The following is a 115,343-nucleotide window of genomic DNA, read 5'->3' on the forward strand; positions in this document are numbered from 1 at the left end:
TTAAACGAAACTTGCCTGAATCAAGCGCCATGGCAGTGGTGAAACTTTTAATGGTTGATCCCATTTCAAAGGTACCGGCGGTCATGCGGTTAAGCCGATCTTTTTCCAAAGCATTGACTGGATTATTCGGATCAAAATCAGGCATAGAGGCCAAAGCAATAACCTCGCCCGTTTTAACGTTTAATACAACCGCACCTGCGGCAATCGCCTTATATCGTTCCATCGCCTGTACAAGTTCATCGCGCACGATTGATTGCACGCGAATATCAATTGAAAGCTTAACTGGCTCCAATGACGATGGATCAGCAAGCCCAGCCGCACGCAAATCACTAAGACCAGCATTGTCGATATATTTTTCCATACCGGCAATACCCTGATTGTCGATATTAACTAAGCCTAAAATGTGCGATGCAGCAGGTCCTGATGGATAAAAGCGCCGCGTTTCCATTCTAAAACCTACACCAGGAATGCCAAGTGCCATAATGTCTGATTTTTGCCGCGGTGTTAATCCACGTTCAATCCAAGCAAAACCAGTATCACGACGCAATTTTTTATAGGTAGTTTCCCAATTAAGGTTTGGCAAAACCGTTGATAAAAGTTCAATCGTTTCATTGGCATCAATTATGCGACGTGGCTCAGCAAAAAGCGAATAGGTTTTAATGTCAGTGGCGAGCAATACCCCATTACGATCTACAATATCAGGCCGCGATGTCATATCAAGCTGGGCAGGACCACGCGCTTCTTCTATCTCACCACCTTGTTGACCATAAAGGTAAAGCTTCCCGCCAATAACCGCATAGACCCCCATAAAACAGGCAGCAACAAAAAACATGCGACGACTGGTGCGCTTCGCATCAGATGCATGTTTTTCTAAAACTTCAAACTTAGTTAAAGGAGCTTTTTTCCGAAACAAGAAATTGGTTAATTTCATGGCTTTACACTCCCAGTCTTTATCGTGTCGCTGTTTTGACCAAGTTCCCCAGCTAGTAATTCTTCACTATTCATGATGAGCTTTTCAATTTCGTCAGGCAAGCGTTCTGGAATATCATTTGGCTTAACGATCTGACGCGGTTCAATTGTTGCCAAATTTAGTCCATCCTTATATTGCTCGGCAAGTCGCATCATACGAGTAGGGGTTGTCATCATTGCCCATTCTGCTTTTAACAAAGCAAGCGTATCTTTTTCAGCACTAATTTGTCGCTCGATACGACGCACTTCAGCATAGCGCTTTAACGCATCATATTTTACCTTATAAGTTATGGCTGCAGCCAAGACCATAATAGCAACCATTATAATATGAGATGTGCGAAAAACAGTCATCGCGAATGTCCTTTTAGTGGCGCAAGATCTGCAAGCTGAAAAATGGCCATATCGTTATCATAGGCAGGATTATCGGTGCGCACCCCGACCCGTAATTTTGCTGATCGCGAACGCGGATTTATATCAATTTCCGCTTCACTTGCTGCCATTGCACCTTTAAACAACGGTTCAAATGAGGGCAAAAGATCCAAACTATTAGGCATATGGCGCGACTGTGGCCGTTTACCTGAACGATCGGCAAAGAAGCGCTTTACCATACGATCTTCTAGCGAATGGAAAGTAACGACAGCCAACTTGCCACCTGGCTTTAAGATTTGCTCTGCCCCCAATAAGGCTTTTGCAAGTTCACCAAGTTCATCATTAACATAAATACGAAGGGCCTGAAAAACGCGAGTAGCTGGATGAATGGCATTAGGTTTACGTCCAATTGACGCTTCAATCGCCTTTGCCAAATCACCCGTGCGCGTAAAAGGCGTTGTCTCGCGTCTTGCCTCGATCATACGTGCAATCCGGCCTGCTTGGCGTTCTTCTCCCAAAAATCCAAAAATACGCGCAAGATCACCGGCCTTTAAACGGTTAACCACATCGGCAGCACTTACGCCTTTTTGTGACATACGCATATCAAGCGGCCCATCTTTTTGAAAAGAAAATCCGCGTTCGGCTTCGTCTATCTGCATCGATGAAACACCAATATCAAGAACGACCGCATCGACCTTTTTGTCAACAACTTGTGCGATATTAGAAAAAGCCGTTTCAATCAACCTAAGCCGTCCATTATATTGATCTAGCAATGTTTTTGCACCAGCAATGGCATTTGGATCACGGTCAAGCGCTATGACATTTGCGCCTTTTTCTAAAAAGCCACGCGAATAACCTCCTGCTCCAAAGGTACCATCAACAATAGTCGTCCCTTCAAGTGGGGCTACACTATCGCAAACTTCCTTTAGCATTACAGGTATGTGACGCTCATAACCTTCAGTCATCTTTTGCCTTCATTGCTTTTTAAACCCATACAACCATGAGGGAGACCTCTCCAAGCTGATTTGGTTACATTTTGCGCCATTATGCTTAACGAATTATTAGAAAGACCGTGAAAAATGTTAATTTAAAAAATTAATTAGTGAATTCTTTATCATTCATGACATCATTTTTTATAAAGCAACTAAATTTTGCATTTTCTATATAGAAAATTGAGCAAAAAAGCCTAAAAATTTGATGTGATTGCAGCTTACCTAAAACACTTTAGGAGGCTGGCATAGATAAGGGTTAAGTATAATTATGGGGCTGACACCTGACTTTATATAAGTTAGGGTCTCTTTATGTATGTAAATCATTGTAAACTAACAAGAAATAAGCAGTTCGAGCTTATGAAATACTTCATTGCGGGTTCAACCGCTAGAACAGCTGCTGATTTGGCTGGTATTCATCGCAATACAGCTGTACGCTTTTTTCATAAATTGCGATGTTCAATTGCCGTAAAACAACAGGAACGTGCGGAACAATTTGCGGGTGAAATCGAATTAGATGAAAGTTATTTTGGAGATCATAGCAAAGGCATGCGCGGTCGAGGAGCCGCAGGTAAAGTTGCTGTCTTTGGTATTTTTAAGCGAGGTGGTCAAGTTTATACACAAATCATCTTGCATGCTAAAACAGATACGCTTATGCCTATAATCCGCCAGAAAATCGTACCTGACAGCATTGTTTATACAGATTGTTGGCGAGGATATAATGCGCTTGATGTTTCAGAATTTAAACATTTCCGCATTAATCATTCAATCTTATTTGCGAATGAAAAGAACCATATTAATGGCATTGAAAATTTTTGGAACCAAGCCAAACGACATATGAGAAAGTTTAACGGAGTTCCAAAAGAGCATTTCAATCTATTCTTGAAAGAATGTGAATGGCGCTTTAATATCGGTACACCTAAACAGTTGCTAGATGATCTTAAAATCATCCTTAAATCACAATCTTAGGTGTCAGCCCCATAATTATTTCATCCAACTTGACAATACTTTAATCAAGTTCTGTGTTGGTCGATAGTTAAAATGCCATTCACACTCTTTTAAGTAGAGGTGAAAGTGCTCTTTTGGGATGCCATTAAAGCGACCCATATGCCGCTTGGCTTGGCTCCCGAATGCTCGATCCCATTGATATGGTTGTGCTCATCCACAAAGGCTTTTGCCCAAAGGTTTTAAATGCTTGACCCGATCATGGTAAAACTCAGTCACATCAAGAACATCATAGGCAGAAAAGCTTATCGTGATAAACAATGGAATCTGGCTTAATTGATTGCCTAATAATCGGTAAAGCATTTCAGTACGGGCATTTGGTATAGGAAACGCATGAACTTTTCCATTGCGTTTTAAAATTCGAATATGGGTGTGTCCCCGCCAGCTTCACGTCTTCTTTTGCCTTCACGCACAGCACCCAAATAACTCTCATCAAGTTCAATTTCACTACACATAAGTTCAGGCGTTTCCTGTTCAAGGCGGAAAGCTATTTCCTCTTGCAGCTTGTGGAAATAAAGGGCAGCTGTGTTCCTGTTTATTCTTGATAAAACGGCAGCAGAACGAGCCATTGAACCGGTTACGAAATACTCGAGAAGTTCAAATTTTTTACGTAAAAAGGCGACATTCACGCCGTCACTTATCCATCTGATAGCAACAGCTTTTTTAGCTATCTATGCCAGCGACTAAAAATATCCACGGCATTGGAACCAGTTGCCGCTACCTCGCAAAGGGATATAGAAGCGAAGGGGCGGTTTGCCGCCCCTTTCGTCATTTTAAAACATAAAAATTTTGATTATTGAAACTTATAAATTATCGCAGATTAGAAATGTAATTTCAAGAATGCTTTTTGATGAAATAAAATGACAGAAGATCGGCTATTCATTATCAAAATTTAATTTTTCTCAAAAACGTTGGTTATAATTTGCCTTAAACTTTCAAAGTTGAACTACCAATTACGATACCCCCGCATGAAGTCGTACAACCGGTATATGCAACTTGCTTACCATTAATAGTAAGAGATGACGTTCCCTGCGTAATAACACCACCGCAAGCACAACTATCGCCAATACATGCAATTGGTTTTGGATCAGATATAGCTGCTTGTCCGCTAATTACAACATTATCACCATGAATTGGACATTGATGGAGATCGCCAACCCGCACAACTTCTTTTGCCACGTTAACCCCTTTAATGTTTTTGCTTTAAGATTGCATCTATTAGTTGAGCGAAGAATAATTCAGAATTTTTTATAAAGCTTTTCACTCGTTTTTCAGGTGATAATTTTGTATCAATCAACACAGCCGCCCATGGAAAAACAGGACTTCGCTCAAAAGCAAATCCAAAATATAATGAAGCTAAGCCATAAAGAATACTTTCTCTTGTTGGTAAACCAATATTTTCAGCACGTTTTAAATTAGTTTCTAATGTTACGCTGCGCGCCTCTAGTGACAATATTTCCCATTTTCTGGGAAATAATTCTTCTGCAATTGCCTCTAGATATACTTTTTTTTGGTTTTCTGATCTTTCAACCGTATTATTCCATGTGTGATAATAATCATCAATATATTTCATCTTTTCTTCAAAGTTTGTCCAATCTTCTTGAAATATGGGGAGATTAATATCAATTTGATCTAAAAATGCATGAATACGGTTAAAATAAAGTTCTTCATTATCATCCCAATTGGCAGCTTTACGTAAATCTATATATTGAGGGTCAATATCAAAAAAGAAGCCAAAATATCCAATAGGTATCATATAATACCAAATTTCTCGCTCCGTCTTGCCATTCCAATATTCTGCACGTTTCATAGAATCTAAAGCAAGGTGCTCAATTTGCTCTTTAGTCATCGTAGATGCTAAAACTGGAAAAGATTTATGCCAAAAATCAACTGATCTGTGTTGAAAATATTTTAGTTGGTCTTGTTTAAAAAGTTCTTTTAAATTTTTCCCTGTCTTGAGAGCGATTTCATCGTTGTATTCATCATCATAATAATTATTATTATCCATGAGAAGCATCTTTCTTTTTAGAAATGACTTTTTTTTCAATTAATAAATTACTGAGTTCCTTAGTTATATTATTATCTAGATTAAAGGCCACGTCACGAAGATCGCCATTCACAATAGAACTAAAATGGATAATTTCAGAATTATAAAAATCAAAATAAAAAACGATACCCACATATTCAAGAAATTTACATTTATCCTTTTCTCCAAGATCTTTCCAAAAACTATCAAAAAAACGTGGATGAAAATATCGAAAGTAAGATCGTTGTTTCTCAAAATGAATATAAAGAAAGCTGCGTAAGGTCGGTAAAATTTCAGAAAAACTATTATCTGAAATTATAAAAAGTCCCCATGTAGAAAGCGATTTTTGTTTAAATAGCCATTCGGAAAAGGTTGTTATAGCTTCATCCTTGTCGGCTTCAATAAAACTTAAATCAATAAGATAAGGTGCAAGCTCAATTAAATCCTTCTCTCGCCTTGGAACCATTGCCCACTGCAACACAGGGTATTTTGACAATGCTGAAACCATGTTACTCGTCATTCCTTGAAGAGACATACCAGCTTCAATAAGACCAAGGAGATGATAATTTGAACGTGCCTCATAAAGCTGGTGGCAAATACTCTTTAAAAAAGTCGATTGGGCGGTTAGATTTTCAATCGTCATCATTTTTCCCAACCGTTTAAAATGAGGATGGACAGATCATTTTTTGGCCGATAATTCTGTGCCTTGATTTCAAATTGTGTAGAGCTAATTTTTTTGACATCATCACCACAAAAACTAATTAGATTGTCTGGCTTTCCCTTATCAACAACAAGGCGAAAATCTTTAATTGTTCCTCCAGCCCAATTCCCACCAGTTGTTAGAATATAGCCAATATTTGTCAAAAAAACACTTTTGTATCCTAGCTTTATTTTCTTTTTTATTGCTGATTTAGTAGTTTCATCAAGGCAATAAGCTTTACTATAGTCGAGAGTACCGTCCAGCAAAAATTCGATAGGCTGTGGAACACCAGTACCAACCATTGGCTTGTAGGTATGACGTACCTTCACTGTATTTCCTGCGGGAAAGGTTTGATCCCAGTAAAATGCATGAGTAACAAATGCACTATCCTCATCATATTCATCTATATATTTTGATTTCAATCTCTCTAATTCAGCACCGCGTGCAACTTTTTTATGATAATTTGTAGTAACTACCCTATCATTTACCCACACATGAAAATTAATATTACCATCAGCCAGGTCTCTTTGCGCATTCAAAATTCGAGAATCTACGATCACAAGAGGCGGCAAGGGGAAAAAAACTGTAGTTTTAATATCTTTATCTATTTTATTTTTAAAAACATAATTTACTTCAATCTTGTCTTCAGAAATATATAAATCTTCTGAAAGCATTTCTATATTTTCATTTTTTTTTAATTCAATCCCCCCAGCCGCGAAATAACCTTCAGTATCATTGGCCAATGTATTAAGTGGATAAGCTAAAAATAACGATATAAAATATATCATCACTTTTTTATAATTTAATAACACCATATTATTTCCTTAAATAAATACATTGCGAAATTATGATAAAAGATACTTTATTTTAATCTAAATGACGCTCTCATTCTCATTAATTTTTCCTCCATGCTTTTTTACCCACCATGTATCTGTTAAATCGTATTGTTCTTCACATGGTTCGTAATCTTTTGGCACAACAAATGCTTTTACTAATGATGAACTGTAAGTACTAATTTTTACACGATCACCCTGATTGCCGCCGAGACCAAGATAAAAAATTCTATTGTTTCGTTTAATTGTACCTACAACAAATGTAACGTGCTGAAAGTTCTCCTTCTCTGTTGGGCCAGGTTTAAATAAAACCATTATGGCTCCCAAGCATGGTTTATTTTTATCTAATTTTTTTCCATAGTTTTGCCATGCTTGAGAAGAAATGGAAGTATACTCTAATGGTGTTATAAGTCCCTCATAGGGTTTGCCTGTTTTCATATTTATTGTTTCGGTTAAACACCACTGAATAAATGCTCCGCACCAAGCGGTATTATATGTTGTCTTATTCCTAGGAATGAGATCATAATTCGATCGCCTGAAAAATTCTAAAACTTTTAAACTACTTCCATGACTATCATATCCATTTTTTCCCTTATGGCTTAAATCCCCCTCAAAAGTTCCATCAGAAGCTTCATAGACCATCGCCGTAACCAACCAGTGCGGAAAATCACATTTTCCTTTTCCGGCAGAATGGCTAGCGCATTTAGAGTTATTATCTGGTTTTGTATTGCGTCCTCTTCCTGCAGCCTGTCTGGGTATTACCCCATACCTTTCCGCTGGTGAGCTTGAGCCAGTATTGTTGCCACTAGCTCCGATTGAGTTACCTGCTCCACCAGTCGAAGCGCAACCCGTTAAGAACAAGCAAAAAAAACATAACAAAATTATATTACGTAGTGTCATAATAAACTTTCAGCACTTGTTAAAATTAAGTTATTTTAAAAACTTAACAAACCCTCTAAGTATTTGATTGGTAGAAAGTAGTCGACATGATGACATGTAAATTGGATGCCATCCCCCATGATTTTCCCAATAATTGGTATAGTTTACTTCTATAAAACAATCTTTATCGGAAAAATTTTTTTTAATATCATCTTTTCGTGTATCCGCAATAATATTACAGATATTATTATCACAACTTTTTAGTAAAAATTTATTACTATTAATATTTTTATTATATTTTTTTATAAAGTTAGCTTTTTTAAGACCATTATCATAAACATATAAACTAACCTGATGCTCTATATTATTTTTTGGAATAAATCCATCAGCATATATTATTTCAAAATAATTATTATTACAAATATATGCCTTGATCCGTATCCAATCTCCATAATCAGCAAAATCGGATGACTGGTAATATGGAACTTTACAACCGGCTTTTAAGGTCATCGTAGTGTTACATTCACTTGATGTACACGATTTTAAGTCAGTATCTTTAATAAGATAAGCTGAGCCATCAAGGAAAGAAAAAGGGGGGGGGCCATCAAGCCCATAAATTTTATCTTCGGTCGCAAAAACATTGCTTGCTGTTAGCCATAAGAATACCATTAAAGATAATATAAATATATTCTTCATTTTAAATCATCTCTATCTTATTTTTCCTGCGGAGTTATCATCATCGTCATTGTAAAAATTTGTGTAAGAATTATTATCAAGCTTATAATCATCATCGCACGGTTTATAACCTTCAGGAATACAGAAAGTTACAAAACGATGAGCTGCACCATAATATTTAAATTTAACTTCATCATCTTGATTCCCACCAAGGCATAAATATTCTTCAATTATGGAGCCTATTTTTATTTTTTGGAACTTAAATGCTTTTTCATATCTTTCATAATATCTATCATCGATTTTTTTATTTCTTTTGCCCACAACAAATGTAACATGCTTACCACCTGGGCCCTTACTATCAGAAAAGACACTTTGGATTACCAAAATAGTGCCAAGGCATGGTTTAGTTTCTTTTCCATATTTTTCCCAAGCCGCAGCTTTATATGCAGATTTTATAGTGGGATAATTTTCTCCTTTTTTAGGATTTTTAGTTTGCACTAAGCACCAATTGACAAAACTTCCACACCATGCTGCACCGTCATCAAATGTTTTAAAGTTATTGTCTTTAGCAATACCTTCAAATTCTGATTCTTTATTAAACATTAATACAGCTTCACTTTCTCCTTCTTTTGTATACCCTTTTTGTCCAATGTAGCCCTTACCTCCTTCATGAAGACCTTCAAATGACCTAGCGACAGTTAACCAATCTGGCGAACTACAGTTATCGCCCGCCTTTCCCTTGTGAGCGCATGTTGCATTATCCGATGGTGAAGTATTCCTCCCATCATTTGCTGCTATTATAGCGGTCGATGTTATAAAGCTGTTGTCGCTTGTCGATATTATGGTATTATTTTTCGGATCATTAAGCTGCTCACTTCTCGCCATTATCTTACCTCTATTTTTCTAAATTTAAACAATCAGCTGCTAAGGGTAGTTCATCCTTGATTGCTGATTTAATGGCATCAAATTTATCGCTTCCACCACCCATAACCGTAACATTACCTTTCAAACGAATATCAGGCGACTCTAGCGTTATTGATGAGCTATCAATCGTAATTTTTCCACCAGGTCCACGAATTTGCACTTTGGATGAAGCATCAAGGTTTAAAATTGCGGTTTGACAAATTATTTTTTCACCTGCGGTAACTTCATAAGTTCCTTGAATATTCTCTTTTTGATGACGACCAATTTCAATTAAACGAGATGCACCAATCGTTTCTTTTAATATATTGCCAGTTTCAAAAACTGTATCTCTGCCAATCCGCTTATTTTGCGTTTCGCCAATTTGAATAATTTGATTTTGTCCAATGGATATTTCTTCAACATGATTGACAAAGCGCTTTCTATCATTGCCAATATTTTCTTCATAATCATTACCAATAAAATGAATTTCATCATGACCAATCGTTTGCATTTTATCGTTATTAACACGGATTGTTTCATCTTTTTGAGCGTGAATAAAAATTTGTTCTTTGTCTGCCTCGTCTTCAAACGAAAGCTCGTTATAACCTTCCCCCTTATGAGTATCAGACCTAATAACCATTTTTGTTTTATGTTCTGGTAACTTATAAGGCGGTTGGTTGCTAGCATGATAGGTTCGCCCAGTAATGATCGGCTGATCGGGATCGCCTTCCAAAAAGTCCACAATTACCTCATGGCCAATGCGTGGTAGTGCGACATGGCCATATTTCCCGCCGCCCCAATTCATCGAGACCCTTATCCAACAAGATGAATCTTCAGCCTTTGGGTCTTTGTGGCGGTCCCATGGGAAGTGAACCTTAACGCGGCCATATTGGTCGGTGTGGATTTCTTCACCCTCTGGCCCCACAACCGTTGCTATCTGTGGGCCGTCGATGAGTGGTTTGTTGGTTTGCGGTGCGCGGTAGGGCAAATGCGAAGGTTGCACGGCAAAGGCATTGGCGTAAACGGTGGCATTATCCGCGCTGTTGTTACCTTGAATGGCAAGGTTCATACGACGGTTAAGGCTTTGAGTGAGCAAATTAGGACTATGCGATGAGGTCGTACCAAAACTTAAGCCCGACAGCGTTGTACCATGTAAGCCAGGCGCTACAATGCCCGTGTCGGCCATACCTATCCCTTGTGCATCCTCACCCCATGCTTGCGGCTGTACGCCCTCATGACGAATGGTGAGTAACCGCCATTTCTGGTTTAAACGATCATCTGGATGCTCAAACAAGGTAATTGCATGACCGGTAAGCAAATGCGGTGCATTGGAAACACCATAGCCGAGCGACGCATCCACACGCGTTGCTTCTAGCTTATAACGGGTGAAGGCTTTACCAGCACTATCCTTCTTATAGCGACCTGGATAATCATAAAGCTCATAATCATGCTTTTCGCCATTCGGGTTAGCGGTGCGCTCCTTATGCTCCTGATTATAAACTGGGTTCTTGAAGGTGTAATCGCGCTGCACAACCGTTGTGGCGCGCAATTTCTCACGATAGGAAAGCGATGAGCAAAACAGCCCTTTGACGGAGCCTGATGATAAGGAATTATATTCAATCTCTTTTAAGCCTGGGCAATCATGCAAGACATTGGGCTTATCTGAGATAATGAGCTTTAACAAACCTTCCTTGTCATGCTCAAAGTAATAGAAAATACCTTCTTCGGCCAAAATACGCTCAACAAAGCCAAGATGGCTTTCACGATATTGCACGCAATATTCACGCGCATCGTGACTACCTTCATCAATATCCCAAGTGACATTTTCAATACCATGCTCTGAGAAGAGTTCCTTAACAATATCGCCAACTTTTTTGGTCTGGAACACACGGCAATCAGAACCATGATCCAAACGATAAAGGCTTGGCATTAAAACAAGACGATAGGCGGTACGGTGATGACCTCTGTCACCGCGCTCAGCCTCTACCACAACGCCGGAGAAATGGCGCAAGGTTTCCATATATTTATGATGCACGGTTAAAGTGCCCGGACTATCAAGCAAGGCTTGCAAATCAATATTATCATCACTGCTTGAAAGCATGACTTCTATTCTGGTCATGCCAAAGATCGCTTCATCTACCGCAAAGGCAGTGACGACAAAGGTATCATTAGGTGCTTCCTTCATCCAATAGCTAAAGGCAATATCCTGCTCTTGGAATTGTTTTGGAAGTTGCATTATTGGATTCATCTCGAAAGCCCCATTGTCTTTATTTAAAAAGTATTATTTAATTTTAATAAGCCTTAAGCACATAGCTAATGGCTTAACATCATCGGTATGACTATGCCCCGCAAAGCCATACCGATGCTTCTTCCCTCATTCATAGCTCTGATCTTATCAATGAGGGCGATAAGCAAAAGTGAAGCGTTTATTTTTTAACCCCATATAAACGCTTCATCCCTTGCCTAATGGCTTAAACCTTAGGCGCACGCCAATCGTCAGCACCTGACGTGCCTGCAACTGCATGTTCCCACTCAATCTTACGATAGCTTAAAGACACTGTTACCAATTGGGTAAAGTCTGCATTTTTTGGGTCTTGGCAATGAGGCATGTTGCAATCAATATCAACAATGATCGCATCGGTAAGCTTGGTGGTGAAGAAATGCTCTTGCTTACCTGATGTGCTGGTGCGATACCATTTAACTTCACAGGTGCTGAGCATTTCGCCTGAAGTAAGCGCATTATAAAGCAAAGGGGTTGCTTTGCTCAAAGCTGCTGTGAACTTGAAAGGCTTATGGACGCGCTGACCTGAAGGCTGACCAGATTGTGGATCACGAGGAATGGTTACAACATGATCAATGGCCTGAACAAGGATTTCGTCTTCATGGCCTTCTTGCCAGATATTGCCGATTGAATCTTCAGACGCTGCACCTTGAGTGATTGGACCCTGTGTTGTACCTTCGATTTTAATATAGGCTGGTGTTGGCATTTCTTTATCCTTTTATATAAACAAACAAACTTACATTTTAAAAACTGACGGCACTTAAATCCCCCTCAATTGAGAGCTTAAAATGATGGTAGCCAACAGTCCTGTGAGCAAAGAAAGTTCAAAGGAGAAATGAAAACCCTTGCCCACAGTAAATACAAAGCAAGTTTCATGCCAACTCGGAGCAATAACAAAAATAAAATGACAAGTGATTGAAAATAAAAAGAAAATTAAATTATCACCGTCATATATTTAATATTTAGCAAATACTAATAACTGCAAAAAATTGCAGTCTTTTTTGGCCGCAAACAGCTAAAAATGCACCTAAACATCAGAAAACAAACAGAAAAACACCCGACTGCAAGAAATTGCAGTCGACTGCAATTTTTTGCAGTAATTAGAATATTATTAATACTCTAATATAAAAAATCCTTGATATTTATCAAAAGCATCAAATGAAGACGCAAAAAATTAGAAAACAGCCAATCTATCCTAATTCGTTTTAAGCGTTATCGTCTTTAGCAAAGTCCATTCTGTACTATTAAAAACAGCACCATCTTTATCAATATAAAGATTAACCTCATCCGTTATTTTATCCTAAATGTTAAATAAACTGTCCTCTTTTAATCTCTAGGGTCAGGACCTATTAATTTTATTGATTCACATTTTAGTTGATTTATGATTCATTGGTGTGATGGAGGTAGCCAATGAGTGATTTGTTTTTATTGAGTGAAGATCAACTGGCGTGGATATCGCCTTATTTTCCATTATCGCATGGGGTGGCACGTGTTGGTGATGTGCACGTTATCAGTGGGATTGTCTATGTTATTAAGCATGGTTTGCAATGGAAAGATGGCCCTAAGGATTACGGTGCGCACAAAACCCTTTATAACTCCCTTTTTCGCTGGAGCAGATTGGGTGTGTTTGATCGTATCTTTGCAGCACTTGCCGGGGAAGGTCCAAAACCTCAGGGTATCATGATTAATGCAACTCATCTTAAAGCACACCTCACAGCAGCAAGCCTGCTTAAAAAGGGGGTGTTCCCCACTGTGTCGGACGCACAAAAGGTGGCTTGAACTCAAAACTGCATACAGTCGTTGACCAAGATGGAAAGCCGTTATGCCTGTTATTGTCAGAAGGTGAGATGAGCGACTATAAAGGTGCAGCTCTTCTGTTACCAGTTTTGCTTGAAGCGCAAGAACTTATTACTGACAAAGGTATTGATACTGTCTGGTTCAGGCAAGCCTTATTTGACAGAAAAATTAAGCTTTGCATTTCTCCCCGAAAAGGTAGGACAGCGAATATCTTCTTTGACAAGGCAACCTATAAATTACGTCATAAAATTGAGAACTTGTTTGCAAAACTTCAAACTTGGCGACGTATTGCAAGAAGATACGATCAATGCGCTCATAATTTCTTTTTAGCAATATGTATCGCTGCAGCCGTGATATTTTATCTCAATTAATGAGTCCTGACCCTAGTTTTACCAGGCATATTAAAAAAATAAAGGGGCTGTACCATTTAATTAACCCATAAATTGCTTAACCCATTGTTTAATTTGTCTTAATTGCGATTGGGCCGATGGGTTATTGAAACGCCACTCACACTCCTTTAAAAATAGTCCAAAATTCTGTTTTGGTATACCATTAAATTTGCGCATATGGCGCTTGGCTTGGTTCCAAAAATTCTCAATGCCGTTGATGTGATTTCCCTTGTCTGCAAACAAGTTTGAATGGTTGATGCGATAATGTTTAAACTCTGATACATCCAAAGCATTATATCCACGCCAACAGTCGCTATAGACAATACTATCGGGCACAACTTTGCGTTTAATGATGGGCAATAAACTGGCACTTGATGCATCTGGAATAATCTTCGTATATACACGTCCACCGCGCTTGAGAAGGCCAAATACTGGAAATTTACCACCTGCTCCACGTCCACGATTGCCCTTGCGGTGACCGCCAAAATAACTCTCATCGACCTCAATCTCACCGTCAAAAACCTCACTCGCTTCTTGCTCTGTTTGATAGGCAATCAGCTCGCGAAGTCTTTGATAATAATAGGCAGATGTCTTGAAATTGACGCCAACTAAATCAGCTGCGCATCGTGCAGTTGTGCATGCTACAAAATGCTCCATCAATCGATCTTGTTTAGCTTTCGATAAGCGACTCTTTCTCATACTTATACCAGTAAACTTTCTCAGTTATCTGGTACAGCCCCAAAATAAATTTTATTCAGGAATGTTAAACTCGGATATCAACATTCGAGGAAATTTTCCAACATTATTTATATGATCTCGATTGGCTCATAATTTTAACACTTTTTCTATAATTTTTAGTTCAATTTCATTTTACATGCAAGCTGTCCACAAAGGTCGATTTCCATTTTGAGCATAAAACCCAAATTATCATAATGGTAAGTCACAAGATGCGCTTCACCACCATCAACTAGCTATTTAACCGATCTACATTGCCTAGCTTCATCACTTCAAACTTTAAAAAAAACCATCAGAATGCTGAACTTCAAGCAATAAACCTTCAATTATAGCTTGAGGCGACAAACTCATTTATAGCTGCTTTTAATTTTAAAAGTTGATTATAAAAAATTGATTGAGGGCTGCTAATTTTAACAATGGGGGCATTGTTAGGCAAATAGAAAGCAAGGCGCAAAAATCGTTGCCATTGCACATCTAAATCACCACTATCAATATGGTCAATCAGGTAAGCCGCATCGTCTTTGGTAACTGGCCCTGCTTCAATTCCTAACTTTAAATGATGTGCGATACTCGTTAAGAGTGGATCATCACTGGCTAATATCATTAAATTATCAATATCAGCAGCATTTTTTGATATGCGGAATAAATATAAAAAATGAGCCCAGAATGCTAAATTTTTATCCGATTGATGATTACTACACCAATATTCGATCACTGGGACATGTTTTGTTAAAATTCCATTTTTAGCCCAATTCCAACATAACAGCGTTGCTATCTCTGGACGTAATGCTTTCGCCGCTTCTATATCATCACTTATTTGAATATCATTTATAGCAGACAATAAAAATAATGATGCAGGATATTTAAGTTTAAGTGCTGCAATTTGATTAAGATGTCGGATGGGTTCGCTTTCAACTGCTTTTAATATGTTCTGATTGATATACTGCGCCGCCCGATATGTTGCATTAAGCGGCGATGGAATATCTAACTGGCTTGTTGCTATGTCTAAATACTGCCATTGAAAACCAACACAATATGTCAGGGCCGTTGATAAAATCGGTTGCGGTTCTATTGCATCACACAGACTTGCCCATTTTGCTGCTGGATACTCATGTAAATTATTGAAAATCTTTTTGAGTAAAGGTTCAATGTCCTGTGTCTCAAAATTATTGCTTATTTTATCGGAAAAATAATTATAATTATTTTTGAAAGCTTCGATTAATGTAATTAAATTTTGACTGATACTTAAGTTAATCATTATTTATCATCATCATATATAAATTCAATGCTATTTTTATGGCATTTTTGTTCAGTTGTCCGTTTAATAATTTGCAGATCAATAGGACCTCTGGTGTCAAACGGATATGAATTATAATCAAATACTGAAAATTCGTTATTATTTGGGTTTAGGTCCATATAAATATCATAATAACTATTTTGAGCAGACATCTGCAAAGCATCGGTATATTCAATTGCGGTTATGACCAAATACTTTTTATTACAAAAAAGATCAGTTATTTGTGCGGTATCAATCGTCACACTTGGAACAGCTTGTTTATCCACGATATATTTTATTTGCGACAAGGCCAAATTACCTTCCATTTACACCTTAAAGAATGTGAATGGAGATTTAATAACCGATCTTCCGATAAAGCAAAAATCTTGCTACAATATTTAAGGTTAAACCCGCTTAACTAGGCAAGACCCTATCGAAGTTATTATTTGCCATCTGCGTTAATGAGAAAAATATAACTAATTGAGGCTACGCCTGATATTGGGAATGTGACACATTGATAATATAAAAACTAAGCGTTCAAGGCATAAATACGCGTATATTAGGTCGATAATACTACTCATAGAGCAATAAAAAATGGAACTGCTATATATTGTGAAACTCTTTTAATTTTGACTGTCTTTCCTTCTTTTGTTCCCAAATAACCGCCTTCTTTATATACAGATATAATTATAACAACATAACCAGTAGGATTTATACGTTCTTGTGCATGTATAGCTCTTAAGCGATAGTCTGTTGCACAACCTCTTGACTTTGGTAAACTATCATCCTGATAAATTAACCTTTCTAAGCCGTTTGATTTATCTTTATAATAAAGTTTGAATATTTTGCTTGCTTTGCAATCTTGATTATTTGTAGTTTGAGAGGCGTCAAATTTTTCTAATCTTATTTGTCCATACTGCCCCATACGACTATGCCAATCAGCAATTGCACCATTGCCGTTTTGTTGTGGCCCCATTGACCATATTAAAATTCCAGGATCTAATATTCCATCTTGTTTTAAAAACTCTGTATGGTCGGATATTAATTTATCCCACATATAATAAGCTATGTCCGAGTCACTAGTTGATTTTCTAACAATTGGTGTATTGTTAACATATCGGTTAGTTTGCAAATCAAGAATGTTTAAACGCGCAACGGCAACACCTTCTTCATAACCATATTGACCGAACCAATATGTCAGATGCTCAACACTAAATCCCATTGGGATAAATTCAACACTAGCTACATCAACTAAACCATTATCGTTAACAGCTTGAGCCATAGAGATATTAGAACATATAAAAAAACACAAAACTGAAAAAATATATTTCGCAAACATTTTATAATCCTATTTAGGTGGCACACCGACTAATACAGGTGGCCAATATGTTCGATTATCGTCTCGGTTAGGAAGCCAATATTTTGGCTTTCCATTGGGCGCATCTCCCCAAAACCGTTCATGTTGAAACTTTTTAACTGTATCAATAGGAACCCCTTTATTCTTTAATATGTCATAAAATTTATTATATGGAAATATGCGTGGGTCTCTATGACCATTCTTTATGCCTCTATCCATCTCTATATGAGGAATTATATTTAACCATTGCGGTTCTCCTCCATAATGCGCAAGAATAGCTTTACTCGCTTCAATATAAAGATCAGCAAGACTATTAAGTTGTTTATCTGTCCACACTACCTTGTTCATATCTTCTTCAATTACATTATTAGTATATGCTTGCTCGCATTCAACATGTACTGCAATATTCGTTCTAGGCGTATAGTCTTTTTCCACCTTGGTTGCAGATTGGCGTTGCAACCAAGAAACAAGTCTATAAATTGCACCATCTTCTCGCCGAATAAATGCATGCGCAAGTATAGAAGACCTACCTTTACTTCTGCCTGGAAAGTTAGCTTTGCCTTCTTGAATAGCTTTAACAGCTTGTTCAGGTGTTCTTACATCATGCTTTACAAACCAGTAATTTGTCATCATTCCTGCAGTATCATGTATAACAAAATATTCTGGACGCATACATGCTTCACAAGGTTTACTCGGATCGTTGCTTCTGCCTGCATTTGATTGGCGCGGCGCTACGGGTGGTGGAGTGACTGCAGGTAGTGGAGCTGCCGGCGGTGGATTTTGCAACAATGACGGAGAAAGAGGAGTTCTATTCCTATTACACATTAATCAATATCCTTACTATTGTTATTTTAATAAGAAAGAAAAAGTTCTTTATTTTGTTTCTTAATGAAATAGGATAAGCTCTTTAAACAATTTATAAGAAATATTTCTGAAGCATCATTATAGTGTTTATTAAGAATTTCTGTTACCCAATAATATTGTGGGTCGGTATAAAAACTGACACCTAAAAAAAATGAAATATGAGCAAATAGATGCTTTTGATCTATTCTGTTAAAGTTATGATATTCAGCTATCGAATGACACTGATTATAAAATTCATATACGGAATTATTAATGAGTGTAAATTTTTCAGGCCATAAATATTCTGCATTTTCTTCAAACCCATTGATATTAAATGTATCAAAATCAAGAAATAAATTAATATCAGATAAAGCCATTTTTCGAAGAGCATTATCAAAATTTACACCATCTTTTCCCGCAACAATTAAATATTCTTTATAAAAAATATTATAAATTATTTGCCATTTTTTCACATCATCATCATTTATATTTCTAATATGAATATTTATTTCATCATATTGTTTATCATAAATAAAATTAATGCCAAGATATAATGCTATACTTGTATATATATCGCATATCGCAAATATATTTTCAGAAACACATTCACAATTGGATATGATTAATTTAGTATATTCATTTAATCTATTTTCTCCCATTTCTTCAAAAATACCCGTTTGATTTTCTTTTATAAAGGTTATTATTTTATCCGCAGTCTTTTGATACAAAATACTTTTTTGTTGTTTTTTAAATTCCATCACTTCGATGAGTATATCCATTATTTATTCCTTTTTATTTAGATAATTCTACCCAGTTTTCGATTGTAACATCATATTCATTTTTTTCTTTTATCTTTAATAGATGTTCTAGAGCTGTTGAACTATTTTGAGGAAAATCATAACCATATGCGCAACAGCAAATGATGACATTTTTTAAATTAACAACATTGTTGATATTGTATTTTTCTAAATCTTTTAATTTTTTAAAGTAATTTTCATAAATAATATACTTGAATTTATTAAAATTACCTTGATATTTGAGTATCTCATTTCTTAATTCATATATGTATTTATTTTTAAGATAGTCTGTAATTTTTCCATACTCTTTATTGCTTACTGTATAAAAGGTGCTAATCACACCCTCATCTCTATTAGATGAAATAACCTTTGTTTTTGAATATTTACATTCATTTGTAAAATATACCGAGGTAAATTCAAATGCTTCTTTCGCAAAATTAGAAAATATATAATTAACATCATTCGTAGCTTTAAAAGCGTAAAATTGATTAATACTATGTGTAAAATTATAAAAGAATTTTTTGTTCATAAAATTAAGCATATAATATAATATATTCGGATCATAATATCTAAAATCGACGATTTTGTTTTCACTCTCTAAATATACATCAGAGAATTGCCTGAAGTGGCGGCGCATTTTCCATAATGGGTCTTCAGGTCCTTTGGTGAGGTTGCCAAGCTTTAATTGCTCTTCATTTGATGGTAAAAAGCGTTTGTCGTTGATACAGGGATTGCCATAGAGAAGTTGGGCTTTGTGGGTGCTAGCGGTAAAGTAAATACCCCAACCTTGCCCCCAACCTTCTTCAATCAACCATTTGGTAAGCTTATGGCCGCGTTTTAACGCAATGATGAACGGTGCTTGCTGGATATTTCGGGTTGCAACATCACCTTGGAACATATGCGCCCATGAGATATCATCACTGGTAAGTAACCGCCCATAAAGCCCCTCTGCCCAATAGCCATCCATAATGCAGTAAACATTAATATCATCATTGGCATCTTGCCATAGGATTTCTTCAATCTGCTCAACTGTGGGCTTAAATGGTTGATCTGCAGCTTCATCGTTTTTAACTTTTGAGGCACTGTTTTCTTGGTTGCCAAAGTCAAGATGCGGATTGTCTTCAGCCTCAGGTATTGGCTTGCCAAAGCTGGTGATGACATCGCCACGTTTTTCAGGTGCCCTTGCCCAATCAGGTGCAAAGGGTGAATCTGAATATTTTATCCTTTTGTCATCACTTGCCATGCGATCTTATCCTTCAAACAACCACCATTCATTAACCGCTCTATTCAGCCTCATGAGCATAGGGGCATTTTTCACGGAAAGGCTTGCGTGTTCCAGGCGGGCTTGATGCGCCAATAAACACATTGGGGCTTCCCGTTGCATCAACACCGCCGCAATCAATAGGATCGCCAATCCGCCCAGCCTGTCGACCATTAAAGAAGACTGTTGGCGAACCTGCTGCAAGTTTTCTCCCATGTGGTGGTGATGGACAGGTTGAACACCCATGAGCAGCATAGGCATCGCCCTTACGCACCGCAGGTCTGCCATTGATAATCACATTTGGACTGCCTTCAATGGCTGGTGATGGCGGAAAATGACAAGCATGCCCCGAACCAATGTCGCCTAATCGTGCGGCTGGTAATCCCATAGCTTCTCTCCCTATTTCTTATAAGAGCGTTCATAGCGCTCAGCATATGGACCTTGATATTTATCGGCTTCTTGTGGCTCAATCATTGGCACTTCCATGCCCTTGGCTGGTGAGCCGGCACCAGTGTTGACATTAACCACTGTGCCTTCAATAATAATGCCGCTATCATCAATGCGAATAAAATTGCCGCCGACATTTAACGAGATCACTGACCCTGCACGGATAACAACTTTATCACCACCATCCACAAAGATTGTCCCTGGTGCCTTATATTGCTGATGCGCCTCACTCTCGATGCGAATATTGCGCTCAACCCGCTTAGTCCAATTACCTTTGATAAGATCAGCTTGTTCGCCATGAATAATTGACATTTCATCGCCCAAAACTTCATGTTTTTTGCAGCCTTCAACCTTAAGGCTCATAGAACCGGCAATGACTTCGGTGTGCGAGCCAGAAACTTCAATATCTTTTGAGCCACCAACACTTTCCGACTGTGAGCCATCAACGCGCTTATGACGATTAGCGCCGATTTGCCATGTTTCATTATCCTTAACTACGGTATTTAAATATTTTTCTGCATGAAGCCAAACTTCTTCTTGATCCATTTCGTCTTCAAAGCGTAATTCATTAAATCCGTCCCCCTTATGGGTTTTAGATTGAATAATCATCCGAGTTTTAAAATCAGGGAGTTTATTTGGAGCTCTATTTGCTTCGTTATATGCCCGACCTGTAATAATAGGCTGATCTGGATCACCTTCAAGAAAATCAACAATTACGTGCTGACCAATGCGAGGAATAGCGATTTGTCCCCATCTTCCTCCGGCCCAATCTGTTGCTATTCGTATCCAACAACTCGAATGTTCGTTACTTTTACTATAACGATCCCAAGGGAAACTGACTTTTACACGGCCGTATTCATCACAAAATATTTCTTCGCCTTCTGGCCCCACAACAATTGCCATTTGTGGACCTTCAACAATGGGTTTGGGAAATAAAGCCGATCGCCAAGGAGTAGTACTTGGAATGCAATGGAAGCCAGTGGTTATGAATGTACCACTGCCATCACCATATTCCTCCAATGAACCTGGTTGCGTTCCAGAATGACTAACTGATACTAAAAAATAACGTTGATTTAAGGCGTCATCATAATGTTCTTTTAATGAGAAACAAAAACCTGGCGATAAATATTGGCACTTCCCAGAACCACTACCTACAGATGCATTGCTACGATAAGCTTCTAACTTATAGCGTGTAAAATCTTTGCCCACGGCATCCGACTTATAACGGCCAGGATAATTATAAATGGAAAGTGGCTGCTGTAAGCCTTTAGCATTCTCTGTATTTTGAGATGTTTCGAAATTATGAACCGGATTTTTAAAAAAATGATCTCTTTGTCGAACTTGCGATACAGTTACTTCTTCGCGCCACGAAAATTGATTGACATAATGATGATACGTATTTCCACCTGATAAAGAATTATATTCAAGTATTTGATCATTTTTTACGTCATTTCCAACTAATGTAGAATCCCCCAGAACTAATATATGTTCATTCTTCTCATGTTCAAAGAAATAAGATATTCCCTCTTCGGCTAAGATTCTGTCAATAAATGCAAGATGTGTTTCATGATATTGAGTAGCATATTCTCTTGCAATATGATTTTTTCTTATCTGCCATTTTACCTTTTCGATACCATGTTCTTTCAAAATCGTATCTACAATATCAACAACATTTTGTTGTTGAAAAATACGGTTATCAGAGCCAAATCTTAAACGATGTAAGATAGGCATTAAAGTAACGGTGTAACCCGTAAATGCATGACCTCTATCGCCACGAACTGCAGATGAAACAATACCATGAAAATAACGAGGCTCTTTAAAAGAACGATCAAAAATTGCAAGAACTGCAGGTTTGTCGATTAAAGAAGATAGATCATGTGTAGAATTACGAGAAGCTAATTGGATATTAATGTAGTATAGCGATGACATCGCTTCTTCAACCATAAAACTCGTTACTACAAATTGGCCATCTGGTATTCCGTCGGATTCAAAAGTAAAAAATAAATCTTGAGTTTGATCTAACATATTCATTCCTTATAAGATATTGACTAACTCCAGTTAGGCATGTGCATATGTAATATTCCTAAATCAATTGGTTTAATTGTTTGAAATATAGAAGGAAATTTTATTGGTTCGCCGGCACATGGATTATTCTCCAAGCCAGATATTTTGTCCTGTTCAAAAAATGGTTCAAACCTATAGTTTTTATTATTTGTAGAACCTAGACCATCTTCAGGCCATAAAAGTTCAGCTATTTCGGGTGGGACTATGCCACATATACTTCGAACATCTTCATATCGTACATGGCCAATTGCAATATAAAAACCAATTATATTAGAGACAAGATCTTCTTTACTAAAACTGCTATCTCTTGAAAGTGGAACATACCCTTGTAAATCTTCAAATCTTTTGCTAATTTCCATAAAAATACTAATAGCAACTCTTTTTTTTTGCTCAATGGTTAAGCCATATCTGACAAGATACTCTTGTTGTCTTAAAATCCGAGGCCTAAATTTATAAAAATTAGCACCCATATCCATTTTAAAAATTACGCGAAAGCCTGTTCGTTCTTTATTTCCAAGCCAAGGTGTAGTATCCTTGAAGCGAGCTAAATTATCGTGTCTGCACCCCATGCGTACCCCCGTACGATATTGACCCAATACCTGGTCCGCACCACCACAATAATAAGCTTTAGCTGGTGGTTGTGAATCTCCATTTTTAATTTGGTTCCATAAATTTACAGCGCCTTTATGGGGATCGTTGTCGCTTCCTGGATAAAGGTGTGTAAAATCTAGCCACCCACAATTACACGAGTATTCGATTTGGTTATATTCTGTACCATCTCTTTTAAAAGATTGTTTAATTTGAGCTTTAGTAGACATAATATTACTCTCCCCAGCTTATTTGTAAATTAATAAGGTCGCCATTTTTTTTAATAAAAAATTCATATTGGTAGTCACCTGAATATGAACATTGTGTATATTTATTATTATATGGATCAATTTTATTTTCGCATGATTTTAATTTAAATTTTTTATTATAGAAATCAATTATTTCAACTTGTTTCATACTTGTAGAATAATTGATGGTTCTTTGGCTAAAGCTTATTACTTCAAACATTTGATAAAACATAGTGACATCCTCATCGCCAACCTTTGGAGGGATTGGAAACTTTTTTAAATCCCCTGGTAAAAATAAAGCATAAAAAGTATTCTTTTTAACTCCTTCTTCCAATATAGGTATTAGCGCTAAAGAGAAAAAACATGCAAAAGTAGTTATTAAAATAAGTAATAATAGTATAATATATTTGAATAAATACATCACCTCGCCAATCTTTTTCAAATTTTAATAATGCCGATTTTTATTCTTATATTTTATATTTATAAAAAAACGAGCAAAAGTGAAGCGTTTATTTTTTAACCCCATATAAACGCTTCATCCCTTGCCTAATGGCTTAAACCTTAGGCGCACGCCAATCGTCAGCACCTGACGTGCCTGCAACTGCATGTTCCCACTCAATCTTACGATAGCTTAAAGACACTGTTACCAATTGGGTAAAGTCTGCATTTTTTGGGTCTTGGCAATGAGGCATGTTGCAATCAATATCAACAATGATCGCATCGGTAAGCTTGGTGGTGAAGAAATGCTCTTGCTTACCTGATGTGCTGGTGCGATACCATTTAACTTCACAGGTGCTGAGCATTTCGCCTGAAGTAAGCGCATTATAAAGCAAAGGGGTTGCTTTGCTCAAAGCTGCTGTGAACTTGAAAGGCTTATGGACGCGCTGACCTGAAGGCTGACCAGATTGTGGATCACGAGGAATGGTTACAACATGATCAATGGCCTGAACAAGGATTTCGTCTTCATGGCCTTCTTGCCAGATATTGCCGATTGAATCTTCAGACGCTGCACCTTGAGTGATTGGACCCTGTGTTGTACCTTCGATTTTAATATAGGCTGGTGTTGGCATTTCTTTATCCTTTTATATAAACAAACAAACTTACATTTTAAAAACTGACGGCACTTAAATCCCCCTCAATTGAGAGCTTAAAATGATGGTAGCCAACAGTCCTGTGAGCAAAGAAAGTTCAAAGGAGAAATGAAAACCCTTGCCCACACCAAATACTAAGCAAGTTTCATGCCAACTCGGAGAAATAACAAAAATAAAATAACAAATGATTGAAAGTAAAAAGAAAATTAAATTATAGCTGCCATACATGCAATGTTTAGCAGATACTAATAACTGCAAAAAATTGCAGTCTTTTTTGGCCGCAAACAGCTAAAATTGCACCTAACCATAAGAAAACAAACAGAAAAACACCCGACTGCAAAAAATTGCAGTCGACTGCAATTTTTTGCAGTAATTAGAATGTTATTAATACTCTAATATAAAAAATCCTTGATATTTATCAAATGATTTTTGAGTGACTCAAAAATAATAGAAAACGAATAAAATTTTTCGCCTATCAACAATGAGTGGACACAAATATTTTCTTTAAATTGCATTATAGGACTATGAACTTTTGCAACATGATCCTTTGCGAAACAATTTTAGGAATAGCAGCTCCTAAAAAATACAAAATTCAAGCTGTAACTAAACGACAATTATTCGTCATCACGATACACGGAATATAAAAAAGGAGCTGTACCATTTAATTTGAACGCAATGGTATGAGGAAATTTTGTAAGAACCCAAAGATTAAATGTGAGAAGAGCCGCCCCAAATATGAATAATTTCAAGGCTCTTCGACAAAGTTATTGCGAAAATTTGCCATATCCTGAAAGGGCGCTAAAACATCCGTAATCTATAGCGTCGCAAAGCTCAAATGTTTATACCACCCACTTTTTGCTTTCCTCCCCTTTTGTCAAAATTCTATATTTTTGCAGTTTATTGTACTTGTTTTTTTAATTAATGAGTCCTGCCCCTAGCTCAATGCCAGTTAATATTCATAAAATAATTGATGATCACGAATTATTATTTTGATTTTTGCTCAAAAATTATCTTTGATGAGACAAATCGAACCCCGATAATAATCAAAAATGCAAAAAATAAAACATGAACAATTTAACGACACCTAAAAATGACGACGGCGTACTGCCAACGACAAAAGCTTTTCATCGCATTAGTCTTGCAATGTTTTTTGCAGGCTTTGTTACCTTTTCACTGCTTTATTGCGTGCAACCTTTATTACCATCATTTGCCAATCATTTTAATGTGACACCTGCTGAAAGTTCACTTGCTTTATCACTTTCAACCGGTTTTTTAGCAATTTCAATTTTGCTATCAAGTGCTTTTTCCGAAGCTTTAGGGCGACGAGGCCTTATGGCATGTTCGATGCTTGGCGCAGCCTTATGTAATCTTGCGGCAGCATTTGCACCAAGCTGGCACTGGCTACTTACCGCCCGCGCTTTAGAAGGTATTATGCTAGGCGGTGTCCCTGCCGTTGCCATGGCTTATTTGGCTGAAGAAATCTCGCCCAAAGGCCTTGGTAAAATCATGGGGCTTTATGTTGGCGGCACAGCCTTTGGCGGAATGATGGGTCGGGTGGGCATGGGCATTTTGATCGAATGGTTTGATTGGCATGGCGCGCTTGCAATTATCGGTATTATTGATTTTCTTGCTGCCCTTGCCTTTTACATCTTGCTGCCTGTTCCCCACCGTTTTATCCGCCATAAGGGCTTTGACGTTCGCCATCATGTCCATGCCTGGTTTGGTCATATTGGCTCCAAGCAACTTTTATTAATTTTTTGCTATATATTTTTGATTTTTGGTGTTTTTGTTGCCATTTTGAATTATGCTAATTTTCGTCTATCAACTCCACCATTTAACCTTAGCCCTACACAAATTGGATTTATTTTTTTAAGCTTTATTGCTGGTATGATAGTATCACCTATCGCTGGTAGCCTTACTGAAAAATATCCACGTAGCAATTTACTCATTGCAGCAGTTTTTATATTATTTTTAGGGCTAATTTGTACCTTAAGCACATCGCTTAATATCTTCATTTTGGGTATCACCTTGATAACGATAGGCTTTTTTACGGCACATACGGTTGCAAGTACTTGGGTTGGGCGCATAGCTATAGGTGCTAAAGGACACGCATCTGCGCTTTACCTTTTGTTTTATTATATGGGTTCAAGCTTTATCGGTGCTTTTGGCGGTTGGTTTTGGTTTAAAGGCGGCTGGACAACGGTAATAATCTTTACAAGCTGTTTGCTTTTTCTTGCTTTAATTTTGTGCTTTTACATAAAAAAGGAAGCTGAGGGAGTAAGTAAAACTTAAAATTTGCAACATGCGATAGAGCTTGCGCCTCGAACCGCTCAGCAAATAAAAAATACTATTGATCAGCTTTAAGCACAAGAAGAGTTTCTGGACGATTAATCAATAAGGGCCACTATTTGACAATATTTTTAAATCCAGATACTCGAAATTCTATAAAGGCAGCGCATTTGCGCTACAAATACATTACCATTAAAATTTGCAATAAAATTTGGGGCTGTCCTAGATAACTATAATAAATTCGCTTTTACTATTTGTTTTAAAATAGAAAATTGGATTTTGGGATCACTGTTATTAAAACGCCATTCACACTCTTTTAAAAATAGATGAAAATTCTCGCGCGGAATGCCGTTAAATTTTCTCAAATGTCGTTTTGCTTGGTTCCAAAAATTTTCAATTCCATTGATGTAGTTACGCTTATCCGCAAATAATTTGCTATGATTAATACGGTAATGTGTGAATTCGCTGACGTCAAGAACATCATAACTACGATAGGTATCAGTATAAACAATGCTATCTGGCTTGACATGCTCTTTGATAATAGGGATTAAAGTATTTTTTTGAGTATTGGCAACTTGAACGGTATAAACCTTACCATCACGTTTTAGAAGCCCAAATACGGGTACTTTTCCAAAGGCGCCACGACCACGCTTTCCTTTACGACTTCCACCAAAATAAGACTCATCAGCTTCAATTTCACTTGTCTACATTTCTAGATGTTCGCTATGGAGATAAATCAGTAATCGCAACCGATGAAAATAATAGGCAGCAGTTGTTTTATTAATGCCAACTAAAGCAGCTGCTGTTCTTGTTGTAGAACCTACTATAAATAATTCAATAAGTTTGCATTGCTTATACCAACTTAAACGACTTTTCCTCATGGATTAATCCTACATAACTTCTGTTATCTAGGACAGCCCCTTAAAATAATGTTGTATTTAGAAAGGCTGGCAATTGTTTTGTGATTTAGCCTCTCAAGGCACAATATGTTTATTACGCTAGAGCACGATAAGATTATACTTAAAACAGACGCGCTCTAGCATTTTTTTGCATTATGCAGGAATTTTCTTATTGGTTTGATGTAACATAATTAAAGCATCGGCAGCTTCTTGTCCTTTTTGGGTGAAATGGTCAAAGAAGATTTTTTCATGAAAGGCCGTTTCGTGAAAGTGGTGAGGTGTTAAAACAACACTAAAGACGGGAACATTTTCATCAAGTTGGACGCGCATCAAGCCATCAATAACGGCGCTTGCTACAAAGTCATGTCGGTAAATACCACCGTCAACCACAAAACCTGATGCTACAATTGCATGATATTGCCCTGTGCGAGCAAGCTTTTGGGCAAGTAACGGTATTTCAAAAGCACCGGGTACATCAAATTTTTCAATCTGGTTTAATTCTGGCGCATTTTCAGCGATGCGGCTTGCAAACCCCTTATAGGCTTCATCAACAATATTAGCGTGCCAACGAGCCGCAATAAAGGCGATTTTTAAAGCTTTTTGTGTTTCATTACTCTGATTCATAGGACAACTCCAATTGAAACAGGGCAAACAGCAGCAGCCACTACTGCGACCACTGCGATTCTCTTCCATCCGGACTATACCGTCGGCCCTGGCATCTCACCAGATCTGCTGACCTTTTGTTTTAAAAACAAAAGCGCTCGCGGGCTCAGGTTTTACCCCATACCGCCGGTGGGGAATTACACCCCGCCCTGAGAAACATGCATTATTGCAAAATTGTTTTAAGCAAAATTGTCACTGCTTGTCTATTAAAACCGTTTCAAAATAACATAATTGTCATAGGGTGGTGGTTTACTCAAATACAATAAAATTACAGAGGTTAAATAAATGCAGTTAAGCAGATTTGCAGGCGTCGTAAGGCGCTAAGGAATTTAAGATTAAGTAATCGCTAAATTATGATGAGGTCACTCTTATGTGAGAAGCATGTTTGATTATTGAAAATAGCAAAGGATAAATATATAAGCACGGTAATAGTTAGCCTCCTACATGAATATAGCAATATGACAACTACACCAGAAAAACAGGCTGAATTCATTGATTTACTTTTGAAAGTCAGCCGAAAAATTCCTGTTCTTTTCGATAGTTATGCCCGAACTCGTGGTTTAACCCTTGCGCGCGCCCGCACTTTGCTTGCTTTGAGTCGAAGCGATGGTGTTTATCAAAAAGGACTTGCTGAAAAATTGGATATTGAAAATGCTAGTATGGTGCGATTAATCGATGCGTTAGAAGAGCAAGGATTGGTCGCAAGAGCGGTTGCGCAAGGTAATCGGCGTGCAAATACTATTCATTTAACTGTTGGTGGTAAGGCAATTGTTGAGGAGTTGGAAAGCCATAGTGCAGCTTTACGCAATGAATTGTTGTTTGGCATCATGCCAGACAAACTGGATGAGGGGATTGAAATTTTAAAACATATGGCAGCCCATATTGGCGAAAAGCGGTGTATGCCATGAGTGGTGAGGCTAAAACAGCAAATAATGAAGCGAAAGCTGTGAATGTCCCACCTGTTCCCCAAGATCAGCCTATGCCTCCCTATAAGGTTGGCAAGATATTTGCTTTTGCTTGGCCGCGCTCGCTGCTTTATATTTTTGCCGCAACCATTCTTTCATGGGCGCAAGGCTTTGGCATGAATGTTATTCAGGCTAATATTCCACAATTACAAGGCTATTTTCATACAACACCGATTGAAACCGCTTGGCTTATGGGCGCCTATATGGCACCTAATGTTAGCTTTGCGATATTATTGATTAAAATTCGGACCCAATATGGTTTACGCAATTTTGCCGAATTATCGATTATTTGCTTAGTTCTCGTGTCAGTGATGCAATTATTTGTATCAGACTTTAATAGCGCGTTGATTGTTCGCTTTTTTGGCGGCGTTGCTGCAGCTCCCATGTCGTCTATTGCGTTCATGTATATGATTGAAGCTTTTGCGCCTGCTAAAAAACAAACTATTGGTCTAAGCCTTAATCTGTTAAATGTATCACTGAACATGCCGTTGTCGCGTATTGTTTCACCATTTTTGATGGATAATGGCGGTTTACATGGGCTTTATATGCTGGAAATAAGCCTTGCACTTATTGGTGTTGGTCTTATCTTTTATTTACCCTTAACGCCAATGCCTCGCGCCAAAGTTTTAGAAAAGCTAGATGTCGTAAGCTATTCTTTTTTCGCTTTAGGGCTTGGTATTAATGCAGCAATTATGCCGGTTGGTCGGCTTTATTGGTGGCGTGAAGCGCCATGGATGGGTTGGTGTTTGTTTTTTGCAGGCATATTCATCGTTATTGGGGCAATTATCGAACTTAACCGTAAAAATCCACTTATTGATCTGCGTTGGTTATTTTCGCGCGATATGTTGCATTTAGCGATTATTTTATTGATTTTTCGTGTCTTGCTTTCCGAGCAATCAACTATAGCAGCCAATTTCTTTAATTTGTTTGGTTTGTTGAATAGGGAGCTTGTACCGCTTTATTTGCATGTCATCGCTGGTACTATTGTTGGCGGTTTGTTATGCGCATTTTTCCTAAAGCCAGGGCGTGAAGACATTTTCCATATCGCTGCGCTCATTCTTCTGGCCTATGGCTCATGGCTAGATAGTCATGCAACTAACCTGACACGACCAGAGGAAATGTATTGGAGCCAAGCAATGATCGGCATGGGGGCTGGCTTATTCTTGCCGCCATCAATGTATAAGGGCTTGGCATCGGCTCTTGCCCGTGGACCCAAATATATTTTGAGCTTTATTGCAGTATTTTTATTTACGCAAAGTACGGGCGGTTTAATGAGTTCGGCATTTTTTGGTAGTTTGCAAATTATGTTTGAAAAATATCATTCTAATATGATTAATCAGCAAATTATTTTGAGTAATCCTATGGTGGCTGGGCGTGTACAACAATTATCTGCGCCTTATGCGCAAGTTTTAACCGACCCAACATTGTTAAATGCAGAAGGCCTAGCAACGCTTGCCAAACAAGCCACATTAGAAGCGAATATTTTGGCTTATAATGATGTTTTTCGCATTTATTCCTGCATCGCCTTGGCTTTATTGGCATTTTTACTTTGCCGGATCGTCTGGAATGATGTTTCACGGCGATTGGCTGAAAAGCGAGAACAGCAAAAAATTGAAAAAAATGGTGAACTACAAGTTCCCACAAATTAACAAATGGCTTTTAATCTGTGCAGAATAAAGGCTTAATTTATAAAATATCGAAAGACGATAGGCAAAATTAGAGATTGAAATATGATTACCTTTCTTAGATCAAAAGCATCGATCGTTGCAATTGTTGCCGGTGTCGCAGGCGGCCTCGGGATTCTTTATGCATGGCAATTGCCGCCTTTTGCGTCTGCGGTGCAAACCACGGATAATGCTTATGTGCGTGGTTTTGTAACCGTTTTAAGTCCGCAAGTGACAGGCAATATTGCTGAAGTTGCAGTTAAGGATTATGAAAAAGTTGCCCAAGGGCAACTGCTAATCCGTATTGATGACCGTATTTATAAACAAAAATTAGAGCAGGCAGAGGCAAGTTTAGCATCAAAAAAGGCAGCCCTTGCCAATTCTTTCCAACAAGAAAAATCGGCTAATGCCAAAATTTTATCGGCTGAGGCGCAAATTGCAAGTGCGAAAGCTGGTCTTCATAAGGCAGAGTTAAATTGGCAACGTATTGAGCCTTTGACACAGCGCGGCGTTTCTACCCAAAGTGATGCCGATAGCGCGCGCGCAGCACTTGACCAAGCAACTGCCGCCAAGGAGCAGGCAGATGCAGGGCTTGACGTTGCAAAACAAGATTTGCAAACCATTATTGTTGCCCGCAAAGGGCTTGAAGCTGATGTTAATGGCGCTGAAGCTGCAGTAGCGCTAGCGCAGATCGACCTTGACCACACCAATATTTACTCGCCACGCAATGGCCGCGTTGGCGAGGTTGGGGCAAAGCTTGGCCAATATGTTGCAATTGGTACGCAATTATTGGCGGTTGTACCAGATGATGTTTGGGTGGTTGCCAATTATAAGGAAACTCAACTTGCTAATATGAAGGTGGGACAACCGGCAAGTTTTACCGTTGATGCTTTGAATAATATGGAAATGAAAGGTGTTGTCACACGTTTTTCACCGGCTGCTGGTTCTGAATTTTCAGTTTTAAAACCAGATAATGCAACGGGTAATTTCACCAAAGTCGCACAGCGCATTCCTGTGCGTATCGAAATTGATCCAGACCAAAAGGGTATTGACCGTTTAGCGCCTGGCATGTCGGTTATGGTGCATGTTGATACATCCAAGCCGGGAAAGGAACAAATTACTAATTTTAATGGTGATTTAACCCATATTCCTGCCGAGTTACCGGAAAACTCCACCACACCGGAAGCTAAATAGGTTAGACTTTATGTTATTACTTGTTCATTTCAAATTTGGTAATGAACAAGTAATTTAGAGGCTGTGCGTTTTTGGATTTTGATACCATCTTGAAATATTTCCACATCAGCTATTTGTGACCAGTTTGTTGCCTCGCGTTTGTCGTCCCCTTCAAAGGCAAGCGCGGAGGTTGTCACAAATAGCCGCCCTTGTGCTGTTACCATTTGTTGCTTTTGTGGGGCTACTGTACCACTACTACTAGGGGCACGAAAACCTTTAAAAATCGAAATCGAGGTTCCACGGCTTTTATGATTGTCCGTGCTTTTTAGTTCGATACGGCTAACCTATTTTGCAAGCCTAAAAGCTTCTCGCCATATAGAAATCAATCATTGTTCCTAGCAGCGAGAATGCCTGCGAAGCTTTTAAAATTAAAATCTTCTAATTCCGTAAAAATTGCTTGCTTGGTTTATGAAAGTTGCTGTGTTGCAATCCCATCTACTTGTTAAGCCTTACGAGGTTTTATAAATACGGAATATATTGCAAATGATGGGATAGCAAAACAAATAAGCCAACAATTTACACTGGCGGATGGGGGCATCAAAAATAAAAATTGATAATGCCAATAAAGCAAATGGATAATCCACAACGGCTAAAACTATTGTTGCAAGTTTTTTTATATCGCTGCTCTCATAGCTTTGTAAACTACAGCGCAGATGCTGGACTTGGCAAAGTTGCGTAAAATATTGATGAAAGGGGCCTAATGCTTTTTAAAAATTATTTTAATGTTCCATTTACACATCTTGAAGCAATAGTCTTTGTATAATCTCTAACTGCTTTTTGTTTTCCATCTTTAGTTTTAGCTATTGGGTGTGAATAGGCACCAGACATAATCGTTCTTAGATTTTTCTTCGCTTCTTCACTTACCTTGGTTCTACTTAATCCCTCAAGCAGATTATTTAAGGGCTCGCCCATTTGTCTCAGGCTCATGGAGGAGGATGCTACTTTAGCATATTGCTCACACTTAGCTTTGTTAATTTGACGCGTTCTTTCGGCTTTATCTGCACTGAAATTGTTGGATTGCGCATTTGCTAATGATGAAGAAATTAGCGGTTGGGTGACTAGCAATAAACTTAACAATAAAACTCTAAACATTTTTGATCCTCTTTAATATTTCAAAGCAATGATGCAAATAAGAAATGCACAAAACAAAATAAAAATAAAGGGGCTTTAAGTCCATTTTTTATTAAAACATCTAGAAACCTTTTCAATAGTAATTTAATTTCAAGAACAGATTTTGAGAATGTAGTGCGTAATTAAAGCCTGCCGTAATTATTAAAATAACAAATTAACAAAATGAGTGTAGATTACGAATGATATATTGGGGCGCATGAGTTCAATCACCAAGCGGCGCGAAGGTGGTTTACTTGGTTTAACAGCGCAGCAAGCATCATTTCTTGCTAATGCACGGAATGAATTGCAAACAGGCGATCCAAAGCTACTCAAGGCATATTTACAACGAGAACGGCGCGATAAACGTTTTGATAGCGCAGTGCATAAGGCTATTAATAGTGGCGAGCCATTACCGCAAGACAGTATATCGCGGATGCTTATACGCTATGAAGATAAGCTACTTAAATTGCGTGGCGATACTATTGGGCGGACGGAAGCCTTGGAAGCCCTTAACACGTCACAGCAAGAGGCAATGGAACAAGCCTTAGACAAAACCCAATACACCGAACAAGATGTGACTAGGGTATGGCGATGCACAAGGGATAGTAAAACACGCGATAGCCACCGAGAAATGAATGGGCAAACAGTCAAAGGCTTAACCACACCGTTTACCACCCCCGATGGCTATCAATTAAAACACCCCGGCGATAGTTCGCTTGGTGCGCCAGCCAGTGAAACAATTAATTGCCGATGTATTCAGTTTATCAGGCTTAACTATTTAAAGGGGTTAAAATAACGCAATGATATATTTTGTTTGAATGTACGCATGGCTAAAACCGATCTTTATTGCTGGGCATTTATGTAACCAAAGCAGTAGGGCAAGAGCCTTATTGCAATAAAAAGCCTTTCTTTGTGGGGTTCTATTCAAAGAATGGCTTAATTGGCTATCTCGGACTAGAGCGTTTAACAGTCAGAGAGAATGAAGTATTTTTTGAAGCCATTCGAGTGCGTTTGGCAAATTGTCAATCCCCTGCCGAACGGCAGCCATTGATAGTTGTGTCATGGCTTCTGCTGGAAGCTTCTTCACCGCTTGAATAAGGTGCTCTTTTACAGTTGGTTCGGCATCAGTTTTTTCTATTTTAGCAATTAGTAAATCTTTAATCGTATCGCTGTGAAGTTTTACAGTAACAACACTTAAAATCGCCGATAACCCACCATCATCAGCAAGAAAATCTAACCCTTTAGCGGTGACTTTAGCAGAGTCTAAATAGTCAAAGCCACCTTCTCCATCATCGTCTCCCGGCTGCCACATGCATTTAACCAAACCTAATTCTTCCAAGTAACTAAAATTTACAGTCTTCGATCTTTCAATCTCCGCAGAGTAAGAAATCGAGTTCGGATAGCAAACAGATAACTCATTTAAAATATTTCTTTGAATATCTCTATCTAGGTACTTCGACATGCAAAAATCCTTTACAGCTCAAATTGATAATTGGGTATTGCAAACCCGCGCCCGAATGTTAGCCGTATTTCAGCTATCGGCGCAATATGTAATCGAAGATATTCAAGAGCGAACGCCAGTTGATACGGGCTTTTTACGGGCAAGTATGATTGTTTCAAATACCGAATTAAGCCCTATCAAAAGCAATTCAAGACCACCAAGCAGCGCAGAGAAAGATTCATATAGTCCGCCAGTTTACGCCTTAACAATCGCCAATGCGCCACTTGGCTCAACCATTTACGCATCATTTACGGCAAGTTATGCGGCCCATGTTGAGTTTGGAGCAAAAGGGCGGCAAGGCGTGGGCATGGTGCGACTAGCGGCGCAAAACTGGAATATGCAAGTGCAACGAGCAACCAAAGAAGCAAAGGCGAGCGTTAAAAAATGAGTATTGAAACAGATATACCCGAATTGCTTTTTTCGCATGTGGCAGCATTTGACCCTAATATTCAAATAGCGTTCCCGAATGTAGAATTTACACCACCGCAAGACACTTATCTTGAAGTGCGATTTTTACCCAATGACAATCGCAATGTTTATATCGGTAATAATGACCATTATCAATAGCCCTGCTTTTGGGTGGGGCTTTTTTATGGGGGCGATATACCAAGAGATTTATTGAATGGCTTTCTGGGTAATTGAATAATCATCTTAAGGCATACCCTGCTTTCGTTCCCTAATGGGTAGAGCCACAACCATATGCTTTGACAAAACAATTTACAAATTACCTCATAAGATTGAAAACTTGTTTGCAAAACTTAAACGTTGGCGGCGTATCGCAACAAGATGTGCCCAACGAAAATTGGTTCATACTTTCTTTGCAGCCATATGTATCGCTGTAGCCGTTATCATTTATCTTAATTGATGATTTTTGAGTCTAGGACATTCGAGCACAACCATTATAGAACAAGTCTATGCAAGATTTTTACCAGATTATTTAAGATCCGCTGAAAATACATTGAAAAAAAGCGGGTTTGGTCTTAACAGGTTCGGTGAACCTTAAGAGAAATTCTTTTAAAAGTTAAGTAATTGATTTTATGGTGCTGTGAGGGAGGATTGAACTCCCGACCTCTCCCTTACCAAGGGAGTGCTCTACCACTGAGCTACCACAGCATTTTGTTGTGGGCGGTTCTTGCCATATCAAAACAATTTGTGCAAGCTTATATTAACATTTTTTTCTATTTTTTTTAATTTTTTTAAGTTTATTGCTAAAATTATACACAAGCTAGGCATTTGCTGACAGCTTATTTGGGAACTAAAATTAAATTATCGGTTAAGTGAGGAATCACTAAACCAAAATTAAGTTTGCATTGAAAATAGAATAAACAGAAATATTGTTTTCTGCCGATATAAGGCCTAGCTGCCTTGGACTTTATTGAAATAAATCTGGTTTAAATGCCAAGAATCAGCAAGGCTAGAAAAAAGGTTATTCAAAATACATGATAGGCAACATGCTTTTGTTCCCCCAAAATCTAAAAACTATTTTTTAAAGCCTTTCTTATCATTTTTTGAAGTGACTTATAAATTTTTAACTTAGATTCAAAAGGTTAGTTATGTTTTTTTAATAAGTAAATGCTTTAACTTACTTGATAACCTTGGGAGTTTTATTTGCCCTAATGTATTAGCTCGTTTTTGTTCGAAAATAGCGACGTGTCATATCACTGAAATATAGGTGCAGTATCCGCATTCTACATTCTGGCAAAAAGGGATACTCCATGAAACTTCATAAACTTGTACTTTTGGCTCTTGGCCTTACAACTGTCTTTGGCGGTGCTGTTTCTCCGTCAATGGCGCAAGATGCACCTGCAAAAAACGTTATCTTATTAATAACTGATGGTGCGGGTATCAATACATGGCGTGCAGCAAGCTATTATCGCCATGGTGCTCTTGGCCATGAGGTCTATGATGATTTTGATGTTAAGGCATTTATGTCAACCTATCCACTCAACACGTCTAATACGCCAACCAAAACTAATGATGGTTCAGTTACTTTCAATGCATCTGAGCTTTGGGATGCGGCACCAAGTAATGAAGTATTCAAGGGATCGCTTGGTAATTATCCTGGTTATTTCAAAGGCTATGACTATACGCGTACCGACTATACCGATAGTGCTGCTGCAGCAACAGCTTTGGCAACAGGACAAAAGACTTATAATAATGCTATTAATTGGTCGAATAATGATACCAAGCTAAAACATATTGGTGAATACGCAGTTGAAAGTGGTCGCTCATTGGGCTCGATTTCGACTGTGCAGTGGACTCATGCGACACCGGCTGGCTTTCTCTCGCATAATGCTAGTCGTAATGAATATAGCGCGATGGCGCAAGATATCGTTAATTCTGGTATGGCAAGCGTTGTCATGGGGGCAGGACATCCAAACTTCGATAAGGAAGGCAAGCCCGTTGAGGCCAAGGATGATAAAGCCTATCGTTATGTAGGTGGTAAGGACACTTGGGATAAGCTTAAAAACGGCGAAACAGATTATGTTCTCATCGAAACCAAAGAGGATTTCGAAAAACTTGCTGCAGGTAAGTTTGATCTTGGTAATAAAACCAAGCTTCTTGGTACAGTTCAAAATCATTTAACAACTCAGTTTAATCGTCCAGGCGTTGCCATGGGGCAGCCTCTTGAAAACCAACCAAGCCTTGCAACCATGACCAAAGGCGCACTTAATGTGCTTTCAAAAAATGAAAAAGGCTTTTTCTTGATGGTTGAAGGTGGTGCGGTTGATTGGGCCGCACATGCTAATAATCTACCGCGTTTAATTGAAGAGCAAATTGATTTTAACCTTGCGGTTGAAGCGGTTGCAGAGTGGGTTGAGGCCAATTCATCATGGGATGAAACCCTAATCATCGTAACGACTGATCATGGTAACGGTTTGTTGCAAGGACCAGATAGCAATAGCACTGCCTATTCCGACCTTATCAATCAAGGCGCTGGTGCTTTGCCGCTTGTTCGTTGGCATACAGATACCCACACACGTGAATTGGTTCCGCTTTATGCTCATGGTAAAGGTGCAGAATTCTTCCGTGATGTAGCTAAAAAAGATGCTGGTCTTGCTGCTTATCATGCAGCAGAAGAAAATCAGATTTACGTTGATAATACAGATGTGTTTCGTGCTTCTCTTGCTGCGTTTGGCTTGAAAGAAACGCCGCTAGCACAGGGGAAGTAAATCCTAATAGTTTAAACTAGCATTAATATTTGAAATGCCCGCCCAAGCTTTACCGGCTTTGGCGGGTTAATTGGTTTAAAAGAGTATGAAAGCCTCTATCGCTAAAAAAGGATTAAATGGCGTTTGAAGGCAAGAATTGGAAATAATCGGATCTACGTTATTTAATAGCTTAAGGTGGGAAGCAGATTATGAAATTGTTAAGTAAATTCACGTTGTCAATGATAGCTATCATGGGATTATTGGGCACCAACACAAGCATAGTGTTGGCTGCTGAAAAGCCAAGCGTTAGCATTATAAAAGATACGGCTAAAGCTGAAGTTATTCGCGCTAAGCGCAAAGGTGATATTGTTGAAATTGAGGTGCGCTTTAATACGTTGGTTGAACCATTTAGTGGTGCCAATATTTATGAAAAGCTCAATCGCGATCTAGTTTTTATCAGCAGTGGTGACCAAAAATGGCCGCTTGATGCCGCAGAAAATGCCGCGCCTCAAGATCTTAAATTGAACTTTAGTTATGATATGACAAAAACACCGCGTATTGGCCAGTGGAAAGGAAAATTTATAGCTCCGCCATCAAATGTCAATAAAATTAGCCTTCATATTGATGGCTTACCTGTGATTGAAAACGTTTCAATCAAATAGTTTATTGATATAAAAAACCCTGCATAAAAATTTATGCAGGGGTCTCAACTGTTTTATGATTTTAATAAATTATCGAACGTTGCTGCGAGCTTCTTCAAGTTCGCGGACAGCTTCGTCAAGCTTTTTGGTCTTCTTAGCAATTTTCTTGGCATCACCGCCCATTTTGGCGTCTTCTAGTTCTGCCTTGCGCTGAGCTACTTTGTGTTCCTTTTCAGCAACCTTTTGTAAATTGCTTGCACGACGACCTGCATCGGTGCAATGCTGGTTTACTTCACTTAAAGCCTTTTCTAGGCCTGCAATTTTATGGGTATGGCCATGTTGACGGGCATAATCAATTTGCTTCTGGATGTTTGCTTTTTCTATAGCACATTCGCCAGTGGCGCTTTGAGCGCTTGCAGCAGCAGGAACGAGTAAAAGCAACGAACAGCCAAGGATAAGTTTCTTAATCATAATAACTCCTTTTTGTATTATTTATAGCTTATATATAAGCCATATCGAAAGAATAATCCAATAGTATTTTTAATAAATTACCAATTTTAATTGAAGTTTAAAAACAAAATGAAAGATAATTTGAATATTTGTTCATTTTCCATTCATTTTACCATAATTTATCCAGTTATGATACAAGTATAGTTTGATTTATTCTTATTAGCTTTTTTGTTGATTAGTTTTTTTCTAATTGGCTGTTTTTATGATTCTCATAATTTATATATCAATTATGCCAGTATCTGGGTCTTAAAAAGATATTTTAAAATGCTGATAGGTTGTGCTAGTTTAACAAGATATCGAAAAAATATAAGTCAATCTAATGATATACTATAATAATACGTAACTGTATTATAATTTACTATTATTATATTTAATAGCTTTCCATGACGAAAACAAACTTTAGCTATAAGAATTAAATCATTAGAAACATCTTATTTGATGATTATGTAATATTATAAAAAGACAAAACCAATTCAAACTGCGATAACCTCGTCACTTATAATAGCATGATTGTTAGCTCTTTGCTATTGCTAGTGCTGTGATGAAGAAAAAGTGAATTGAGATCGCTACTTAGCTATGCATCTTCTCCACATAGGCAAAGCTGTTGCGTAGAGATGCAATCTTAACGTATTGATATAATCACCAGAGGCATTTAAACGAGACTTGAATATTAACCGCATTATTAATACGGAATGGTTGGCAACTTGCCCATTTGACCTTTACAATGCTGTCGATTGAGGTTTTCTTTTGTTTTTGCAGAAGGCAAGACGTTTTGTGATGTTTTTTGCCTATGAAGGTGTTAGTTGGTTGGCATTTAAAGCTATAATGCTTATTAGCTGCATAACTAACAGCCGCAATCAGGCAAAGTTTTGCAAATATAGAGATTGGGGCATAGACACTATTGCATCAAATGCCCCAATAAATTGCAATTAGTCTTGCACTTTTTTGACGAATTCAGACTTCAGTCCCATTTGACCAATGCCAGGAATTTTACAATCAATGTCGTGATCTCCATCAACAAGGCGAATATTTTTTACCTTGGTGCCAACTTTAACCACTGAAGACGATCCTTTAACTTTAAGGTCTTTGATAACACTTACAGTGTCGCCATCATTAAGCTCAGTACCATTGGCATCACGAACAACAATTTTATCGCCACTTTGGGTGGATGCATTCCACTCATTACCACATTCGGGGCAAATATAGTTGCTACCGTCTTCATAAGTATAGGTTGAATTGCATTGTGGGCATGCTGGAAGCTCACTCATCATATAGTCCTTATTTTCATTCCTAAAGGGATACATCATGGCTTAATGAAAAACTTTGATGTGTTTATATGGCTTGGTTGTTATCCAAACTCTTTATTCAAGAAATATTATTATAAGTTTTGAATTTTTCTAATTTTGAAAATACCCATACAAGAATTTTGCAAATTTTAACAGTAAAATTTTTAAATAGGTAAAACTCAACGCAATTTAAGGGCAAATAGGTTTTATCATTGCAGGTTACGCCTTTAGTGAGGTGCAGCTTTTGGTTTGACGCCTATAGCAAAGATAATTTTAAACTAATTGCCCTGCTTTAATGTTAAAACAACGGGCTGTCCTAGATAACTATAATAAATTCGCTTTTACTATTTGTTTTAAAATAGAAAATTGGATTTTGGGATCACTGTTATTAAAACGCCATTCACACTCTTTTAAAAATAGATGAAAATTCTCGCGCGGAATGCCGTTAAATTTTCTCAAATGTCGTTTTGCTTGGTTCCAAAAATTTTCAATTCCATTGATGTGGTTATGCTTATCCGCAAATAATTTGCTATGATTAATACGGTAATGTGTGAATTCGCTGACGTCAAGAACATCATAACTACGATAGGTATCAGTATAAACAATGCTATCTGGCTTGACATGCTCTTTGATAATAGGGATTAAAGTATTTTTTTGAGTATTGGCAACTTGAACGGTATAAACCTTACCATCACGTTTTAGAAGCCCAAATACGGGTACTTTTCCAAAGGCGCCACGACCACGCTTTCCTTTACGACTTCCACCAAAATAAGACTCATCAGCTTCAATTTCACTTGTCTACATTTCTAGATGTTCGCTATGGAGATAAATCAGTAATCGCAACCGATGAAAATAATAGGCAGCAGTTGTTTTATTAATGCCAACTAAAGCAGCTGCTGTTCTCGCTGTTGAGCCAGCTATAAATAATTCTATAAGCTTGCATTGCTTATACCAACTTAAACGACTTTTTCTCATGGGCTAACCTTAGATAATTTACGTTATCTAGGACAGCCCCTTATTTTAAAACAAAAATAACAAATAGACTGAAAGGCTAGCGAGTTTTGGCTATATTGGTTCTATCTTATAGTATTTATAGATAGCTATTTAAAACGCTTATTTAACCAAGGCTTCATCAATCGCCCTTGCCCGTTTATAGGCTGGGCGTTCGCTAAGGCGTAGACAATAATCCTTCAATATCTCATTTTCTAAGCCACCCTTAAAAATGGCAAAAGCGCAAAAAGCACCGACAAGACAATCTGCAGCAGTAAATTTATCACCTGCAACAAATTCACGATTTTTAAGGTGATTGGCAAGAATTGTCATCATTTCTTCAATTGTACCATAACCAAGCATGATCCGCTCTTCTGGTTTTATCTCCAATTTGCGAAAGCCATCAATAAAGGCTGCCTCAAACGGACCGGCAATAAAAAAGCTCCAACGATAATAATCGGCACGATCGCTCAAAGCTGGCGCTAAGCCCTTGTCAAAAAAGGCATCAGCAAGATAAAGACAAATTGCCGATGTTTCGGTTACAACTTTACCATTATGGACAATAGCTGGAACTTTCCCCATAGGATTAATATCAAGATAGGATTGTTCTTTCATAGTTGTGCCATAATCTAAAATATGAGCATCATAGGCAATGCCAAGCTCTTCCAAAAACCAACGTACAGTACAACCGCGTGATTGGGGATGGGTATAAAATTGGATATTTGTCATTTCAACTTTCCTCTTTTTTAAGTCGTTGTGAAATGTCTATATGCGTCACTTGTGTCAGTTTTTGTCAGCAGTGTTGAGTGGGCAACGAAAAACGATATTAAAAATCAAATGGTGAAAAAGTTGGGGATTAATTTGCGTTGCAGTTTACCACGCGGTCAAAGAATTTTGATTTTTTTATCTTTGCCCCTGTAAAAATGGATAAGCTACTATAGTTACATTATTATCAGTATTTTTAAAATGCACTATAAACATTGGAAATAAAAATGAACAGCGAGACGGTACCTGCTGTATCTTCCCCGGCAGGTACCACATTTTTAAATAGATAGGTAGCTTCTTTTAATGTCAGAAAAGCAAGCTCTAGCCTTAAAAACTAAACTACTATTGCAATTGCTCTTTAATAATCGCGCTTGCGGCTGAAAAATCCATTTGCCCCATATATTGCTCTTTTAATTGCGCCATTACCTTACCCATATCACGCAAGCTTTCAGCGCCCGTTGCAGCAATAGCCGTTTTGATAGCTGCTTGCATTTCTGCACTGTCAAGCTGACGGGGTAAAAACTCACGGATAATGGCAATTTCATTACGCTCAATCTCTGCAAGCTCTGGACGGCTACCTTGATCATAAAGCTTTGCCGATTCGTCACGCTGTTTAATCATTTTAGCAAGCAAGGCCTGCACATCACTATCCTCGGCGGCAGGTTTACCATCGCCACGTCTTGCAATATCAAGATCTTGTATGGCAGCATTTACCAAGCGCAAGGTCGATAGACGCACTTTGTCCTTTTCGATCATTGCTTTTTTAAGTGCAACAGCAATATCTTCACGCAACATCAGCCTAATCTCCGCTTTAAATTCAATATAGGGACTTCTATAACAGTTTCACAGCAAGTTTGAAGCCATAATATAAATACATAGCATATTTGATGTGAAATTTATGCAATTCAAGGGAAAACCATTTATTATAGGCAATGACAGCAAATCATTGCTATTTAAATCTAATTAGTCCTAAAAAAGTGGGTAAAGATTAAAAGAATGGGCAAAAGACGTAATCTTCACTTTATTTTTTGAAATTAACCGATATAATACCAATCTTAGCCAGACATGATATTATATTTTAAGGTGGATGACCGCATCCGCCCTTTTGACATGCGCAAATATAAATAACTTAGCATGATAATGGCACTATTTTTAGTATCCGTGCCCTTAGTATCTTTGCCCACGGAATATAGAAAGAGACCGATGATGACCCAAAATATCAGCACTTTAGCAGCCACTCCATGGGAAAAGTCAATATCAACTGCCGTATTGGTACTTGCAGATGGAACAGTGATTGAGGGAAAAGGCCTTGGCGCAACGGGCGCAATTGAAGCTGAAGTATGTTTTAACACTGCCCTTACTGGTTATGAAGAAATCCTGACAGACCCTTCCTATACTGGACAAATTGTTACGTTCACTTTTCCCCATATCGGCAATGTTGGTACCAACCAAGAAGATATTGAAGATTTAACCCCTGCCAATCATTTTGGTGCAGTTGGTGCTGTTTTAAAAGCCGATATCACTGATCCATCTAATTATCGTGCTGCGCAAGGTCTAGACCAATGGTTAAAATCACGCGGCGTTATTGCTCTTTGCGGTATTGATACTCGCGCCCTCACCGCTCTTATCCGTGAAAAAGGCGCGCCTAATGGCGTTATCGCCCATAGTCCTGATGGTAAATTTGACATGGCTGCGTTAAAGCAGCGCGCTGCAAGCTGGTCTGGTCTTGAAGGGCTTGATCTTGCAAAAGATGTCACCATCGGTCAATCAATGCCGTGGAGTGAAACGCCTTGGGTTTGGAATGAAGGCTATAGCGAAGAAACCGAACCTAAATATCATATTGTTGCTATTGATTATGGTATTAAAAGAAATATCTTACGTTTGCTTGCAGGGCGTGATGCTAAAGTGACAATCGTACCGGCGACAGCAAGCGCAGAAGATGTACTTGCTATGCAACCAGATGGTATTTTCCTTTCAAACGGCCCTGGTGATCCAGCTGCCACTGCAGCATATTCCGTGCCCGTTATTCGCACTTTGGTTGATAGTGGTATTCCAATTTTTGGTATATGTCTTGGCCACCAAATGCTTGCTCTTGCCATGGGCGGCAAAACCATAAAAATGCATCAAGGACACCATGGTGCTAACCATCCGGTTAAGGATTTCACCACCGATAAGGTTGAAATTGTTTCAATGAATCATGGTTTTGCGGTCGATTCAAAAAGCCTGCCTGAAGGTGTTGAAGAAACCCATATTTCACTTTTTGATGGCACAAATTGCGGCATCAATTTGGTTGGAAAACCAGTTTTTTCAGTGCAACACCATCCTGAAGCATCACCTGGCCCACAAGATAGCCATTATCTTTTTGACCGCTTTATGGATCTTGTCAAAAAACATAAAGCTTAAATTTTGATTTTCAAACACCCATCACCATAATTAAATGGTGATGGGTGTTTTTGTACTTTTAACTAGAAATTTGCGGTTTATAAATAACGCTTTCGTCAAGATCTGTTACTTTTTGTTTGCCGCAAAGTGCCATGGTGATATCAAGCTCTTTAGCAATAATATCCAAGACTTGGCGCACGCCTTGCTTACCGTTTGCACCTAGCCCATAAAGAAATGGCCTACCAATATAGGTGCCTTTTGCACCCAAAGCTAAAGCCTTTAGAACATCTTGCCCAGAGCGGATGCCGCCATCTAAATGCACTTCAATCTTGCTGCCGACTGCATTAATAATTTCTGGCAAAATGCTAATTGTTGAGGATGCGCCGTCAAGCTGGCGGCCACCGTGGTTAGAAACAATTAAAGCATCAGCACCGCTCTCAGCCGCTTTATGGGCGTCGTCTGCGTCAAGAATGCCTTTTAGAATGAGTGGGCCACCCCATTTATTCTTGATCCATTCCACATCTTGCCAATTTAATTTGGGGTCAAATTGTTCTGCCGTCCAAGCAGATAACGAGCTTAAATCACTGACGCCTTTAGCATGGCCATCAATATTGCGAAAAGTGCGCCTTTGAGTTTTAAGCATGTCAAAACACCATTTCGGGCGCATTGCCATTTGCATGATATGTTTTGGTGTAAAGCGCGGTGGTGCGGAAAGCCCATTGCGCAAATCCTTATGGCGTTGCCCTAATATCTGTAAATCTAATGTAAGCACCAAGGCGCTGCAATTGGCAGCTTTAGCGCGGTCAATTAAATTGGTAACAAAATCACGATCGCGCATAACATAAAGCTGAAACCAAAAGGGTTTTGTTGTGGAAGATCGCACATCCTCAATCGAACAAATACTCATAGTTGATAGGGTAAAAGGCACGCCAAATTCTTCAGCCGCTTGTGCAGCAAGAATCTCACCATCGGCATGCTGCATGCCACAAAGACCCGTTGGCGCAAGGGCAACCGGCATGGCCACCTTTTGGCCAATCATTTCACTTTGCAAACTGCGACCTGTCATATCAACGAGAACTTTTTGGCGCAGTTTAATTTGTTTAAAATCATTTTCATTGGCACGATAGGTACTTTCTGTCCATGCACCTGAATCGGCATAATCAAAAAACATTTTTGGAACGCGGCGCTTTGCTGCCTTTTTTAAATCAGCAATATCGAGCAATTGTCTCATCATAGACCTTTCTTAAAAAATTGTCTAAGTTGCACCCAAAATCACATAGTTGCCATAAAAAATAGCCAAAATATAAAATAATTAATCCAATTGCTTAGGTGAAGCACAGCAATGGCTATTTGGGGTACTTCCTGCCAAGGTTTCAATAATGGCGCAATCAGGATCATCATTGCCATTACATTGGTTAATCAATAGCCGCAATTTATCGCTCATTTCGCGCAAAACTGCCATCTTTTCTTCAAGTTCTGCAAGGTGTTGGGCGGCTAGTTTTTTTACTTCAGCAGAGCTGCGCGATTGTTCACGCCAAAGTGACAAAAGCGTGTTAATTTGATCAAGCGAAAAGCCTAAATCGCGAGAGCGGCGAATAAATCGTAAAGTATCAAGATCCTGCATTGCGTAATGGCGGTAGCCTGCATCACTACGATGGGCTGCCTTAATAAGACCAATGCTCTCGTAATGGCGGATCATCTTGGCAGAAACGCCGCTTTCCTTGGCTGCTTCTCCTATATTCATACAATTCTCCCACAAAAAATGGAGCTAAATAATAGCTCCATGTAAAGTTAGGTATTTTGCTAAAAAATGCAATCATAATTGCTAAGATAATACTATTTGGTAAAAGCTCGCCCATTGATAAATAGTGCTTCCAGTGCTGCCACATAGGGAGCAATATCAAGGTTCTTTTTGGCGAGCCAATTATCATCAAGATAGGTAGAACGGTAACGTTCGCCGCTATCACAAATCAGGGTGACAATGCTGCCGGTTTGATTGTTTTTAATCATGTCAGAAACAATTTTTCCAACCGCCCAAAGATTAGTACCCGTGGAACCACCACAACTACGACCAACAAGTTTGCTGATAACGCGCATGGCGGCAAGGCTTGCTTCATCTGGTACTGCAATCATGCGATCAATAACATCAGGTAAAAATGACGGCTCTACCCTTGCGCGGCCAATACCTTCAATGACCGAATTACAACCGTCAATTTCTCGGATAGTGCGATCCATATAATGCTTATGAAACACCGAACCTTCAGGATCTGCAACGCAAAGACGGGTAGAATAACAACCATAGCGGATATAGCGGCCAAGGGTTGCCGATGTACCACCCGTACCAGCGCTTGCAACAATCCAATCAGGAATGGGATTTTTTTCGCGGCTTAATTGCGAGAAAATCGAATTGGCAATATTATTATTGCCACGCCAATCCGTTGCACGCTCGGCATAAGTAAACTGGTCAATATAATAGCCATTTAGTCTATCAGCTAAATCTTGCGCTGTTTTATAAACACTCTTTGGATCATCAATGAAATGAACTTCCCCGCCATAAAACTCAATTGCAGCAATCTTTTCAACCGATGTGGTGCGCGGCACAACGGTAATGAAGCGCAGACCTAGCAATTTAGCAAAATAGGCTTCTGATACAGCGGTTGAACCGCTTGATGCTTCAATAATGGTGGTTTGTGGCCCTACCTTGCCATTGCATAAAGCATAGAGAAACAGCGAACGCGCTAAACGATGTTTCAAGCTACCGGTTGAATGGCTTGATTCATCTTTTAAATAAAGGGTAATGCCATTACAGCTTGGCAAATCTAAACGTAGCAAATGAGTATCAGCTGAGCGGCTGGCTTCGGCTTCAAGACATTCAATTGCTTCCACCAACCAGTGGCGTGTACAAAGACTTGGGGCATCAAGGGAGGGAAAGGTCATATGGTTGTTCATATCTATTTACCGAATAATTATTTATGCTGACTTCGTCATAATAAAATATATTTTTTAAAATTAAAGCAATTAACATTCGTAAATTTTTAATTTTTTTTCAAAAAATAGCATAAAATTCTATTTTTATATATTTTATTAGACTACAAATTTTATCGTATTTTACCTATTTAATGAAATCGACCTGCAGCGCTTAAGGCAATTTTGCCTGATTTATATCGCTTTTTTATTTCAAAGCGCCAATTGAAAGGATAAAACGACTCTTAAAACTAGAATTGACAAATTGAAATATTTTTTATAAACGAATGGTTGGAAATATATAAATCACCAATATAGAAATAAATTTATGTAAGCTTATAGGTCGAAAAGAATGGGTCGTAAACGCAGTATAGATCAAAACCAGATCTTAGATGCTGTTGAAGCGGTTGTGATAGAAAGCGGCGTTGCTAAGCTAACGGTTGAAGCCGTTGCCAATAAGGCTGGGGTTAGTAAGGCGACTGTGCTTTATGATTATAAATCCAAAGAGGCTTTGATCAGCGCGCTCATCAAACGGCATTTTTCATGCTATGATCAAATAGTCGCCGATGAACAATCCAAAGGCATGTCGCTGATGTCGGCTAATATTGAAGTGATTAGGCGACATTGTGGCGATAATGAACGCGCCGTTAGTCTTGCTATTTGTGCAAGCATGGCAAACAATCAAGCTATCCGTGAACAAATCATCCAATATATTTGGAAAGACATAAAAGATCTCAATATAGAAAGCTTAGATAAACCCAATGCTTCCCTAGCTTATTTAGCTATGCATGGTTTATGCAGTCTTGAAATGCTTGGTGTTTTTCCGTGGAATGAAGACCAGCGTCAAAGAATACTGGATCATATTGATAATTTAGCAAAAAATAATGGTCAAGATGCAGAAATTTGATTTTATTCCATTATATTCGATTAAGTTATAAAATACTAATTAACTTAAATTTTAATTTCACTTTTACCATATATTTACTTGAGTAAAAGTATCATCTTTACTAATCTCCCAAAAGTAATAGGTATATCCTCATGCGTCCCCCAGCTTTTTTAACCAAAATCATCCTACCATTTTTGCTTTTAAGCGCATCATCTTATGGGCTTTACGCGCAAGAACAAGGTGGTGAAGCTCCCCCTCCCCCTGCCGTTAATATTGTCGTTGCCACCCCGCAATCGGTTCCTGTTGTCACTGAATTACCCGGCCGGGTTGCACCAACACGAGTTGCCGAAGTGCGGCCGCGCATTTCTGGTATTGTAGTTGAGCGTGTTTTTACCCAAGGTAGCACAGTAAAAGAAGGCGAAGTGCTTTATCGTATTGATCCCATGCCATTTCGTGTACGCGTGGCTAGCGCCGAGGCTTCCCTTGCCCGCGCTAAGGCTGTTGAATTAAATGCTAAGCAACTTGCCGAGCGCCAATCGCAATTGCGCGAGCGTGAGGTTACCTCGACAACCAATTACGATAATGCGGTTGCAGCTCTAGCACAAGCTGAGGCGGATGTGGCCTTAGCACAAGCATCACTTGATGCAGCAAAATTGGATCTTGGTTACACTGAAGTGCGTGCACCAATATCCGGCCGCATTGGTCGCGCGCTGGTAACGGAAGGCGCTTTGGTTAGCCCAAGCGATGCTAATCACCTTGCTTTGGTTCAACAGCTAGACCCTGTTTATGTCGATTTTACTCAGTCTTCCAATGCCGTGCGAGAACTTCGGCGCAGCTTAGATGCTGGTGATCTTGAAAGCCCAGCCCCAGGGGAAGCAAGTGTACAATTGGTTTTTGATGATGGCACACCTTACAGTGAAAAAGGCCGCCTGTTGTTCTCAGAAGCGTCAGTTGATTCAACCACCGGACAAATCACCTTACGTGCTGAGTTTCCAAATCCAAAGGACGAGCTTTTAGCTGGCCTTTATGTGCGGGTGCGTATTGAACAGGCAGTTGATAGTTCTGCAATTCTTGTGCCGCAACGAGCCATTATTCGTGATAATAGCGGTGGTGCGCAGGTCTATGTTGTTGATGAAATGAATATCGCTCATTTGCGTAATATTACCCTTGGGCAAGCTATTGATAATAATTGGATTGTGCGCACTGGTATCAAAAGTGGCGATAAGGTCATTATCGATGGCGGTGCAAAAGTTCAAGACGGCACTAGTGTTGCGATTAACCAATAACAATGTCGATGAGCAGTTTAAACCTATTTAAATCTGCAGCATTATGAAATGCTGATAATAGATCGCATTTATAATGTTTGTGAAATATTTAAAATAAGCCCCCCGATGAAACGAGACCATTATGGCCCAGTTTTTTATTAAAAGACCCATTTTTGCCTTTGTTATAGCGATATTCATAACATTGGCTGGTATTATTGCATTGCCTTATCTACCTATAATGCAATATCCAAAAATTGCTCCGCCGCAATTAACAATCCGGACGTCTTACCCTGGTGCGTCACCGCAGGAAGTTTATGCCAGCGTTACCCGTCAGATTGAAGAAGAATTAAATGGCGTAGAAAATATTGCCTATTTTGAATCAAGCACTGATTCAAATGGTGGCCTTGAAATTACGGCAACATTTAATACAGGTTCAGATATAGCCAAGGCACAGGTTGATGTGCAAAACAAAATTCGCGGTGTTGAGTCACGTTTGCCGCGATCAGTTGTTGATCAAGGTATTCAGGTTGAAGAAGCTGGCAACGGCTTTATGATGTTTATCAGCCTTATTTCACCAGATGGTTCGTATGATAGTGTGGCCCTTGGTGATTATATGAGCCGTAATATCCTTGGTGAGTTGCGCCGTATTGACGGGGTTGGACGCGTACAACTATTTGCATCAGAGCGCGCATTGCGTGTTTGGCTAGATCCAGACCGGATGGTGGGACTAAATCTATCGGTTGACGATGTAACCGCTGCTATTCGTGCGCAAAATGCGCAGGTAGCTGCAGGCCGTGTTGGTGCAGATCCCAATCCTTTAACCCAAGAACTCACGGCAACGGTGTTAGTTAAGGGGCAGCTTGCAACACCTGAAGAATTCTCATCTATTATTTTACGTGCAAATCCTGATGGCTCAACCGTGCGACTATCCGATGTTGCCCGTGTGGAGCTTGGCGCAGAAGACTATAATTTTTCTACCACACTTGATGGCAAGCAATCTGCTGCTGCTGCCATTCAATTATCCAATTCCGGTAATGCCCTTGCTACATCGAAGCTTATTCATGCCAAAATGGCAGAGCTAGGAGCATTTCTTCCCAAAGGCGTAAGTTATCTTATCCCTTACGATACGACACCCTTTGTGTCCGCATCGATTGAAAAAGTTTTTCATACCTTGATTGAAGCCGTCATTTTGGTTTTCTTGGTGATGTTTCTCTTTTTACAAAATTTCCGCTATACGCTTATTCCCATCATTGTCGTTCCGGTGGCCTTACTTGGTACTTGTGCTATTATGTTAGCGGCAGGATTTTCCATCAATGTGCTAACAATGTTTGCTATGGTGCTCGCCATTGGTATTCTGGTTGATGATGCAATTGTGGTGGTTGAAAATGTTGAGCGCATCATGGCAGAGGAAGGGTTGCCACCCAAGCAAGCAACACAAAAGGCGATGCATCAAATAACCGGCGCGATCATTGGTATTACACTTGTTCTCTCAGCCGTGTTTGTACCTATGGCATTTTTCCCAGGTGCAACGGGTGTAATCTACCGCCAATTCTCGCTTACCATGGTAGTGTCTATTTTATTTTCGGCTCTTTTGGCGCTTACTTTAACACCCGCTCTTTGTTCAACATTCTTGAAGCCTGTTCCCAAAGGGCATCACGATAAGCGCGGTTTCTTTGGTTGGTTTAACCGCAGCTTTAATAGTTTGACCAACCATTATCAAGGTGGTGTGCGTTTCGCATTAGCTAAAAGCCGTCGTGTTATGGTCATTTATGTGGCTATCCTTTTAGGGCTCGGCTATACTTATATGAAATTGCCAACAGGCTTTGCCCCAAATGAAGATCAGGGCTATCTTATTGTCAGTGCATTATTACCACCAGAAGCTAGCTCCAACCGAACCAATGAAGTTCTATCACAAATTGATAAAATTTTTGCCGGAAATGATGCCGTTGATCATGTTATTGGCGTACGTGGTTTTAGCTTCTCAGGGTCAGGTGCCAATGCAGCAATCGTCTTTGTAACCTTAAAAGACTGGAGCGAACGCGGCAAAGGGCAATCAGCCCAAGATATTGTTAACTGGACGAATGGACAATTGGCATCAATTAAGGATGTTAGTCAAATATTTGCAGTTCTACCCCCAGCAATTGACGGCTTTGGTTCTACTGATGGCTTTAGTTTCCGCCTGCAAGATCGTGGGGGTTCAGAAAACATGTCGCTTAATGCAGCTACGGGACAATTGCTTGCCATGGCAAGTCAAAGTCCAATTCTAGCTGGTGTGCGCCCCGAAGGATTGCCTGAATCGGCACAGGTCAATCTTGAAATTGATCGTGAAAAGGCAAATGCTTTTGGTGTGACATTTGCTGATATTAATACAGCTATTTCAGCCAATCTTGGTTCGGCCTATGTTAACGACTTTCCAAATGTAGGTAGGCTGCAACGTGTTGTTGTTCAAGCATTGGATACCAAGCGTCTTGATGCGGTCCAGTTATTAAGCATTCACGTCAAAAATACCCATGGCGGAATGGTGCCTTTATCAGCCTTTGCTCATGTTAATTGGCAAAAAGGACCTGCGCAGGTTATTGGTTATAATGCCTATCCATCAATGCGTATCACTGGTTCACCAGCCCCGGGTTATTCAACCGGTGATGCAATTGCTGAAATGGAGCGTATTGCTAAAGCACTCCCAGAAGGCTATGGTTTTGAATGGTCAGGACAAACGGCAGAAGAGATTAAATCTGGTTCGCAATCTACCCTTTTATTTGCGCTATCTATTCTCTTTGTATTCCTATTGTTAGCAGCACTTTATGAAAGTTGGTCAATTCCGGTATCGGTGATGTTGGTGGTGCCACTTGGGATTATTGGCTGTGTTCTTGCGGTGATGATGCGTGATATGGCAAATGACCTTTATTTTAAAATTGGTCTTATTACCATTATTGGGCTATCGGCGAAAAATGCTATTTTGATTGTGGAATTTGCGCGTGAGCTTTATGGTCAGGGTATGTCTCTTTCTAGTGCAGCACTGGAAGCGGCAAAATTACGCTTTAGACCAATTTTGATGACATCATTGGCATTTTCGCTTGGCGTATTACCCCTTGCAATTGCTAATGGTCCTGGCGCGGGCAGTCAAAATGCAATTGGTACAGGCGTACTTGGCGGCATGATAACCGCGACAGTTCTTGCTGTTATGTTTGTGCCAGTTTTCTTCCTCATTATCCTGCGCTTCTTTAAAGTAAAGCCACAAGTTCAGGAAAAAGACGAAGTCGCTTAATATTTTATACCTTAAATAATAAAAGGCCATTAGTTGAACTGATGGCCTTTTATATTAGAGCGCATTTCGATCTGATTGAATCAGATCGAAATGCGCTCTAATCCATTGTTTACATCGCGTTTTTGCCCGAAAACCGCTTCAAACTTTTCGGAAAACGCTCTAAGAATATCCTATTTACTCTTATCCACCACCATGACAGCAGGCGAATAAACACAACCCTTCTATCATACGTTGTTTCCAACTAGTCCTCAATATCAACACCGTCAAAAGCGTGCGACCCCATAGGATCCATGATATAGTTTTTAACCTTGTTGGACATTGGCATAAATACGGTTGAATTGGCAATAACTAGCCATGGAGCCTCCTTATTAAAGAATTCTTGCGCTTCTTCATAAATTTTAACACGCTCATCATGATCCGTAGTCGTGCGACCACGTTGTATCAAATCATCAAAATCCTTATTACACCAACGCGCATAATTATTAGTGCCAACACCAGCACAGGAGTTTAATACTCCCATAAAATTATCAGGGTCACCATTATCACCGATCCAGCCCATCATAAAAGCACCATCGCGCCCCTTATCATTGCCCGCCTTTAGGTATTCCCCCCATTCCATAGAAACAATTTCACTTTTGATACCAACCTTAGCATAATCTGCCTGAATAAGCTCAGCAGTTCTACGACCATTTGGCATATAAGGACGCGATATCGGCATTGCCCAAATCTTCATTGAAAGATCCTTGACGCCGGCTTTATCTAGCATCTTTTTTGCTTCTTCAGGATTATATTCATCCGGTCTAATATTTTTGTTAAAACCCCACATTGTTGGTGGAATTGGATTTTGTGCAACTTGACCTGCACCACCAAACACAGCATCAACAATAGCTTGCTTATTGACTGCTTTATTCAAAGCTTGGCGCACTTCTATTTTATTAAAAGGTGCTTCTTCAGTATTATAGGCAAGATAGGCAATATTAAGCCCAGCTTGTTCTTGTACAATTAGATTTTTATCAGCCTTTAAATCGGGCAAATCATTAGGATTGGGATAAGAAGCAATTTGGCATTCATTTGCCTTAAGCTTTTGCATACGAACAGATGGATCAAGAGTGATTGCAAATACCAAATTATCAATAGGTTGTTTGCCTTGGAAATAGTCAGGATTTGCTTTAAAGCGGATAACAGCATCCTTTTGATAGCCAACAAAGATAAATGGCCCTGTACCAACCGGTTGTTGATTCATCAATTCCATTTTACCTTCTTTTTCAAGCTTATCACCGTATTCCTTGGAATAGATAACTGCGAAGGGCATGGCCATATTAGCAAGAAATGGGGCTTCAGGCCTGTTTAAAGTAAAACGCACCGTATAATCATCAATTTTGTCGATGGATTTGAACAATGTGTTCATTTCCATACTTTCAAAATATTGCCACGATACGCCAGGGGTATAATTATGCCATGGATTATCCTTCTTCCATTGCCTCTCAAAAGAGAAAATAACATCATCGGCATTGAAGTCTCGGCTTGGAGTAAAATAGCTGGTTGTATGGAACTTAACACCTTTAGTTAGATGAAATGTATAAGTTAACCCGTCATCAGAAATGTCCCATCTTTCCGCAAGGCCAGATTTGATATTGCTGGTGCCTTTAACAAAATCAACTAATTTATTAAAAACTGGTCGACTACTTGCATCAAAAGTTGTACCAGATGTATAAAGCGCTGGATCAAAACCTTCAGGCGAGGCTTCAGAGCAATAAACCAAGGTTTTAGCTGACACAGTGGTGGCTACCCCACAAAAAGCTGTAGCAATAATAGCGGTGCGAATAAGTTTATTTATCATCATTGCGCATTCCTTCCCAAAAACTGCGGTCTCAACGATTATCACGCGGCAAAATTACAAAAACAGCAAGCAATTTTTTTGCGTTTAAACATCAAATAGCGAATATTTTTATGAATGATAGAAGTAGCGAAATTAAAAAAAGCGGGTGAAAATCACCCGCTTTAACAATTTTAAATTACCAATATCATTCTTCAATATCAACATTTTCAAAACGATGAAGCCCTAGCGGGTCCATAACATAGTTTTTAACATTTTTGGACATTGGCATAAAGACAGTAGAATTAGCAATGACGAGCCATGGTGCCTCTCTATTAAACACCTCTTGTGCTTTTTCATAAAGCTTTACCCGCTCATCATGATTATTACTGATGCGAGCTTTTAAAATGATATCTTCAAACTCCTTATTGCACCAACGCGCATAATTATTGGTACCAATGCCGACACAAGAATTAAGCACCCCCATGAAATTATCAGGATCGCCATTGTCGCCTGTCCAGCCCATAATCATGGCACCATCGCGCCCCTTATCATTGCCCGCTTTTAGATATTCCCCCCATTCCATCGACACAATATCAGCTTTTACACCAATATGAGCAAAATCTGACTGGATGAGTTCGGCGGCGCGCCTAGCATTAGGCATATAAGGGCGCGAAACTGGCATCGCCCAAATTTTCATTGAAAGATCTTTTACCCCGGCTTCTGCAAGTACCTTTTTGGCTTCATCAGGATTATATTGGTCTGGTTTAATAGCTTTATTATACCCCCACATTGTTGGCGGGATTGGATTTTGTGCAACCTGCCCTGCACCACCAAAAACCGCATTAACAATACTTTGCTTATTAACTGCCATGTTTAAAGCGCGGCGCACTTCCGCTTTATCAAAAGGTGCTTCTTCAGTATTATAGGCAAGATAAGCAACGTTAAGACCCGCTTGCTCTTGTACATTGAGATTTTTATCTGCTTTCAATTCAGCAACATCATTGGGGTTGGGATATGATGCAATATGACATTCACCTGCTTTTAATTTTTGCATACGAACTGATGGATCAAGAGTGATCGCAAAAACTAAATTATCAACGGCTGGTTTACCACGATAATAATCAGGGTTTGCCTTATAACGAATAACCGCATCTTTTTGATAGCCAACAAAAATAAATGGCCCTGTGCCAACCGGTTGCTGGTTCATCAGCTCCATCTTACCATCTTTTTGCAATTTATCGGCATATTCTTTTGAAACAATCGACGCAAAATCCATAGCCATATTAGCAAGGAATGGTGCTTCAGGTCGCGTTAAAGTAATTTTTACAGTATAATCATCAACCTTTTCAACTGATTTTAAAAGTTTGCCCATATCCATACTATCGAAATATTGCCAAAGGATACCCGGCGTATAACTAAACCAAGGGTTATCTGTTTTCCATTGCCTTTCAAAAGAAAACACCACATCGTCAGCATTCATATCGCGACTAGGGGTAAAATAATTAGTAGTTTGGAACTTTACACCTTTACGCAGATGAAATGTATAAGTTAAGCCGTCATCCGAAATATCCCAACTTTCAGCCAAACCAGCCTCAGTATTGCTAGTGCCAACCACAAATTCAAGCAAACGACTATAGGATGCACGTCCTGCAGCATCAAATGTTGTACCAGATGTATAGGCGGAAGGATCAAAGCCTTCAGGCGATGCCTCTGAGCAATAAACAAGAGTTTTAGCTGAAGCACCGACAATGCCAGCTAATACCGATGCAGCTAAAGCCGTTGCCATTAAAGTAGATTTCAAAATTTTCATAAGATACCTCCCTGTGCGGTCAGTTGGAAATAACATGGCTTATTAACGTTTTTTATATGTTCCAAAACTTAGAACCCAATGTAAATATATAGGTATCTTAAGGTAAATGAATTTTAGGTAACTTGTAAAGCGTTCATTTTATATATTAAGGGGGCGCTTTTGCTCAGCATTTTCGTTAAAGTTTTCTGCCATAAGCCATTTTAAATATTTCTGTCGCAAATCAGACCAATCCCGATCTATGATGGAAAACCATGCGGTATCGCGATTTTGTCCCTTAACGACCATATGTTGGCGAAACAAGCCTTCATATTGAAAACCAAAGCGGAGGGCTGCCTTTTTAGAAGGCTCATTATTATTGTTACACTTCCATTCTAAACGTCTAAATTTTAATGCAAAAACATAATCAGCAACTAGAAAAAATGCCTCGGTAGCGATGCGGCTGCGCTTTATAGCATCGCCCCAAAGGATATGGCCGATTTCAATAATGCCATTATCCAAATCCATGCGCATAAGGGCAAAGCGCCCTTCTGCACGATTGGTTCTTTTATCAATCACCGCAAAAAATTGAAGATTAACGTTATTTATGGCATTTGCCATCCAGCACTTAAATTCTTCAATATCAATAGGTGGAAGTTCTGCTAAATATAAGAAACGCTCTTGAGCCAACCCATTTTTTGAAGCCGCAAATAAATCACTCAAGTGCGCAGCTATTGAAAGCGGGACCAAGCGGACATATTGCCCTTCGATTATCTTTTGCTCAGGAGCTGTACAGCCATTCCACGCCAATTTTTCAACCATCACACCCCCGCTTAGCAGCCAATAGTAAAAAAGATATTTTCCGTTGAAATATTGATCTATTTAAATCGCTTTTAAGATTTAGCGCACCAAAATAGGCGTACCAACAGGAACACGAGCATAAAGATCAATAATATCTTGATTAATTAAACGAATACAACCTGATGACATAGATTTACCAATAGACCACCATTCTGGCGAACCATGAATACGATAGCCAGTATCGTTGCCATTTTGGTAAATATATAATGCGCGCGCTCCCAATGGGTTGGTTGGCCCCGGCTGCATGCCATTTCTATATTGCACAAGCTCCGGTTGGCGTTTTATCATTTCGGCAGGTGGTGTCCAAACAGGCCATTCGCGCTTATATTGTACTTTAGCACGCCCTGACCAACTAAAGCCAGCACGCCCAACACCAACGCCATAACGGATAGCATCACCGCCATTTTGAGTAAAATAGAGAAAATAGTTTTTTGCATCAACAACAATCGTCCCGGGTCCCTCACCCGTTGTATTAGGGACAATTTGGCGACGGTATTGGCGAGGTATTTGGTCATAAGGGATGGCTTGCAACTGGAAACCACGTTCGTTAACGGCTGCATACATAGTATCAGAAGATGTTACCCTGGCATCAACGCTAATCGGTGGCCTCATGGCATTGCCACCATTAGGGCCAATGATTGCACTCGTCGTAGTTGTATCAATGGCGGGCAAAAAGCGGTCCATTGTACATCCAGCAAGACCACTCATCATAAAAAGACCGGTGCCTTTTAACATTAGTCGTCGATTTTGTAACGAACGTTCATTGGTCATGATACAACCTTCAAGTAATAAAACCTATTTGAAAAAAATAAAATGACAAGACAACCCATCCTATCAATGTATTTTCTCCCAAAACTTAAGACCTTATTTAACGCTAGCAATATTGAAAAAACGTTAACCCCAAAAACTCATTTACAAAGCGCAATATTGTAAAGATAGAAATAACAATATTAAAACATAAGCCAAACACATCAATGTGGCATCATCATTTTTGTAGTTTTCAAAAAAATACAAAAAGGCGCTATAAACCACCTAGATTTACAGCGCCTTTAAGAAAACAGCAAAGTAGCGGTATTTATCCCCTGATTGCCCGACCAAAAGCAATAAGGACACATGCACCAACAAAACCAGCGATAAGATAGCCAAGCCAGCCATAAAAGCTAACACCAAACCAACCAAGTACAAGGCTTGCAAGTGCGGCACCGACTATACCTAAAATGATGTTGAGAATAATACCGCCGCCACTATTCATGAACATTTGCGCGAACCAGCCCGCAAGACCACCAACAATTATGCTTGCAAAAAAACCTAAGCCCATGAGTTCATCTCCTTTAAGAATGACGATTAAAAAAATTCTTTGTAATATTGCAGTCAGAAACTTTGAAAACAAATCTCTCTTATTATAAATGGCGAGAACTCAAAAAAGTTCCTCCAATAATTATTATATAAGATTCAAAACATGAAAAACAAATTTTTAAAATTATTTTCAAAGCATTTCGTGTAAATTTTTGTAAACTACCAACCTAATAATGTTATTATAAGATAGCATCACCATCAGTTAAAATAAACAATAAACACCTAGCAAGATTAATACGAATTTAATTCAGATACAATCCAATAAAGATAGAATAGCACTTTCAAACGTATCAATGTTAAATGGCTTTTTAAATTTTTGTTATAACAAAATTAGCTTATCTCTAAAAATAACAAGAACGCAAACGGTTCATCAATTACATTAATAAGGAATTGCGGGCATTTGATTATATATACTTTAAACATAAAATTCACTTTACACATTATTGTAAAAATGCCTTAAATTATAAGAATGCCTTAAATTTCATTTAAAAGGATAGTGCAATGGTAGTCGACCTTACCCCTTCCCCAATCAGAAAAATTAAAACAGATAATCCTCTAACCTTAGCACTTGCTATCAAAGGTTCACTTAACGATGCTGATATTGAAAATCTCTATGGCCTCATGGAAGCTAAAGCGACATTGCATGAGAAATTCAATATAATCGTTATTTTTTATGGAACTGACGAGGTTGAATGGTCGGCTTTATTTAAACCCGATGCACTTTCCATGAACAAGGAATTGCATGATAAAGTCGATCGATACGCTGTAGTTGGTGGACCAAGCTATATGTCTTTTACAACCAAATTTTTAAGTCCATTTTTGGCTCCCAATTTTCGTTGGTTTGCGGCAGATGATGTTAACGCTGCATGGGATTTTGTTAAAAGCAAACCAATAGAGAATGAAGAATAAAATGCAAAATCCACCTTAAACCAATGCAAGCAATTGTGCATAAAGAAAATCTTTCGCCCTGCCAATTGCTTGCGAAAGACTGTCTCCTGATGCTATATAACAGGCAATAGCTGTTGACAAAGTGCAGCCGGTACCGCGCCTTAGCACCGCTAAACGCGGCTGTGAAAACGTGATAACATCTTCGTTTGTAACAAGGTAATCTCTTGCTTCCAAACCATCAAGGTGGCCACCCTTTACTAAAATTGCTTTAACGCCCCTATGCAAAAGTTGTTTTGCTTGCTTAATAGCATAGTCATCACTTGGTGCCGGCTTGTCACCTAACAAAGTTGCGAGTTCATTTATATTTGGAGTTAAAATATCGATGTAAGGCAAAAGCCTTGCGGTTATCGCCTCAACAAGGTTTTCTCTGCTTAAGGGGCCACCAGAGCTTGCAACCAAAACTGGGTCAAAAATAATTGGCGTTTTAGCTATACAAGCAAGCTGATTTTGTAAAACAACACTGTTTTCAACTGTCGCCACCATGCCAATTTTTACAGCAGCTATTGGATTAGCAATCTTTGCAGCTTCAATCTGCTGCTCCAATAGTAAAGGTTGCATTGGTTCAACAGCAATAACGCCTTGATTGGTTTGAGCTGTAACTGCCGTTATTGCCACCGATGATTTACAAAATAAATGGTTTGCTGTCTCTATATCACGGACAACCCCTGCACCGCCCGATGAATCGCTACCAGCGATAATAAGTACATTAGGAAAAGTCATGCACGCCACTTGGCTGTATGGCTTAACCACTCTTGTACCCGCGTTTCAGGTGAAGGGTTTAAAGTGATATCAGTTACCACTGCTGCACTGTCACAGCCTGCTGCAAAAACACCATTAAGCCGATCAACATTTAAACCACCAATAGCAACAAGTGGCAATTGACCTATTATTTGCCGCCATTTACCCAATTTTTCAAGACCTTGCGGTGCCCATTTCATTTTTTTCAATATAGTTGGATAAATTGGCCCCAAAGCAATATAATCGGGCTTTTGCGCAAGTGCAGTGGCAAGTTCATCCTCATCATGGGTCGATAAACCTAATTTTAAACCATGGCTGCGAATAGCATCGACATTAGCAACGCTTAAATCTTCTTGCCCTAAATGCACAAAATCGCATTGTTCTTCAATTGCTAATTGCCAATAATCATTAATAATAAGTTGGCAATCATGCTTTTGGCAAATCACCTTTGACCTTTGAATATGTCGGCGAATAACATCATCGGGTTGATTTTTCATGCGCATCTGAACCAATTTAATACCAAGCGGAACAAGGCGCTCTAACCAATCGGCACTGTCAAAAATGGGATAAAAAGGATCTAATCTCATGAAAATACCGCCTGTCCGATCACTGGTGTTGAAGGGGCTGCGAAATCACGCGGCTCTAAAAATTGTGCTTCAAAGGCTTGTTTTCCAGCTTCAATAGCAAGCTTAAACGCATAAGCCATTTTAACTGGATCACCGGCTTTAGCGACAGCCGTATTGAGCAATACCGCATCAAAGCCAAGTTCCATAACAATGGCCGCATGCGATGGCCTGCCAATGCCTGCATCAACAATCAACGGAACATCATTAAAATGTGCCCGCATAGCGCGTAAACCATCACAGTCGCGCGGTCCTTTTGCAGAACCAATGGGTGCACACCAAGGCATAAGCACCTTACAGCCAGCTTCAAGCAGCTTTTCACCAACTATGAGATCATCGGTTGTATAAGGAAAGACCTTAAAACCATCATCACTTAAAATTTGTGCGGCTTCGACAAGAGCGAAAACATTAGGCTGCAAAGTGTCTTGATTGCCGATAACTTCAAGCTTCACCCAATCTGTTTTAAACAAATCTCGTGCCATTTTTGCTGTAGTTACAGCCTCTTTTACCGAATAACAACCCGCAGTATTTGGTAAAACCTTAACACCAAGATCGCGAATTAACTGCCAAAACTGACCGCCTTGACTACCACCAGCTGTTTCTCGGCGAAGCGAAACAGTGACAATATCTGTTTGTGACTGGCGCACTGCTTCAGCCAAGATAGCAGGTGATGGATATTGTGCGCTACCCAAAAGCAAATGCGACGTTACATCTTCTCCATAAAGCGTTAACATATCAACCTCCTTGCATAGGACTTAAGACTTCAATACGGTCGTTTTCGTTAATGAGACATAAAGCACGTTCATTTGCGCTTACAAGCTCACTATTTTGGGCAGTCGCTAACCACTCGCCCTCGAAACCTTGTTCATTCAAAAGCTCTGCTAGATATTGCACTTTTGTTTCAACTCTATTGCCATTGATAAAAACCTGCATGAACTACTCCAATTAAATCAGCGACGCCTTAAAATATTTATGATAAATGTCTACCAAGCCCTATAGAGGACTTTAAATATAAAATAATCAATCAGGGCAAAGCTTATCGGTAACGCGGCGCGCCATTTCGGGTGATAATAAAAATCCGTGACGATAAAAGCCATTTATATAAAAATGGCGATTACCCTCTTGTGTCATTCGTGGAAAATTATCGGCATAGGCTGGCCGCACGCCAACTCCGGTTTCAATTATTTCCGCTTCAGCAAAGGCAGGATGCAATGTATAGGCAGCATTCAAAAGCTCCATCATTGAGCGAGCGCTGATTGGACCATCATAATCGCTTTCAATCATTGTTGCACCAATCATGAAAGTATGGTCACTACGTGGTACAATATACAGCGGAATGCGCGGATGTAATAGTCTAACGGGTCTTGTTATATGGACATCTGGGCAGCGCACTAAAAGCATCTCACCACGAACACCGCGTAAATCCTTATCGACACCTAAGCGCGCAATGCCAGTTGCATCAATAATGACATCATAATCCTCAGTTTCTTCTTCATTTTGCAAAGGAGCAATAAAGGAAGCCCCTCCTTGAATTAGTTTATCTTGCAAACCTTGCAACGCTTTACGTGGGTCTATGTCTGCTTCTTCAGCAAAAAATAAAGCTTTTTTAAACCGTCCTGCAAGATCTGGTTCAAGTTCAGCGATCATAGCTTCATCAACCAAAACATGACGGGTGGTGCGCTGTGCAAAACGATTAAGCTCGCCTTGGTCGCGTTGTGGTGCCAAGACAAGTGTACCATTATGTTGCACTAAATCAGGAAGGTTTTCAGCCCACCAACCCATTGCTTGCCGCCCTAAATCCTCAACTATTTGCTCCGCACTTTCGCGCTCGCAATAAGGTGCCAACATGCCACCGGCATACCAACTTGCCGAATGGGAGAAACTATCAAGAGGCGCAGAAACTGTGATATCAGCGCCTTTTAAGAAGAGTTGATAAGCTGCAACCAATCCGCCAACACCAGCACCTTTAATAAGCACTTTCATACTGGTTCCTTTCTATTTCTAAACCGCTTTATGCTGATATAAACACCCACCGCACAAAACACAGAGCCAGTGTTTTGATGACAAAACGAAAGATAGAAAAATAGAATTGGAAACACAAAGTTTAAAGGAGCTACTGCTCATTCTACCATCCCTCCGCCAGCATAATCTGGATCAGGTTCTATGGGTCATTGCGCCGCTTTAAATAAACCAGCAATATCTCAGCTCCTTGACAGAGCTCCCCAGGTGAAATTATTCAATATTTAAAAGATATATCAATTAACCCAACATAAAACAAGTTTTATGTTGAGCTTTCTTTTGCTGGACCAGGCAAGAATGCCATAAGGCAAAAAAACAACCAACCAAAAATCATCGTCATACCGCCAATAGGCGCTGCATAGGAAAACAAACGAATACCCCATGTTTGACGAAATAATAAATCCCCCACAAAAAGCGTGACACCAAGCACAATAAGTGCGCCACTAAGACGCGTAAACATTGATCTTTTATCAGCTAAAGCCAAAGCCACTAATAAAATACCGTGACCAAGCAAAATAGGCGCGATAGTCCCATAATTGCTTTGCGAAACATGGGAGGCCGCCGCGTAAGAAGCCATACCAGCTGCCCCAAAAACACCACCGGCAAAACAAAATATCCGGTTTGAGATACGTACCATCATAGGCATTCACCTTTTTCACAAGCTTTTATTGCCGGCCTTAAAGCCTCTTCGAAAATATCGATAATATGATCGGGAGCCGTACTTACTCTAATCAAATGATCAAGCCCAGGAACTGCCGGCTTGCGAATAAACACGCCACGATTTTGCAACTCAATCAAAAGATTATGCGCAAACACATTTCCCCTCTGGCAATCCATTGTAACGAAATTAGTCGCTGAAGCCAAAGGAATAAAGCCAAATTCCAAAGCAACAGCATGCAAACGACGACGTGAAGCAATGATATTACTAATAGCGCCATGCAAATAGACTTGATCTTCTAACGCAGCAACAGCGGCTTTTTGGGTTAAAATAGATAATGAAAAATGATCACGGATTTTGTCAAAACCACTCAATAAATGTTTATCACCGATGACATAGCCGCAACGCATTCCCGCGAGGCCATAGGCTTTTGAAAAAGTGCGGACGCGCAAAACATTAGGCCGCAATGGAAGCATAGGAGGTAACGTACCGTGAGGCGCAGTTTCCCCATATGCTTCATCAAGCACTAAAAGAATGTTTTCAGGTATTGCTGCCATAAACTGCTCTAACTCACAACTCTCATGCCATGAGCCAAGAGGATTATCGGGATTAGCAAGATAGATTATTTTTGCGTCATTTGCTTTGGCAGCCTCTAGTAGCGCATGCAAGTCAGAACGATAGTCGCGGTATGGTACACTAATAACTAAACCGCCATAAGCAGTCACATGGTAATTAAAAGTTGGGTAACCACCAAGACAGTTAATTACTTTATCACCTTTACCGACAAATTGACGAACAATAAGTCCCAACAGGGTATCCGCACCCGCATCAATTGCAATATTTTCAAGTTCAACATCATAGAAATTAGCTAATTTTTGCCGAATTTCATAATTAGTAGGATCACTATAATGCCAAATATCAGCAATCCCATTGGCAATGGCATTTAAAACAGATGGAGCCGGCCCGAATCCATTTTCATTTGCGCCAATGCGTGCCAAAAAATTATGACCACTCTGGCGTTCTAGTGTTTCAGGCCCAACAAAAGGCACAGCAAGGGGAATATTATCAATCTGCGGCAATATTTTGGGATAAGACATATTGGTAAAAACCCGTTTAAAAGAATATTGGATCAATATCATGAAAACCAATTTTTCAAAATATTATTGACTTCACGTCTCGTTGATCAAGAACAAAAGATATTTATAAATGAAAGTTTATTTGAAGCATATCGACAAAACAACAAAAACCCTCAAAACTGTAAGTGTTCTAGGCACCCAACTTAACCAACCGAGCAAAATTGTATGTGCAATTAGACCAGTGCAATAACTAACAATTAAACCAAGCCAATACCAATAGACATGAAAAAACCCGGCAGCGAAGCTACCGGGTTAATTCTAAACCAATCCTAAATTAGGATTAGAATGAACGCTGAAGGCGAACCATACCTTGGAATGCACTCTGGCCTTTCATGCTGTCACGAACGCCGAGAGAAGTTACATTGTTATTAATGTCATACATTGTTGCATAACCGTAGTTATTATCCCACTTGATGTATGTAAGTTCAGGAGTAATTGTTAAACCTGGAACGATCTGGTGAGAAATATTGGCAGTTGCGTAGAATGTACGAGCTGCTTCATAAGCAACCTGGAAGTTGAAGCTAGTTGCAGGGGTGAACTTGTATGAACCACCGCCCCAAACAGCCCAATCGCCACCCCAATCACCATAGATTGAGTTAACTTGACGATAAACACCAAGATGATCAAGCTGAGCAATACCAGCATTGTTCAAAGAAGTGCGGTAACCAGTACCAACGAGACCATAAGTATTGTCATCGGCATAATAATCATCCATTGACTTATAGCCGCCCATTACCCACAATGAGAACTGATCGGTTACATTAATGTCAGCACGGATTTTACCAGCCCACTCTTCGTTGCGTGCATCATATGCAGCAACAGCTGAAAGCGAACCCCAACCTTGAGCGAACTTCAAACCACCAATAACATGTGGAGCGTAATCATCGATTTGCTGACCAAAACCATGCTCAGTATAACCAATTCTGTAGTCTGCAATACCATCGGTATAGGTACGGAACAAATGTTGACCGTAACGATCGCCATCTGAGTTACCTTGTTCAACACCCAAAATAGCTGAGAAGCCATTACCTGCATTGAAAGTATAGCTGATTACGTTTGTACGGCTATATGTAAGTGGGTTCAATACATCATCATTGATAACTTTACCGAAGTAACCTGTCCAATGATTGAAAATTGATTCATCCATACCTACGCGTAGACCACCAAGTTCGATATAAGCAAAACGAAGTTGTGTTTGATCTTTTGCATCACCATATTCTTCGCCACCTTGCCATTGCGAGCGAAGCTCAACAAATGTGCGAAGTGTGCCAAGCTCAGTTTCTGAAGCTGTATGGAAACGAAGAGTTGCACGTGTACGCCAAGCATATGTATCACGATTGACGCCGTGAAGATTACGGCTACCACGGATTGGGTTACCTACTGCATCAGCGCCGATAACATTTGATGTATTACCGCGAGTACGAGCATATACGTCATCGCCGCCCTTGATGTCAGCGCGAACATAACCTGAAATACGCATGCAAGTTTCTGTACCAGGAATGTAATAGTAGCCTGCGCCATAAGTGTCGCAAACGCGTACATATTCTACTGGCTCTGGATCTGCAACAACGGCTACAACTGCGTCAGCTGCTTTTGCACCAGATACTGCAACAAGTGCTGCAGCGGAGCCGAGAAGAAGGCTCTTAATGTTCATAGTATGACCTCCAGTCAAAGTTTCACATAGGTCGGGGCAATTTAAAAATTGTGAGAGTAGGCTCCCGATCCCCTTAACCGAAAAAGTCGCCCCGAAGCGCTCCTTCTTCTTAGCTTGAACATACAGCCTAGATTTTTTGTTACAACCAATAATTGCTATTTGGAACGGTTGTTAAAACAGTAAAGGTCAGCTTGTTGCAAAAAAGTCACGAAATTGTCATGAAAGCGGAAATTTGCTGTTATTTTGTTAGGAAAGGATTAATATTTAGCCGAACTTATTGGGGATACCACCCTTCATAAGAACTAATTGCCCAGTAAGCGACTCGAATTTGATAAAGACTTTTTGAAAGCCTGCAGCCAATACGCCATGATTATAGGTCAATTAAATTTAAAATGATTCTAGACAAAACTAGCGTCAAATATACTTAAATTAAAAAAAATGTGATTTTTGTTAAATAGTGCTTGCACTCATATAAAATAATGTTTATTGCAACCACATCTCACGGAGAGATGGCCGAGTGGTCGAAGGCGCTCCCCTGCTAAGGGAGTAGGGCTCAAAAGGCTCTCATGGGTTCGAATCCCATTCTCTCCGCCAGATACTTTCCAATTTAAATAAAAAACATTCCCCTTTATTTTTTAAACATGAATTTTCTAGCCAAAAATCGTTTTGGGCAATTTATTTGTTGTCATGTTGATATTTTTCAAGATAAATCCTGCTTAATCTCATTATTAAAATGCCAATCTCAGATTTGGCCTTGCGTATTATTTATAATGCAAGGGATAGCGAGACCAAACAGAATTGGGCTCATGAAGCATATTATCGCAGTTGTTGATATATTCTTCAATTCCCCATAGATTTCGGGCATAGTTTCATCATCAAAATCATACCAAAAAGCCCGACCAAATAAAAAAGCATCGGCAAACTCTTTCCAATTGCTATACTGATAGCGTGTCATAGATAATGCTGTACTACAAATTTCCCAAGCTTTATCCTCATCCACATATTCTAATGCTAAAGCATTGAGGGTAATACCGATAAGGCGAGCCATATTCCATGCCATAATGGATTTAACCGGCGGCAACTGCAACCGTCTTAAAATATCACTTTCCAAAAGTGTAATTAGCTTTTCATAATATTCCACAAGCCCTTCACTATTTTCGAGCTTTGAAAAATATTCCACATCCTCGTTCATTCTTTCTATGGTAGGATTTTTATTCATCGCAATGGCGCGCTCAGTTACCATATCAAAATAATATCGATGACCTTCATGTAACAACCAACCAGAAATATCCTCAAAGCTTTCGCCATCAACTATGCCCCAAGCTGATTTCAGGGCGCTTTTTAGTCTTCTTTCTGATTCTATTGCGGCCACATACTGGCACTCCTCAACACGACCTTCACTATAAGGCGCATTAACCGCCATGGTTGTTATTTAGTCCTTTGTTAAAGGAGGTTTATCTCGCCTAGCATGTGAAAAGAATATTTTTAAAAAAAAGACGATAACGTTCTCGAGCCTTCAAAGACGGAACTAAAAAAAATGTTAAATACCAGATAATATACTCCGTTCATTTTAAACCTAAAACTCACGGAGTATATCACCACGACCATCGCTCGCCTTTTTACGAATGCAAAAGGCAAATGAAATTATAAAATTAAGGATTAATCACGTAAAAGATCGTTGATTGATGTTTTAGAACGGGTTTTTTCATCAACACGCTTTACAATGACCGCACAATAAAGGCTTGGCACTGGTTTACCATCGCCAAGATCTTTACCTGGTAAGCTACCCGAAACAACAACCGAATAAGGTGGCACTTCACCATAGAAGATTTCACCTGTCGCGCGATCAACAATTTTAGTGGATTTGCCGATATAAACGCCCATACCAAGAACCGCACCTTCGCGGATGATACAGCCTTCAACCACTTCAGAGCGCGCGCCAATAAAGCAATTATCTTCAATAATTGTTGGACCTGCCTGCAATGGCTCCAATACACCGCCAATACCAACACCGCCAGAAAGGTGGACATTTTTACCAATTTGCGCGCATGAACCAACGGTTGCCCAAGTATCAACCATGGTACCTTCACCAACATGAGCGCCAAGATTGACAAAGGATGGCATTAAAATAACATTAGGTGCAATATAAGCAGAATGACGCACGATCGCATTAGGAACAGCGCGGAAGGCTGCTTGTTTAAACTGTTCTTCGCCCCAACCATGAAATTTTGATGGCACCTTATCCCACCATGATGAACCATCAGGGCCACCTTTAATAAGTGCCATAGGGTTTAACCGGAAAGAAAGTAAAACAGCCTTTTTAGCCCATTGATTAACATGCCATTCGCCATTATCACGGCGTTCTGCCACCCGTAACTCACCCTTGTCCAAAAGGCTAAGCACATGCTCGACGCTATCACGCACTTCACCTTTTGTATCGGTTGAAATAGAATCGCGTGTATCAAAGGCTTGCTCAATAAGTGCTTCCAACGCATGATAATTTGCTTGCGTCATAAAAATCTCCATTACTGATGTTAAAAAACTTTAAACCCATTAAGCATATTATTTGCAAAACGTATAGGCAGCAACTACGGGCAATACGTATTGATACGATAAAATGTTACTTGAACCTAAAAATAAGAATGAAAGGACAAGCAATGCTTCCTGAAGAAAAAGAGGGTTGGACCCCGTTTCCCCATTCGAATGATGATGCCGCAGTTATCCATAAAGTTCCGATCACACCGCAAACACAATCACCCGCTTATCGCCTTGCCTATACGGATGAAGACTTTTTAATGCGCCGCGAAATGCGATCCGTGCGCTTAGGCCTTGAAATGATGAAGCCGGAAATCACTTTAAGTGAGCGCGGCATTCGCTCAACGGTTGTGCTTTTTGGAGGTGCGCGTATTCCAGCACCCGGCCAAGATGCATGGGCGGCTAAAAACGACATTCAGCGAAAAAATCTTGAACTTGCCTCCCGCTATTATGACGAAGCCCGACATTTTGCCCGCCTTTGCTCGCAATATTCGGCCACGACTTACCACCGCGAATTTGTCATTGTGACCGGTGGCGGACCGGGTGTGATGGAAGCGGGCAATCGCGGTGCAGATGATGTAGGTGCACCAAGTATTGGCCTAAATATTGTTTTACCTCATGAGCAAGCACCAAATCCTTATGTAACGCCCGATCTTTGTTTTAATTTCCATTATTTTGCCATTCGCAAAATGCATTTTTTGATTCGTGCCAAGGCTTTGACAATTTTTCCAGGCGGCTTTGGAACTCTCGACGAATTATTCGAAACCCTAACTCTTATTCAAACTGGGCGAATGGAACGCGTGCCTGTGATCTTATTTGGCAAAGAGTTTTGGCAAAAATCCATCAATGTTGAATTTTTAGCCGAACAAGGTACGATTTCACCGGATGATTTGGATCTCTTAACCTATGTGGACACCGCGCAAGAAGGCTGGGATAAAATCCGCAATTTTTATGATTTAAAAAGCCCTGTTTAAACAATGATAAGAATTTACATTCAAATCACAATATTAAAAAGGCTTTGCTAGAAAAACGAGCAAAGCCTTTATTTATCGCTTAGACATGCACATTAGCTTGCAGCTTTTAAAGAAGTATTAGCTTCTACTGGCTTTTTTAATATGCTAAGGCAAAGAATTGAAACGCCAACGCCTGCGATAAGCGCTGCAAAATAACCAAATGGATTAGTTATCCCACCTAAGAATAAAAGAAAAATTCCACCATGTGGTGCAGCTGCGCCGACACCAAGACCTAAGGCCATCGCACCTGCAACGGCTGATCCTGCAATTAATGACGGAATAACCCTAAATGGATCACGTGCAGCGAATGGAATAGCCCCCTCACTAATAAAAACTAACCCCAAAACAAAAGTTGCAACCCTTGAGTTACACTCGTCAATTGTAAATCGGCTAGGGAAGATCTTGGTTGCACATGCAAGAGCAATAGGGGGTGTCATGCCAGCTATCATCGTGGCCGCAACAATTCCACCATTTACACCTACCTGTGTAACGGCAAATGCATATGCTGCCTTATTGACCGGTCCACCTAAGTCAAATGCCATCATTCCACCAAGCAATAATCCCAACAAGATTGCATTTGGACCTTGCAAACTACTAAGCCAACCCTGAAGCCCCAAATTAATATATGTCGCTGGTGGCCCTGCTACATATAACATCACAACACTTACCGCGGCGGTTGCAAACAACGGAATAATCAAAACGGGTAATAAGCCACTAAGACTGCGCGGCAGCTTTAAATATCTGATGATTAAAAGAGCTATATATCCTGCCAGAAAACCTGAAATAATGCCACCGATAAACCCAGCCTCAATTTGGACAGCCAGAAAACCACCAATCAAACCTGGTACAAGTCCCGGCCTATCAGCGATAGAAAAAGCAATGTACCCTGACAAAATAGGAACCATTAATTGAAGACCAAAATTTTTGCCGATATAATATAACTTATATGCGAAAGGCCCAGCCGCAAAAGTAGTGTCAAGCTTGCTAATATCGATACCACCAAGATACATAGCAAAAGCGACGAACAAGCCGCCAACAACCACAAAAGGCAACATGAAAGAAACACCTGTCATCAAATGCTTATAAACACCTGCACCTTTAGCATTTTGTTGCGCAGTTTCTTCTTTTGCAGCCTGATTGGATTGAAGCTTAGCATTGTTAGCAGCTTCCTTAATATAATCTGTTCCCTTATTAATGGCTACTTTTGTACCACTTGCATAGACACGTTTGCCAGCAAAGCGCGAACGATCAACTTCTCTATCAGCTGCAATAATAACAAGATCAGCATCTTTAATTTCATCTGCCGTCAAGGGAGTACCAGCACCAACAGAGCCTTGTGTTTCAACTCGGATATTAATACCAAGCTCTTTACCACTATCAAGCAAAGCATCGGCTGCCATAAAAGTATGGGCAATACCAGTTGGACACGAGGTGATGGCTACAATATTTTTTATTCCACCAAGATTGTCTTTGCCTGCACTATCAGTTTCTTTGTTATTTGACTTTTCAGTTTTGGGAGCGCCTTTGCCATTAGAAAACCGCGCTAATATTGCCGATGCATCATTTAGGACATCATCAAGTTCAATATTATAAACATCCCCGCCATTAAAACGGGCGGCATAGTCACTATTATCAAGCGATCCAACGGTATCGCTTACAACCAGCAAAATGTCATCTTTGTCACGTGCAACGGGAATACGCAATGCCTGTCCATTAGGACTGATCGATATCTCGACCTCCAATTTTGCTGCAAGTGCGGCAGCGGATAAAGCTTCCCGCGCCAAGACATCAAGGACCTGATTGCCCTGTTCTTCAATTACTATAAAGAGTTTCATCTTATTCCTCCCGCCATTTTAACGGCAGTTAATATTCTTTATGACGGAGCGTGGTCAGATTAGATGCGAAAAATATTGCAATACAGTACCAATATTCTTGCTTCTCCATATTTAATCCCACACCTTTTACAAAATTCGACAAGTAACCTCGCGCGAAAACTGCGAAATCACCGAGCGTTCGGGTAAATCAGCGCCTGTAAGCATTAATTTTCCTGCGGCGAAAGCTGTAGCAAGGCGCGCAGTTGCTTCTAAATCAGCATGCTCGACTAAACTTGCAACAATACCCGCCACCATAGCGTCACCTGCACCTACGGTACTTGCTATATTTTCTATTTTGATTGATGCGTGAATTGCTCCATGGCGTGAAATAAATAAGGCACCTTCGCTGCCCATAGATATTACAACCAAACTAACACCACTTTGCTGTAATTTAAATCCTTCAGCCAAAATTTCATCCATGCTACTTAATTTATATCCAGCCCATTCACTCAACTCAGCAATATTGGGCTTTACAACCATTGGTAAATATGGAGCAGACAAAACAGCATTGAGAGCCGCGCCTGAACAATCAACAATACTAAAATGATGACGAGCATGCTGTGCCGCGACAAGGTCTGCATAAATATCTTGCGGACAGCTCGGCGGCAAACTACCGGCTAACACAAGATAACCAGTATTTTCTTCATGAAGTTTTGTATTAAGCTGATTTAACTCGAGCTTACCGGGAGCAAGTCCAGGCAAATTAATATCGGTTGTTTCATTTGGCGTTAAAATTTTGACATTGGTGCGTGTTGCACCTTTAAGCCTAATAAACCGGTCATCAACATGACGTGCTGCGAAAAATTTTTCAAAAATCGTGAGATTTTCATCGCCTAAAAATCCTGTAGCAGCAACTGGAATGCTATAAGCACCAAGACATGCAGCAACATTAATGCCTTTGCCACCTGCATCAAAGCGCACTGAAGTTGCGCGATGAACATTGCCAATTGTTAGATCATCGAGATAAACGGTTTCATCAATTGCTGGATTTAAGGTAAGGGTCATTATGGAACTGGTCATTATTTATTATCCTGCACAGTTTTTTTATCTAATGCGCGCACTTCTTTTGCGGTTTTAAGTTGAAGAGCATTTTGGGCGCGTTGGCGCATTTGCGTTAGGCTTTCTGTTCGAAAACGTGCTTTAACCGCAGGAATATCGCGCGGTGTCATCGAAAGTTCGGTAACGCCAAGTCCTGCTAGCAAGGTTGCCCCATAAGCATCGCCTGCAATACCGCCACATACTCCCACCCAACGATCATATTTTTTTGCGCCCTTAACCGTAAGATCAATCATGCGTAAAACCGATGGATGCAAACTATCTGCCGAGGCTGCAAGATCAGGATTTTGCCGATCCACCGCCAATGTATATTGGGTAAGATCATTTGTCCCAATGGAAAAGAAATCTACATGCTCGGCAAGAACATCTGCCATAATAGCTGCAGCTGGAACTTCAATCATAATACCAAGAGGCACACTTGGCGCACCAATAGATTGACGAATTTCTTCCGCCCGTTCTTTTAAAGCCAAAACTTCATCAAGCGACATAATCATTGGAAACATTATGGATAAATTGCCACCATCCTTAGCTGCACGATATAAAGCGCGCAGTTGCGGATAAAGAAGATCTGGCCGCCGCAATAATAAGCGTGCGCCGCGCACACCTAAAAACGGATTTTCTTCATGGGGTAAATCAAGATGCGCCACCTGTTTATCGCCGCCAATATCTAGCGCACGGACAATAAGTGGCTTATCGCCTAAAGCATTAAGCATAGCCCGATAGGTTGCATATTGCTCATCCTCATCAGGAGTATCACCGCGCTCTAAAAATAGAAATTCTGTTCGCATAAGTCCAACGCCTTCGGCGCCTTGCGAAAGAGCAAGCGGTACTTGCTCAGGCTGATTAATATTAGCAGCAATATCAATTGTATAATCATCAAGCGTTGTCGCTGGAAGTCCCCGCTCGGCCTTTTGCTTTTCCTGCTCTTTTGCAATTTTTTCAATTTCAGTTTTTGCGGCATTTTGATCAACACTATCAGGATCGAACCAAACGCCGCCGCCATTGCCATCAATAATTGCAAATTGCCCATCTCGTGCATCAAGCAGCGACGGACCGGCTGCTACAACAGCAGGCAAGCCAAGCGTACGTGCAAGAATTGCAGTGTGAGACGTTGGACCACCTAAAGCTGTTGCTATTGCAATGACACGGCCGGGGACAAGCCCTGCAGTGTCTGACGGCGACAAATCATCAGCAATGATAATCACGCCACCTTCTGGAAGATCACTTAATGAGCCGGTGGCAAGAGCTGGATCGATTTGCCCAAGCACGCGGCGACCAACATCTAACAAATCAGCTGAACGCGCGGCAAGCAATGGATTGCTAGAGGACTTCAGGCGTTCGGCCGTTTCATGGATAGCCTTTGACCAAGACCAAGCAACGCCATGCCCTTCAACCATATGACGGCACGTTGCAGCAATTAGGCTTTCATCATCAAGCAATTCACTTTGTGCTGAAAAAATTGCAGCATCACTGGCACCCAAACGCCTCGTTACATCATCAACCAGCGCTTTCATTTGAGCGCGCGTTGTTTCAATTGCATGTTGAAGGATTGGACCGCCTTGCGCTATACTTACTGGAATATCCGTAACCTCAACATTTTGGCTACTTACTTTATAAACCGCACCTATTGCCAAGCCCGGACTAGCGCTAACACCAATTATCGGAGTTTTTCCTGATGGCGGCACCCAGTTGGTCATTGCCTGTTCAGCTTTTTTAAGTGCTGCTTTTTCTGCGGCTTGCTTTTCTGAGGCAGTTAAACCTTTTACCGCCTTGATAAAGGTTTGCAAATCTTGGCGTGCATTATCTGTTCCATCATCATCGGCTGCTGAAAAAACAACTATATCACCAGCTTTGGCATTGAGTTCAAGTAGGGACACCAAGCTTTTAATATCTGAAATGACATTGCCATTGCGTGCCTGCAATTTTGTTTTAGATGCTCTTGCCGCATCAATCCAAACTGATGCTGGCCGCGCATGAAGACCGTTTGGATAATCAACCGACCATTCTTCACAAATGGCATAATCTTTAACTGGGGCAAGATTTGCAGCAGCTTCATCTTGTGCGCCATCATTACCGTTAAAAACTGCCTCAACAACATCATGCTTATCATTAGTTTTAATAAGCTTTTCTAAAACGATCGGCTTTCGCAACAATCTTGTCAATTGGCGTAATGTATTGAGGTGGCCTTCCCCTTTAGCCGCGATGCCAAAAATAAGATAGGCCACCTCACCATTTCCCCAATCAACCCCCTTGGGAACTTGTAAAACAGCAACCGCGTCCTCTTTAACCAGATCCTTATCCTCAACCATGCCATGAGGAATTGCAACGCCGGAACCTAGCCAGGTATTAGCAACGTTTTCACGTCCCAACATAGAGTTGACATACCCCTCATCCACTGCGCCAGCATCAATCAATAATTTGCCGACCGCTTCAATCGCCGATTTTTTGTCAATGACATCGCTACCAAGTTGGATGAGTTTTTCTTTTGAGGAAGTGCTGTTTAAAGCCATTGCATAATCCTAAATTAAAACTTAAGGTGGATTGAGTGAAAACGTTTTCTTACCTAATGTCAAGTCGATTATATTTCAGGTAATAAAAAACGAATAAATTGCAAATTAATAAACATATTATTCCAAAATCCTTAGAATAGCCTTATATAGACGATCCTACTAAAGTTCTTTCTGCTTTAACTAGAAATTTGAATATAAAATATGATGGAATATCAGTGGTAAAATCTTGCTCTAAAACAATTAGCATCAAAGATGTAGCTAAAGCTGCTGGCGTTTCAACGGCAACCGTTTCGCGCACCCTTGCCAATGGCAAGGTCAGTGATGATATGCGCGAAAAGGTTGAAACTGCCATTTTGAAAACTGGCTATCGGCCTAATTTGGCGGCACGGCGATTACGCTCGCGGCAAAACAAAACAATAGGATTGATTGTTGCCGATATTCGCAACCCTTTTTTTACCAGTATTGCTCGCTTTATTGAAAAGGCAGTAGAAAAAGAGGGCTTTCGTATTATTTTATGTAATACGGATGAAAATACTGAGCGTGAAAAAGAACATTTATCGCAAATGATTGAAGAACGGGTTGCAGGTGTTATCCTTGCTTCAACACCTGAAGGCCTTAGCAATCTTGATAATTGGCCAACCTCTATTCCCTTAGTCTTGATTGACCGAACCCTCCCACATGCTAAATTTGACCAAGTAAAAATCGACAATGAAAATGCAAGCCATGAAATGATTCGACATATGGTTAAAAATGGCAGAAAAAAAATTCTTTGTCTTTATAGCGAAAATAGCGTTACTGGTCTTGCCCGCAAAAACGGCTATGAAATAGCGATTCAAGAGATGGGGTTGGCTGCCAGTAGCCAAGCCATTGCCCATGGCTCATCCCTTTCCCAGATTGCAGCTATTTTTGAAAATATCACTGATATTGACGGCGTGTTTATCAGCAATGGTGTTTTAGCCTTGCGCGTTTGCACAGCCTTGTTGCAAGCAAAAATTTCTATTCCACAACAATTATCCGTTGCAACATTTGATGATGAGCCATGGGCAGCTCTCATCGCTGGCGGACTTAGCGTCATCGACCAACCCAAAGAAGCTATTGCTCAACAAGCGGTACGGCTATTATTTCAGCGCATGGAAAAACCTGAAATAGATCCTGAATTGGTAGTATTAGCCGGTCAGCCAATTTTTAGGAACTCTACTCAAAATTATTAAAGATTGATGAGATTCCCATATAAGCGCCAAATGGAGATTTATCATGCCTTCACGTCGTAATTTTATTGCGCTTGCACCGGCTATTCTTGGTGCGATGACTATCTTACCCAAAATTTCAAAGGCTCAATCAAGCGCCACACCAAGCGCCACACCAAGCGGCAATCAAGCAATCAATGCATCCGTATTTTATAGCAACCATATTAAATCTGTCACTGCTGTTACGGAGGTATTTGGGCGCAGCCAACGCACAACTGCGGCAATCATTGAATATGACCAAGCAATCCAGCATGAAAATATATCAAATACTCAATGGAGTGTTGCTGGTCGCACCATATTGAAAGCCTATGCAAGCAATAACGCTAAAAAAACGCCAAATGCGAGCAATGGTGTCTTTATCATCCTTGAGCTTGATCCAAATGACGAGGGGGCAGAAATATATTCGCCTAAAATTGAAACGCCTGCAACGGTCATGGTCTCACAAGTTAAACCATTACAAACAGTGTCGGGAAAAATCTATGCACCAACGAATAAAGCTATTATCAATACAAGACAAGTAAACCTTATTGTTGATGATTTTTTGCAATTTAGATATGTCGATCCTTTAACTGGTTTACTGCTCAATTATAATTTATATATTCCTAAAAATTACGATAAAGCCAAGTCTTATCCATTAGTCTTATTTATGCATGATGCTGGTGTTACTGGAACCAATCCACTTAGGACCTTACAACAAGGATTGGGAGCGGTTTCCTTTGCAAGTCCGCTAGATCAAGAAGTCAATCCCGCTTTTGTCCTTGCCCCTCAATATCCAACCGCCATTGCAAATGACGCTTCGCAAACTAGCGATTACGCAGATGTTACCATTCGTCTTATCAAAAGCCTATTAGGCGATTATAACATTGATAGCAAACGCCTTTACACAACAGGCCAGTCGGGTGGTTGCATGACGTCCATCGCGTTGAATATTAAATATCCTGATTTCTTTGCGGCCTCATTTTTGGTGGCCGGTCAATGGGATCCCACACAGGTTGCGCCATTAGCGAAGCATAAAATTTGGATTATCGTCTCACAAGATGATGATAAGGCATATCCTGGCATGAATGCGATCACCGACACACTAGAACAAAATGGTGCTAAAATAACCCGCGCCATTTGGGATGGCCAGTCAAGTCCATCTGAGTTTCAAGCAGCTCAAGACAACATGATCAATGAAGGGCCAGATAGCAACATATATTATGTTGCTTTTCGTACCGGAACGGTCATTCCTGTTGGCGAAAATGGTCGCGGCGGTGGCCATGTCTGGACGTGGCCAATAGCTTATGCAATCCCCAGTGTGCGCCACTGGCTACTAAGTCAACAGAAAACATAATATTATAATGTAAAAGCGGTTTTAATATTTAAAACCGCTTTTTATCGCAAAGATTTATTCAAAACATCGCTTTATAGGCATCTACCGCCCATCAAACGATAAAAAAATCAATGGGCTAAACGACTAGCGCAGCACCAGCGGGTGCTATTGCTGCCGCTTCCTCATAGCATGTTTCAAGGCGCTTAAAGGTTAATGGTTTGCAATGAACAATGCCATCGGCAACAAATTGGCTAGGCTTTTGATCATAAATACCACAAACTGGCAACTCATTTTGCAACCGCGCTTTAGTCACGCCCAAAATAGTGCGTTCCCCTTTCAAGAATGCGGTGGTCCGTAAATCACGAGCTTCTTCAAAACGCAATTCAAGACTACCATCAATCAAAGTTTCTAAAATGCCGCCCGCACGTTCAAAGCGCTGATATTCTTCCCATGCAGCATCAACAAGCATATCCGCAGGCGCGCTATTTTCACTATTTTCACTTGCATCAAAAACGGATGTTGCGGCATTTTCTTCGGCCAATATAAGTTGGCTTAACAAGGCTTGCCGGCGTGCAAATGAATCCGCAAGCCCAAGTGGCATTGAAAAAGGTAAGACATTGAGTGACACAACACCCGATGAAATAGCCGCATAGCTTGCAAGATTGCAGCGGGAAATATTTAATAATGGGTCATGGGCGCTCATCATCCGCATGGATGTTTCGACATGAATGATGGCAGGAAATGGATTTTCAACACCAAGACCCTTTTGAATTCTATGCCATAAAAGTCTCAATGCGCGCAATTTTGCCTTGCCAAGAACGGGATCTTGATCAAGTGATGTTGCAAAACCAATATGAGGCAGCGCATATAGGATGTGATGTCTACCATCTTCAATCATCTTCAAGTGACTAACCGCAACCGACAACATTGCGCCAATTTCCTGCGCCTCAGTTGCTCCTGCATTGTGATAAGGACGACCATCCGCTTCAAGCACGACACCTGGAAGCCCAGATGAGAAAAAAGCCGACATAGACTGGGGTAAAGACGCTTTTAATGCTGCAATAGACATTTTAAGGCGACCTGTCGTTGCAAGACTTGCTGTCGGGTCAGTGCCGAAAGTGATTTGTGTGCGATTGAGGTCAATACGGCTTTTTTGCAAATAGGTAATAAATGTATCCGTAATCGGACGACCATGAGAATGGTTTTCTAACCGCAGATGCAAACCATCAAGAGCAACGCCGTCAAACAATTTTTCAATTGTATCAGGCTCCGGCGGCAATCCAAATCCATAAGCGTTATGGGCTCCAGCAAAAACAATAGCAACACCATTGGCGCCATTGGCAATATCTTGCTTCAACTGTTTATTTGCACGATTAACGTCAGGATCATCAGCCCGTTGCATTGCCGACCAACCAAATTGACGTTGATTAGACATACCACCAGCGTTTTGTTGAGTTTTTACGCTTTCAACAGATAATTTGTTATCCATAACTTGCAGCGTCTCCATTATATTTACACACATTAAAGCATCACGTCTTATAAACATAAAGCATTTTTCCGCACCGACGAAAACACCTAAAAGCTCAAGATCGCATTTTTTTTACCAATATAACCCAATCCGGCAAAAAAATTGATTTTTCTTTCTAAAAACTAACGCATTTTTACAAAGGCCAATCTTTCATAACAGCGCACAATTACTACCTTTGGACCACATATTTTATTTGAATAAAATATGTGCTTAAGCCAACTGTTCTTAAACCATGAAAAGCTAGCACTTTATTTAAAATTAAATCTATTCTAATTCTATTGCGCTTATTATTGATAGCAAGTTTATAACGCTTTCACGATCTCTTCATAAAAAATTGAACGTTTTACCAGAGCAAACTTCTCGCAATGTCTTGATTTTTTAAACCACTTACCCAACCAAGGTATCTCACAAAGAATTGAAATTTCAAATAAGCATCTGATTCGCGTCTAAATGCTCGGTTTAAAATTTTGAAAGGAATGAAATGTCTGGTTATTCAAATGCCCAACGCAGCAAAGCGTGGAGCATATATTTGGGGGTGTCTTTAATTCTTGTTGCCTTAAATCTAAGACCGGTTTTTTCAAGCCTTTCGATTTTACTTTCTCCCGACATTTCCAATTCAACCGGCATAAGTGGCTTTCAGGCAGGGTTATTAACAACATTGCCAGTTGTTTGCCTTGGCATTTTTGCCCCACTAGCACCGTGGGGTGCATCTAAAATTGGCGCGGAACGCACCATGTTCTTAGCATTAATCGTACTGGCTATTGGAACTGCTTTACGCGGGTTTGGACCATTATCAACGCTTTATCTAGGTTCCATTTTGGCTGGCGCTGCCATTGCTCTTGGTAATGTATTGATGCCGTCTTTGGTTAAACGAGATTTCCCCCATCATATTCCTTTAATGACGGGACTATTTTCCATGGCGCTTTGCGGCGGCGCTGCCATTGCTGTTGGCTTTACCGTTCCTTTAAAACACATTTTAAATGGTTCATGGCAGCTCACTCTGGCGGCTTGGGCGATCCCAGTATTGTTAGCCATTATTTTATGGTTACCACAATTAAAAAGCCATTCAGAACAAGGCACGCAAGGTCGCTACCAAGTTAAAGGTCTATTGAGGCAGCCAATTGCTTGGCAAGTAACTTTATTTATGGGATTACAATCAGCCCTTGCCTATTCAGTTTTTGGTTGGCTTGCCCAAATAATCGTAGAACGGGGTATTAAACCTGAACAGGCAGGAATTATCACCTCGGTTTCAATTCTTATTCAAGTGGTTGCAAGTCTCATTATGCCACTTATTGCTGGCCGTAGAAGCAGCCAAAGCGGCATATGCGTCTTTTTAACATCTATTGCCGGCATTGGACTTGTTGGCTTTATTTTGGCACCTATTTCAACAATCTGGATTTGGGTGGTTTTACAAGGTCTTGGACAAGGCGGCCTAATCGCAGTTGCTATGGTGATTATTGCTTTGCGCTCCCACGATGCGCCAGTTGCATCCCACCTTTCTGGCATGGCGCAAGGCATTGGCTATTGTATTGCTGCCATTGGTCCATTTCTTGTCGGCATTATTCACGAAGCAAGTGGTGGTTTTGATGCCACAGCTGGTCTATTTGTTGCCCTTTGCCTTGGTGCGGCATTTACTGGTTATCTTGCAGGCCGCCCCAAAACAATTCCGATAAAAGCACAACGGATTGATTAAGCCTAACCACCAAGCTTTGCCCCTTTGCAAGCAAAGGGGCAAATAAAAACAAGAAAATATTTTGCTAAGTTTTACTGGAAAAACTCCGCCATTACTTTGTTGGTTTGGACATTGCCGACAGACTATCGCTGTTACCATTACCGAGCCAAGCGGTAATTTGCTTTTTATCAAGCTCTCCAATCATATGATCAGCAGCAATCATATGGCTCTCAACCTTCGCACCATTATTTTTCAGCAAGGACGACAATACCGGCGCAAAAGGAGAGTAAAGCCGATCCTTTTGTCCTGATAGGGTCAAGATACTTGTCTTATGAAGATTCGCACGCGGCATTGTATCAAGCACTGGCATAGAACGCATCAACACCGCACGGCGCACAAGATCAGGTTGTTGTAAAAGTACAACGGCGAGCAAATTTGCACCATTGGAATAACCAATAAAGGTAGAGCGACTTATATCCAACTCATTTTCATCAGCAAGTTTGGTTAAAAAGCTTACAAAAGCTTCAGCTTCGCGGCTTACATCTTTTTGATCAAAACGCGTTGCAGTTATTTTGGTGTACCAACGTCTTTGACCCTTTTGCACAACACGACCACGAATACCCACCAAGGTTGCTCGTGGCCAGATCGAGCGAGCAAAAGGCATAAGGCTTTTTTCATTACCACCAGAACCATGCATTAATACAACAACATCGCCAGATGCGTTTTGGGGCCGATCAATCTGATAAATAAATTCACTATTGCGGCTTATAGCTTGCACATCATTGTTATGCGACTTAGCTTTGATAGCATTGGCGTCAACGGCTACTGCGCGACTATCGATCGCAACAGTATTTTGCCTATCGGTCTTATCTGTTGTTTGCAAATTATCCAAACAAGATGCCGAAGCTTGTGAAAGACAATCATTATCATTAGCCCAAACGGGGCTGCAAACTGCAGATAGAATGAAGAGTGTCAGGTAAAAACGTTTCATCATATCTTTGCTATGCCATATATTGGTTTAGGAAATATGAATTTGAACTGATAAAATAATTTTTCATATTTAAAATAGCAAGCACCTTGTTCGCTCATATCTTTCCTAAGTGAATTTTTTAAACCAAATTTTTTAAAATATAAACAACGGCACTTACACATGTTTCACGAGAAAATTAGCCGTCTATCAAATCACATAATTACATATTCATATTTCAGATAAATGACTAATAGCGCAATTTACAGACAACAAATAATATACAGATAAAAATTGGCTAAATTAAAACGATCCCATATTCCACCGCCGACTTGTAGAAAATTGACTACAAAAGTGTTTAATTAGGCTAATAATTTCAAATAATCGTCGACTCAATAAAAAGCGAAAACCTAGCATGCGAAAATTTTTAAAGATTTTGTTTCATCTCATATGGACCTTAGTTTTACTGCTTGGCTTTTTGTGGTGTGGGCTTGGTTTTTTCTATCAGCTCAATAGCATTGCTTTTTCAATCATTGGCTTGATTTGGCTTATTCTTGCAGGTTTTGTACTTTATAGCGAATGGCAATGGAAACCACGCGCCGCGCGAATAATAGCAATTATTGCCTTTATCGGCTTTGGAATTTGGTGGTCAACGATTAAGCCATCCTTGAATGGAGATTGGGATCCAGCTTTACAATATGGTGTCACCGCTAATTTAACCGGCAGCACCGTCCATGTTTCTCATATTCGCGATTTTGATTGGCAAACACCTGAGCAAGGCATCCCCCGTTGGTTTGATGCAAGTTTTGATCTTACTCAATTAAAAAGCATGAATATTTATCTGTCTTACTGGATGGGGCCTTACATTGCCCATACTTTGGTTGGGTTTGAATTTGACAATGGACAGGAGCTAATTTTTTCTTCGGAAATTCGCCGCGAAAAAGGCCAAGAATTTTCAGCAATTGGTGGTTTTTTCAAGGAATTTGAACTCATCACCATTGCAGCGACCAAAGAAGATATTATTCGTTTACGCACCGATATCCGCAAAGAACAAGTTTATCGCTACCCGCTTAAAACATCTTCTGGTCAAACACAGGCGCTGTTTTTAACCTATATTGAAAAGGCAAATGCTTTATCTAAAACGCCGCGTTTTTATAATACGGCAACGGCCAATTGCACGACGGTCGTCTTTGATATGGCTCGTATATTAGAACCCTCTATCCCCAAAGATTGGCGAATTTTGTTTTCAGGGCAATTGCCTTCCTATCTTTATGATCATGGTTTTATTGATACATCGGTAAGTTTGGAACAAGTGGTAAAAAACGCACATTTGCCCCCAGAAACTCCATAAGCAAAGAAATTCTAATTACTAAAATATAAAAAATGCCGCCAATAACCGCATAAGATACCCCTTTATCAACATCTGTTCACAGAATATATATTTATGACATTTTTTGAGAATAATTTTGCCATTATTCTTGTGTTATTTAACTGAACACAGTTCAGGTCTATAGGGGAAATAGATAGTGAAACAAGTAACTAAGATTATATTTAAAATTATCTTATCCTTGCTATTAATCCTTTTCTTTATATGGACAGGGCTTGCCTTTTATTATCAAGCGCCCTTTGGTAAAGCTATCGGCTATATTTTTCTTGCGCTTTGGCTGTTATTTTCCTTTTGGGTTATATGGACGCAATGGAGCAAAAGGCCTTGGCGAGGACGCATTGCGGTTTTACTAAGTTTTATATGCGTATTTGCTTGGTGGCAAACGATTATTCCTTCCAATGACCGCCTTTGGTACCCAACCCTTACCCATGGTGTTACCGCCGATTTTGATGGTCAAACAGCCCATATCCATAATATCCGCAATTTTGATTGGAGCGATCCTACATATACCTATACCTCATGGATTGATGGCGAATATGACATGAATAGCGTTGTCGGTGTTGACCTTTATCTATCCTATTGGATGGGGCCATATCTTGCCCATTCATTGGTTGGCTTTAACTTTGCTGATGGTAGACAAATTATATTTTCGTCAGAATTGCGCATTGAACGCGATGAAGAATATTCCAATATCGCCGGATTTTTTAAAAAATATGAATTGATCATGCTAGCCGGCACTGCAGAAGATATCATTTATCAACGTGCAAACAGCCCATACGAAAGTGTTTTTCGCTATCCCCTTAAAGTCAGCAAGGAAGACGCAAAAAATCTTTTATTAATTTATCTAACTGCAGCCAATGACCTTGCACATAATGCCCGTTTTTATAATACATTTTTTAGCAATTGCACCACTGTCATATTTGAATTAGCCAAAAAGCGCTTTCCTGACTTACCAAGCGATTACCGTGTGATACTTTCTGGGCTCCTTCCCTATTATCTTTATGAAAACGGTTTTATCGACACCACATTACCGCTCCATGACACTATGACTAAGGCTTATATAAGCACTGCCCAACCAGTGCCACCCGATCTTGTTGCTGCCAAACAATGATCGCTTAGGTTAAGCAGTGGCTGAAAATGCCATCTTTCTTTTAAGTAAAAAAAATAATATTCTATTGTTGGTAACCAAGCGATAAGCCTTTTAAAGCCACTTGTTGATTGACTTTCCCCCCTCTAATCCGTATAAGCGCGACAACTGTCTGGTTAAAAGCCGGGCAGTTTAACAATTGTTCCAAGTCAAACTGCACCTTATAAAAAAGCAGTTTTAGAACCAAGAAGGACCGCACACCGCGGTATTAAAATAAATGAAACGTACATACCAACCATCTAAACTTGTTCGCAAGCGCCGCCACGGTTTCCGTGCGCGTATGGCTACTGCTGGTGGCCGCAAGGTTATTGCTACTCGCCGTGCACGCGGTCGTAAGCGTCTTTCAGCTTAATATTGGGTGTGATAGCCGGTCGTGCTTTCCCCTGATAAGAAAAAGCCACTCCGCCTTCGTAAGAGGGCAGAATTTTTGGCTTTAAGAAATGGTGAAAAGCGGCGTGGTCCGCTTTTTCTACTGGAAATGAAAGAACAAAATGCGGACGCCCAAGATAAGAATCACGGCGCAGCTCGCATTGGTTTTACGGTTAGCAAAAAAAACGGCAATGCCGTAAAGCGAAACCGCATTAAAAGACGCCTAAGGGAAGCTGTACGCATCAGCATCGAGCAGGACTTGGCGCAAGCAACCGATTACGTTTTTGTTGCCCGACCTGATATTTTACACGTCCCCTTTGAACAATTAGTCAATGAGCTTAAGCGTCGTATTAGGCGTAAGGCACAAAACATAAAGCCGCAACTGGATTCAGCTGATGGAATATAATCGCAATTTTTTTATCGCTATCGCCCTATCAATGGCTATCATGATAGGTTGGAGCTATTTTTTTGTTAACCCACAAAATGAAGTGGAGCAAAATGTCGCCAACCAAGCCCAAAAGATTGAACAGGAAATAGCGCAAAATCCAGTAGGAACGCTTCCTACTGACAATAATGCTGATAGCACGACCACAACAGCTCCAGCCGGCACCAACCAGGCGCCTGGTAGTGTTGAAATGACCCCGCAAGCACGCGAAGCCGTTATTGCTAGCCAAAAGCGCGTAGCAATTGACACGCCTAATCTTAAAGGTTCGATCAATCTTTATGGCGCTAAGCTTGATGATCTTTTATTAAAAAAATATCAAATGACGGTTGATAAAGATTCGCCGCTAATTGCTTTGCTCAACCCAAGCAATTTTAAGCAAGGATATATGGCTGAATTTGGCTTCGTCACCCCAGACTCTTCAAATAAGATCGTCACAAACACCAGCCTATGGAAGGTTGAGGGGGAAAACCAAACTTTGACCCCACAAACACCTGTTACCTTGAGCTATGACAATGGTGAAGGACTTATATTCTATCGCACGATTTCAGTTGACGATGAATTCATGTTTACATTTGAAGACAAAGTTACAAATAATAGCGATAAAGCCGTTACTCTTGGCTCTTATGGTCGCGTTGTACGCGTATCGCCGCCAAGTGAATCCAACGCAAATTATCTCCTCCACGAAGGGTTAATCGGCGTATTGGGCCAGCTCAATAGCCAACACCAAACTTATGCTGATTTGGCCAAAGCGCAAGGCGATGATCGCATTGTTAAATTTGGCGCACAGACTGGTGGTTGGATTGGTATTACTGACAAATATTGGGCAGTCACCGTTATTCCTGACCAAACCACACCTTTTACCGCCAGTTTTTCTTATCGCGATGACAATAGTACCCGCTATCAGTCGGACTTTAATCGTAGCGGCGTAAGCATTGCGCCTGGTACAACGCAATCCTTTAAAAACCATGCCTTTGCAGGTGCAAAGCAAGTTGCAATTCTTGATCGCTATGAATCACAATTGCATATTGACCGCTTTGGTTTGCTGATTGACTGGGGTATGCTTGGTCTTATCGTTAAGCCAATGTTTACACTTATTGACTGGCTTTATAAAATGGTTGGTAATTTTGGTGTTGCTATTTTGCTTGCCACCGTTATCTTAAAAACCATTCTCTTCCCGCTTGCGAATAAATCCTATAAATCTATGGCTCGCATGAAGGCTGTACAACCTGCAATGGTTGAAATCCGCGAAAAATATGCCGAAGATAAAACCAAACAACAGCAAGCGATTATGGAGCTTTATCGCAAGGAAAAGATTAATCCGCTTGCAGGTTGTTGGCCAATTCTTATCCAAATTCCTATTTTCTTCGCTCTTTATAAGGTTCTTTATATCACCATTGAAATGCGTCACGCGCCATTCTTCGGTTGGATTCAAGATTTGGCCGCAAGAGACCCAACATCGCTCTTCAATTTATTTGGACTATTGCCTTATCATGTGCCTGATTTCATGCTTATTGGTGTTTGGCCAATTATTATGGGTATTACCATGTTCATTCAAATGCGCATGAACCCGACCCCGCCAGATCCAACTCAAGCGATGATCTTCACTTGGATGCCTTTAGTATTTACCTATATGTTGGCAGCATTCCCAGCCGGTTTGGTTATTTACTGGGCATGGAACAACACGCTTTCAGTTATCCAACAGGGTATCATTATGAAGCGTCAAGGCGTGAAAATTGAGCTCTTTGATAACTTGAAAAGTGTGTTTAAAAAGAAGCCAGCAACGGCGTCTGTGACCAACCAAAATAAAAGTGGCAATCAAAACAAAAGTGCCAGTCAAAATAATAAAACCAACAAGACAAAGAAGTAGGGACAATACCTGTGAACGATAAACCAAATAGAGCCCCACTTTTTGCTGGTAACTGGGTTTTCATTCGAAGCGTGCCTTCAATGAAATTCCTCCCACCTGAAGGACCACCAGAGGTTGCCTTTGCTGGTCGCTCCAATGTTGGTAAGTCATCACTCATCAATGCCCTTGTTGGCCGCAAAGGCTTGGCGCGGACATCTAACACGCCAGGCCGCACACAAGAACTAAATTATTTCGTTCCAGACGGCTATAGCGGTGTGGACGGTGATTTGCCGCCCATGGCTTTGGTCGATATGCCGGGCTACGGCTTTGCAGAAGCACCAAAAGCGCAAGTCGAACAATGGACACGCTTGGTGTTTGATTATTTACGTGGCCGCACAACCTTAAAGCGTGTCTATGTGTTGATCGATTCACGCCATGGCATCAAAAAGAATGATGCAGATGTATTGGACTTGTTGGACAAAGCTGCGGTTTCTTACCAAATCGTTCTCACCAAAACTGATAAAATTAAAAAGTCAGACTTTGACAAACTCTTTACAGCGACACAAGCCGCCATTGCCAAGCGCCCTGCCGCCTTCCCTATCCTACTTGCTACATCTTCAGAAAAAGGTGAAGGCATTGACGATGTACAGGCTGCCATTATCGAAGCCATTTCATAAGGTTCTTATCAATGATGAGCAATCAAGGTCCGATAATCATCATAACCTACTGCTCGCAATGTAATTGGATGTTGCGAGCATCTTGGCTGGCTCAAGAAATTTTACAAACCTTCGGTACCGATATTGGCGAAATTATTCTGCGGCCACGCACCGGCGGTATTTTTACCATTCACGTCGATAATAATCTTATTTGGGATCGCAAGCGTGATAATGGCTTTCCAGAAGCTAAAATATTAAAGCAATTACTACGGGATGTTGTTTGGCCAGACCGCAACCTTGGTCATAGTGATAGACATACCGCAACAAAAGGCGATTAAAAATCTATCGACTTTACTGGTAATTTTATATGGATCATAGCTTAAATGACATAGCCAAAAAAGCATTTACGTTAAAGCTTTCAACACCTTGTTACTATTTTCTTTAGGATTATAATATAGAACAACAAGCCTTTGCCCCCTAAAATTGATTATGCAAAGAGTTTTAGCCAAAACACTTGGCCCCGGGCAAAGCGACACAAATATTCACTCTTTTGAAGATTGCATTTATATTTGTTTGATAATGCTTTGTTTTTTTAGATGGCAATGTGATCCTGCCCCAATACCTTAATATTTTTCAATCACGCATTCAGCATTTTAAATTGGCTTTATTTGCGAAAATCGCCACGCAGTTCGCTCGCCTAAGCTTCACTTCACCTCAATATCAAACCTATAAAACACAAAAAAACCTATGAACCAATTAGGTTCATAGGTTTTTCTCAATTGTTGAAGTTTACAATACAATAAATATTTAAAGAACTACTACAATAAATTTTTACTGGAGTTCATCAGTATTATTTACTAAGCTAAAAATTTACTGGCGTTGAATAGGACGCACACGCACAATCAAATCAACATTGACGACTTCCATACCCTCAGGTGGAATTGGCAAATTGGTAATAACGGGCTGCCCTTGTGGGCCTTCAGGAATATCAATAACCCGTGCTTCATTTTCAAGATAAAAATGATGGTGGTCCGAAATATTTGTATCAAACCAAGTCTTTGAGCCTTCAACAGCAATAATTCGTAAAAGACCAGCTTCGGTAAATTGATGCAAAGTATTATAAACGGTGGCAAGTGAAATTGGCACGGCAGCAGTTACTGCTTCTTCATGCAATTCTTCGGCGGCAATATGACGATGACCTTTAGCAAAAATCATTTTTGCAAGTGCTAGGCGTTGTTTGGTCGGCCGTAAGCCACTTGCCCGCAATCTGTCTTCAAGTCCATAAATAGGTTCAATATACATTGGCTTATCTCAAAATCCCAAGTTTAACCCAAATTCATAACTTTTGCAAAACTTATCAAATATTTATAGAAACTACGTAGTTTCAAAGAAATTTATAAGCCTGCCCTAAAATTCAGATTAGACGCTTCCATCAGGTTTCCCTGTCCGTATTATCAATAATAAGCCTAAAAACATGCGCAATCAACCGCTTTTGTAAACTTTGCCAATAAAACTTGTCAAAAAAGGTATAGTTTTAATTCAGCTTGTGGATAAACTCTTCCTCAAAATAGATATAGCCAGCAAAAAAAGTTAATAAACCATTGTGACTTGTCAAAAATACGCCCTTTTTAGCGCTATTTTAATTTTACTTGCAGTGGTTGTCTGTGTTAGGAGAGTGCAAATGTTAAAAAGGCAGCAACCTAAATATCATATATATCTGCCTTGATAAATGGAGATAACATGGCTGAGCAAAAGTCTAGCTATACATTTGAAGAATTGCTTTCCTGCGCCCGTGGGGAAATGTTTGGTGAAGGAAACGCACAGCTTCCTGCCCCGCCAATGTTGATGTTTGACAGAATCACCGCGATCTCGGATCAAGGCGGCGATTTCGGTAAAGGCATGATTCGCGCTGAATTAGACATTAAGCCAGATTTATGGTTTTTCCCTTGCCATTTCATTGGCGATCCAGTTATGCCAGGCTGTCTTGGTCTTGATGCGTTGTGGCAACTTACAGGATTTTTCCTCGGTTGGCTTGGCGAACCCGGCAAGGGCCGCGCCATTTCAACTGGAGAAGTTAAGTTTACTGGCATGGTAACACCGCAAACCAAGCTCGTTGAATATGGCATAGATTTCAAGCGCGTATTACGCGGTCGCCTTGTGCTTGGCATTGCTGATGGCTGGGTCAAGGCTGATGGTGAAATTATCTATCGTGCTAGCGATTTGCGCGTTGGGCTATTTAAATCAAAAGAATAGCATTATCAGCAATCAGCTTTGGTTAGTTGCACTTTAGATTATGCCATTATCAATCACGGCTTCATGGTCGTGGTTGATTGGATTGTTGCAATTTAGCCAAAATTTGATTTATTTACAAATATGTCTTAATTTTCATGTTGGCATGAATGCAGATTAAAATTTGCATAAATTGCAAAGACTTTGTCTGCTTTTGATGTATAAACACCAGCATGTCTTTAATAGGACATATTGCACCCTATTTAATGGGTGCAAACAGAATTACAGGGATAACCACGTGAGTATTATCCCGTTCTACCCAAGGAGAAATTGATGCGTCGAGTTGTTGTAACCGGCATGGGGATTGTTTCATCAATCGGAAATAACCCTGACGAAGTGCTTGCTTCCTTAAAAGAAGCAAAATCGGGCATCTCATTTTCGCAAGAATATGCGGATCTAGGATTTAGGGCGCAAGCCTTTGGTATGCCCACTGTTGATATTGAAGCATTGGTTGATAGGCGCGCCATGCGCTTTCATGGCCGCGGCACCGCATGGAACCACATCGCTATGGATCAAGCCATTGCTGATGCGGGCTTAAGCCCTCTTGAAGTATCTAACGAACGCACCGGCATTATTATGGGCTCTGGTGGTCCTTCCACTCGTACAATTGTGGATTCAGCTGATATTGCCCGCGAAAAAGGCCCTAAACGCGTAGGCCCTTTTGCCGTTCCCAAAGCCATGAGCTCAACCGCTTCAGCAACACTCGCCACATTTTTCAAGATTAAAGGCGTTAATTATAGTATTTCATCTGCTTGTGCGACATCAAACCATTGTATCGGCAATGCTTTTGAAACCATTCAATACGGCAAGCAAGACCGCGTTTTTGCCGGTGGTTGTGAAGATTTGGATTGGACGCTGTCGGTATTATTTGACGCCATGGGTGCCATGTCCTCAAAATATAATGATACACCATCACGTGCTTCGCGCTCTTATGATGCTAATCGTGACGGTTTTGTCATTGCTGGTGGTGCTGGCGTCTTGGTTCTTGAAGAGCTTGAAATCGCTAAGGCGCGCGGCGCGAAAATCTATGGCGAAATCATCGGCTATGGCGCAACCTCTGATGGTCATGACATGGTGGCTCCATCAGGTGAAGGCGCTGAGCGTTGCATGCGTATGGCTCTTGCCAATGTCAATAATCCAATTGACTACATAAACCCACATGCAACGTCAACACCGGTTGGTGATCCACCAGAAATAGAAGCTATTCGCCGCGTTTTTGGCGGTGCTGATAAGAGCCCACCAATTTCAGCAACCAAATCCTTAACCGGTCACTCACTTGGAGCAGCTGGTGTACAAGAAGCTATTTACACATTGCTGATGATGCAAAATAACTTTATCTGCGAAAGCGCCCATATTGATGAGCTTGACCCACAATTTGCTGATATGCCAATTGTGCGCCAACGTCGCGATAATGTTGAACTTAATACAGTGCTATCCAACACCTTTGGCTTTGGCGGCACCAATGCATCGCTGGTTTTTCAAAAATACCGCTAAGTGCTATTAGCCCATAATAAAGAATTTAAATTGAACAAAACGGTAAATACTAACGAGATCACTATTCAGGTACATGCGACCGGGATAAGATCCATGGTCGATGGAGAATAAAATGCAGGGATTGATGAAGGGTAAGCGCGGCCTGATTATGGGTGTTGCTAATGACCATTCCATCGCCTGGGGGATTGCTTGCGCACTTGCTGATGCGGGTGCTGAATTGGCCTTTACCTATCAAGGTGATGCTTTTGGTAAACGAGTAAAACCGCTTGCTGAAAAGCTAGAATCAAAACTTTTACTGCCCTGTGATGTGGAAGATATTGCATCGGTTGATGCAGTATTTGAAACTTTAGAAAAGGAATGGGGAACCATTGACTTTATCGTTCATGCCATTGGCTTTTCCGATAAATCACAGCTAAAGGGGCGCTATGTCGATGTGACAACACGTGAAAACTTTAGCCGTACTATGGTTATTTCGGCATTTTCCTTTACAGAAGTTGTACAGCGCGCGCAAAAATTAATGCCTAATGGTGGCTCTATCATAACGCTGACCTATGGAGCGTCACAACGCGTCGTGCCAAATTATAATGTGATGGGTGTTGCTAAAGCAGCGCTTGAAACAATGGTACGCTATTGTGCGGCTGATTGCGGCCCACAAAATATTCGCGTTAATGCAATTTCAGCCGGTCCCGTACGCACATTGGCAGGTAATGGAATTGGCGCAGCACGCGCCATTTTCTCCTATCAACGCCGTAATGCGCCACTGCGCAGAACCGTATCAATTGATGAAATTGGTCAATCTGCCCTTTATTTATTGTCAGATATGTCAAGTGGTGTAACCGGTGAAATCCATTATGTCGATTCTGGTTATAATATTTTATCTACACCATCCTTGGAAGAATTGACCCAAAGTGAAGAAGCTTTGGGCGAATAGTACCACATAAATTGACATGAATTTTTATGAAAAGGAAAGGCCTTAAAACCTTTCCTTTTTTTATGCCTAAATAGCTGATACAGGATGCTAATCAATATTGTAATTTTTTTTAAATAACCTACTGCGACTTTTCGCGCGATAAATTATAATAATTCAAACTTGGCGCAGAGAAACGAGCGTGCTAAGGAAAAATAGTATAAAATAGGTCGGCTATTTTGGGTTTTTGACCTAGAAATTTACCCATATTAAAAGACTTTAAATATAATTGAAATTATGTCGATCATGACTTTAACAAAGACAATGATAATTGGATTAGCATTCGCTATAGACCCTATATGAGCAAGCAGACAAGACGCGATTTTTTGTTTTTAGCAACTGGTGTTGCAGGTAGTATCGGTATTGCTGCCGTTGGTTGGCCATTTATTGACCAGATGCGGCCTGATGAAGCAACGCTTGCAGCTGGCTCGATAGAAGTGGATATATCTGGCATTGAAGAAGGCATGTCCATTATCGTTAAATGGCGTGGTCAGCCAGTAGTTATCCGCAATCGCACTCCAAAAGAAATCAAGGAATCGCAAGAAACGCCGCTTGATGCCTTAAAGGATCAAAATGCCCGCAATAATAATATGGAAGCAAGCGCTACAGCGACAGATATAAACCGTAGTGCTGGCGAAGGGCGACAAAACTGGATAATCATGGTGGATTTATGCACCCATCTTGGCTGTGTGCCGCTTGGTCAATCTGGGCGTTATGGCGGATGGTTCTGCCCTTGCCATGGCTCAAGCTACGACACAGCAGGACGAGTGCGCAATGGTCCAGCCAATAAAAATCTTGCTATCCCGACTTATGAGTTTATTTCTGATACCATTGTGCGGATTGGTTAGGCTATGAAAAAATCAAGCTATACCCCCAAAACCAAATTAGGCCAGTTTATGGATGAGCGCTTGCCTGTAATGCGCATGATGCATGATCTAGCCGTCTCTTTTCCTGTACCACGCAATTTGAATTATTTTTACACCTTCGGCGGCATTTTAAGCCTAATGCTCGTTTCGCAAATATTAACCGGCATTGTCATGGCTATGCATTATGTGCCAGATGTGGCTATTGCCTTTGAATCGCGTGAGCGTTTCATGCGTGATGGGCAATTTGGTTGGCTATTTGGTCCTTGGCATGGGGTTGGCGCATCATTTTTCTTTATTGCCGCCTATATCCATCTTGCTCGCGGTCTTTATTATGGTTCGCATAAACGGCCGCGTGAAATTGTTTGGATTTTGGGTGTGCTGATCTATTTTGTGATGATGGCGACTGCCTTTCTTGGCTATGTACTGGTTTGGGGTCAAATGTCGGTTTCAGCTGCAAGCGTCATAACCAATTTTTTCAAAGCAATACCTTTTATTGGAGATTGGCTTTATGAAACCATTTTGGGCGGCTATAGTCTTGGGCAACCAACATTAAACCGTTTTTACGCTTTGCATTATCTTTTTCCGTTTATTTTGCTTTTGTTAGTTTGTCTTCATGTTTGGGCTATCCATGTTGTTGGGCAAAATAACCCAACAGGTGTTGAGGTTCAAAAGCCCGATGAAACTGTACCTTTTACTCCCTTTGCAATGATAAAAGATATTTTTGCGATTAGCGTATTTTTAATATTTTTTGCATGGTTTCTTTTTTATATGCCGGATTATCTTGGCCATCCTGATAATTTCATTGAGGCTGATCCGCTTAAAAGCTCGCCACATATTCAGCCTGAATGGTATTTTTTGCCCTTTTATGCGATGTTGCGCGCCATAACTTTTGACTTTGGCCCAATCAACTCAACCCTTGGCGGCGTTTTAGTGTTATTTGGCTCAGTTGGCGTATTAATATTTGTGCCATGGCTTGATCGCTCTAAAATACGCTCATGTCGCTATCGCCCTATTTTCAAATTGTTCTTTTGGCTATTTATTGCTGATGTCATTATGCTTGGCTGGCTTGGTACGCGATCTGTTGAAGATATTTATATTTTATGGGCGCAAATTGGTACTGCCTATTATTTTGTTTTCTTTTTAATTATTATGCCATTTTTACCGCGTTTTGAAAAAACTTTACCGCTTCCAGCCTCTATCACGGCTGATCTTGCTGTGCGTAAAGAACGGGGGAAAAGCCTATGGTAAAATTATCAATCAAGAAAACTATTACCCTTGCCTTTGCTATTCTTGGCCTATCTCTCAATGCAAGCATAAGTTACAGTTCAGATAATGAAGCCGTCCCTCACTATCCGATAGAGCAACCAGTAAAACAAGAGTGGAGCTTTTCCGGCCCCTTTGGTGTTTATGACAAAAATCAGTTACAACGCGGCTTTAAGGTCTATCAAGAAGTTTGCTCGGTTTGCCATTCTTTAAAATTTGTGTCTTTCCGTCATTTAAAAGGCATTGGCCTTGATGATGAAAAAATTAAAGTATTAGCAGCAGGCTATGAAGTACCTAGCGAACCCGATGAGGAAGGCGAGATTAAAATGCGCCCTGCCCAACCGGTTGATTATTTCCCCAAACCATTCGCCAATGATAAGCTAGCCGCTTTTGCCAATAATGGAGCAGTACCGGCTGATTTGTCGTTAATGGCACGGGCAAGAGCCGTACCTGCCCCCTTCCCCGGCTTTATCGGCGATGTTTTTACCAATTACACCTCTGCCGGTCCTGATTATATTTACGCGCTTCTTACTGGCTATAGCGATGCGCCTAGCGGCCATGAGATTACTGAGGGCACCTATTATAACCCCTATTTTAATGCAAGCGATGCCATCGCCATGTCGCAGCCGCTTTATGATGATAGTGTTGTTTATGAAGATGGCAGCCCACAAACCCTTGATCAATATGCCAAAGATGTTTCAGCTTTTTTGATGTGGGCATCTGACCCGCATATGGAACAACGCAAGAAAACTGGCTTTCGCGTCATTGTCTTTCTAATCATGTTTGCTGGACTTGCCTATTATAGCAAGAGACGTATTTGGGCTGAGAAGAAATAGCGTTTTATTGAATTGGATTGCACATTTATAGCTGATCTTGCTAAATTTGATAACTATGCTTTAACTTGATAAAATGCATTCATAAAGAAACATGTCTAAAATTCTAGTTTTAAAGGGCGGAAAACCGTGAGCGATCATCCTTTTGATTTAAATAATGCCAATTTGACTGAAGTTTTGCGCCCTTCCATTCGCGCAATTCGAGACTATCCAAAGCCCGGCGTTGTCTTTCGTGATATTACGACTCTTTTAGGTGATGCGCGTGCCTTTCGCCTTGCTATGGATGCGATGGTTTATCCATTTGTTGGTACAAAAATTGACAAGGTTGCTGGCATTGAAGCCCGTGGCTTTATTATCGGTGGGGCTATGGCTTACCAATTATCGGCGGGTTTTGTACCTATTCGCAAAAAAGGAAAACTTCCCTTTAATAAAGTGCACATCGCCTATAGTCTTGAATATGGTGTTGATGAAATGGAAATGCACCGCGATGCGATACGCCCCGGTGAAAAAGTGGTTTTGGTTGATGATTTAATCGCCACTGGCGGCACAGCCGTTGCAGCCGTACAGTTATTGCACCAATTGGAGGCGGAAGTGGTAGCAGCTTGTTTTGTTATTGATTTACCAGAGCTTGGCGGCGCAGAAAAATTGCGCAATCTTGGTGTTGATGTCTGCACCTTGATGAGCTTTGATGATGCTTAAATCGAAATTGAATAGTCTATCCCTATCAACAGCACAATTCATCTTATAATTTCATTTGCAATCAAACAAAATAAAAATGGCAATAAAGGTTATAGCTTTATTGCCATTAAAATTGACCATGATGTGGTTTACTTTCAATGCAGCATAATTGGCTTACATTGAAGACAACGTCACCATAGTGTTATAAGTCGTTGTAAGCATTTGCAGCGCTTGAGGTACGCCGCCTTTACGACCATCGCCTTTATTTTTAGCCAACACTTCTTGCACAGTGCGTAGGCTGCCAAGTAATTGGCTTGGGAATACTTCAAACCCCATCAATGCGCTTGGATTTTCGGCGGTGTAATCATCCATATCTTTAACTGCAGTGCCATATTTTTCCATTGCAGCATTAAATTCTTTCATATCGACAATCGGTGTCTCATTGCTTGGCAATAAATCCATAACATGATGCGCACGCAACATGACATTTTGCTTATGCCAAGCGTCTTTTTTGCCTTCTTGCTTTTCAATCTGGTCTAATAGCGCAAGGTCAAGCTTATCCTTTTCAACATTCAATGCCTTTTCAAAATCACTCAAGGTTTGTGTATAAAGAGGATCTAGCTCAGCAATTACCTTGTGATATTCTTTACCGCCAGCCATTTTATCTGACTTATAATCTTGGCGCTCATAATATTTATAGGCTTTGTTAAGAACAGGCGCTAATTTTTCATAAACCTCGATATAAGCTGCAACGGCTTTATCAAGTTCAGGCATTGCAGGTTCTGCATCAATCTTAGCACGCGCAGACTCGATGAGGCTCTTCACATCATAGGTTGGATAATTACCATAAATATGACGCTCTTTCCCCGTAGGCCCAACTTTCATATCAACCCAACTTTTGTAAAAATTAAGCGATTCATTGGCACGCAAAGTGCGGTTAAGCAACGAAACATAGGCATTTGTTTTGGCAACTCCTGCGCGGTCAACACCCTCACTTGCTTCTTCTTGCGTTTGTGCAAAAACGCTACCGACAAAGCTACAGCTTAATGCGCCAGTAAAACACAAAGCGACAAAAACTTGGCGTATAAATTTCTTCATATTTAGGTCCTATGCTCAATTGTTACTTCAAAAAAAATTTAGATTACGTCAGTTAGTATTAAATATTTTTATAATAAAATATCAATAGAAAATGGTAAGCCATAAAATTTACCCACGATTTTATACAAATTGCAAATTTTTATACAACTTCAATACTATTTATATTGATCAGTAATATTATTTATAGCTAATATAAATTGATCTATCTCACGATTTGTAGTATAGAGTGCAGGTGCAACGCGGATACAATCCCCCTTAGCAACACCGCCGCGCCGCACGGTTAAAACTGAAAATTCATCCCGCAATTGCTTAACAATTGCATTATTATCTTCCTTGGATGTTTTTCCTTTGATGCGAAACGAAGTGATACCACCATAAAGGCGCGGATCATTGGGGGTTAAAATTTCTATGAACTTATTTTCCTGTAAAGCATCGACCCAGCGATTTCGCATCTTTTGCAAATGCGCTTGCTTTTTTACGACACCAATTTTTTTATGAAGATCAACAGCTGTCGGTACAGTTAATATAGTTGCAAAATTCAGCGTGCCGGTGTGAATACGAGATCTGATATTGTCACTTGGCCAATCACCATCCGCAAGATGAGTATCAATTGCATCTAATCGTGAGCGGCGTACATAGAAAAATCCTACCCCAACCGGGCTACCAATCCATTTATGTAAATTACAGCCAACAAAATCAGCACCAAGATCATCAATATTAAAATTAAGTTGTCCCCATGAGTGAGCAGCATCAACAATGACATCAACATTTTTGGCCCTTGCCATCTCAACGATTTCCCGAACGGGCATAACAAGACCTGTACGATGAGATAAATGGGTTAATAGTAATAGCTTTGCCTTGGGGCTATTTTCCAAAATATTTCTATAGGTATCAAGAATTAACTCATAGCTTGCAGGTTCTGGAATAGCAAAGCGCTTAACACTAACGCCGCGCCTTTGCTGAAGCCAATTAAAAGCATATTGCATAGAGTCATAATCAAGGTCGCTATAAAGTACTTCGTCGCCTGGCTCTAACTTATTATAGCCTGAAATTAAAATTTGCAGCGCCTCTGTTGCGCCGCGTGTGAAAGCAATTTCATCATCGCCAACCCCAGCCAGTTCCGCTACCGATTGTAATGATGCTTTCATATCTGCACCAAAACTTGAGCGAGCATAGATTGTATTTTGAAAATTAACGCGTTTTGTTTCTTCAATAAAGCGTTCAAGCACTGGCTTTGCCATAATGCCCCAATAGGCATTTTCCAAATTGGCAAGTGAACGATCTACGTCATAAAGATCAACCCAATTTTGTGCTGAAGAAGAACTACTACTTTCGGGAATATTTGGCTTATTTTGTGCAAAACTTACCTTTGAAACAAGGCTACTTGCTAAAGTTGAACCAAGAACTGATCCAATTAAAAATTGCCGTCTTTTTAATGTCATTGCTGCCTCTTTATCTTGCATATTTAAGCCAGCTGCAATGAAAAGATGCAAAAAGGCTTAGTGCTATTTGATAAAAGGCAGTGCCATTGTTTTATGTCATTGGCATTAAAGACTTATGACCTTTATTTGACAATACAACACGCCTTTGATTTCATCAAAGGCGTGTTGATTGAAAGTATTTAAGTATTATGGCGGAACAGCATGACATCGCCGTCCTGTACCACATATTCCTTACCCTCATCACGCGCTTTACCGGCTTCTTTTGCTGGTACTTCACCACCAAGGGTTACATAATCATTAAAGGCAATGGTTTGCGCACGAATGAAGCCGCGTTCAAAATCACTATGGATAACACCAGCTGCTTGCGGTGCTTTAGTACCGCGTTTAATTGTCCAAGCACGAGTTTCTTTTGGGCCACAAGTAAAATAGGTGATGAGATCCAGTAGATGATAACCAGCACGGATAAGGCGATCAAGCCCTGGCTCGGTCAAGCCCATAGCATCCAAATATTCACCAGCTTCTTCATCAGGCAATTGGGCAACTTCTGCTTCAATCGCCGCAGAAATAATCACCGATTCCGCCCCTTGCTCCTTAGCCATTTCATCAACGGCTTTAGAAAACTCATTACCTGTCGCCGCATCGCTTTCTGCAACATTGCAGACATAAAGCACTGGTTTTGAAGTTAAAAGATTAAGGCCATCAAGAATTGCGCGATCATCAGCAGCAATACCCTTCAAGAGCAAGCGAACAGGTTTACCCTCTTGTAAAAGCGTTAATGCTTCTTCCATCATAGGCAAAACACTTAATGCTTCTTTATCTTTGCTTGCTGCTTTTTTGCGCATTGCCGCGACACGGCGCTCTAGGCTTTCAAGATCGGAAAGCATCAATTCTGTTTCAACCGTTGCCGCATCAGATACAGGATCAATACGCCCCTCAACATGGGTAATATCATCATCTTCAAAGCAGCGCAGCACATGAACAATCGCATCGACTTCACGAATATTGGCAAGAAACTGGTTACCAAGACCTTCGCCCTTGGATGCACCGCGAACAAGGCCCGCAATATCTACGAAATTAATCCGAGTTGGAATGATTTCCTTTGAACCAGCAATAGCAGCAATTTGGCGCATCCGTGGATCTGGCACAGCAACTTCGCCAGTGTTTGGCTCAATGGTGCAAAAAGGATAATTGGCGGCCTGAGCCGCTGCTGTTTTGGTTAAAGCATTGAAAAGGGTTGATTTGCCAACATTTGGCAAGCCAACAATACCACATTTGAAACCCATGGTTTGCGCTAATCCTGTTTTTTTGAAAATTATTTCTTGCCTATAGCATATTTTTCAATTTTTACCACCAAGAAAAATTTTAGCTTTTAGGCTTGAAAAAACGACTACGAATTTAAAAAGTTAAAATGATAACGTAAATGATTATCCATAAAAGTTGAAATGAAGAAATATGAATGGTCATAGCCTTCACGCATGTTTAAAGTAAGTGGCATATTTGCCTTTTCACATGCTTCAAGCAATAATTTCGGCTTCAAACCTTTTTCAAGAAAGCTATCTTTACTGCCTTGATCGATCAGCAAATTATCGAGCCGCGCGCCATCTTCAATCAAGCATACACTATCATAGCTCCGCCATTTTGCACTGTCCTCTCCAAGGTATTTTTTAAAAGCGCCAATAGACCAATCAGAGGTTGACGGGTTAACGATCGGCGCAAAAGCTGAAACCGACTTAAAACGCAAAGGGTTTTTAAGTGCAATCATCATCGCGCCATGGCCACCCATTGAGTGTCCCATAATTGATTGATGATGCATATCAATAGCAAAATTTTCTGCAACGAATGCAGGCAATTCCTCGACAATATAGGAATACATATTATAGTTTTTGGTAAAAGGCGTCTCTAGCGCATCAACATAAAAACCAGCGCCCTTACCAAATTGCCAATTATAAGGTTCATCGGGCACATCATCACCACGCGGACTGGTATCAGGGCAAATTATTGCAACCCCAAGCTCGGCGGCCAAACGCCGATATTCGCCCTTGTCCATAACATTTTGGTGGCTGCAGGTAAGCCCTGATAGAAACCATAACAAAGGCACCTTGACTTTAGAATTTTTAGTTTGTGGCGGCATAAATAAAGCAAAAGTCATATCGCAATGATTAACCAAAGACTTATGCCGATAGACGCCTTGAATACCACCAAAGCTAAGGGCTTGTGAAACTATTTCCATCTGGCTTACCTTTTTATATTTTGGGCAATAGAATTTTTAATAAAGAATAACCGAGCGGATTGATTTTCCTTCATGCATCAGGTCAAAAGCGGTATTAATCTCATCAAGCGGCATGGTATGCGTGATAAGACTGTCAATATCAATCTTGCCTTCCATATACCAATCAACAATCTTTGGCACATCGGTGCGCCCTCTTGCACCACCAAAGGCTGAACCTTTCCACACGCGCCCCGTCACTAATTGGAAAGGGCGAGTTGAAATTTCTGAACCTGATGGCGCAACGCCAATAATAATAGCTTCACCCCAGCCGCGATGACAACATTCCAATGCTTGGCGCATAGTATGAACATTGCCGATACACTCAAAAGAAAAATCTGCGCCGCCGCCGGTAATATCTTGAATAGCTTCAACCACCTTATCGCGGCCAACATCATTAGGGTTGATAAAATGGGTCATGCCAAATTTTTTAGCAAGCTCAACTTTTGATGGATTTAAATCAACACCAATAATTTTATCGGCGCCAACCATACGCGCACCTTGAATGACGTTAAGACCAATGCCGCCAAGCCCAAAGACCACAACATTGGCTCCTGGCCAAACCTTACCTGTATAAACAACCGCGCCAATACCAGTGGTAACGCCGCAACCAATATAGCAAATCTTGTCAAAAGGCGCATCTTCACGCACTTTTGCAACGGCTATTTCTGGCAAAACGGTAAAATTAGAAAAAGTTGAGCACCCCATATAATGAAAAATTTCACCGCCATCACAAGAAAAGCGCGATGTTTCATCAGGCATTAGCCCCAAACCTTGGGTAGAGCGAATTGATGTGCAAAGGTTTGAGCGTTGCGAAAGGCAAGTTTTGCAGCCACGGCATTCCGGCGTATAAAGTGGGATAACATGATCGCCCACTTTTACTGATGTGACACCTGCACCAATTTCGCGCACAATACCAGCGCCTTCATGACCAAGAATGGCTGGGAACCGTCCTTCAGAATCAAGCCCAGAAAGCGTATAAGCATCGGTATGGCAAACGCCTGTTGCCATAATCTCGACAAGAACCTCACCAGCCTTTGGCCCACCAATCTCGATGGTTTCAATGGTAAGGGGTTTTTTAGCTTCCCAAGCAACTGCAGCACGTGTTTTCATTGTCTACTCCATTAATTTGATATTTGCGCTTCAGCTTGCACTTTAGATTTGAAGCTAGTGGGTTTACGAATACCTTGTTAAAATGTACCAACCCAATAATTTATAATAATTCAAGATTATGCGATTCCTTAGCCTTATTAAATGCTCTCTTTATAATTTATTTTCCATGCCTAATTTATTCGGCGTTTTTTAGTAGAAAATTCGACCATATTTGATAGCGGCTTTGCTAGTCTCTTGACAAAGGCAAATAGAATACCGTCTATGAACATATTCATGTAAGGGGTTAAGGCAGCCATGTATAGTCAAATTTTTGAACGCGCATCCAATCATTCTCGCCTTTTACGCCTTGTTACTCTTGTCCGCATAAGATGGCTTGCTATCATTTGCCAAACATCTTCAGTGTTGTTTGTTGCCCTTTATTTTGGCTTTCCCCTACCCTTAAGGGCAGCAATGGTGACAATCGCTTTTTCGGCATTGGTCAATATTTTTCTCAATTTTTATTATCCACCCAATCATCGTTTATCTCCAATAGGCACGACCTTATTATTAGGACTTGATATTGCATTATTATCGATTTTATTATTTTTTACTGGCGGTTTGCAAAATCCATTTTCTGTATTGATGATCGCCCCTGCAGCTCTTGCTGCAACTTCTCTTGAAGTGCGCTTTATCGTCTTACTCAACCTTTTTGTCATAGGCTGCGCAACGCTTTTAGCTGTCAAATACCTACCCTTACCTTGGTACCAAGGAACAGCATTAGAATTACCACCATTGTTCATTGTGGGCGTTTGGGCAGCTATCATATCATCATTAACTTTTACCACTTTTTACTCCTTCCGCGTTGCCGAAGAAGCGCGCAAACTTGCCGATGCATTGACGGATACAGAGCTAATTTTATTACAAGAAAAGCACCTTTCGGCTTTAGATGGCATTGCGGCGGCGGCGGCCCATGAGCTTGGCACACCGCTTGCAACCATTCAGCTCGTCGCCAAAGAATTAAGTATTCAATTAAAAAATGATGCAACAGTGCAAGAAGATGTTGCACTACTTATTAGCCAAAGCCAAAGATGCCGTGAAATATTGCAGCGCCTTACTAGCCTCTCGACTGAAACCCCAGATCATTTTGCTGTATTAAAACTTACCTCAGCAATTGAGGAAGCTGTAGCACCACTGCGTGACTTTGACATTGATATTATAGTAACCAATATTGGCTCTAACGATAAGGAGCCTGAAATTGCCCGCAACCCTGGTATTTTATATGGTATTGGCAACTTAGTTGAAAATGCGGTGGATTTTGCCCGCAGCAGAGTTATCATCAATTATAAATGGACTAATAAAGACGTAGAGATCATTATTACCGATGACGGCATGGGCTTTCCACCTCATATTATTGACCGTATTGGCGAGCCATATACCACCAGCCGCGAAACTGATAGCCATGGTGGAGGCCTTGGTCTTGGTTTATTTATTGCCAAAACCTTGCTTGAACGCTCAGGCGCTATGCTTGAATTTCGAAATAATCCAGACTCTGCACTTGGTGCCGAAATCAAAATTTTATGGCCACGATCAGCATTGAGTTGATCGGCTATATGATTGAAACATTTAAATCATCAATGATCGATATCATTGATGATAATATTAAAATACACAGACTAAAAAACATTAATCAACATTTTATAACATTTAAAAGCTTTAACTAAAGCAGTTTTAATTTTAAGGTTTGACACAGAAACAAGTCTTGGCGATAAAGGGGCATAGGCAACAACTTTTTTAGCTTGTGCATAAAACGACACAAGTTTTATTGGGTAAGAGATGGATATAAATATGCGGGAAGACCAAGAAGAAGAAAACTTGGTTGTTGGAAAAACACTCCTCTTAGTAGATGATGATCGTCCTTTTTTACAAAGATTGGCACGAGCCATGGAAGCCCGTGGTTTTATCGTTACCGCAGTTGAAACTGTTCGTGACGCCATTACCATGCTTCACGCCAATGCGGCACCAGATTTTGCAGTTATCGATCTCAAGTTAACTGACGGTAACGGTATGGACGTTATCGAGGAAATGCGCAATTACAGCGCCCAAACACGGGTTATTGTTTTAACCGGCTTTGGCAATATTGCTTCTGCAGTTAATGCAGTTAAACTGGGGGCAATTGATTATTTGGCTAAGCCCGCTGATGCTGATGAAGTTTTTGAAGCCTTGACCCGATTGCCGGGACAAAAGGCAACCATTCCAGAAAATCCAATGTCAGCAGATCGTGTGCGCTGGGAACATATTCAACGGGTTTATGAAATGTGCGACCGTAATGTGTCTGAAACCGCACGCCGCCTTAATATGCATCGGCGGACATTGCAGCGTATTTTAGCCAAACATGCACCCAAATAGGCAAATAAATTAAAACATAATAAAGCGGATAATACTATTCAAAAACCATTACCCGCTTTATTTGAAACTAATTGCGTAAAAAAGCGTTGCATCTTTAACATGCAGTGAAAGGCACTTTTACCTTTCATTAAAACTACATAATTATGCAAGTGGTGATTGTTTTCCCAAGAAATATAATTAATTACTGGATTGATGAGTAAGTTTGGCACAGTTTTATATATGAGATTGGCCAATGTCGCGAAGCTATTTGCCCCATCATAATTTAAAAGACGTTTTTCATCAATCTTATATGCACCGATCCTCTATATCGACCATTTGCCCCCAATCGCTATAAATTCTTTCATTAAGGCAATAAAATGCCAATAAATAATTCTCCATCAATGATGCATGGTTGATAGGAATTATCAATACGATAATGATAGCTTCAGATTTATAGCCAACTATTAACCAAAGGGATAATTTATCACTGGCATTTAAATTGACACGGACACTACCAGCCAAATCCTTATAATATGCTTCACGGCCTGCAACGGCAAATAAGCCGCGCCAACCCTACTGATATTTTTCGCCTACCAGAATGAAGGACATATAATCCTTTATCTTGCTATGAAGTGTGTAAGGCTTAAGATTATTTAATGCCAAAGCCAACACCTAAAGAGGATAAAGTTGAAACCGCCATAATAAAGGGCAGAAGGTTTTAATATTTTACTTCATAAAAACTCTCCTACCTTTTAGACCAATGCTTGCGCTTTCGGTTTAATCGCCGCCAGTGCTTTTAAGAAACCCCGATCCTCGTCTTCTTGATTATTAGGTGTTGTCAAAAGTTTCTCGCCATAAAAAAGCGAATTTGCCCCAGCAAGAAAGCATAAGATTTGTGCCTCTTTATTAAGTAACGAGCGACCTGCCGCTAGACGAATGACAGACTTTGGCATAATGATCCGCGCCGTTGCAATCATGCGAATATGCTCAAGCGAATCCACTGTTTTTTGATTTTGCAAAGGCGTGCCGATAATAGGCACTAATGCATTTATCGGCACGCTTTCAGGGTGCGGATAAAGCCGTGCTAATACCTGCAACATCGAAGAGCGATCTTTTATAGTTTCGCCAAGACCAATAATCCCGCCGCAGCAAAGTTCAATTTGTTCATCACGCAAATATTGTAAGGTTTGCAAACGGTCGTCAAATGTTCTGGTGGTAATAATATTGCTATAAAATTGCGGACTTGTATCAATATTATGATTATAAGCAGTAAGGCCGGCCTGTTTCAATTTTTTTGCATGATGGGGCTTTAACATACCAAGCGTGACGCAAGCCTCCATGCCCAAATGCCGAATGCCTCGCACCATTTCAAGCACTGCGTCAAATTCAGGACCATCTTTGACTTGCCGCCAAGCTGCTGCTAAGCAAAATCGCGATGCGCCTGCTTGTTTGGCTAACAGTGCGAGCTCTATTACTTTTTGTGGCTGCATTAACTTATCACGAGTAAGTTCGGTTTCCTTATGATGTGCAGATTGCGAACAATAAGCGCAATTTTCAGGACAACCGCCGGTTTTAATCGACAAAAGGCTCGCCATCTGTATTTCGGCTTTTGGATGATATTGGCGGTGTACATCATTTGCCTTACTCAAAAGCTCCAGTAAAGGCAGGCAATAAAGTGCTTCAATTTCTGCTATTGTCCAATCATAGCGCAAACTTGCAGTATAGTTGCTCATTTGCTTCGCACCTTAATATTTTTTACACCATACCAAAGTCCAATAGCCAAAGTAAGCTTTAAAAAATCACTCAAAACAAAAGGAAATACACCAACATATAGCAATTGGTTAGCTGGCACATAAAGAGAAAGCCATAAGGTGCCCAAAAAATAGATAACCAATAATAGTGCAATTGCACCTAATATGACTTTGTATAGGGACAAGTTACGCATATAGCCGATAAGCGTACCAGCAATAACAAAACCAATAAGATAACCACCGCTTGGACCAAGAATATAGGCAAGACCTAGCCCTCGCTCCGGTGAATTGGCAAAGACTGGAAATCCAGCTGCACCAATAGTTAAAAATGCCATTAATGTCAAAAATGCATAACGCCCACCCCCTAATAAACCCAATGAAAAGACGACAGCTACCTGCATAGACATTGGAATTGGCCAAAATGGAATTTGAATTTTTGATGAAATAATAAGTGCCGCCAAACCAGCAACAAAAGCCACAACATGTTTAAGGCTAATTTGGGTGAGCGATAGTGTAGAAAGCGCTGTTTTCATATTAATCTCTATTTTATCTATAATTTTGCATGATTCTCACTTACATCTTACACTAATCAGACAAATTAAATCAATATAGTATATTTATTTTAATTTTATCTATAATTTTATTCAATATAAAAAAATGGCGGAATGAATTTTCATTCCGCCACGTCAAGTCATTATTTATAAAGATAAAACTAATTAGTTTTCATCAACCTTACGATCATTCAAAGGTTGAATAGGACGATTATTATGATGCTTTAAGATTTTTGCTAAAGCTTCAACCTGGTCTTTTCCGATTGTTTTAGTATCTTTAAGCACGATCCAAGTTACACCTTCACTGCAAGGAGGTGTCGTTAAAGAACCATCGAAATGATAATAATGTTCCGTATTTGGGATCATATCATCCAAATCAATTTCCTCACCAACATCAACAGTTTTGTCGTGTTCTTCAGGAATGCTAGAGAGAATTTGTTTAAATGATTTACTTTCTTCACCTTCATTGAACATTACGGCTAGAACAAGCAATTTACCTTCTTTCGTAGCATGCACAAAATGTGCTTCCAATGGGAAGGAACGCTTCAAAATTGTATTTTCACTTGGTACGTGGAAATGGAATTGCTTAAGGAAGTATTTTTCACCCTTGAAAGTCAAATAATCATCAGCATTTTTTGGGGAAACTTGAATTGTATGACCATTATTTACCAATTCATCAGCAGTAATTTCATAATGGATCTTAATTGGGTTTTTTTCGCTACTTTCATGAATTTCTTGAATATCAATCGGCGACTGATTTTTACCAATCTTACATTGTGCGTATTCTGGCGCCAAATCACCCCAATATTCAGGTCCCTCGGCTCCTTCATAGCCCCAATGCACGCCAGCAGAAGCTACACAAACCAATGAGAGAGAGAAAACACTAGAAAGAATGAGAGTTTTAATTTTTTTCATAATAACGCCCTTATGCATATAAATATGAATTTGAATTTTTACATCACACCAAAATGCTAATTATTTCAGATAAGATGTTTATTATTGTTACCTAGCGCAGCACTTACAAAAGACAATTTGCCCGAATTCGCTAGTGATTAAAATGCACATCACTTTTATGTTAAACCAAACCCGTTAGACATTTTTTCAAGCAATCAGCAGCCCGTATTAATTTAATTTCGCTCAACTACCATCAAGCCCAAACAAAAAACATAACTATATTTGACAAGTTTAATTTAAAATACCTATGACAAGTAAAACACTTTAATGAGTACTGGTTAATCTCAAAAAAAATAAATTGCAAATAACAATGTTTAACAAATTGAAAGTAAAAACCTGCAAAAAATGCTTTACTAATTTTAGCCATATTTTAAGCAAATTTTAGGAATCCAAACAAAAAAAATAACAGTAAACCTTTTTAAAATACTATTCATTAAATAAAATCAATAATATGTCTATAACTATCACAAACGAGCCCAATTAAAGTAAGAACACAATTTGAGCATATTGCTTAAAAAGCAAGACAAAGCTCTGCAATTTTAGCAGGAAATTGGTTCACATTTAATTATTCTAATATGCAAGCAATCACAAATATATTACTGAATATGCAAACAGAGATTTTTATTTTAAGCATTTAAGCGCAAAGCTATATAGTTTTTAAAAAAACATCGGCGAGATTTAAGAATCTTAAACATATCACGCATTACAAACAAAGCGGTATATTTGAAAAAGTGATGGATAGTTCCAGGTGATCACCCAAAACGCTTCCCCTGTCTAACGTCAGCAACTTGATCCATTAAAACTTACATATTAGGATAAACTGGCCCTTCACCGCCTTGCGGACATGTCCAGTTAATATTTTGATTTGGATCTTTGATATCACAAGTTTTGCAATGCACACAATTTTGGGCATTAATGACATAGGTTTCCTTACCATCTTTTTCCACCCATTCATAAACACCGGCAGGACAATAGCGCGTTGATGGGCCTGCATATTTGCTCAATTCAGACGCTTCTTGCACGTCCAATGATGCCAATTTTAAATGGCAAGGCTGATCTTCCTCATGATTGGTATTGGACAAAAAGACTGAAGACAAGCGATCAAAAGTCAACACATTATCAGGCTTTGGATAGTCGATTTTTTGGTGCTTTTCGGCAGGCTCTAAACAAGCATAATCAGCCTTGCCGTGTGACAGCGTGCCAAAAATTGAAAATTTTAATAATTGCTGGCACCACAAATCAAAACCACCCAGCGCAACCCCAAGCTTGCTACCAAATTTTGACCAAAGCGGCTTAAAATTGCGCACAGGATAAAGATCCTTACCTATTGCACTTTGCCGCCATTCATTTTCAATTTCTACAACTTCGTCCTGTGCCCTACCTTCAGCTATTGCTTGTGCAATATGATTAGCAGCATAAAGCCCCGATAATACAGCATTATGCGAACCTTTAATGCGCGGCACATTTACAAATCCGGCAGAACAGCCAATAAGTGCGCCGCCCGCAAAAGTCAGCTTTGGCACGGATTGCCAGCCACCTTCGGTAATAACGCGTGCGCCATAAGCAATACGCTTAGCACCTTCAAAAAGTGGTGCAATGGCTGGGTGGGTTTTAAAACGCTGGAATTCTTCAAAGGGTGACAAATAAGGGTTTTTATAATTAAGGTGGACGACAAAGCCAACTGCCACCTGATTATCTTCCAAATGATACAGAAAAGATCCGCCACCGGTTTGATTATCCAATGGCCACCCAGCACTATGCTGCACGAGCCCTGCCTTATGCTTTTCAGGGGCAACTTCCCAAAGCTCTTTAATGCCAATGCCAAATTTTTGCGGATCACGCCCCTGCTGAAGATCAAAATGGCTAATCAATCGCTTAGCTAAAGAGCCGCGCGCGCCTTCGCCAATTAATACATATTTGCCGAGCAATGCCATGCCAGGCGTATAATTAGGCCCTTGAGTACCATCGCGCTCAATTCCCATATCACCAGTAATTACACCTTTGACGGCGCCATTATCATCAAAAACAACATCAACAGCAGCAAAGCCGGGATAAATATCAACGCCTAGTGCTTCAGCCTGCTCAGCAAGCCAGCGACAAACATTACCTAGCGATACGATATAATTACCGTGATTAGAAGTAAGCTTTGGCAACATAAATGCTGGTACTGTCTTTGCCTTAGTTGCGGTTAAATCAAAAAACACATCATCAGTTACCGCAGTTTTAAAAGGGTGGCTCGCATCTTCACGCCAATTGGGCAGCAGCGCATCGATACCAATAGGATCAACTACCGCGCCAGAAAGAATATGGGCACCAACTTCAGCGCCTTTTTCAAGAACAACAATATTAAGATCAGGATTGATTTGTTTTAAACGTATTGATGCCGCAAGACCAGCTGGCCCTGCCCCAACAATGACAACATCAAATTCCATACTTTCCCGCTCTTGCGCGTCCATATTACGTCCAACCCATACCACTGAAATTTAATTTATATTTATTCTAATAACTTCCTGCCTCTCTAATATCAAGCAAAGATTATCACGCTCTTACTTAAAAAACTCCAAAGCGGTTACAAATATTAAGCCCCGAAAACAGTGGCTAAAGAACCCTAGCCATTTTTTACAATATCATATTTCTATTATTTAAGCTAATAACCTAAGCATTGGCTATTTCAAAGCAGTCACTTGATAACCCATTTTTCGAAAAGCTTCCACCAATCCTGTATCTCCAATAAGATGCATAGCTCCAACAGCAATAAAGCTATTACCACTTTTAAGCAATGGTTCGGCGCGTTGCGCCATCACAGCGTTGCGCTTATCGATCAAAACGGCTTCATATTCGTGCATATTGGCAACCGTTAGCCCCTCTTCATCCAAATAGTCTGATAGAGAATTGATCATCGATATTTTCCCCTCAACATAAAGCTCACCCATCGTGGTAAAAATATCTTTTAAGAGATCTTTATTTTCAATAGCTTCTATAATTGCTGCAATAGATACGCGCTCCGGCAAGGATGACAAAGCCACCAATTGCTCTTCTATCGTTTCAAGGCCAAGTAATTCTTTACCAGCATGTTGCGCATTTAGTTCAATTTGCGCATCGAAAGCCACACCACCTGTTTGCGGACAGTCAGGCAAGATAAAAAGCATGGTAAAAAACCAAGGCCGCATATGATTGACTGTAGAATAGGCAATACCGCGTTGCCTTAAGGCGGCATCAAACTTTTGAAATTGCTCCTCTGTCATTTGCGCCTTAACACTATTATCTCCCTCATACATTAGCAACTTACTATTTGCCAGAATAGTATTAAGCAGATTACCGCCGGTTTCATCGCCTATATCAATCAACTCCAAAGCTACCCGCGATGATTTATCAAAGGCTGCCTGTTCAGCAGATGTCATCTTGACAATTCTGGCATCACCAGCATGCATTGTGCCCAATAAATACGATGGCTCAATGCCGTCTTTTTCAATTTTCCAAAAACGGCTATCGCCATTTTTAATTTTGCTAGCGGCTTCTTCTATCTGTTGCAAGGTTTGCGCATCAAACGTATCACGCAAATCTTTGCCGCACATCATATTTTGAGCGAAAGCAAAATTGCTAAATCCAAATAGGGCTAATAAAGTGACCAATGCCAATAATTTTCTAAACATTTTAGTCAAAACCTTTTACTTCTTAAGCACAATAAAAAAGCGAGGAAAGCGCAGTAAGATCTTGCCATCCTTTTGCACAGGATAGGATTTTTTTATCCGATCAAGATAAAAAATTAAAAATATTTCTTTTTCAGTATCATTCAATGGCGCTAAGAAAGGGCGCAGGGCTGCACCCTTTACCCAATCAACAATTGCTTGGTGTCCGTCCATAACATGATTGTAAATACTATGCCAAAGATCAATGTGACATGCTAAAGGCGCCAAAGCATCATAATAAACACCAGTATCTTCTAATTTGTCGCGTGCAATATTACCAATGCGACTACACCAACGCGGATCTTGTGCGACATCAATCATCGCCTGATGGATTGGTTCATTTAAGTTATCTGGCATTTGAACGGCAAGAATGGCACCATTTTTCATTTCACCAGATAGGCGTTGTAATTGCGCTATATGATTAGGCAACCATTGAAACACCGCATTGGAAAAAAGTAAGTCAGTATCTAGCGGCACATTCCAGCTTTCAATATCGCCTATTTCAAAATGAATTTGAGGCAGCCGACTTTTAGCCTTGGCAATCATATCAGGCGAATTATCAAACCCAGATATTCTCGCCTTTGGCCAATAATACTGCAATAGCTCGGTAGAATTGCCCGGCCCGCAACCAATATCAACAATATTTTTTATTGCTATTTCATCATGCCTGGAAATCGCACTGATGAGATCGCGCGCTGGCCGGCTTCGCTCATCATTAAACATTAAATATTGATTGGCTGACCAGTCTTTCATTTTCTACCCTTTAAAAAAACACTGCCACCGCTAAATCAAAAAACTTATGGAATATAAAAGTACCTAAATATTTTGAACTGATCGGGATGTCCTTTATAGGCGATTTTAATCGTCTTAGCTTTAAGACCTGCTTTATAGGTTAAATGATAAATATATTCCCCCAAAGAACCTTTAAACGCTTCTCCATATGCTACTGGATCTTTCAGTTTATCGGCATCTTTATCATCAAGTATTAATAGCGGAAATTGTAAGCGCTGCTCAGCATTCACCGTCTCATTATGAACGACTTTCATGTCGGGATTATAAAGTCGTAAATTGCCTGCATATTTCGTATTAGGCGACACAATCGTTGCAATTGGGCCTTCCTTTTCAATTGTCTCATATAATTGATTATAGTCAAGCAAACCTAGTGGCAAATGTCGACCGCTTCCCATATGAAGAGCAAAAAACAAAACAATTGGCACAACAAGTGCTACAATGATACCACAAACCCCATATGATATTAAGGCACGATTTTTCCGAGTATAATAAAAAAGCACAAGAGCGAAATAAGCAGGGCAAAGAATGAGAACTGGCTGCATCCATCGATCTTTAACCTGTGTAGCGCCACTTAAAATTATTGAAATGAAGACAATCAATAAGCCAAAAGCCAAAACCCTGCCGATAAACTTTACCGCAAATTTTTCTGTTTCCGTATAATCACGCCCTTTTTGTGTGGGTGTATTAAAAAGATAAACAACCAGCGCAACGATAAAAGCCAACCCACCAAAGGCAAGAACGGCATGGATGAGCTCCTCTGCACCTAAAAAGCGTTTCACAATAAAACTATGTTGACTAACTACGCCAAATTTATTTGAACGCTCTAACGTTGCATGAAAATGGTTTAAAATCCAGCTTAATGGCTTAAATAATAATATTGCTGCGGTCATAAAAATCAAAACCGTTTTTAGCTGAAAAAGCCATTTCCTACCCTGTGCGAAGCTTAAAAAAGCCATCAAAATTGCAACAATAAAGATAATATCATTAAATTTACCAAGGACTGATATAGCAATACAACAACCAACTAAAATTGCATTAATAATGCTTTGGCGTTGAAAATATCGCGTCATCGCCCAAAACACCCAACCACAACTTGCGGTGCCAAGCACTGAATGAGACAAAGCACGCTGTGATTCCCAAGCAATTTGCGGCAATAAAAATATACCAAGCATTGCACTTGCAGCAACTAATGGCTGCACTTTTAAATTGCGCAACCCAAAATAGACGGATAAAAAAAGGCTAGCAAGAATAGTAAATTTAACGAATTGCAGAACAATAAAATGCGTGCCGAAAACTGATGTGAGACCAATTAAAAGCCATGTATAAAGCGGCGGCTGTGAACCACCATAACCCCAATCAAAAAAACTGATATTGGCTAATTGCTCTGCATCATCAAGGCCTGCACCATTTGAAATAAAGCTTACAAATAGCGCTTCAAATAAGAAATACCCAATAATGAAAATCAGCGCCAAAAATGCGAACCTATTTCCACAAAATTCAGCCTCTCGTGGCCTTTGGTGATCATCCACAATGATGCTATCCTTACTCATCACATACGCCTTTTTTCATTTTCAAAAAAATTATCCTTGCCAATACGCGATATCATATTCAACAAAAATGACACTTATAACAAACCACTTAATCAATAAATTTTAAACTATCAAATAAGTTAAGATAGTTACCAAAGAGTTGGCGATGCTAAAAAACAATATTTAAATCACTTAATATACTAAATCATTGAAAATACGATTTATTTTTTCACCTCCCTTACAATTAAATCTGCCTCCACCTATGTCTATTATAAGGTTTTTCAGTTTTGCTGTTCAATTGTATGAATAATGCAATGAATGACCGAATAATATGGTGTTTTCATGGGGAGTAAAGAACTTTAAAATTTTGCACCATAAGCGTCACTTAAAAATTAGATCTATTCATTTCAACAACAGTAAAGGGAAATAACATGACAGATAAATCGAAAGTTGCATTTGTTACTGGTGCAGGTCAAGGAATTGGCCGAGCGATTGCTTTACGCTTAGCAAAAGATGGCTTTAATCTTGCCCTTGTTGATCTAAAGGCCGACAAAATTGCTGAAGTCGCTAAGGAAGTTGAAGCATTAGGTAAAAAGGCCATTGCGATAACGGCTGATGTTTCTAATCGTGATAACATTTATGCAGCAATCGACAAAGCAGAAAGCGAACTTGGTGGCTTTGATGTTATTGTCAATAATGCCGGCATCGCGCAAGTAACCCCAATTGCTGATATCACTGAACAAGAAGTTGAGCGCATCCTACGCATTAATGTCGAAGGTGTATTATGGGGCATTCAAGCGGCTGCAAAAAAATTCATTTCCCGTAAACAAAAGGGTAAAATCATTAATGCCTCCTCTATTGCTGGCCATGATGGATTTGAAATGCTTGGGGCATATTCTGCAACCAAATTTGCTGTTCGCGCGCTCACCCAATCTGCCGCCAAAGAATATGCGCGATCTGGCATTACCGTAAACTCCTATTGCCCTGGCATTGTAGGCACCGATATGTGGGCAGAGATAGACCAACGCTTTGCCGACCTTACTGGCGCACCGGTTGGCGCCACTTATAAAAAATATGTCGAAGGCATTGCCTTGGGGCGGGCTCAAACTCCTGATGATGTGGCGAATCTCGTATCATTTTTAGCAAGTAGCGATTCAGATTATATCACCGGCCAATCCATACTAACCGATGGTGGCATTGTTTATCGCTAAAGCTTAGCCAATAGTATATAATTTTTTAAAAAAACAATAAAGCATCTATATGTATATTTTTATAGGTGCTTTATTTGGG

General features: G+C 40.1%; 105 protein-coding genes, 2 tRNA genes, 4 pseudogenes and 2 riboswitches (1 of these 113 cut by a window edge). Of the genes and pseudogenes, 39 read left to right on the forward strand and 72 right to left on the reverse strand.

What is annotated here, in order from left to right; translation table 11 throughout:
* The 3 genes in view from H3299_RS09480 to rsmH are tightly spaced (each overlapping or abutting the next) and all read right to left on the reverse strand, a layout consistent with a single transcriptional unit that may run on beyond the window.
* A protein-coding gene (locus tag H3299_RS09480; RefSeq protein ID WP_182417433.1) for a penicillin-binding protein 2 crosses the window boundary here: on the reverse strand, positions 1–931 show its 5' portion. Its footprint begins 803 nt before the window's first position; only the first 931 of its 1,734 coding nucleotides appear in the window; it begins with the start codon at positions 929–931; its stop codon lies beyond the left edge, outside the window.
* On the reverse strand, positions 928–1,320 hold the full coding sequence (locus tag H3299_RS09485) for a hypothetical protein (protein WP_182417434.1): 393 nt from the start codon (positions 1,318–1,320) through the stop codon (positions 928–930). Before H3299_RS09485 ends, H3299_RS09480 begins: the two co-directional genes overlap by 4 nt.
* Entirely contained in the window at positions 1,317–2,303 is a 987-nt protein-coding gene (gene rsmH, locus H3299_RS09490; RefSeq protein ID WP_182417435.1) for a 16S rRNA (cytosine(1402)-N(4))-methyltransferase RsmH, read from the reverse strand. The genes H3299_RS09485 and rsmH overlap by 4 nt, the downstream gene beginning before the upstream one ends.
* A 336-nt stretch (positions 2,304–2,639) precedes the next feature.
* Between rsmH and H3299_RS09495 the strand changes: the two genes are divergently transcribed.
* Entirely contained in the window at positions 2,640–3,296 is a 657-nt protein-coding gene (locus H3299_RS09495; protein WP_182417436.1) for an IS1595 family transposase, read from the forward strand.
* A gap of 15 nt (positions 3,297–3,311) precedes the next feature.
* On the opposite strand, the pseudogene H3299_RS09500 reads toward H3299_RS09495, so the two are convergent.
* The 10 genes and pseudogenes from H3299_RS09500 to H3299_RS09545 form a co-directional block, all read right to left on the reverse strand.
* Positions 3,312–3,961 (reverse strand): annotated as a pseudogene (locus tag H3299_RS09500) (IS1595 family transposase).
* A 298-nt stretch (positions 3,962–4,259) separates the two neighbouring features.
* The gene (locus H3299_RS09505; protein WP_182417437.1) at positions 4,260–4,511 is read right to left on the reverse strand and encodes a PAAR domain-containing protein; all 252 of its coding nucleotides are present in this window, start codon (positions 4,509–4,511) and stop codon (positions 4,260–4,262) included.
* Between the two features lie 10 nt (positions 4,512–4,521).
* Entirely contained in the window at positions 4,522–5,340 is an 819-nt protein-coding gene (locus H3299_RS09510; RefSeq protein WP_182417438.1) for a hypothetical protein, read from the reverse strand.
* Positions 5,333–6,004 (reverse strand): DUF4123 domain-containing protein, encoded by a 672-nt coding sequence (locus H3299_RS09515; RefSeq protein WP_182417439.1) that lies wholly within the window; start codon positions 6,002–6,004, stop codon positions 5,333–5,335. Before H3299_RS09515 ends, H3299_RS09510 begins: the two co-directional genes overlap by 8 nt.
* Positions 6,001–6,873, reverse strand: a complete 873-nt coding sequence (locus tag H3299_RS09520; protein ID WP_182417440.1) for a DUF4424 family protein — start codon at positions 6,871–6,873, stop codon at positions 6,001–6,003. Before H3299_RS09520 ends, H3299_RS09515 begins: the two co-directional genes overlap by 4 nt.
* A gap of 57 nt (positions 6,874–6,930) precedes the next feature.
* On the reverse strand, positions 6,931–7,791 hold the full coding sequence (locus H3299_RS09525) for a hypothetical protein (RefSeq protein ID WP_182417441.1): 861 nt from the start codon (positions 7,789–7,791) through the stop codon (positions 6,931–6,933).
* Positions 7,792–7,821: 30 nt separating this feature from the next.
* Positions 7,822–8,466, reverse strand: coding sequence for a hypothetical protein (locus H3299_RS09530; protein WP_182417442.1), 645 nt, complete (start codon positions 8,464–8,466; stop codon positions 7,822–7,824).
* A gap of 12 nt (positions 8,467–8,478) precedes the next feature.
* Positions 8,479–9,330, reverse strand: a complete 852-nt coding sequence (locus H3299_RS09535) for a hypothetical protein (RefSeq protein WP_182417443.1) — start codon at positions 9,328–9,330, stop codon at positions 8,479–8,481.
* A 10-nt stretch (positions 9,331–9,340) separates the two neighbouring features.
* Positions 9,341–11,596 carry a type VI secretion system Vgr family protein gene (locus H3299_RS09540; RefSeq protein WP_182417444.1) on the reverse strand — a complete coding sequence of 752 codons (2,256 nt, stop codon included), beginning with the start codon at positions 11,594–11,596 and terminating at the stop codon, positions 9,341–9,343.
* A 223-nt stretch (positions 11,597–11,819) separates the two neighbouring features.
* On the reverse strand, positions 11,820–12,335 hold the full coding sequence (locus tag H3299_RS09545) for an Hcp family type VI secretion system effector (protein ID WP_182417288.1): 516 nt from the start codon (positions 12,333–12,335) through the stop codon (positions 11,820–11,822).
* A gap of 704 nt (positions 12,336–13,039) precedes the next feature.
* Here H3299_RS09545 and H3299_RS09550 point away from each other — a divergent pair.
* Positions 13,040–13,797 (forward strand): IS5 family transposase gene (locus H3299_RS09550; protein WP_182417445.1). Its coding sequence is split into 2 segments (ribosomal slippage): positions 13,040–13,373 and positions 13,373–13,797, totalling 759 coding nucleotides; the frame shifts between segments, so codons are not numbered across the junction.
* A gap of 60 nt (positions 13,798–13,857) precedes the next feature.
* Here H3299_RS09550 and H3299_RS09555 read toward each other — a convergent pair.
* The 3 genes from H3299_RS09555 to H3299_RS09565 form a co-directional block, all read right to left on the reverse strand.
* Positions 13,858–14,514 (reverse strand): IS1595 family transposase, encoded by a 657-nt coding sequence (locus H3299_RS09555; protein ID WP_182417446.1) that lies wholly within the window; start codon positions 14,512–14,514, stop codon positions 13,858–13,860.
* A 358-nt stretch (positions 14,515–14,872) separates the two neighbouring features.
* Positions 14,873–15,808, reverse strand: coding sequence for a hypothetical protein (locus H3299_RS09560; protein ID WP_182417447.1), 936 nt, complete (start codon positions 15,806–15,808; stop codon positions 14,873–14,875).
* Positions 15,808–16,152 carry a hypothetical protein gene (locus H3299_RS09565; RefSeq protein WP_182417448.1) on the reverse strand — a complete coding sequence of 115 codons (345 nt, stop codon included), beginning with the start codon at positions 16,150–16,152 and terminating at the stop codon, positions 15,808–15,810. Before H3299_RS09565 ends, H3299_RS09560 begins: the two co-directional genes overlap by 1 nt.
* On the opposite strand from H3299_RS09565, the pseudogene H3299_RS15825 reads away from it, so the two are divergent.
* Positions 16,144–16,248: pseudogene (locus H3299_RS15825) on the forward strand (IS1595 family transposase); the annotation flags it as partial. The gene H3299_RS09565 and the pseudogene H3299_RS15825 sit on opposite strands and share 9 nt — an antisense overlap.
* A 155-nt stretch (positions 16,249–16,403) precedes the next feature.
* Here the strand turns inward: H3299_RS15825 and H3299_RS09570 are convergent.
* The 9 genes from H3299_RS09570 to H3299_RS09610 all read right to left on the reverse strand — a co-directional run bounded on the left by H3299_RS09570 (position 16,404) and on the right by H3299_RS09610 (position 24,501).
* Positions 16,404–17,165, reverse strand: coding sequence for a DUF2259 domain-containing protein (locus H3299_RS09570; protein WP_182417449.1), 762 nt, complete (start codon positions 17,163–17,165; stop codon positions 16,404–16,406).
* 9 nt (positions 17,166–17,174) lie between these two features.
* A complete protein-coding gene (locus H3299_RS09575) occupies positions 17,175–17,855 on the reverse strand; it encodes a peptidoglycan recognition family protein (protein ID WP_182417450.1) in 681 nt (226 codons plus the stop codon).
* A 179-nt stretch (positions 17,856–18,034) separates the two neighbouring features.
* Positions 18,035–18,805 (reverse strand): hypothetical protein, encoded by a 771-nt coding sequence (locus tag H3299_RS09580; RefSeq protein ID WP_182417451.1) that lies wholly within the window; start codon positions 18,803–18,805, stop codon positions 18,035–18,037.
* A gap of 13 nt (positions 18,806–18,818) precedes the next feature.
* Positions 18,819–20,066 (reverse strand): DUF4123 domain-containing protein, encoded by a 1,248-nt coding sequence (locus H3299_RS09585; protein ID WP_182417452.1) that lies wholly within the window; start codon positions 20,064–20,066, stop codon positions 18,819–18,821.
* 40 nt (positions 20,067–20,106) lie between these two features.
* On the reverse strand, positions 20,107–20,472 hold the full coding sequence (locus H3299_RS09590; protein ID WP_182417453.1) for a PAAR domain-containing protein: 366 nt from the start codon (positions 20,470–20,472) through the stop codon (positions 20,107–20,109).
* Between the two features lie 11 nt (positions 20,473–20,483).
* The gene (locus H3299_RS09595) at positions 20,484–22,556 is read right to left on the reverse strand and encodes a type VI secretion system Vgr family protein (protein WP_210276093.1); all 2,073 of its coding nucleotides are present in this window, start codon (positions 22,554–22,556) and stop codon (positions 20,484–20,486) included.
* A 23-nt stretch (positions 22,557–22,579) separates the two neighbouring features.
* Positions 22,580–23,413, reverse strand: coding sequence for a hypothetical protein (locus H3299_RS09600; protein WP_182417455.1), 834 nt, complete (start codon positions 23,411–23,413; stop codon positions 22,580–22,582).
* 4 nt (positions 23,414–23,417) lie between these two features.
* Positions 23,418–23,852: a hypothetical protein gene (locus H3299_RS09605; protein ID WP_182417456.1), complete on the reverse strand. Its 435-nt coding sequence runs from the start codon at positions 23,850–23,852 to the stop codon at positions 23,418–23,420.
* Between the two features lie 133 nt (positions 23,853–23,985).
* Positions 23,986–24,501 carry an Hcp family type VI secretion system effector gene (locus tag H3299_RS09610; protein WP_182417288.1) on the reverse strand — a complete coding sequence of 172 codons (516 nt, stop codon included), beginning with the start codon at positions 24,499–24,501 and terminating at the stop codon, positions 23,986–23,988.
* A 1,086-nt stretch (positions 24,502–25,587) separates the two neighbouring features.
* Here H3299_RS09610 and H3299_RS09615 point away from each other — a divergent pair.
* Positions 25,588–26,814 (forward strand): MFS transporter, encoded by a 1,227-nt coding sequence (locus H3299_RS09615; RefSeq protein ID WP_182417457.1) that lies wholly within the window; start codon positions 25,588–25,590, stop codon positions 26,812–26,814.
* A gap of 227 nt (positions 26,815–27,041) precedes the next feature.
* Here the strand turns inward: H3299_RS09615 and H3299_RS09620 are convergent.
* Together H3299_RS09620 and H3299_RS09625 are read right to left on the reverse strand one after the other, a co-directional pair.
* A pseudogene (locus tag H3299_RS09620) lies at positions 27,042–27,692 on the reverse strand (IS1595 family transposase).
* Positions 27,693–27,863: 171 nt separating this feature from the next.
* Entirely contained in the window at positions 27,864–28,334 is a 471-nt protein-coding gene (locus H3299_RS09625; protein ID WP_182417458.1) for a 6,7-dimethyl-8-ribityllumazine synthase, read from the reverse strand.
* Between the two features lie 53 nt (positions 28,335–28,387).
* Positions 28,388–28,534: riboswitch (FMN riboswitch) on the reverse strand.
* A gap of 297 nt (positions 28,535–28,831) precedes the next feature.
* Between H3299_RS09625 and H3299_RS09630 the strand changes: the two genes are divergently transcribed.
* The 3 genes from H3299_RS09630 to H3299_RS09640 all read left to right on the forward strand — a co-directional run bounded on the left by H3299_RS09630 (position 28,832) and on the right by H3299_RS09640 (position 32,196).
* Positions 28,832–29,281, forward strand: a complete 450-nt coding sequence (locus H3299_RS09630) for a MarR family winged helix-turn-helix transcriptional regulator (RefSeq protein ID WP_182417459.1) — start codon at positions 28,832–28,834, stop codon at positions 29,279–29,281.
* Positions 29,278–30,987 (forward strand): MFS transporter, encoded by a 1,710-nt coding sequence (locus H3299_RS09635; RefSeq protein ID WP_182417460.1) that lies wholly within the window; start codon positions 29,278–29,280, stop codon positions 30,985–30,987. The genes H3299_RS09630 and H3299_RS09635 overlap by 4 nt, the downstream gene beginning before the upstream one ends.
* An 81-nt stretch (positions 30,988–31,068) precedes the next feature.
* Positions 31,069–32,196: an HlyD family secretion protein gene (locus tag H3299_RS09640; RefSeq protein WP_182417461.1), complete on the forward strand. Its 1,128-nt coding sequence runs from the start codon at positions 31,069–31,071 to the stop codon at positions 32,194–32,196.
* Between the two features lie 29 nt (positions 32,197–32,225).
* Here H3299_RS09640 and H3299_RS09645 read toward each other — a convergent pair whose 3' ends face one another.
* Entirely contained in the window at positions 32,226–32,399 is a 174-nt protein-coding gene (locus H3299_RS09645; RefSeq protein ID WP_182417462.1) for a hypothetical protein, read from the reverse strand.
* Between the two features lie 550 nt (positions 32,400–32,949).
* The gene (locus tag H3299_RS09650; protein ID WP_182417463.1) at positions 32,950–33,327 is read right to left on the reverse strand and encodes a hypothetical protein; all 378 of its coding nucleotides are present in this window, start codon (positions 33,325–33,327) and stop codon (positions 32,950–32,952) included.
* A gap of 235 nt (positions 33,328–33,562) precedes the next feature.
* Here H3299_RS09650 and H3299_RS09655 point away from each other — a divergent pair, with 235 nt between their 5' ends.
* Positions 33,563–34,141, forward strand: coding sequence for a phage minor head protein (locus H3299_RS09655; RefSeq protein WP_182417464.1), 579 nt, complete (start codon positions 33,563–33,565; stop codon positions 34,139–34,141).
* A gap of 174 nt (positions 34,142–34,315) precedes the next feature.
* Here the strand turns inward: H3299_RS09655 and H3299_RS09660 are convergent, their stop codons facing one another.
* Positions 34,316–34,807 (reverse strand): hypothetical protein, encoded by a 492-nt coding sequence (locus H3299_RS09660; RefSeq protein ID WP_182417465.1) that lies wholly within the window; start codon positions 34,805–34,807, stop codon positions 34,316–34,318.
* On the opposite strand from H3299_RS09660, the gene H3299_RS09665 reads away from it, so the two are divergent.
* Both H3299_RS09665 and H3299_RS09670 read left to right on the forward strand, forming a co-directional pair.
* The gene (locus H3299_RS09665) at positions 34,806–35,234 is read left to right on the forward strand and encodes an HK97 gp10 family phage protein (RefSeq protein WP_182417466.1); all 429 of its coding nucleotides are present in this window, start codon (positions 34,806–34,808) and stop codon (positions 35,232–35,234) included. The genes H3299_RS09660 and H3299_RS09665 overlap by 2 nt on opposite strands.
* Entirely contained in the window at positions 35,231–35,413 is a 183-nt protein-coding gene (locus H3299_RS09670; RefSeq protein ID WP_182417467.1) for a phage tail terminator-like protein, read from the forward strand. Before H3299_RS09665 ends, H3299_RS09670 begins: the two co-directional genes overlap by 4 nt.
* A gap of 471 nt (positions 35,414–35,884) precedes the next feature.
* Here the strand turns inward: H3299_RS09670 and H3299_RS09675 are convergent.
* A tRNA-Thr gene (locus tag H3299_RS09675) sits at positions 35,885–35,959 on the reverse strand.
* A 602-nt stretch (positions 35,960–36,561) separates the two neighbouring features.
* On the opposite strand from H3299_RS09675, the gene H3299_RS09680 reads away from it, so the two are divergent.
* Positions 36,562–38,019, forward strand: coding sequence for an alkaline phosphatase (locus H3299_RS09680; protein ID WP_182417468.1), 1,458 nt, complete (start codon positions 36,562–36,564; stop codon positions 38,017–38,019).
* Between the two features lie 188 nt (positions 38,020–38,207).
* Positions 38,208–38,660, forward strand: coding sequence for a hypothetical protein (locus H3299_RS09685; protein ID WP_182417469.1), 453 nt, complete (start codon positions 38,208–38,210; stop codon positions 38,658–38,660).
* Positions 38,661–38,729: 69 nt separating this feature from the next.
* Here the strand turns inward: H3299_RS09685 and H3299_RS09690 are convergent, their stop codons facing one another.
* From H3299_RS09690 to H3299_RS09710, 5 genes and pseudogenes are all read right to left on the reverse strand, one after another.
* Positions 38,730–39,110, reverse strand: coding sequence for a DUF1090 domain-containing protein (locus tag H3299_RS09690; RefSeq protein WP_182417470.1), 381 nt, complete (start codon positions 39,108–39,110; stop codon positions 38,730–38,732).
* A 968-nt stretch (positions 39,111–40,078) separates the two neighbouring features.
* Entirely contained in the window at positions 40,079–40,417 is a 339-nt protein-coding gene (locus tag H3299_RS09695; protein WP_182419727.1) for a zinc ribbon domain-containing protein YjdM, read from the reverse strand.
* A 342-nt stretch (positions 40,418–40,759) separates the two neighbouring features.
* Positions 40,760–41,410, reverse strand: a pseudogene (locus H3299_RS09700) (IS1595 family transposase).
* Positions 41,411–41,548: 138 nt separating this feature from the next.
* Positions 41,549–42,154 (reverse strand): glutathione S-transferase family protein, encoded by a 606-nt coding sequence (locus tag H3299_RS09705; RefSeq protein ID WP_182417471.1) that lies wholly within the window; start codon positions 42,152–42,154, stop codon positions 41,549–41,551.
* 378 nt (positions 42,155–42,532) lie between these two features.
* A complete protein-coding gene (locus H3299_RS09710) occupies positions 42,533–42,985 on the reverse strand; it encodes a GatB/YqeY domain-containing protein (protein WP_182417472.1) in 453 nt (150 codons plus the stop codon).
* Between the two features lie 411 nt (positions 42,986–43,396).
* Here H3299_RS09710 and carA point away from each other — a divergent pair, with 411 nt between their 5' ends.
* Positions 43,397–44,593 (forward strand): glutamine-hydrolyzing carbamoyl-phosphate synthase small subunit, encoded by a 1,197-nt coding sequence (gene carA / locus H3299_RS09715; protein WP_182419728.1) that lies wholly within the window; start codon positions 43,397–43,399, stop codon positions 44,591–44,593.
* A 58-nt stretch (positions 44,594–44,651) separates the two neighbouring features.
* Here carA and H3299_RS09720 read toward each other — a convergent pair whose 3' ends face one another.
* From H3299_RS09720 to H3299_RS09730, 3 genes are all read right to left on the reverse strand, one after another.
* The gene (locus tag H3299_RS09720) at positions 44,652–45,803 is read right to left on the reverse strand and encodes an alpha-hydroxy acid oxidase (RefSeq protein ID WP_210276171.1); all 1,152 of its coding nucleotides are present in this window, start codon (positions 45,801–45,803) and stop codon (positions 44,652–44,654) included.
* Positions 45,804–45,884: 81 nt separating this feature from the next.
* Entirely contained in the window at positions 45,885–46,316 is a 432-nt protein-coding gene (gene cueR / locus H3299_RS09725) for a Cu(I)-responsive transcriptional regulator (RefSeq protein ID WP_182417474.1), read from the reverse strand.
* Between the two features lie 92 nt (positions 46,317–46,408).
* On the reverse strand, positions 46,409–47,521 hold the full coding sequence (locus H3299_RS09730; RefSeq protein WP_210276095.1) for a PLP-dependent cysteine synthase family protein: 1,113 nt from the start codon (positions 47,519–47,521) through the stop codon (positions 46,409–46,411).
* 367 nt (positions 47,522–47,888) lie between these two features.
* Between H3299_RS09730 and H3299_RS09735 the strand changes: the two genes are divergently transcribed.
* The 3 genes from H3299_RS09735 to H3299_RS09745 all read left to right on the forward strand — a co-directional run bounded on the left by H3299_RS09735 (position 47,889) and on the right by H3299_RS09745 (position 52,952).
* Positions 47,889–48,443, forward strand: coding sequence for a TetR/AcrR family transcriptional regulator (locus tag H3299_RS09735; RefSeq protein WP_182417475.1), 555 nt, complete (start codon positions 47,889–47,891; stop codon positions 48,441–48,443).
* 131 nt (positions 48,444–48,574) lie between these two features.
* Positions 48,575–49,708 carry an efflux RND transporter periplasmic adaptor subunit gene (locus H3299_RS09740; protein ID WP_182417476.1) on the forward strand — a complete coding sequence of 378 codons (1,134 nt, stop codon included), beginning with the start codon at positions 48,575–48,577 and terminating at the stop codon, positions 49,706–49,708.
* A gap of 121 nt (positions 49,709–49,829) precedes the next feature.
* Complete coding sequence (locus H3299_RS09745; RefSeq protein WP_182417477.1) at positions 49,830–52,952, forward strand: efflux RND transporter permease subunit; 3,123 nt, start codon at positions 49,830–49,832, stop codon at positions 52,950–52,952.
* Positions 52,953–53,193: 241 nt separating this feature from the next.
* On the opposite strand, the gene H3299_RS09750 is transcribed toward H3299_RS09745, so the two are convergent.
* The 5 genes from H3299_RS09750 to H3299_RS09770 form a co-directional block, all read right to left on the reverse strand.
* A complete protein-coding gene (locus tag H3299_RS09750; RefSeq protein ID WP_182417478.1) occupies positions 53,194–54,795 on the reverse strand; it encodes an ABC transporter substrate-binding protein in 1,602 nt (533 codons plus the stop codon).
* A gap of 181 nt (positions 54,796–54,976) precedes the next feature.
* A complete protein-coding gene (locus tag H3299_RS09755; RefSeq protein ID WP_182417479.1) occupies positions 54,977–56,581 on the reverse strand; it encodes an ABC transporter substrate-binding protein in 1,605 nt (534 codons plus the stop codon).
* Between the two features lie 138 nt (positions 56,582–56,719).
* Positions 56,720–57,379, reverse strand: coding sequence for a GNAT family N-acetyltransferase (locus H3299_RS09760; RefSeq protein ID WP_182417480.1), 660 nt, complete (start codon positions 57,377–57,379; stop codon positions 56,720–56,722).
* A 78-nt stretch (positions 57,380–57,457) separates the two neighbouring features.
* Complete coding sequence (locus H3299_RS09765; protein WP_182417481.1) at positions 57,458–58,189, reverse strand: L,D-transpeptidase; 732 nt, start codon at positions 58,187–58,189, stop codon at positions 57,458–57,460.
* A gap of 304 nt (positions 58,190–58,493) precedes the next feature.
* On the reverse strand, positions 58,494–58,736 hold the full coding sequence (locus H3299_RS09770; RefSeq protein WP_182417482.1) for a GlsB/YeaQ/YmgE family stress response membrane protein: 243 nt from the start codon (positions 58,734–58,736) through the stop codon (positions 58,494–58,496).
* 539 nt (positions 58,737–59,275) lie between these two features.
* Between H3299_RS09770 and H3299_RS09775 the strand changes: the two genes are divergently transcribed.
* The gene (locus H3299_RS09775) at positions 59,276–59,683 is read left to right on the forward strand and encodes an STAS/SEC14 domain-containing protein (protein WP_182417483.1); all 408 of its coding nucleotides are present in this window, start codon (positions 59,276–59,278) and stop codon (positions 59,681–59,683) included.
* Between the two features lie 15 nt (positions 59,684–59,698).
* Here the strand turns inward: H3299_RS09775 and H3299_RS09780 are convergent, their stop codons facing one another.
* The 8 genes from H3299_RS09780 to H3299_RS09815 all read right to left on the reverse strand — a co-directional run bounded on the left by H3299_RS09780 (position 59,699) and on the right by H3299_RS09815 (position 66,550).
* Entirely contained in the window at positions 59,699–60,442 is a 744-nt protein-coding gene (locus H3299_RS09780; protein WP_182417484.1) for a hydroxymethylpyrimidine/phosphomethylpyrimidine kinase, read from the reverse strand.
* Complete coding sequence (locus tag H3299_RS09785) at positions 60,439–61,047, reverse strand: thiamine phosphate synthase (protein WP_182417485.1); 609 nt, start codon at positions 61,045–61,047, stop codon at positions 60,439–60,441. The genes H3299_RS09780 and H3299_RS09785 overlap by 4 nt, the downstream gene beginning before the upstream one ends.
* Entirely contained in the window at positions 61,044–61,817 is a 774-nt protein-coding gene (locus tag H3299_RS09790) for a thiazole synthase (RefSeq protein WP_182417486.1), read from the reverse strand. The genes H3299_RS09785 and H3299_RS09790 overlap by 4 nt, the downstream gene beginning before the upstream one ends.
* Before the next feature lies 1 nt (position 61,818).
* Positions 61,819–62,016 (reverse strand): sulfur carrier protein ThiS, encoded by a 198-nt coding sequence (gene thiS / locus H3299_RS09795; RefSeq protein ID WP_182417487.1) that lies wholly within the window; start codon positions 62,014–62,016, stop codon positions 61,819–61,821.
* Between the two features lie 87 nt (positions 62,017–62,103).
* Positions 62,104–63,066 carry a glycine oxidase ThiO gene (gene thiO, locus H3299_RS09800; protein WP_182417488.1) on the reverse strand — a complete coding sequence of 321 codons (963 nt, stop codon included), beginning with the start codon at positions 63,064–63,066 and terminating at the stop codon, positions 62,104–62,106.
* Between the two features lie 130 nt (positions 63,067–63,196).
* A riboswitch (TPP riboswitch) is annotated at positions 63,197–63,318 on the reverse strand.
* Between the two features lie 46 nt (positions 63,319–63,364).
* Positions 63,365–63,742 (reverse strand): DUF423 domain-containing protein, encoded by a 378-nt coding sequence (locus H3299_RS09805; RefSeq protein WP_246708058.1) that lies wholly within the window; start codon positions 63,740–63,742, stop codon positions 63,365–63,367.
* Positions 63,739–64,857: an aminotransferase class I/II-fold pyridoxal phosphate-dependent enzyme gene (locus tag H3299_RS09810; protein ID WP_182417490.1), complete on the reverse strand. Its 1,119-nt coding sequence runs from the start codon at positions 64,855–64,857 to the stop codon at positions 63,739–63,741. The genes H3299_RS09805 and H3299_RS09810 overlap by 4 nt, the downstream gene beginning before the upstream one ends.
* A gap of 319 nt (positions 64,858–65,176) precedes the next feature.
* Positions 65,177–66,550 carry a porin gene (locus tag H3299_RS09815; protein WP_182417491.1) on the reverse strand — a complete coding sequence of 458 codons (1,374 nt, stop codon included), beginning with the start codon at positions 66,548–66,550 and terminating at the stop codon, positions 65,177–65,179.
* Between the two features lie 503 nt (positions 66,551–67,053).
* On the opposite strand from H3299_RS09815, the gene H3299_RS09820 reads away from it, so the two are divergent.
* Positions 67,054–67,144: transfer RNA gene (locus H3299_RS09820), tRNA-Ser, on the forward strand.
* A 148-nt stretch (positions 67,145–67,292) separates the two neighbouring features.
* Here H3299_RS09820 and H3299_RS09825 read toward each other — a convergent pair.
* Together H3299_RS09825 and dapD are read right to left on the reverse strand one after the other, a co-directional pair.
* Positions 67,293–67,922: a DUF1266 domain-containing protein gene (locus H3299_RS09825; RefSeq protein ID WP_182417492.1), complete on the reverse strand. Its 630-nt coding sequence runs from the start codon at positions 67,920–67,922 to the stop codon at positions 67,293–67,295.
* A 287-nt stretch (positions 67,923–68,209) separates the two neighbouring features.
* Entirely contained in the window at positions 68,210–69,064 is an 855-nt protein-coding gene (gene dapD / locus H3299_RS09830; protein WP_182417493.1) for a 2,3,4,5-tetrahydropyridine-2,6-dicarboxylate N-succinyltransferase, read from the reverse strand.
* 143 nt (positions 69,065–69,207) lie between these two features.
* On the opposite strand from dapD, the gene H3299_RS09835 reads away from it, so the two are divergent.
* On the forward strand, positions 69,208–70,059 hold the full coding sequence (locus H3299_RS09835) for an LOG family protein (protein WP_182417494.1): 852 nt from the start codon (positions 69,208–69,210) through the stop codon (positions 70,057–70,059).
* Positions 70,060–70,151: 92 nt separating this feature from the next.
* Here H3299_RS09835 and H3299_RS09840 read toward each other — a convergent pair whose 3' ends face one another.
* From H3299_RS09840 to ptsP, 3 genes are all read right to left on the reverse strand, one after another.
* Positions 70,152–71,933 carry a PTS fructose transporter subunit IIC gene (locus H3299_RS09840; protein ID WP_182417495.1) on the reverse strand — a complete coding sequence of 594 codons (1,782 nt, stop codon included), beginning with the start codon at positions 71,931–71,933 and terminating at the stop codon, positions 70,152–70,154.
* A gap of 126 nt (positions 71,934–72,059) precedes the next feature.
* Positions 72,060–72,992 (reverse strand): 1-phosphofructokinase, encoded by a 933-nt coding sequence (gene pfkB, locus H3299_RS09845; RefSeq protein WP_182417496.1) that lies wholly within the window; start codon positions 72,990–72,992, stop codon positions 72,060–72,062.
* Positions 72,992–75,538, reverse strand: coding sequence for a phosphoenolpyruvate--protein phosphotransferase (ptsP, locus tag H3299_RS09850; protein WP_182417497.1), 2,547 nt, complete (start codon positions 75,536–75,538; stop codon positions 72,992–72,994). The genes pfkB and ptsP overlap by 1 nt, the downstream gene beginning before the upstream one ends.
* A 215-nt stretch (positions 75,539–75,753) precedes the next feature.
* Between ptsP and H3299_RS09855 the strand changes: the two genes are divergently transcribed.
* Together H3299_RS09855 and H3299_RS09860 are read left to right on the forward strand one after the other, a co-directional pair.
* On the forward strand, positions 75,754–76,749 hold the full coding sequence (locus H3299_RS09855) for a LacI family DNA-binding transcriptional regulator (protein ID WP_182417498.1): 996 nt from the start codon (positions 75,754–75,756) through the stop codon (positions 76,747–76,749).
* A 43-nt stretch (positions 76,750–76,792) separates the two neighbouring features.
* Complete coding sequence (locus tag H3299_RS09860; RefSeq protein WP_182417499.1) at positions 76,793–78,118, forward strand: peptidase; 1,326 nt, start codon at positions 76,793–76,795, stop codon at positions 78,116–78,118.
* A 115-nt stretch (positions 78,119–78,233) separates the two neighbouring features.
* On the opposite strand, the gene H3299_RS09865 is transcribed toward H3299_RS09860, so the two are convergent.
* Positions 78,234–79,586 carry a methylmalonyl-CoA mutase family protein gene (locus H3299_RS09865; RefSeq protein WP_182417500.1) on the reverse strand — a complete coding sequence of 451 codons (1,353 nt, stop codon included), beginning with the start codon at positions 79,584–79,586 and terminating at the stop codon, positions 78,234–78,236.
* 520 nt (positions 79,587–80,106) lie between these two features.
* Here H3299_RS09865 and H3299_RS09870 point away from each other — a divergent pair.
* Entirely contained in the window at positions 80,107–81,318 is a 1,212-nt protein-coding gene (locus tag H3299_RS09870; protein WP_182417501.1) for an MFS transporter, read from the forward strand.
* A gap of 91 nt (positions 81,319–81,409) precedes the next feature.
* On the opposite strand, the gene H3299_RS09875 is transcribed toward H3299_RS09870, so the two are convergent.
* A complete protein-coding gene (locus tag H3299_RS09875; protein ID WP_246708059.1) occupies positions 81,410–82,291 on the reverse strand; it encodes an alpha/beta hydrolase in 882 nt (293 codons plus the stop codon).
* Between the two features lie 388 nt (positions 82,292–82,679).
* On the opposite strand from H3299_RS09875, the gene H3299_RS09880 reads away from it, so the two are divergent.
* From H3299_RS09880 to H3299_RS09910, 7 genes are all read left to right on the forward strand, one after another.
* Positions 82,680–83,615, forward strand: a complete 936-nt coding sequence (locus tag H3299_RS09880; RefSeq protein WP_182417502.1) for a DUF4105 domain-containing protein — start codon at positions 82,680–82,682, stop codon at positions 83,613–83,615.
* A 175-nt stretch (positions 83,616–83,790) separates the two neighbouring features.
* Positions 83,791–84,762 (forward strand): DUF4105 domain-containing protein, encoded by a 972-nt coding sequence (locus H3299_RS09885; protein WP_182417503.1) that lies wholly within the window; start codon positions 83,791–83,793, stop codon positions 84,760–84,762.
* A 253-nt stretch (positions 84,763–85,015) separates the two neighbouring features.
* Entirely contained in the window at positions 85,016–85,150 is a 135-nt protein-coding gene (gene rpmH / locus H3299_RS09890) for a 50S ribosomal protein L34 (protein WP_182417504.1), read from the forward strand.
* Between the two features lie 21 nt (positions 85,151–85,171).
* On the forward strand, positions 85,172–85,573 hold the full coding sequence (gene rnpA, locus H3299_RS09895) for a ribonuclease P protein component (RefSeq protein WP_182417505.1): 402 nt from the start codon (positions 85,172–85,174) through the stop codon (positions 85,571–85,573).
* Positions 85,563–87,479, forward strand: a complete 1,917-nt coding sequence (gene yidC / locus H3299_RS09900) for a membrane protein insertase YidC (protein ID WP_182417506.1) — start codon at positions 85,563–85,565, stop codon at positions 87,477–87,479. The genes rnpA and yidC overlap by 11 nt, the downstream gene beginning before the upstream one ends.
* Positions 87,480–87,484: 5 nt before the next feature.
* Positions 87,485–88,135 (forward strand): ribosome biogenesis GTP-binding protein YihA/YsxC, encoded by a 651-nt coding sequence (gene yihA / locus H3299_RS09905; RefSeq protein WP_182419731.1) that lies wholly within the window; start codon positions 87,485–87,487, stop codon positions 88,133–88,135.
* Positions 88,136–88,146: 11 nt separating this feature from the next.
* Complete coding sequence (locus tag H3299_RS09910; protein WP_182417507.1) at positions 88,147–88,452, forward strand: SelT/SelW/SelH family protein; 306 nt, start codon at positions 88,147–88,149, stop codon at positions 88,450–88,452.
* A 532-nt stretch (positions 88,453–88,984) separates the two neighbouring features.
* On the opposite strand, the gene irrA is transcribed toward H3299_RS09910, so the two are convergent.
* Positions 88,985–89,416, reverse strand: a complete 432-nt coding sequence (irrA, locus tag H3299_RS09915; RefSeq protein WP_182417508.1) for an iron response transcriptional regulator IrrA — start codon at positions 89,414–89,416, stop codon at positions 88,985–88,987.
* A 438-nt stretch (positions 89,417–89,854) separates the two neighbouring features.
* Between irrA and fabA the strand changes: the two genes are divergently transcribed.
* The 7 genes from fabA to H3299_RS09950 all read left to right on the forward strand — a co-directional run bounded on the left by fabA (position 89,855) and on the right by H3299_RS09950 (position 96,525).
* Positions 89,855–90,367, forward strand: coding sequence for a 3-hydroxyacyl-[acyl-carrier-protein] dehydratase FabA (gene fabA, locus H3299_RS09920; protein WP_182417509.1), 513 nt, complete (start codon positions 89,855–89,857; stop codon positions 90,365–90,367).
* A 309-nt stretch (positions 90,368–90,676) separates the two neighbouring features.
* A complete protein-coding gene (gene fabB / locus H3299_RS09925) occupies positions 90,677–91,897 on the forward strand; it encodes a beta-ketoacyl-ACP synthase I (RefSeq protein ID WP_182417510.1) in 1,221 nt (406 codons plus the stop codon).
* A gap of 112 nt (positions 91,898–92,009) precedes the next feature.
* A complete protein-coding gene (gene fabI / locus H3299_RS09930; protein ID WP_182417511.1) occupies positions 92,010–92,828 on the forward strand; it encodes an enoyl-ACP reductase FabI in 819 nt (272 codons plus the stop codon).
* 335 nt (positions 92,829–93,163) lie between these two features.
* Positions 93,164–93,712 carry a ubiquinol-cytochrome c reductase iron-sulfur subunit gene (gene petA, locus H3299_RS09935; protein ID WP_182417512.1) on the forward strand — a complete coding sequence of 183 codons (549 nt, stop codon included), beginning with the start codon at positions 93,164–93,166 and terminating at the stop codon, positions 93,710–93,712.
* Positions 93,713–93,715: 3 nt separating this feature from the next.
* Positions 93,716–94,978: a cytochrome b N-terminal domain-containing protein gene (locus H3299_RS09940; protein ID WP_182417513.1), complete on the forward strand. Its 1,263-nt coding sequence runs from the start codon at positions 93,716–93,718 to the stop codon at positions 94,976–94,978.
* A complete protein-coding gene (locus H3299_RS09945) occupies positions 94,972–95,829 on the forward strand; it encodes a cytochrome c1 (protein WP_182417514.1) in 858 nt (285 codons plus the stop codon). Before H3299_RS09940 ends, H3299_RS09945 begins: the two co-directional genes overlap by 7 nt.
* A gap of 126 nt (positions 95,830–95,955) precedes the next feature.
* Entirely contained in the window at positions 95,956–96,525 is a 570-nt protein-coding gene (locus H3299_RS09950; RefSeq protein ID WP_182417515.1) for an adenine phosphoribosyltransferase, read from the forward strand.
* Between the two features lie 153 nt (positions 96,526–96,678).
* On the opposite strand, the gene H3299_RS09955 is transcribed toward H3299_RS09950, so the two are convergent.
* The 5 genes from H3299_RS09955 to H3299_RS09975 form a co-directional block, all read right to left on the reverse strand.
* The gene (locus H3299_RS09955; protein ID WP_182417516.1) at positions 96,679–97,602 is read right to left on the reverse strand and encodes a YiiG family protein; all 924 of its coding nucleotides are present in this window, start codon (positions 97,600–97,602) and stop codon (positions 96,679–96,681) included.
* Positions 97,603–97,757: 155 nt separating this feature from the next.
* Positions 97,758–99,065 carry an aminotransferase class V-fold PLP-dependent enzyme gene (locus H3299_RS09960; protein ID WP_210276096.1) on the reverse strand — a complete coding sequence of 436 codons (1,308 nt, stop codon included), beginning with the start codon at positions 99,063–99,065 and terminating at the stop codon, positions 97,758–97,760.
* Positions 99,066–99,223: 158 nt separating this feature from the next.
* The gene (ychF, locus tag H3299_RS09965; protein ID WP_182417517.1) at positions 99,224–100,327 is read right to left on the reverse strand and encodes a redox-regulated ATPase YchF; all 1,104 of its coding nucleotides are present in this window, start codon (positions 100,325–100,327) and stop codon (positions 99,224–99,226) included.
* 104 nt (positions 100,328–100,431) lie between these two features.
* Positions 100,432–101,274 carry an S-formylglutathione hydrolase gene (fghA, locus tag H3299_RS09970; protein ID WP_182417518.1) on the reverse strand — a complete coding sequence of 281 codons (843 nt, stop codon included), beginning with the start codon at positions 101,272–101,274 and terminating at the stop codon, positions 100,432–100,434.
* Positions 101,275–101,310: 36 nt separating this feature from the next.
* A complete protein-coding gene (locus H3299_RS09975; RefSeq protein WP_182417519.1) occupies positions 101,311–102,423 on the reverse strand; it encodes an S-(hydroxymethyl)glutathione dehydrogenase/class III alcohol dehydrogenase in 1,113 nt (370 codons plus the stop codon).
* Positions 102,424–102,717: 294 nt separating this feature from the next.
* Between H3299_RS09975 and H3299_RS09980 the strand changes: the two genes are divergently transcribed.
* Positions 102,718–104,004, forward strand: coding sequence for an ActS/PrrB/RegB family redox-sensitive histidine kinase (locus tag H3299_RS09980; RefSeq protein ID WP_182417520.1), 1,287 nt, complete (start codon positions 102,718–102,720; stop codon positions 104,002–104,004).
* Positions 104,005–104,247: 243 nt separating this feature from the next.
* Positions 104,248–104,808 carry an ActR/PrrA/RegA family redox response regulator transcription factor gene (locus tag H3299_RS09985; protein ID WP_182417521.1) on the forward strand — a complete coding sequence of 187 codons (561 nt, stop codon included), beginning with the start codon at positions 104,248–104,250 and terminating at the stop codon, positions 104,806–104,808.
* Between the two features lie 731 nt (positions 104,809–105,539).
* Here the strand turns inward: H3299_RS09985 and bioB are convergent.
* The 7 genes from bioB to H3299_RS10020 form a co-directional block, all read right to left on the reverse strand.
* Positions 105,540–106,520: a biotin synthase BioB gene (bioB, locus tag H3299_RS09990; RefSeq protein WP_182417522.1), complete on the reverse strand. Its 981-nt coding sequence runs from the start codon at positions 106,518–106,520 to the stop codon at positions 105,540–105,542.
* Positions 106,517–107,071 carry a biotin transporter BioY gene (locus H3299_RS09995; protein ID WP_182417523.1) on the reverse strand — a complete coding sequence of 185 codons (555 nt, stop codon included), beginning with the start codon at positions 107,069–107,071 and terminating at the stop codon, positions 106,517–106,519. Before H3299_RS09995 ends, bioB begins: the two co-directional genes overlap by 4 nt.
* A gap of 183 nt (positions 107,072–107,254) precedes the next feature.
* Positions 107,255–108,004 carry a carbonic anhydrase gene (locus H3299_RS10000; protein WP_182417524.1) on the reverse strand — a complete coding sequence of 250 codons (750 nt, stop codon included), beginning with the start codon at positions 108,002–108,004 and terminating at the stop codon, positions 107,255–107,257.
* 842 nt (positions 108,005–108,846) lie between these two features.
* A complete protein-coding gene (locus tag H3299_RS10005; protein ID WP_182417525.1) occupies positions 108,847–110,499 on the reverse strand; it encodes an electron transfer flavoprotein-ubiquinone oxidoreductase in 1,653 nt (550 codons plus the stop codon).
* A gap of 210 nt (positions 110,500–110,709) precedes the next feature.
* On the reverse strand, positions 110,710–111,696 hold the full coding sequence (locus H3299_RS10010) for a TraB/GumN family protein (protein ID WP_182417526.1): 987 nt from the start codon (positions 111,694–111,696) through the stop codon (positions 110,710–110,712).
* A 15-nt stretch (positions 111,697–111,711) separates the two neighbouring features.
* Positions 111,712–112,485 (reverse strand): trans-aconitate 2-methyltransferase, encoded by a 774-nt coding sequence (tam, locus tag H3299_RS10015; protein ID WP_182417527.1) that lies wholly within the window; start codon positions 112,483–112,485, stop codon positions 111,712–111,714.
* A gap of 44 nt (positions 112,486–112,529) precedes the next feature.
* Entirely contained in the window at positions 112,530–114,074 is a 1,545-nt protein-coding gene (locus tag H3299_RS10020) for a glycosyltransferase family 39 protein (protein ID WP_182417528.1), read from the reverse strand.
* Positions 114,075–114,484: 410 nt separating this feature from the next.
* On the opposite strand from H3299_RS10020, the gene H3299_RS10025 reads away from it, so the two are divergent.
* Entirely contained in the window at positions 114,485–115,264 is a 780-nt protein-coding gene (locus H3299_RS10025; RefSeq protein WP_182417529.1) for an acetoin reductase, read from the forward strand.
* The last annotated feature ends 79 nt before the right edge of the window (positions 115,265–115,343 follow it).

Origin of the sequence: Bartonella sp. HY038 (assembly GCF_014117425.1) — a bacterium.
Lineage (GTDB): Bacteria > Pseudomonadota > Alphaproteobacteria > Rhizobiales > Rhizobiaceae > HY038.

Excerpts from the sequence above, each read along its gene's own strand:
- H3299_RS09485 (WP_182417434.1), bottom strand. The coding sequence starts at position 1,320 with ATGACTGTTTTTCGCACATCTCATATTATAATGGTTGCTATTATGGTC.
- rsmH (WP_182417435.1), bottom strand. The coding sequence starts at position 2,303 with ATGACTGAAGGTTATGAGCGTCACATACCTGTAATGCTAAAGGAAGTT.
- H3299_RS09495 (WP_182417436.1), top strand. The coding sequence starts at position 2,640 with ATGTATGTAAATCATTGTAAACTAACAAGAAATAAGCAGTTCGAGCTT.
- H3299_RS09510 (WP_182417438.1), bottom strand. The coding sequence starts at position 5,340 with ATGGATAATAATAATTATTATGATGATGAATACAACGATGAAATCGCT.
- H3299_RS09515 (WP_182417439.1), bottom strand. The coding sequence starts at position 6,004 with ATGATGACGATTGAAAATCTAACCGCCCAATCGACTTTTTTAAAGAGT.
- H3299_RS09520 (WP_182417440.1), bottom strand. The coding sequence starts at position 6,873 with ATGGTGTTATTAAATTATAAAAAAGTGATGATATATTTTATATCGTTA.
- H3299_RS09525 (WP_182417441.1), bottom strand. The coding sequence starts at position 7,791 with ATGACACTACGTAATATAATTTTGTTATGTTTTTTTTGCTTGTTCTTA.
- H3299_RS09530 (WP_182417442.1), bottom strand. The coding sequence starts at position 8,466 with ATGAAGAATATATTTATATTATCTTTAATGGTATTCTTATGGCTAACA.
- H3299_RS09535 (WP_182417443.1), bottom strand. The coding sequence starts at position 9,330 with ATGGCGAGAAGTGAGCAGCTTAATGATCCGAAAAATAATACCATAATA.
- H3299_RS09540 (WP_182417444.1), bottom strand. The coding sequence starts at position 11,596 with ATGAATCCAATAATGCAACTTCCAAAACAATTCCAAGAGCAGGATATT.
- H3299_RS09545 (WP_182417288.1), bottom strand. The coding sequence starts at position 12,335 with ATGCCAACACCAGCCTATATTAAAATCGAAGGTACAACACAGGGTCCA.
- H3299_RS09555 (WP_182417446.1), bottom strand. The coding sequence starts at position 14,514 with ATGAGAAAGAGTCGCTTATCGAAAGCTAAACAAGATCGATTGATGGAG.
- H3299_RS09560 (WP_182417447.1), bottom strand. The coding sequence starts at position 15,808 with ATGATTAACTTAAGTATCAGTCAAAATTTAATTACATTAATCGAAGCT.
- H3299_RS09565 (WP_182417448.1), bottom strand. The coding sequence starts at position 16,152 with ATGGAAGGTAATTTGGCCTTGTCGCAAATAAAATATATCGTGGATAAA.
- H3299_RS09570 (WP_182417449.1), bottom strand. The coding sequence starts at position 17,165 with ATGTTTGCGAAATATATTTTTTCAGTTTTGTGTTTTTTTATATGTTCT.
- H3299_RS09575 (WP_182417450.1), bottom strand. The coding sequence starts at position 17,855 with ATGCGTCCAGAATATTTTGTTATACATGATACTGCAGGAATGATGACA.
- H3299_RS09580 (WP_182417451.1), bottom strand. The coding sequence starts at position 18,805 with ATGGATATACTCATCGAAGTGATGGAATTTAAAAAACAACAAAAAAGT.
- H3299_RS09585 (WP_182417452.1), bottom strand. The coding sequence starts at position 20,066 with ATGGCAAGTGATGACAAAAGGATAAAATATTCAGATTCACCCTTTGCA.
- H3299_RS09590 (WP_182417453.1), bottom strand. The coding sequence starts at position 20,472 with ATGGGATTACCAGCCGCACGATTAGGCGACATTGGTTCGGGGCATGCT.
- H3299_RS09595 (WP_210276093.1), bottom strand. The coding sequence starts at position 22,556 with ATGTTAGATCAAACTCAAGATTTATTTTTTACTTTTGAATCCGACGGA.
- H3299_RS09600 (WP_182417455.1), bottom strand. The coding sequence starts at position 23,413 with ATGTCTACTAAAGCTCAAATTAAACAATCTTTTAAAAGAGATGGTACA.
- H3299_RS09605 (WP_182417456.1), bottom strand. The coding sequence starts at position 23,852 with ATGTATTTATTCAAATATATTATACTATTATTACTTATTTTAATAACT.
- H3299_RS09610 (WP_182417288.1), bottom strand. The coding sequence starts at position 24,501 with ATGCCAACACCAGCCTATATTAAAATCGAAGGTACAACACAGGGTCCA.
- H3299_RS09615 (WP_182417457.1), top strand. The coding sequence starts at position 25,588 with ATGAACAATTTAACGACACCTAAAAATGACGACGGCGTACTGCCAACG.
- H3299_RS09625 (WP_182417458.1), bottom strand. The coding sequence starts at position 28,334 with ATGAATCAGAGTAATGAAACACAAAAAGCTTTAAAAATCGCCTTTATT.
- H3299_RS09630 (WP_182417459.1), top strand. The coding sequence starts at position 28,832 with ATGACAACTACACCAGAAAAACAGGCTGAATTCATTGATTTACTTTTG.
- H3299_RS09635 (WP_182417460.1), top strand. The coding sequence starts at position 29,278 with ATGAGTGGTGAGGCTAAAACAGCAAATAATGAAGCGAAAGCTGTGAAT.
- H3299_RS09640 (WP_182417461.1), top strand. The coding sequence starts at position 31,069 with ATGATTACCTTTCTTAGATCAAAAGCATCGATCGTTGCAATTGTTGCC.
- H3299_RS09645 (WP_182417462.1), bottom strand. The coding sequence starts at position 32,399 with ATGGTAACAGCACAAGGGCGGCTATTTGTGACAACCTCCGCGCTTGCC.
- H3299_RS09650 (WP_182417463.1), bottom strand. The coding sequence starts at position 33,327 with ATGTTTAGAGTTTTATTGTTAAGTTTATTGCTAGTCACCCAACCGCTA.
- H3299_RS09655 (WP_182417464.1), top strand. The coding sequence starts at position 33,563 with ATGAGTTCAATCACCAAGCGGCGCGAAGGTGGTTTACTTGGTTTAACA.
- H3299_RS09665 (WP_182417466.1), top strand. The coding sequence starts at position 34,806 with ATGCAAAAATCCTTTACAGCTCAAATTGATAATTGGGTATTGCAAACC.
- H3299_RS09660 (WP_182417465.1), bottom strand. The coding sequence starts at position 34,807 with ATGTCGAAGTACCTAGATAGAGATATTCAAAGAAATATTTTAAATGAG.
- H3299_RS09670 (WP_182417467.1), top strand. The coding sequence starts at position 35,231 with ATGAGTATTGAAACAGATATACCCGAATTGCTTTTTTCGCATGTGGCA.
- H3299_RS09680 (WP_182417468.1), top strand. The coding sequence starts at position 36,562 with ATGAAACTTCATAAACTTGTACTTTTGGCTCTTGGCCTTACAACTGTC.
- H3299_RS09685 (WP_182417469.1), top strand. The coding sequence starts at position 38,208 with ATGAAATTGTTAAGTAAATTCACGTTGTCAATGATAGCTATCATGGGA.
- H3299_RS09690 (WP_182417470.1), bottom strand. The coding sequence starts at position 39,110 with ATGATTAAGAAACTTATCCTTGGCTGTTCGTTGCTTTTACTCGTTCCT.
- H3299_RS09695 (WP_182419727.1), bottom strand. The coding sequence starts at position 40,417 with ATGAGTGAGCTTCCAGCATGCCCACAATGCAATTCAACCTATACTTAT.
- H3299_RS09705 (WP_182417471.1), bottom strand. The coding sequence starts at position 42,154 with ATGACAAATATCCAATTTTATACCCATCCCCAATCACGCGGTTGTACT.
- H3299_RS09710 (WP_182417472.1), bottom strand. The coding sequence starts at position 42,985 with ATGTTGCGTGAAGATATTGCTGTTGCACTTAAAAAAGCAATGATCGAA.
- carA (WP_182419728.1), top strand. The coding sequence starts at position 43,397 with ATGACCCAAAATATCAGCACTTTAGCAGCCACTCCATGGGAAAAGTCA.
- H3299_RS09720 (WP_210276171.1), bottom strand. The coding sequence starts at position 45,803 with ATGAGACAATTGCTCGATATTGCTGATTTAAAAAAGGCAGCAAAGCGC.
- cueR (WP_182417474.1), bottom strand. The coding sequence starts at position 46,316 with ATGAATATAGGAGAAGCAGCCAAGGAAAGCGGCGTTTCTGCCAAGATG.
- H3299_RS09730 (WP_210276095.1), bottom strand. The coding sequence starts at position 47,521 with ATGAACAACCATATGACCTTTCCCTCCCTTGATGCCCCAAGTCTTTGT.
- H3299_RS09735 (WP_182417475.1), top strand. The coding sequence starts at position 47,889 with ATGGGTCGTAAACGCAGTATAGATCAAAACCAGATCTTAGATGCTGTT.
- H3299_RS09740 (WP_182417476.1), top strand. The coding sequence starts at position 48,575 with ATGCGTCCCCCAGCTTTTTTAACCAAAATCATCCTACCATTTTTGCTT.
- H3299_RS09745 (WP_182417477.1), top strand. The coding sequence starts at position 49,830 with ATGGCCCAGTTTTTTATTAAAAGACCCATTTTTGCCTTTGTTATAGCG.
- H3299_RS09750 (WP_182417478.1), bottom strand. The coding sequence starts at position 54,795 with ATGATGATAAATAAACTTATTCGCACCGCTATTATTGCTACAGCTTTT.
- H3299_RS09755 (WP_182417479.1), bottom strand. The coding sequence starts at position 56,581 with ATGAAAATTTTGAAATCTACTTTAATGGCAACGGCTTTAGCTGCATCG.
- H3299_RS09760 (WP_182417480.1), bottom strand. The coding sequence starts at position 57,379 with ATGGTTGAAAAATTGGCGTGGAATGGCTGTACAGCTCCTGAGCAAAAG.
- H3299_RS09765 (WP_182417481.1), bottom strand. The coding sequence starts at position 58,189 with ATGACCAATGAACGTTCGTTACAAAATCGACGACTAATGTTAAAAGGC.
- H3299_RS09770 (WP_182417482.1), bottom strand. The coding sequence starts at position 58,736 with ATGGGCTTAGGTTTTTTTGCAAGCATAATTGTTGGTGGTCTTGCGGGC.
- H3299_RS09775 (WP_182417483.1), top strand. The coding sequence starts at position 59,276 with ATGGTAGTCGACCTTACCCCTTCCCCAATCAGAAAAATTAAAACAGAT.
- H3299_RS09780 (WP_182417484.1), bottom strand. The coding sequence starts at position 60,442 with ATGACTTTTCCTAATGTACTTATTATCGCTGGTAGCGATTCATCGGGC.
- H3299_RS09785 (WP_182417485.1), bottom strand. The coding sequence starts at position 61,047 with ATGAGATTAGATCCTTTTTATCCCATTTTTGACAGTGCCGATTGGTTA.
- H3299_RS09790 (WP_182417486.1), bottom strand. The coding sequence starts at position 61,817 with ATGTTAACGCTTTATGGAGAAGATGTAACGTCGCATTTGCTTTTGGGT.
- thiS (WP_182417487.1), bottom strand. The coding sequence starts at position 62,016 with ATGCAGGTTTTTATCAATGGCAATAGAGTTGAAACAAAAGTGCAATAT.
- thiO (WP_182417488.1), bottom strand. The coding sequence starts at position 63,066 with ATGAAAGTGCTTATTAAAGGTGCTGGTGTTGGCGGATTGGTTGCAGCT.
- H3299_RS09805 (WP_246708058.1), bottom strand. The coding sequence starts at position 63,742 with ATGATGGTACGTATCTCAAACCGGATATTTTGTTTTGCCGGTGGTGTT.
- H3299_RS09810 (WP_182417490.1), bottom strand. The coding sequence starts at position 64,857 with ATGTCTTATCCCAAAATATTGCCGCAGATTGATAATATTCCCCTTGCT.
- H3299_RS09815 (WP_182417491.1), bottom strand. The coding sequence starts at position 66,550 with ATGAACATTAAGAGCCTTCTTCTCGGCTCCGCTGCAGCACTTGTTGCA.
- dapD (WP_182417493.1), bottom strand. The coding sequence starts at position 69,064 with ATGACGCAAGCAAATTATCATGCGTTGGAAGCACTTATTGAGCAAGCC.
- H3299_RS09835 (WP_182417494.1), top strand. The coding sequence starts at position 69,208 with ATGCTTCCTGAAGAAAAAGAGGGTTGGACCCCGTTTCCCCATTCGAAT.
- H3299_RS09840 (WP_182417495.1), bottom strand. The coding sequence starts at position 71,933 with ATGAAACTCTTTATAGTAATTGAAGAACAGGGCAATCAGGTCCTTGAT.
- pfkB (WP_182417496.1), bottom strand. The coding sequence starts at position 72,992 with ATGACCAGTTCCATAATGACCCTTACCTTAAATCCAGCAATTGATGAA.
- ptsP (WP_182417497.1), bottom strand. The coding sequence starts at position 75,538 with ATGGCTTTAAACAGCACTTCCTCAAAAGAAAAACTCATCCAACTTGGT.
- H3299_RS09860 (WP_182417499.1), top strand. The coding sequence starts at position 76,793 with ATGCCTTCACGTCGTAATTTTATTGCGCTTGCACCGGCTATTCTTGGT.
- H3299_RS09865 (WP_182417500.1), bottom strand. The coding sequence starts at position 79,586 with ATGGATAACAAATTATCTGTTGAAAGCGTAAAAACTCAACAAAACGCT.
- H3299_RS09870 (WP_182417501.1), top strand. The coding sequence starts at position 80,107 with ATGTCTGGTTATTCAAATGCCCAACGCAGCAAAGCGTGGAGCATATAT.
- H3299_RS09875 (WP_246708059.1), bottom strand. The coding sequence starts at position 82,291 with ATGATGAAACGTTTTTACCTGACACTCTTCATTCTATCTGCAGTTTGC.
- H3299_RS09880 (WP_182417502.1), top strand. The coding sequence starts at position 82,680 with ATGCGAAAATTTTTAAAGATTTTGTTTCATCTCATATGGACCTTAGTT.
- rpmH (WP_182417504.1), top strand. The coding sequence starts at position 85,016 with ATGAAACGTACATACCAACCATCTAAACTTGTTCGCAAGCGCCGCCAC.
- yidC (WP_182417506.1), top strand. The coding sequence starts at position 85,563 with ATGGAATATAATCGCAATTTTTTTATCGCTATCGCCCTATCAATGGCT.
- H3299_RS09910 (WP_182417507.1), top strand. The coding sequence starts at position 88,147 with ATGATGAGCAATCAAGGTCCGATAATCATCATAACCTACTGCTCGCAA.
- irrA (WP_182417508.1), bottom strand. The coding sequence starts at position 89,416 with ATGTATATTGAACCTATTTATGGACTTGAAGACAGATTGCGGGCAAGT.
- fabA (WP_182417509.1), top strand. The coding sequence starts at position 89,855 with ATGGCTGAGCAAAAGTCTAGCTATACATTTGAAGAATTGCTTTCCTGC.
- fabB (WP_182417510.1), top strand. The coding sequence starts at position 90,677 with ATGCGTCGAGTTGTTGTAACCGGCATGGGGATTGTTTCATCAATCGGA.
- fabI (WP_182417511.1), top strand. The coding sequence starts at position 92,010 with ATGCAGGGATTGATGAAGGGTAAGCGCGGCCTGATTATGGGTGTTGCT.
- petA (WP_182417512.1), top strand. The coding sequence starts at position 93,164 with ATGAGCAAGCAGACAAGACGCGATTTTTTGTTTTTAGCAACTGGTGTT.
- H3299_RS09940 (WP_182417513.1), top strand. The coding sequence starts at position 93,716 with ATGAAAAAATCAAGCTATACCCCCAAAACCAAATTAGGCCAGTTTATG.
- H3299_RS09945 (WP_182417514.1), top strand. The coding sequence starts at position 94,972 with ATGGTAAAATTATCAATCAAGAAAACTATTACCCTTGCCTTTGCTATT.
- H3299_RS09955 (WP_182417516.1), bottom strand. The coding sequence starts at position 97,602 with ATGAAGAAATTTATACGCCAAGTTTTTGTCGCTTTGTGTTTTACTGGC.
- H3299_RS09960 (WP_210276096.1), bottom strand. The coding sequence starts at position 99,065 with ATGCAAGATAAAGAGGCAGCAATGACATTAAAAAGACGGCAATTTTTA.
- ychF (WP_182417517.1), bottom strand. The coding sequence starts at position 100,327 with ATGGGTTTCAAATGTGGTATTGTTGGCTTGCCAAATGTTGGCAAATCA.
- fghA (WP_182417518.1), bottom strand. The coding sequence starts at position 101,274 with ATGGAAATAGTTTCACAAGCCCTTAGCTTTGGTGGTATTCAAGGCGTC.
- H3299_RS09975 (WP_182417519.1), bottom strand. The coding sequence starts at position 102,423 with ATGAAAACACGTGCTGCAGTTGCTTGGGAAGCTAAAAAACCCCTTACC.
- H3299_RS09980 (WP_182417520.1), top strand. The coding sequence starts at position 102,718 with ATGTATAGTCAAATTTTTGAACGCGCATCCAATCATTCTCGCCTTTTA.
- H3299_RS09985 (WP_182417521.1), top strand. The coding sequence starts at position 104,248 with ATGCGGGAAGACCAAGAAGAAGAAAACTTGGTTGTTGGAAAAACACTC.
- bioB (WP_182417522.1), bottom strand. The coding sequence starts at position 106,520 with ATGAGCAACTATACTGCAAGTTTGCGCTATGATTGGACAATAGCAGAA.
- H3299_RS09995 (WP_182417523.1), bottom strand. The coding sequence starts at position 107,071 with ATGAAAACAGCGCTTTCTACACTATCGCTCACCCAAATTAGCCTTAAA.
- H3299_RS10000 (WP_182417524.1), bottom strand. The coding sequence starts at position 108,004 with ATGAAAAAAATTAAAACTCTCATTCTTTCTAGTGTTTTCTCTCTCTCA.
- H3299_RS10005 (WP_182417525.1), bottom strand. The coding sequence starts at position 110,499 with ATGGACGCGCAAGAGCGGGAAAGTATGGAATTTGATGTTGTCATTGTT.
- H3299_RS10010 (WP_182417526.1), bottom strand. The coding sequence starts at position 111,696 with ATGTTTAGAAAATTATTGGCATTGGTCACTTTATTAGCCCTATTTGGA.
- tam (WP_182417527.1), bottom strand. The coding sequence starts at position 112,485 with ATGAAAGACTGGTCAGCCAATCAATATTTAATGTTTAATGATGAGCGA.
- H3299_RS10020 (WP_182417528.1), bottom strand. The coding sequence starts at position 114,074 with ATGAGTAAGGATAGCATCATTGTGGATGATCACCAAAGGCCACGAGAG.
- H3299_RS10025 (WP_182417529.1), top strand. The coding sequence starts at position 114,485 with ATGACAGATAAATCGAAAGTTGCATTTGTTACTGGTGCAGGTCAAGGA.